At 66.7% G+C, this 113439-nt stretch carries 117 protein-coding genes (2 of these 117 only partly in view); 77 read left to right on the forward strand and 40 right to left on the reverse strand.

Features of this window, described 5'->3' with window-relative positions; all coding sequences use genetic code 11:
• The 3 genes in view from panC to AC4JJG_RS10615 are tightly spaced (at most 3 nt apart) and all read left to right on the forward strand, a layout consistent with a single transcriptional unit that may run on beyond the window.
• On the forward strand, positions 1 to 742 hold the 3' portion of the coding sequence (gene panC, locus AC4JJG_RS10605) for a pantoate--beta-alanine ligase (protein ID WP_495401137.1). 221 nt of this gene lie to the left of the window's left edge; the window shows 742 of its 963 coding nt (coding positions 222-963); its start codon lies off the left edge, out of view; the stop codon is at positions 740 to 742.
• 3 nt (positions 743 to 745) lie between these two features.
• Positions 746 to 1162 carry an aspartate 1-decarboxylase gene (gene panD, locus AC4JJG_RS10610; protein ID WP_495401138.1) on the forward strand — a complete coding sequence of 139 codons (417 nt, stop codon included), beginning with the start codon at positions 746 to 748 and terminating at the stop codon, positions 1160 to 1162.
• A 2-nt stretch (positions 1163 to 1164) separates the two neighbouring features.
• Positions 1165 to 1965: a type III pantothenate kinase gene (locus AC4JJG_RS10615; protein WP_495401139.1), complete on the forward strand. Its 801-nt coding sequence runs from the start codon at positions 1165 to 1167 to the stop codon at positions 1963 to 1965.
• Between the two features lie 105 nt (positions 1966 to 2070).
• Here AC4JJG_RS10615 and AC4JJG_RS10620 read toward each other — a convergent pair whose 3' ends face one another.
• On the reverse strand, positions 2071 to 2619 hold the full coding sequence (locus AC4JJG_RS10620) for a LysM peptidoglycan-binding domain-containing protein (RefSeq protein WP_495401140.1): 549 nt from the start codon (positions 2617 to 2619) through the stop codon (positions 2071 to 2073).
• A 264-nt stretch (positions 2620 to 2883) separates the two neighbouring features.
• On the opposite strand from AC4JJG_RS10620, the gene AC4JJG_RS10625 reads away from it, so the two are divergent.
• Together AC4JJG_RS10625 and lysS are read left to right on the forward strand one after the other, a co-directional pair.
• Positions 2884 to 3306 (forward strand): rhodanese-like domain-containing protein, encoded by a 423-nt coding sequence (locus tag AC4JJG_RS10625; protein ID WP_495401141.1) that lies wholly within the window; start codon positions 2884 to 2886, stop codon positions 3304 to 3306.
• 54 nt (positions 3307 to 3360) lie between these two features.
• Entirely contained in the window at positions 3361 to 4893 is a 1533-nt protein-coding gene (lysS, locus tag AC4JJG_RS10630; protein ID WP_495401142.1) for a lysine--tRNA ligase, read from the forward strand.
• A 22-nt stretch (positions 4894 to 4915) separates the two neighbouring features.
• Here the strand turns inward: lysS and AC4JJG_RS10635 are convergent, their stop codons facing one another.
• Positions 4916 to 5788, reverse strand: a complete 873-nt coding sequence (locus AC4JJG_RS10635; RefSeq protein WP_495401143.1) for a PDDEXK-like endonuclease domain-containing protein — start codon at positions 5786 to 5788, stop codon at positions 4916 to 4918.
• 65 nt (positions 5789 to 5853) lie between these two features.
• Complete coding sequence (locus AC4JJG_RS10640; RefSeq protein ID WP_495401144.1) at positions 5854 to 7395, reverse strand: FadD3 family acyl-CoA ligase; 1542 nt, start codon at positions 7393 to 7395, stop codon at positions 5854 to 5856.
• Between the two features lie 43 nt (positions 7396 to 7438).
• Here AC4JJG_RS10640 and AC4JJG_RS10645 point away from each other — a divergent pair, with 43 nt between their 5' ends.
• The 7 genes from AC4JJG_RS10645 (at position 7439) to AC4JJG_RS10675 (ending at position 15916) form a co-directional block, all read left to right on the forward strand.
• A complete protein-coding gene (locus tag AC4JJG_RS10645; RefSeq protein WP_495401145.1) occupies positions 7439 to 8707 on the forward strand; it encodes an acyl-CoA dehydrogenase family protein in 1269 nt (422 codons plus the stop codon).
• Complete coding sequence (locus AC4JJG_RS10650; protein ID WP_495401146.1) at positions 8704 to 9516, forward strand: SDR family oxidoreductase; 813 nt, start codon at positions 8704 to 8706, stop codon at positions 9514 to 9516. Before AC4JJG_RS10645 ends, AC4JJG_RS10650 begins: the two co-directional genes overlap by 4 nt.
• A 25-nt stretch (positions 9517 to 9541) precedes the next feature.
• Positions 9542 to 10699 (forward strand): acetyl-CoA C-acetyltransferase, encoded by a 1158-nt coding sequence (locus AC4JJG_RS10655; protein WP_495401147.1) that lies wholly within the window; start codon positions 9542 to 9544, stop codon positions 10697 to 10699.
• A 275-nt stretch (positions 10700 to 10974) separates the two neighbouring features.
• On the forward strand, positions 10975 to 12480 hold the full coding sequence (locus tag AC4JJG_RS10660) for an aldehyde dehydrogenase family protein (RefSeq protein ID WP_495401148.1): 1506 nt from the start codon (positions 10975 to 10977) through the stop codon (positions 12478 to 12480).
• Positions 12481 to 12562: 82 nt separating this feature from the next.
• Entirely contained in the window at positions 12563 to 13165 is a 603-nt protein-coding gene (locus tag AC4JJG_RS10665) for a TetR/AcrR family transcriptional regulator (protein ID WP_495401149.1), read from the forward strand.
• Between the two features lie 327 nt (positions 13166 to 13492).
• A complete protein-coding gene (locus tag AC4JJG_RS10670; protein WP_495405766.1) occupies positions 13493 to 14719 on the forward strand; it encodes a hypothetical protein in 1227 nt (408 codons plus the stop codon).
• Positions 14720 to 15430: 711 nt separating this feature from the next.
• Positions 15431 to 15916: a hypothetical protein gene (locus AC4JJG_RS10675; protein WP_495401151.1), complete on the forward strand. Its 486-nt coding sequence runs from the start codon at positions 15431 to 15433 to the stop codon at positions 15914 to 15916.
• Between the two features lie 62 nt (positions 15917 to 15978).
• On the opposite strand, the gene AC4JJG_RS10680 is transcribed toward AC4JJG_RS10675, so the two are convergent.
• On the reverse strand, positions 15979 to 16638 hold the full coding sequence (locus AC4JJG_RS10680; protein ID WP_495401152.1) for a SnoaL-like polyketide cyclase: 660 nt from the start codon (positions 16636 to 16638) through the stop codon (positions 15979 to 15981).
• 327 nt (positions 16639 to 16965) lie between these two features.
• Here AC4JJG_RS10680 and AC4JJG_RS10685 point away from each other — a divergent pair, with 327 nt between their 5' ends.
• Positions 16966 to 18864 carry an ABC transporter ATP-binding protein gene (locus AC4JJG_RS10685; protein ID WP_495401153.1) on the forward strand — a complete coding sequence of 633 codons (1899 nt, stop codon included), beginning with the start codon at positions 16966 to 16968 and terminating at the stop codon, positions 18862 to 18864.
• The gene (locus AC4JJG_RS10690; RefSeq protein ID WP_495401154.1) at positions 18861 to 20600 is read left to right on the forward strand and encodes an ABC transporter ATP-binding protein; all 1740 of its coding nucleotides are present in this window, start codon (positions 18861 to 18863) and stop codon (positions 20598 to 20600) included. Before AC4JJG_RS10685 ends, AC4JJG_RS10690 begins: the two co-directional genes overlap by 4 nt.
• Before the next feature lie 86 nt (positions 20601 to 20686).
• Here AC4JJG_RS10690 and AC4JJG_RS10695 read toward each other — a convergent pair whose 3' ends face one another.
• Positions 20687 to 21628, reverse strand: coding sequence for a hypothetical protein (locus AC4JJG_RS10695; RefSeq protein WP_495401155.1), 942 nt, complete (start codon positions 21626 to 21628; stop codon positions 20687 to 20689).
• Positions 21629 to 21820: 192 nt separating this feature from the next.
• Between AC4JJG_RS10695 and AC4JJG_RS10700 the strand changes: the two genes are divergently transcribed.
• Positions 21821 to 23416 carry an acyl-CoA synthetase gene (locus AC4JJG_RS10700; RefSeq protein ID WP_495401156.1) on the forward strand — a complete coding sequence of 532 codons (1596 nt, stop codon included), beginning with the start codon at positions 21821 to 21823 and terminating at the stop codon, positions 23414 to 23416.
• Between the two features lie 76 nt (positions 23417 to 23492).
• Here AC4JJG_RS10700 and AC4JJG_RS10705 read toward each other — a convergent pair whose 3' ends face one another.
• From AC4JJG_RS10705 to AC4JJG_RS10720, 4 genes are read right to left on the reverse strand one after another with little or no spacing between them, the layout of a single operon-like run.
• Positions 23493 to 24581 carry an NAD(P)H-dependent flavin oxidoreductase gene (locus AC4JJG_RS10705; RefSeq protein WP_495401157.1) on the reverse strand — a complete coding sequence of 363 codons (1089 nt, stop codon included), beginning with the start codon at positions 24579 to 24581 and terminating at the stop codon, positions 23493 to 23495.
• Complete coding sequence (locus AC4JJG_RS10710; RefSeq protein ID WP_495401158.1) at positions 24578 to 25330, reverse strand: CoA-transferase subunit beta; 753 nt, start codon at positions 25328 to 25330, stop codon at positions 24578 to 24580. The genes AC4JJG_RS10705 and AC4JJG_RS10710 overlap by 4 nt, the downstream gene beginning before the upstream one ends.
• Positions 25327 to 26220 (reverse strand): CoA transferase subunit A, encoded by an 894-nt coding sequence (locus AC4JJG_RS10715; protein WP_495401159.1) that lies wholly within the window; start codon positions 26218 to 26220, stop codon positions 25327 to 25329. The genes AC4JJG_RS10710 and AC4JJG_RS10715 overlap by 4 nt, the downstream gene beginning before the upstream one ends.
• On the reverse strand, positions 26217 to 27017 hold the full coding sequence (locus AC4JJG_RS10720) for an enoyl-CoA hydratase family protein (protein WP_495401160.1): 801 nt from the start codon (positions 27015 to 27017) through the stop codon (positions 26217 to 26219). The genes AC4JJG_RS10715 and AC4JJG_RS10720 overlap by 4 nt, the downstream gene beginning before the upstream one ends.
• A gap of 77 nt (positions 27018 to 27094) precedes the next feature.
• Between AC4JJG_RS10720 and AC4JJG_RS10725 the strand changes: the two genes are divergently transcribed.
• From AC4JJG_RS10725 to AC4JJG_RS10735, 3 genes are read left to right on the forward strand one after another with little or no spacing between them, the layout of a single operon-like run.
• Positions 27095 to 27886, forward strand: coding sequence for an SDR family oxidoreductase (locus tag AC4JJG_RS10725; RefSeq protein ID WP_495401161.1), 792 nt, complete (start codon positions 27095 to 27097; stop codon positions 27884 to 27886).
• Positions 27887 to 27926: 40 nt separating this feature from the next.
• Positions 27927 to 28823, forward strand: a complete 897-nt coding sequence (locus AC4JJG_RS10730) for an SDR family oxidoreductase (protein WP_495401162.1) — start codon at positions 27927 to 27929, stop codon at positions 28821 to 28823.
• A gap of 10 nt (positions 28824 to 28833) precedes the next feature.
• Positions 28834 to 29208 (forward strand): DUF8021 domain-containing protein, encoded by a 375-nt coding sequence (locus AC4JJG_RS10735; protein WP_495401163.1) that lies wholly within the window; start codon positions 28834 to 28836, stop codon positions 29206 to 29208.
• Between the two features lie 206 nt (positions 29209 to 29414).
• Here the strand turns inward: AC4JJG_RS10735 and AC4JJG_RS10740 are convergent, their stop codons facing one another.
• Positions 29415 to 30074 carry a GNAT family N-acetyltransferase gene (locus tag AC4JJG_RS10740; RefSeq protein WP_495401164.1) on the reverse strand — a complete coding sequence of 220 codons (660 nt, stop codon included), beginning with the start codon at positions 30072 to 30074 and terminating at the stop codon, positions 29415 to 29417.
• 183 nt (positions 30075 to 30257) lie between these two features.
• On the opposite strand from AC4JJG_RS10740, the gene fadD8 reads away from it, so the two are divergent.
• Entirely contained in the window at positions 30258 to 31892 is a 1635-nt protein-coding gene (fadD8, locus tag AC4JJG_RS10745; RefSeq protein ID WP_495401165.1) for a fatty-acid--CoA ligase FadD8, read from the forward strand.
• A gap of 9 nt (positions 31893 to 31901) precedes the next feature.
• Here fadD8 and AC4JJG_RS10750 read toward each other — a convergent pair whose 3' ends face one another.
• Positions 31902 to 33140, reverse strand: a complete 1239-nt coding sequence (locus AC4JJG_RS10750; RefSeq protein ID WP_495401166.1) for a cytochrome P450 — start codon at positions 33138 to 33140, stop codon at positions 31902 to 31904.
• A gap of 165 nt (positions 33141 to 33305) precedes the next feature.
• On the opposite strand from AC4JJG_RS10750, the gene AC4JJG_RS10755 reads away from it, so the two are divergent.
• Positions 33306 to 33938, forward strand: coding sequence for a TetR/AcrR family transcriptional regulator (locus AC4JJG_RS10755; RefSeq protein ID WP_495401167.1), 633 nt, complete (start codon positions 33306 to 33308; stop codon positions 33936 to 33938).
• A 168-nt stretch (positions 33939 to 34106) separates the two neighbouring features.
• On the opposite strand, the gene AC4JJG_RS10760 is transcribed toward AC4JJG_RS10755, so the two are convergent.
• Genes AC4JJG_RS10760 through AC4JJG_RS10775 form a run of 4 tightly spaced genes read right to left on the reverse strand, consistent with a single transcriptional unit; the run spans position 34107 to position 37089 of the window.
• Positions 34107 to 34619, reverse strand: a complete 513-nt coding sequence (locus AC4JJG_RS10760; RefSeq protein ID WP_495401168.1) for a putative immunity protein — start codon at positions 34617 to 34619, stop codon at positions 34107 to 34109.
• 9 nt (positions 34620 to 34628) lie between these two features.
• A complete protein-coding gene (locus tag AC4JJG_RS10765) occupies positions 34629 to 35396 on the reverse strand; it encodes a crotonase/enoyl-CoA hydratase family protein (RefSeq protein WP_495401169.1) in 768 nt (255 codons plus the stop codon).
• Positions 35397 to 35444: 48 nt separating this feature from the next.
• A complete protein-coding gene (locus AC4JJG_RS10770; RefSeq protein WP_495401170.1) occupies positions 35445 to 35924 on the reverse strand; it encodes a nitroreductase family deazaflavin-dependent oxidoreductase in 480 nt (159 codons plus the stop codon).
• A 1-nt stretch (position 35925) separates the two neighbouring features.
• Positions 35926 to 37089 carry a steroid 3-ketoacyl-CoA thiolase gene (locus tag AC4JJG_RS10775; protein WP_495401171.1) on the reverse strand — a complete coding sequence of 388 codons (1164 nt, stop codon included), beginning with the start codon at positions 37087 to 37089 and terminating at the stop codon, positions 35926 to 35928.
• Positions 37090 to 37383: 294 nt separating this feature from the next.
• Between AC4JJG_RS10775 and AC4JJG_RS10780 the strand changes: the two genes are divergently transcribed.
• From AC4JJG_RS10780 to AC4JJG_RS10810, 7 genes are all read left to right on the forward strand, one after another.
• Positions 37384 to 38673, forward strand: coding sequence for a cytochrome P450 (locus tag AC4JJG_RS10780; RefSeq protein ID WP_495401172.1), 1290 nt, complete (start codon positions 37384 to 37386; stop codon positions 38671 to 38673).
• Entirely contained in the window at positions 38670 to 39116 is a 447-nt protein-coding gene (locus AC4JJG_RS10785; protein ID WP_495401173.1) for a nuclear transport factor 2 family protein, read from the forward strand. Before AC4JJG_RS10780 ends, AC4JJG_RS10785 begins: the two co-directional genes overlap by 4 nt.
• 184 nt (positions 39117 to 39300) lie before the next feature.
• Complete coding sequence (locus AC4JJG_RS10790) at positions 39301 to 39780, forward strand: RNA polymerase sigma factor (protein WP_495401382.1); 480 nt, start codon at positions 39301 to 39303, stop codon at positions 39778 to 39780.
• The gene (locus tag AC4JJG_RS10795) at positions 39777 to 40355 is read left to right on the forward strand and encodes a hypothetical protein (protein WP_495401174.1); all 579 of its coding nucleotides are present in this window, start codon (positions 39777 to 39779) and stop codon (positions 40353 to 40355) included. Before AC4JJG_RS10790 ends, AC4JJG_RS10795 begins: the two co-directional genes overlap by 4 nt.
• Positions 40356 to 40369: 14 nt before the next feature.
• Positions 40370 to 40882 carry a hypothetical protein gene (locus tag AC4JJG_RS10800; RefSeq protein WP_495401175.1) on the forward strand — a complete coding sequence of 171 codons (513 nt, stop codon included), beginning with the start codon at positions 40370 to 40372 and terminating at the stop codon, positions 40880 to 40882.
• Positions 40879 to 41421 (forward strand): carboxymuconolactone decarboxylase family protein, encoded by a 543-nt coding sequence (locus tag AC4JJG_RS10805; protein WP_495401176.1) that lies wholly within the window; start codon positions 40879 to 40881, stop codon positions 41419 to 41421. Before AC4JJG_RS10800 ends, AC4JJG_RS10805 begins: the two co-directional genes overlap by 4 nt.
• A gap of 103 nt (positions 41422 to 41524) precedes the next feature.
• Positions 41525 to 42082: a maleylpyruvate isomerase N-terminal domain-containing protein gene (locus AC4JJG_RS10810; protein ID WP_495401177.1), complete on the forward strand. Its 558-nt coding sequence runs from the start codon at positions 41525 to 41527 to the stop codon at positions 42080 to 42082.
• Between the two features lie 16 nt (positions 42083 to 42098).
• Here AC4JJG_RS10810 and AC4JJG_RS10815 read toward each other — a convergent pair whose 3' ends face one another.
• The 3 genes from AC4JJG_RS10815 to AC4JJG_RS10825 all read right to left on the reverse strand — a co-directional run bounded on the left by AC4JJG_RS10815 (position 42099) and on the right by AC4JJG_RS10825 (position 45416).
• Positions 42099 to 43277, reverse strand: coding sequence for a thiolase family protein (locus tag AC4JJG_RS10815; protein ID WP_495401178.1), 1179 nt, complete (start codon positions 43275 to 43277; stop codon positions 42099 to 42101).
• A complete protein-coding gene (locus AC4JJG_RS10820; RefSeq protein WP_495401179.1) occupies positions 43277 to 44311 on the reverse strand; it encodes a thiolase family protein in 1035 nt (344 codons plus the stop codon). Before AC4JJG_RS10820 ends, AC4JJG_RS10815 begins: the two co-directional genes overlap by 1 nt.
• Positions 44312 to 44381: 70 nt before the next feature.
• Complete coding sequence (locus tag AC4JJG_RS10825) at positions 44382 to 45416, reverse strand: Zn-ribbon domain-containing OB-fold protein (RefSeq protein ID WP_495401180.1); 1035 nt, start codon at positions 45414 to 45416, stop codon at positions 44382 to 44384.
• A gap of 93 nt (positions 45417 to 45509) precedes the next feature.
• On the opposite strand from AC4JJG_RS10825, the gene AC4JJG_RS10830 reads away from it, so the two are divergent.
• Positions 45510 to 46547, forward strand: a complete 1038-nt coding sequence (locus AC4JJG_RS10830; RefSeq protein WP_495401181.1) for an LLM class F420-dependent oxidoreductase — start codon at positions 45510 to 45512, stop codon at positions 46545 to 46547.
• Here the strand turns inward: AC4JJG_RS10830 and AC4JJG_RS10835 are convergent.
• Positions 46526 to 47149 carry a TetR/AcrR family transcriptional regulator gene (locus AC4JJG_RS10835; RefSeq protein ID WP_495401182.1) on the reverse strand — a complete coding sequence of 208 codons (624 nt, stop codon included), beginning with the start codon at positions 47147 to 47149 and terminating at the stop codon, positions 46526 to 46528. The two genes, AC4JJG_RS10830 and AC4JJG_RS10835, sit on opposite strands and share 22 nt — an antisense overlap.
• Entirely contained in the window at positions 47118 to 47558 is a 441-nt protein-coding gene (locus AC4JJG_RS10840; RefSeq protein WP_495401183.1) for a PaaI family thioesterase, read from the reverse strand. The genes AC4JJG_RS10835 and AC4JJG_RS10840 overlap by 32 nt, the downstream gene beginning before the upstream one ends.
• Positions 47559 to 47670: 112 nt before the next feature.
• Here AC4JJG_RS10840 and AC4JJG_RS10845 point away from each other — a divergent pair, with 112 nt between their 5' ends.
• The gene (locus AC4JJG_RS10845) at positions 47671 to 48063 is read left to right on the forward strand and encodes a hypothetical protein (RefSeq protein WP_495401184.1); all 393 of its coding nucleotides are present in this window, start codon (positions 47671 to 47673) and stop codon (positions 48061 to 48063) included.
• Positions 48064 to 48290: 227 nt separating this feature from the next.
• Positions 48291 to 48890, forward strand: a complete 600-nt coding sequence (locus AC4JJG_RS10850) for a hypothetical protein (protein WP_495405767.1) — start codon at positions 48291 to 48293, stop codon at positions 48888 to 48890.
• A gap of 84 nt (positions 48891 to 48974) precedes the next feature.
• On the opposite strand, the gene AC4JJG_RS10855 is transcribed toward AC4JJG_RS10850, so the two are convergent.
• A complete protein-coding gene (locus tag AC4JJG_RS10855) occupies positions 48975 to 49796 on the reverse strand; it encodes a crotonase/enoyl-CoA hydratase family protein (protein WP_495401186.1) in 822 nt (273 codons plus the stop codon).
• Between the two features lie 71 nt (positions 49797 to 49867).
• Here AC4JJG_RS10855 and AC4JJG_RS10860 point away from each other — a divergent pair, with 71 nt between their 5' ends.
• The 3 genes from AC4JJG_RS10860 to AC4JJG_RS10870 all read left to right on the forward strand — a co-directional run bounded on the left by AC4JJG_RS10860 (position 49868) and on the right by AC4JJG_RS10870 (position 53081).
• Complete coding sequence (locus AC4JJG_RS10860) at positions 49868 to 51529, forward strand: acyl-CoA synthetase (protein ID WP_495401187.1); 1662 nt, start codon at positions 49868 to 49870, stop codon at positions 51527 to 51529.
• Position 51530: 1 nt separating this feature from the next.
• Entirely contained in the window at positions 51531 to 52667 is a 1137-nt protein-coding gene (locus AC4JJG_RS10865) for an NAD(P)H-dependent flavin oxidoreductase (RefSeq protein ID WP_495401188.1), read from the forward strand.
• A 66-nt stretch (positions 52668 to 52733) separates the two neighbouring features.
• On the forward strand, positions 52734 to 53081 hold the full coding sequence (locus AC4JJG_RS10870; protein WP_495401189.1) for a DivIVA domain-containing protein: 348 nt from the start codon (positions 52734 to 52736) through the stop codon (positions 53079 to 53081).
• Between the two features lie 24 nt (positions 53082 to 53105).
• On the opposite strand, the gene AC4JJG_RS10875 is transcribed toward AC4JJG_RS10870, so the two are convergent.
• The 3 genes from AC4JJG_RS10875 to AC4JJG_RS10885 are packed head-to-tail and all read right to left on the reverse strand — an operon-like array spanning position 53106 to position 57023.
• Positions 53106 to 54638, reverse strand: a complete 1533-nt coding sequence (locus tag AC4JJG_RS10875) for a long-chain-fatty-acid--CoA ligase (protein WP_495401190.1) — start codon at positions 54636 to 54638, stop codon at positions 53106 to 53108.
• Complete coding sequence (locus AC4JJG_RS10880) at positions 54635 to 55771, reverse strand: acyl-CoA dehydrogenase family protein (RefSeq protein WP_495401191.1); 1137 nt, start codon at positions 55769 to 55771, stop codon at positions 54635 to 54637. The genes AC4JJG_RS10875 and AC4JJG_RS10880 overlap by 4 nt, the downstream gene beginning before the upstream one ends.
• 34 nt (positions 55772 to 55805) lie before the next feature.
• Complete coding sequence (locus AC4JJG_RS10885) at positions 55806 to 57023, reverse strand: acyl-CoA dehydrogenase family protein (RefSeq protein WP_495401192.1); 1218 nt, start codon at positions 57021 to 57023, stop codon at positions 55806 to 55808.
• A gap of 127 nt (positions 57024 to 57150) precedes the next feature.
• Here AC4JJG_RS10885 and AC4JJG_RS10890 point away from each other — a divergent pair, with 127 nt between their 5' ends.
• From AC4JJG_RS10890 to AC4JJG_RS10945, 12 genes are all read left to right on the forward strand, one after another.
• Positions 57151 to 57339: a ferredoxin gene (locus AC4JJG_RS10890; protein WP_495401193.1), complete on the forward strand. Its 189-nt coding sequence runs from the start codon at positions 57151 to 57153 to the stop codon at positions 57337 to 57339.
• Between the two features lie 104 nt (positions 57340 to 57443).
• Positions 57444 to 58334, forward strand: coding sequence for a 3-oxoacyl-ACP reductase (locus AC4JJG_RS10895; protein WP_495401194.1), 891 nt, complete (start codon positions 57444 to 57446; stop codon positions 58332 to 58334).
• Positions 58335 to 58402: 68 nt separating this feature from the next.
• Complete coding sequence (locus tag AC4JJG_RS10900) at positions 58403 to 59167, forward strand: MlaE family ABC transporter permease (RefSeq protein ID WP_495401195.1); 765 nt, start codon at positions 58403 to 58405, stop codon at positions 59165 to 59167.
• Between the two features lie 3 nt (positions 59168 to 59170).
• Positions 59171 to 60022 (forward strand): MlaE family ABC transporter permease, encoded by an 852-nt coding sequence (locus tag AC4JJG_RS10905; RefSeq protein WP_495401196.1) that lies wholly within the window; start codon positions 59171 to 59173, stop codon positions 60020 to 60022.
• 12 nt (positions 60023 to 60034) lie between these two features.
• Entirely contained in the window at positions 60035 to 61210 is a 1176-nt protein-coding gene (locus AC4JJG_RS10910; RefSeq protein WP_495401197.1) for an MCE family protein, read from the forward strand.
• Positions 61203 to 62267 carry an MCE family protein gene (locus AC4JJG_RS10915; RefSeq protein WP_495401198.1) on the forward strand — a complete coding sequence of 355 codons (1065 nt, stop codon included), beginning with the start codon at positions 61203 to 61205 and terminating at the stop codon, positions 62265 to 62267. The genes AC4JJG_RS10910 and AC4JJG_RS10915 overlap by 8 nt, the downstream gene beginning before the upstream one ends.
• Positions 62264 to 63520, forward strand: coding sequence for an MCE family protein (locus AC4JJG_RS10920; protein ID WP_495401199.1), 1257 nt, complete (start codon positions 62264 to 62266; stop codon positions 63518 to 63520). Before AC4JJG_RS10915 ends, AC4JJG_RS10920 begins: the two co-directional genes overlap by 4 nt.
• A gap of 1 nt (position 63521) precedes the next feature.
• Entirely contained in the window at positions 63522 to 64796 is a 1275-nt protein-coding gene (locus tag AC4JJG_RS10925) for an MCE family protein (RefSeq protein WP_495401200.1), read from the forward strand.
• Entirely contained in the window at positions 64793 to 66049 is a 1257-nt protein-coding gene (locus AC4JJG_RS10930; protein WP_495401201.1) for an MlaD family protein, read from the forward strand. The genes AC4JJG_RS10925 and AC4JJG_RS10930 overlap by 4 nt, the downstream gene beginning before the upstream one ends.
• Positions 66046 to 67500 (forward strand): MCE family protein, encoded by a 1455-nt coding sequence (locus tag AC4JJG_RS10935; RefSeq protein ID WP_495401202.1) that lies wholly within the window; start codon positions 66046 to 66048, stop codon positions 67498 to 67500. Before AC4JJG_RS10930 ends, AC4JJG_RS10935 begins: the two co-directional genes overlap by 4 nt.
• Entirely contained in the window at positions 67497 to 68375 is an 879-nt protein-coding gene (locus tag AC4JJG_RS10940) for an Rv1363c family protein (RefSeq protein WP_495401203.1), read from the forward strand. The genes AC4JJG_RS10935 and AC4JJG_RS10940 overlap by 4 nt, the downstream gene beginning before the upstream one ends.
• Positions 68375 to 68983: a hypothetical protein gene (locus tag AC4JJG_RS10945; protein WP_495401204.1), complete on the forward strand. Its 609-nt coding sequence runs from the start codon at positions 68375 to 68377 to the stop codon at positions 68981 to 68983. Before AC4JJG_RS10940 ends, AC4JJG_RS10945 begins: the two co-directional genes overlap by 1 nt.
• A 208-nt stretch (positions 68984 to 69191) precedes the next feature.
• On the opposite strand, the gene AC4JJG_RS10950 is transcribed toward AC4JJG_RS10945, so the two are convergent.
• From AC4JJG_RS10950 to mhuD, 3 genes are all read right to left on the reverse strand, one after another.
• Positions 69192 to 70694 (reverse strand): aldehyde dehydrogenase, encoded by a 1503-nt coding sequence (locus AC4JJG_RS10950; RefSeq protein ID WP_495401205.1) that lies wholly within the window; start codon positions 70692 to 70694, stop codon positions 69192 to 69194.
• A gap of 74 nt (positions 70695 to 70768) precedes the next feature.
• Positions 70769 to 71440, reverse strand: coding sequence for an LON peptidase substrate-binding domain-containing protein (locus AC4JJG_RS10955; protein ID WP_495401206.1), 672 nt, complete (start codon positions 71438 to 71440; stop codon positions 70769 to 70771).
• A gap of 13 nt (positions 71441 to 71453) precedes the next feature.
• The gene (gene mhuD, locus AC4JJG_RS10960) at positions 71454 to 71762 is read right to left on the reverse strand and encodes a mycobilin-forming heme oxygenase MhuD (protein WP_495401207.1); all 309 of its coding nucleotides are present in this window, start codon (positions 71760 to 71762) and stop codon (positions 71454 to 71456) included.
• A gap of 79 nt (positions 71763 to 71841) precedes the next feature.
• On the opposite strand from mhuD, the gene AC4JJG_RS10965 reads away from it, so the two are divergent.
• Positions 71842 to 72642: an alpha/beta fold hydrolase gene (locus AC4JJG_RS10965; RefSeq protein WP_495401383.1), complete on the forward strand. Its 801-nt coding sequence runs from the start codon at positions 71842 to 71844 to the stop codon at positions 72640 to 72642.
• A 10-nt stretch (positions 72643 to 72652) separates the two neighbouring features.
• On the opposite strand, the gene AC4JJG_RS10970 is transcribed toward AC4JJG_RS10965, so the two are convergent.
• Positions 72653 to 73549 (reverse strand): HhH-GPD family protein, encoded by an 897-nt coding sequence (locus AC4JJG_RS10970; RefSeq protein WP_495401208.1) that lies wholly within the window; start codon positions 73547 to 73549, stop codon positions 72653 to 72655.
• Between AC4JJG_RS10970 and AC4JJG_RS10975 the strand changes: the two genes are divergently transcribed.
• The gene (locus tag AC4JJG_RS10975) at positions 73548 to 74198 is read left to right on the forward strand and encodes a carbonic anhydrase (RefSeq protein ID WP_495401210.1); all 651 of its coding nucleotides are present in this window, start codon (positions 73548 to 73550) and stop codon (positions 74196 to 74198) included. The genes AC4JJG_RS10970 and AC4JJG_RS10975 overlap by 2 nt on opposite strands.
• A 96-nt stretch (positions 74199 to 74294) precedes the next feature.
• On the forward strand, positions 74295 to 75044 hold the full coding sequence (locus AC4JJG_RS10980; RefSeq protein WP_495401211.1) for a hypothetical protein: 750 nt from the start codon (positions 74295 to 74297) through the stop codon (positions 75042 to 75044).
• A gap of 73 nt (positions 75045 to 75117) precedes the next feature.
• Here AC4JJG_RS10980 and AC4JJG_RS10985 read toward each other — a convergent pair whose 3' ends face one another.
• Entirely contained in the window at positions 75118 to 75909 is a 792-nt protein-coding gene (locus tag AC4JJG_RS10985; protein ID WP_495401212.1) for an endonuclease domain-containing protein, read from the reverse strand.
• A 157-nt stretch (positions 75910 to 76066) separates the two neighbouring features.
• Complete coding sequence (gene disA / locus AC4JJG_RS10990) at positions 76067 to 77149, reverse strand: DNA integrity scanning diadenylate cyclase DisA (RefSeq protein ID WP_495401213.1); 1083 nt, start codon at positions 77147 to 77149, stop codon at positions 76067 to 76069.
• A gap of 124 nt (positions 77150 to 77273) precedes the next feature.
• Here disA and AC4JJG_RS10995 point away from each other — a divergent pair, with 124 nt between their 5' ends.
• A complete protein-coding gene (locus AC4JJG_RS10995; protein WP_495401384.1) occupies positions 77274 to 77828 on the forward strand; it encodes a PaaI family thioesterase in 555 nt (184 codons plus the stop codon).
• 4 nt (positions 77829 to 77832) lie between these two features.
• Here the strand turns inward: AC4JJG_RS10995 and radA are convergent, their stop codons facing one another.
• The 3 genes from radA to AC4JJG_RS11010 are packed head-to-tail and all read right to left on the reverse strand — an operon-like array spanning position 77833 to position 81096.
• Positions 77833 to 79209, reverse strand: coding sequence for a DNA repair protein RadA (gene radA, locus AC4JJG_RS11000; RefSeq protein ID WP_495401215.1), 1377 nt, complete (start codon positions 79207 to 79209; stop codon positions 77833 to 77835).
• Between the two features lie 32 nt (positions 79210 to 79241).
• Positions 79242 to 80462 (reverse strand): DUF5005 domain-containing protein, encoded by a 1221-nt coding sequence (locus tag AC4JJG_RS11005; RefSeq protein WP_495401216.1) that lies wholly within the window; start codon positions 80460 to 80462, stop codon positions 79242 to 79244.
• The gene (locus AC4JJG_RS11010) at positions 80449 to 81096 is read right to left on the reverse strand and encodes a copper chaperone PCu(A)C domain-containing protein (RefSeq protein ID WP_495401217.1); all 648 of its coding nucleotides are present in this window, start codon (positions 81094 to 81096) and stop codon (positions 80449 to 80451) included. Before AC4JJG_RS11010 ends, AC4JJG_RS11005 begins: the two co-directional genes overlap by 14 nt.
• 326 nt (positions 81097 to 81422) lie before the next feature.
• Between AC4JJG_RS11010 and AC4JJG_RS11015 the strand changes: the two genes are divergently transcribed.
• From AC4JJG_RS11015 to AC4JJG_RS11045, 7 genes are all read left to right on the forward strand, one after another.
• Positions 81423 to 81911, forward strand: a complete 489-nt coding sequence (locus AC4JJG_RS11015) for a CarD family transcriptional regulator (protein WP_240862766.1) — start codon at positions 81423 to 81425, stop codon at positions 81909 to 81911.
• Between the two features lie 3 nt (positions 81912 to 81914).
• The gene (gene ispD / locus AC4JJG_RS11020) at positions 81915 to 82598 is read left to right on the forward strand and encodes a 2-C-methyl-D-erythritol 4-phosphate cytidylyltransferase (RefSeq protein WP_495401218.1); all 684 of its coding nucleotides are present in this window, start codon (positions 81915 to 81917) and stop codon (positions 82596 to 82598) included.
• A 14-nt stretch (positions 82599 to 82612) separates the two neighbouring features.
• A complete protein-coding gene (gene ispF / locus AC4JJG_RS11025; RefSeq protein WP_495401219.1) occupies positions 82613 to 83077 on the forward strand; it encodes a 2-C-methyl-D-erythritol 2,4-cyclodiphosphate synthase in 465 nt (154 codons plus the stop codon).
• Between the two features lie 11 nt (positions 83078 to 83088).
• Entirely contained in the window at positions 83089 to 84483 is a 1395-nt protein-coding gene (cysS, locus tag AC4JJG_RS11030) for a cysteine--tRNA ligase (protein WP_495401221.1), read from the forward strand.
• Between the two features lies 1 nt (position 84484).
• On the forward strand, positions 84485 to 85447 hold the full coding sequence (gene rlmB, locus AC4JJG_RS11035) for a 23S rRNA (guanosine(2251)-2'-O)-methyltransferase RlmB (RefSeq protein ID WP_495401222.1): 963 nt from the start codon (positions 84485 to 84487) through the stop codon (positions 85445 to 85447).
• A gap of 10 nt (positions 85448 to 85457) precedes the next feature.
• A complete protein-coding gene (locus tag AC4JJG_RS11040; RefSeq protein WP_495401223.1) occupies positions 85458 to 86201 on the forward strand; it encodes a LamB/YcsF family protein in 744 nt (247 codons plus the stop codon).
• A 66-nt stretch (positions 86202 to 86267) separates the two neighbouring features.
• A complete protein-coding gene (locus tag AC4JJG_RS11045) occupies positions 86268 to 87851 on the forward strand; it encodes a carboxylesterase/lipase family protein (protein WP_495401224.1) in 1584 nt (527 codons plus the stop codon).
• 10 nt (positions 87852 to 87861) lie between these two features.
• Here AC4JJG_RS11045 and AC4JJG_RS11050 read toward each other — a convergent pair whose 3' ends face one another.
• Positions 87862 to 88671 carry an alpha/beta fold hydrolase gene (locus AC4JJG_RS11050; protein WP_495401225.1) on the reverse strand — a complete coding sequence of 270 codons (810 nt, stop codon included), beginning with the start codon at positions 88669 to 88671 and terminating at the stop codon, positions 87862 to 87864.
• 78 nt (positions 88672 to 88749) lie between these two features.
• On the opposite strand from AC4JJG_RS11050, the gene AC4JJG_RS11055 reads away from it, so the two are divergent.
• The gene (locus AC4JJG_RS11055; protein ID WP_495401226.1) at positions 88750 to 89253 is read left to right on the forward strand and encodes a DUF2599 domain-containing protein; all 504 of its coding nucleotides are present in this window, start codon (positions 88750 to 88752) and stop codon (positions 89251 to 89253) included.
• 6 nt (positions 89254 to 89259) lie between these two features.
• Here the strand turns inward: AC4JJG_RS11055 and AC4JJG_RS11060 are convergent, their stop codons facing one another.
• Genes AC4JJG_RS11060 through AC4JJG_RS11070 form a run of 3 tightly spaced genes read right to left on the reverse strand, consistent with a single transcriptional unit; the run spans position 89260 to position 91981 of the window.
• Entirely contained in the window at positions 89260 to 90159 is a 900-nt protein-coding gene (locus AC4JJG_RS11060) for a metal ABC transporter permease (RefSeq protein ID WP_495401227.1), read from the reverse strand.
• Complete coding sequence (locus tag AC4JJG_RS11065; protein WP_495401228.1) at positions 90156 to 90983, reverse strand: metal ABC transporter ATP-binding protein; 828 nt, start codon at positions 90981 to 90983, stop codon at positions 90156 to 90158. The genes AC4JJG_RS11060 and AC4JJG_RS11065 overlap by 4 nt, the downstream gene beginning before the upstream one ends.
• The gene (locus AC4JJG_RS11070; RefSeq protein ID WP_495401229.1) at positions 90980 to 91981 is read right to left on the reverse strand and encodes a metal ABC transporter solute-binding protein, Zn/Mn family; all 1002 of its coding nucleotides are present in this window, start codon (positions 91979 to 91981) and stop codon (positions 90980 to 90982) included. Before AC4JJG_RS11070 ends, AC4JJG_RS11065 begins: the two co-directional genes overlap by 4 nt.
• 171 nt (positions 91982 to 92152) lie before the next feature.
• Between AC4JJG_RS11070 and AC4JJG_RS11075 the strand changes: the two genes are divergently transcribed.
• The gene (locus AC4JJG_RS11075; RefSeq protein WP_495401230.1) at positions 92153 to 93121 is read left to right on the forward strand and encodes an AurF N-oxygenase family protein; all 969 of its coding nucleotides are present in this window, start codon (positions 92153 to 92155) and stop codon (positions 93119 to 93121) included.
• A gap of 239 nt (positions 93122 to 93360) precedes the next feature.
• Here the strand turns inward: AC4JJG_RS11075 and AC4JJG_RS11080 are convergent, their stop codons facing one another.
• Together AC4JJG_RS11080 and AC4JJG_RS11085 are read right to left on the reverse strand one after the other, a co-directional pair.
• Positions 93361 to 93930 carry a TetR/AcrR family transcriptional regulator gene (locus AC4JJG_RS11080; protein WP_495401231.1) on the reverse strand — a complete coding sequence of 190 codons (570 nt, stop codon included), beginning with the start codon at positions 93928 to 93930 and terminating at the stop codon, positions 93361 to 93363.
• Complete coding sequence (locus AC4JJG_RS11085; RefSeq protein ID WP_495401232.1) at positions 93923 to 95146, reverse strand: cytochrome P450; 1224 nt, start codon at positions 95144 to 95146, stop codon at positions 93923 to 93925. The genes AC4JJG_RS11080 and AC4JJG_RS11085 overlap by 8 nt, the downstream gene beginning before the upstream one ends.
• Positions 95147 to 95235: 89 nt before the next feature.
• On the opposite strand from AC4JJG_RS11085, the gene mshA reads away from it, so the two are divergent.
• From mshA to AC4JJG_RS11135, 10 genes are all read left to right on the forward strand, one after another.
• Positions 95236 to 96582, forward strand: a complete 1347-nt coding sequence (mshA, locus tag AC4JJG_RS11090) for a D-inositol-3-phosphate glycosyltransferase (protein ID WP_495401233.1) — start codon at positions 95236 to 95238, stop codon at positions 96580 to 96582.
• 24 nt (positions 96583 to 96606) lie between these two features.
• Positions 96607 to 97218 carry a type III secretion system chaperone family protein gene (locus AC4JJG_RS11095; protein ID WP_495401234.1) on the forward strand — a complete coding sequence of 204 codons (612 nt, stop codon included), beginning with the start codon at positions 96607 to 96609 and terminating at the stop codon, positions 97216 to 97218.
• Positions 97219 to 97385: 167 nt separating this feature from the next.
• Positions 97386 to 98990, forward strand: a complete 1605-nt coding sequence (locus AC4JJG_RS11100) for a 4-coumarate--CoA ligase family protein (RefSeq protein ID WP_495401236.1) — start codon at positions 97386 to 97388, stop codon at positions 98988 to 98990.
• A gap of 71 nt (positions 98991 to 99061) precedes the next feature.
• Positions 99062 to 99538, forward strand: coding sequence for a MarR family winged helix-turn-helix transcriptional regulator (locus AC4JJG_RS11105; RefSeq protein ID WP_495401237.1), 477 nt, complete (start codon positions 99062 to 99064; stop codon positions 99536 to 99538).
• 87 nt (positions 99539 to 99625) lie between these two features.
• Positions 99626 to 100552 carry an NADP-dependent oxidoreductase gene (locus tag AC4JJG_RS11110; RefSeq protein WP_495405768.1) on the forward strand — a complete coding sequence of 309 codons (927 nt, stop codon included), beginning with the start codon at positions 99626 to 99628 and terminating at the stop codon, positions 100550 to 100552.
• A 38-nt stretch (positions 100553 to 100590) separates the two neighbouring features.
• Positions 100591 to 101229, forward strand: a complete 639-nt coding sequence (locus AC4JJG_RS11115; RefSeq protein ID WP_495401239.1) for a DUF1361 domain-containing protein — start codon at positions 100591 to 100593, stop codon at positions 101227 to 101229.
• A 54-nt stretch (positions 101230 to 101283) separates the two neighbouring features.
• Positions 101284 to 102030 (forward strand): phosphoglyceromutase, encoded by a 747-nt coding sequence (locus AC4JJG_RS11120; RefSeq protein WP_495401241.1) that lies wholly within the window; start codon positions 101284 to 101286, stop codon positions 102028 to 102030.
• Positions 102031 to 102126: 96 nt separating this feature from the next.
• The gene (locus AC4JJG_RS11125) at positions 102127 to 102453 is read left to right on the forward strand and encodes a GNAT family N-acetyltransferase (protein ID WP_495401242.1); all 327 of its coding nucleotides are present in this window, start codon (positions 102127 to 102129) and stop codon (positions 102451 to 102453) included.
• 133 nt (positions 102454 to 102586) lie between these two features.
• Positions 102587 to 104107 carry a sensor histidine kinase gene (locus AC4JJG_RS11130; protein WP_495401243.1) on the forward strand — a complete coding sequence of 507 codons (1521 nt, stop codon included), beginning with the start codon at positions 102587 to 102589 and terminating at the stop codon, positions 104105 to 104107.
• Positions 104104 to 104790 carry a response regulator gene (locus tag AC4JJG_RS11135; RefSeq protein WP_495401244.1) on the forward strand — a complete coding sequence of 229 codons (687 nt, stop codon included), beginning with the start codon at positions 104104 to 104106 and terminating at the stop codon, positions 104788 to 104790. The genes AC4JJG_RS11130 and AC4JJG_RS11135 overlap by 4 nt, the downstream gene beginning before the upstream one ends.
• A 137-nt stretch (positions 104791 to 104927) precedes the next feature.
• Here the strand turns inward: AC4JJG_RS11135 and AC4JJG_RS11140 are convergent, their stop codons facing one another.
• Complete coding sequence (locus AC4JJG_RS11140; protein ID WP_495401385.1) at positions 104928 to 105755, reverse strand: DUF3109 family protein; 828 nt, start codon at positions 105753 to 105755, stop codon at positions 104928 to 104930.
• 147 nt (positions 105756 to 105902) lie between these two features.
• Between AC4JJG_RS11140 and AC4JJG_RS11145 the strand changes: the two genes are divergently transcribed.
• The 9 genes from AC4JJG_RS11145 to AC4JJG_RS11185 all read left to right on the forward strand — a co-directional run.
• A complete protein-coding gene (locus AC4JJG_RS11145) occupies positions 105903 to 106868 on the forward strand; it encodes a Ppx/GppA family phosphatase (protein ID WP_495401245.1) in 966 nt (321 codons plus the stop codon).
• Between the two features lie 83 nt (positions 106869 to 106951).
• Positions 106952 to 108511: an Rv0497 family membrane protein gene (locus AC4JJG_RS11150; RefSeq protein ID WP_495401246.1), complete on the forward strand. Its 1560-nt coding sequence runs from the start codon at positions 106952 to 106954 to the stop codon at positions 108509 to 108511.
• Positions 108512 to 108531: 20 nt separating this feature from the next.
• Entirely contained in the window at positions 108532 to 109416 is an 885-nt protein-coding gene (locus tag AC4JJG_RS11155) for a sugar phosphate isomerase/epimerase family protein (RefSeq protein ID WP_495401247.1), read from the forward strand.
• Positions 109416 to 110276, forward strand: coding sequence for a thioesterase family protein (locus AC4JJG_RS11160; protein ID WP_495401248.1), 861 nt, complete (start codon positions 109416 to 109418; stop codon positions 110274 to 110276). The genes AC4JJG_RS11155 and AC4JJG_RS11160 overlap by 1 nt, the downstream gene beginning before the upstream one ends.
• Positions 110277 to 110284: 8 nt before the next feature.
• Positions 110285 to 111154: a pyrroline-5-carboxylate reductase gene (proC, locus tag AC4JJG_RS11165; protein ID WP_495401249.1), complete on the forward strand. Its 870-nt coding sequence runs from the start codon at positions 110285 to 110287 to the stop codon at positions 111152 to 111154.
• A gap of 188 nt (positions 111155 to 111342) precedes the next feature.
• Positions 111343 to 111582, forward strand: a complete 240-nt coding sequence (locus AC4JJG_RS11170; protein WP_495401250.1) for a helix-turn-helix domain-containing protein — start codon at positions 111343 to 111345, stop codon at positions 111580 to 111582.
• Positions 111583 to 111820: 238 nt separating this feature from the next.
• Positions 111821 to 111922, forward strand: coding sequence for a 30S ribosomal protein bS22 (locus AC4JJG_RS11175; protein ID WP_003402602.1), 102 nt, complete (start codon positions 111821 to 111823; stop codon positions 111920 to 111922).
• A 185-nt stretch (positions 111923 to 112107) separates the two neighbouring features.
• Entirely contained in the window at positions 112108 to 113160 is a 1053-nt protein-coding gene (locus AC4JJG_RS11180) for an NAD-dependent epimerase/dehydratase family protein (RefSeq protein WP_495401251.1), read from the forward strand.
• Between the two features lie 213 nt (positions 113161 to 113373).
• Positions 113374 to 113439, forward strand: the beginning of a protein-coding gene (locus AC4JJG_RS11185) for a lysophospholipid acyltransferase family protein (RefSeq protein WP_495401386.1). Its footprint extends 1104 nt past the window's final position; 66 of the gene's 1170 nt are visible here — the first part of the coding sequence; it begins with the start codon at positions 113374 to 113376; its stop codon lies off the right edge, out of view.

Below are 113439 nucleotides of genomic sequence, written 5' to 3' on the forward strand. Positions count from 1 at the left end.
GCTGCAGTTCGGTGCGGGCGAAGACCTCGACGCCTACCCGCGGACCTTCGACGACGACCTCGCCCTGCTCCGGCCGCTCGGCGTGGAATTGGTCTTCGCCCCGACGCCCGCGGATATGTATCCCGACGGTCCGCGCACCACCGTGCAGCCCGGTCCCACCGGCGCCATCCTCGAAGGTCTCTCGCGGCCAACGCATTTCGCCGGGATGCTGACCGTGGTGTGCAAGCTGCTGAACATCACGATGCCGAACACCGCGTACTTCGGTGAGAAGGACTACCAGCAGTTGGTGCTCATCCAGCAGATGGTCACCGACCTGAACATGGATGTCGAGATCGTCGGTGTGCCGACCGTGCGCGAAGCCGACGGTCTGGCGCTGTCGTCCCGCAATCGGTACCTCACCGACGACCAGCGGCACCTCGCGACCGCTCTCTCGGCCGCTCTCACCGCGGGGGCGCATGCCGCCGCCGGGGGACCGGCCGCCATCCTCGATGTCGCGCGTTCGGTCCTCGACGCCGAGCCCGGCATCGACGTCGACTACCTGGAGCTGCGCGGCCGTGACCTGGGTGAACCGCCCGAACTGGGGGACGGACGACTGCTGGTCGCCGCGCGCATCGGCAATACCCGCCTCATCGACAATGTCGGCGTCGCCATCGGCACCGGCTTCAGCGGCCGGGATCCCGAACGCCTCGCCGGCGCCCCTGACGCTTCCGACACCACGACCTCCGGCCGAACTGAGGAGTAGACCATGTTCCGCACCATGATGAAGTCCAAGATCCACCGCGCCCGCGTCACGCAGGCCGACCTCCACTACGTCGGGTCGGTGACCATCGATCAGGATCTGCTCGACGCCGCCGACCTGCTCGAGGGTGAGCAGGTGACGATCGTCGACATCGACAACGGCGCACGCCTCGAGACCTACGTCATCGCTGGTGAGCGCGGCTCGGGCGTCATCGGAATCAACGGTGCCGCAGCGCATCTCGTGCATCCGGGCGACCTCGTGATCATCATCGCCTACGGCATCCTGAGTGAACAGGAACTGCGCGAGTATTCGCCGTCGGTGGTCTTCGTCGACGAACTGAACCGCGTGGAGGAGACCGGACACGACCCGGCCCGTGCGCCGGAGGGTTCGGGGCTGCTCGACCCCCGTGAACTCGTGCACTGACGATGCTGCTCACCATCGACGTCGGCAACACCAACATTCATCTGGGGGTGTTCGCCGGTAGTGGCGATCACGCGCACCTGGTGCGGGACTGGCGGATTCACACCGATCCCAACATGACCGCGGACGAACTGGCGCTCACGATCCGCGGACTGCTCGGCGACGATCAGGACCAGATCACCGGGGTGACCGCGTTGTCCACGGTGCCCTCGCTGCTGCGTGAGTTGCGGGTGATGGTGCCGCGCTACTTCGAGCACGCCCACCATGTGCTTCTGGAACCCGGTGTGCGGACCGGCGTGCCACTGCTCGTCGACAATCCGAAGGAGGTCGGCACCGACCGGGTGGCGAATTGTGTTGCCGCGCAGGCCAACTATCCGGGCCCCTGCATCGTGGTGGCACTGGGCACCGCGACCGTCGTCGACGCGGTGTCGGCCAAGGGGGAATTCCTGGGCGGTGCGATCGCCCCCGGCGTGAACCTCGCGGTCCAGGCGCTGTCGGAACACACCGTGACGGTGCGCAGGGTCGAGTTGCAGCCGCCGCGCAGCGTGCTCGGCAAGAACACCTCCGAGGCGCTGCAATCGGGGATCCTCTACGGCTTCGCCGGGCAGATCGACGCTCTCGTCGACCGGATCCGCGACACCGTCGACGGATTCGACTCCGACGACGTCACGGTCGTCGCCACCGGGTTCCTCGCTCCGCTCATGTACGACGAATGCGAGACCCTCACCACGCACCATCCCTACCTCACGCTCGACGGTCTGCGCCGCGTCTACGAACGCGTCCGCGCGCAGCGCAACCGACGCTGAGCGAGGCGATTGTCGCCGATCTCCCCGAGAACGCCGGTGGCCGGGAACCTCGGAGGAGGTACCCGGCCACGGCATGTGCGCTGTCGCGCTGTGTGTTCCGTCAGATCACGGGATGGTCAGCACCTGTCCGACGTTGATCAGATCCGGGTTCGGGATGTTGTTGAGCTTCGCGATCTCGCCGTAGCGGTTGCCGTCGCCCAGGTACTGCTCGGCGATGGCCCACAGGGTGTCGCCGGAGACCACGGTGTGAGTGCGCTTCTTCGGAGCCGGCGGAGGCGGCGGAGCGGCCGGGGCCGGGGCGGGCTTGGCCTCGATCGGGTTGTCGGTGACGGTGTCCGACTGCCACAGCGGTGTGTCGCCCTCGTAGAGAACCGCATTGCGGTCGTCCTGCAGCACCAGGCGGACGTTGGCACCGGTGGTCTTGGTCGACCAGATGCCGTCGCCGTTGCCGTTGTAGACGACGAAGTTGCCGTCTTCCTGCACCGTCGCGCGGACGCCGCCCTTGCCGTTGGTCTTGGTCGACCAGATCGGGTTGCCCTGATCGGCGAGCACCAGGTTGCCGTCGTCCTGGAAGGACAGTGTGTAGGCGCCGTTGGCGGAGGTCAGCGAGTCGCCGGTGCCGAGGCGGTCGTTCACGGAGAGAGTGTCGGTCACAGTAATCCGATCTACGTGCGGATGAAGACATCGGTCGATGTCGACGTCAGACAGTAATGCGCCCATCGTGCGCGGTTCCGCATTTCGGATGAACGGAGAACAAAATACTCACGGTGAGTCAGTCCTCTGGCGCGTGACGGGACCGTGTGGCAAACTCTGTGCCGTGATCATGAGCTGTCAGGAGTGTTGTCAGGGCTGAGTCCGCGTCATGCGGCCGCCCTTCGTCGACGACCCCCGCTCATCTCGATCTCCTCAGGACCCATCATGACTGCCACTCTGGCCGCCCCTTTCTCCGTTTCCGTCGCTGACACCGCACCCCGCAAGCTGTCGGCCCAGCCGCTCGAATACGCCGCGCTCGTCGCGTCGGGTCTGACCCCCGTCGACGTGCGTGGCCAGCACAAACGTGACCGGGACGGCGTGCTGTCGGGCGCCGTCGCCATCGATGCCGCCGATGTGCTGCGACGCCTGATCCCGGGCACCGCCGACTCCCTGCGCACCGCGGCGACCGATGCTCGCTGGCTGCTCGTCTCCGACGACGGGCACGAAGCCGAATGGCTCGCCTGGCATCTGCAGGCGCAAGGCGTGGACGGCGCGATCTTCGTGGTCGGCGGCTACCACGCGTTGCGTCGGCAGCAGGTCGCCGGCCGGATCAGTGACCGGGAACTCGCGGCGATCGCCGCGCACTGACGACGCCCGAACGGGGGCACCCAGACCGATCGGCCGATCCGATATCTTTGTGGCGTGAGTGAATCCCCCGCCAGCACCGACATCGACGACGACAACACCCCGGAACAGCTCCGGATCCGTCGGGAGAAGCGGTCGGCGATCCTCGGCGACGGACGTGAAGCCTATCCCGTCAGTGTCGGGCGCACCCACTCCCTGGCCGAACTGCGCGAGCGCTTCGGCGACCTGGAGGCGGGCGCCGAGACCGGCGAGGTGGTCGGTGCCGCCGGACGCGTCATCTTCCTGCGCAACAAGGGCAAGCTCTGTTTCGCGACCCTGCAGGAGGGGGACGGGACCCAGTTGCAGGCGATGATCAGCTTCAACGGCGTCGGCGAGGAATCGTTGGCGCGCTGGAAGTCCGAGGTCGACCTCGGCGACATCGTGTTCGTGCACGGACAGGTCATCAGCTCGCGCACCGGCGAACTCTCGGTCATGGCGGATTCGTGGGAGATGGCCTCGAAGGCATTGCGGCCGTTGCCGGTTGCGCACAAGGACATGAATGAGGAGTCGCGGGTACGGCAGCGCTATCTCGACCTGATCGTGCGTCCGGAGGCACGTCAGATCGCCCGCACCCGCGTCAAGGTGATCGCGGCACTGCGTGAGGCGCTCGACCGCCGGGATTTCCTCGAGGTCGAGACCCCGATGCTGCAGACGCTGCACGGCGGAGCCGCGGCACGCCCGTTCGTCACGCACTCCAACGCCTTCGACATCGATCTGTACCTCCGTATCGCACCCGAGCTCTTCCTCAAGCGGTGCGTCGTGGGCGGCATCGACCGGGTCTTCGAGATCAACCGGAACTTCCGCAACGAGGGTGCGGACTCCACGCACTCACCCGAGTTCGCGATGCTGGAGACCTACCAGGCCTACGGCACCTATGACGATTCCGCGATCATGATTCGTGAACTGGTGCAAGAGATCTCACAGGCCGCGCTCGGCACCCTCACGCCGACGATGGCCGACGGCAGCACCTACGACCTGTCCGGCGAGTGGACATCGCTGGAGATGTATCCGTCGCTGTCGGAGGCGCTCGGCCAGGAGATCGTGCCCGATGCCGACGGCGCGGGCACCACCGTCGACGAACTGCTCGCGATCGCGGCACGCGTCGGCCTCGACATCCCCAAGGACAAGGGGTACGGACACGGCAAGCTCGTCGAGGAACTGTGGGAACACATGGTCGGCGAGAAGCTGTCGGAACCGGTGTTCGTGCGGGACTTCCCGGTGGAGACGTCGCCGCTGGTGCGCGCGCACCGCAGCGTGCCCGGGGTCGTCGAGAAGTGGGACCTCTACGTGCGTGGCTTCGAACTCGCCACCGGCTACTCCGAGCTGATCGACCCGGTCATCCAGCGTGAGCGTTTCGCCGATCAGGCGCGCCTCGCCGCCGCCGGCGACGACGAGGCCATGCGCCTCGACGAGGAGTTCCTCGCCGCGATGGAGTACGGCATGCCGCCCACGACCGGCACCGGCATGGGTATCGACCGTCTGCTGATGGCACTCACCGGCCTCGGCATCCGCGAGACCATCCTCTTCCCGCTCGTCAAGCCGATCTCCTAGCAGTCACGCGCGGAAACGCGTGTCACTTCGACGGATTCGGGTTGGTGATGTGACGGATCCGCGCCAGGACCCACGCGGGTCGCGTCGTGACGTCGTGCCAGGTGAAACGCAGAACCGTCCATCCATTCGCGATGAGCACGTTCTGCCGTTCGCGATCATGCTGGAAGGCCTCGGCATCGCTGTGGAAGGCGAAGCCGTCGATCTCGATGGCCAGTTTGTGGTCCGGGAAAGCGAGGTCGAGCAGGTATCCGCAGGCCGGCACATTGGTGGACCAGCCGGTTAGTTCCGACGATCGGAGCACTGTGACGGCCTGCCGCCCGGCGACGGATCGTGCGCCGGAGGACATGGCGGACAACATCATTCGTGATCGCGATGATCCGACGTGCCCTGCGTTGCGCCGTTGCGCGACGACCAGATCGGTGATCGCGACCCGACCCTGCAGAAGTGCTGAGTGCATCACGCGGACATCCACGTCGACCGACGCATCGAGCACGGTGAGCGGTATCGCCGTCACCCGGAGCCCGTCGACGATCATCAGGTCGGCCGCATCGGCGGTCCGGTGCCAGATCCAGGTGCCGGCGACCTCACTGCCGTGGCGCCCGTGCGGCGCGATCACCGTCGGTACGGCGGGTGCATGCGCGGTCAACCCATGCCACCAGGCGGCGGCCGCACCCGCGAGGGCCGCCCCCGGGCCTGCGGAGAGCACCGCGATCCGCATCCGCCGCCGGTCGTTGACGCGCCGGTCCGCGGTCCGGTACACCCCGCGTACCACCCGGATCCACTCGCCGTTCGCGACGCGATGCCGGGCGCCGTCGGAATCGACGCCGTGCGCGGCTGCCTGCGCCGCGGTGAAGACACCCTCCTGTGCGGCGATCATCGAGCGCAAACGGTCCATTCTCTTCCGACGCACACCGACCCCCGTCGGTTCCCCTCGACGAACCCCGGGGAGAGTGGCCGGACCTAGAGGGAGCGTTTGAGGATTTTGCCGGAGGGGTTGCGGGGGAAGGCGTCGACGAAGACCACCGACCGGGGCACCTTGAAGTTGGCGAGGTGTTCCTTGCAGAAGGCGATCACCGCGTCCTCGTCGAGTGCGGCATCGTCGCGCACGGTGAGGAAGGCGCGTCCGACCTCGCCGAGTCGTTCGTCCGGGACGCCGATGACGGCGGATTCGGTCACTCCGTCGAGGCGTGCGAGAGTCTGTTCGATCTCGGCGGGATACACGTTGAAGCCGCCACAGATGTACATGTCCTTGAGGCGGTCGGTGATCGTCAGGTTGCCGTGTTCGTCGAGGGTGCCGATGTCACCGGTGTGCAGCCAGCCGTCGGCATCGATCGTCGCGGCCGTTGCGTCGGGGTCGTCGAGGTAGCCACGCATCACCATGTCGCCGCGAGCCAGCACCTCACCCTGGTCGGACAGCCGGATCTCCATGCCGGGGAAGGCCCGCCCGCAGGTGTGCGCGACGGTGGCGTCGTCATCATCCGGCGTGCAGGTGGAGACGAATCCGCTGGCCTCGGTGAGTCCGTAGGCGGTCACCACGGTGTCCACGCCGAGGTCCGATTGCAGTCGCTCGACCAGGACGATGGGCACGATGGAGGCACCGGTGATGACGATGCGCAACGACGAGAGGTCGTGGTCGCCGCGAGCCGGGTCGTCGAGGATGGTCTGGAAGATCGTCGGTGCACCGGGGAACACCGTGGCCCGATGTTTGTCGACGAGTGACATCGCCGTTGCGGGTGTGTAGACCGCGAGCGGGATCATCGTGGTGCCGAACAGCGTGCACGGCAGGATGCCCGCCTTGTAGCCGAAGGTGTGGAAGTACGGGTTGGCCATCAGGTAGCGGTCGTCGGGGGAGAGCTGCGCGTTGGCGCCCCAACCGTGCGAGCCGGCCATGGTCTGCCGGTGTTCGGCGAGCACACCCTTCGACTTCCCGGTGGTTCCCGACGTGAACAGGATGTCCGAGAGATCTTCGGGCCCAACGGAATCCGCTCGACGATCGGCCTCGGCGCGGGTCTCGTCGGTCGCGCGGGCCAGGAAATCCGACCAGTCGACGGCGCCGTCCGGCGCCGCGGAACCGTCCAGCTGCACGCCGACGACCACGTCCGGGAGGCGTTCGGCATGGTCGCCGAGCAGGTCGGCGAGGTGATTGGCGCCGACGAACTCGCCGGACACCACGACGGCCCCGGCGTGGGATCGTTCGATGATCTCGATGGCCTCGCCCGGGGTGTACCGGGTGTTGAGGGGGACCAGTACCGCGCCCGCGTACTGCGTGCCGAGTGCGGCGACCGGCCAGTGATGACTGTTCGGGGACCAGATGGCCACTGTGTCGCCGGGTTCGACACCGGAGTCGATGAGCGCGGCGGCGAAGGTGCGGGCCTCGTCGAGGAGTTCCTGCCAGGTCAGTTCGACCGGGGCGCCCCATTGTCCGTCGATGATCGCCGTTCGGCCGGGCCATGTCTCGGCCGCCCGACGGAGAGCAGCAGGGGTCGTCAGGATGTCCTCCATGACGCCTAACCTAGCAAATGCTTGGTAGGTTATGCTAGCGAACATGACCTCGATCAATCTGGCCGATCGGTCGGTCGACCTCGGCGAATGGGCGGCCTCGACCCCCGATGCCGCCGAGTCGTTCGCGCGATCGGTGCGTGCGTGGCTCGACGAGAATCTGGCGGGCGAGTTCGCTCACCTGGCCGGTCGTGGTGGCCCGGGCAGCGAGCACGAGTTCTTCGAGGACCGGCTCGCCTGGGACCGTCATCTCGCGCAGGCCGGCTGGACCTGCCTCGGCTGGCCCACCCGCTACGGCGGTCGCGGCGCGACCCTGGAGCAGCGGATCATCTTCCATCAGGAGTACGCGCGCGCCAACGCGCCCGCCCGGGTGAACCATCTCGGCGAAGAACTCCTCGGCCCCACGCTCATCGAGTACGGCACCGAGGAGCAGAAGGAACGGTTCCTGCCGGGCATCGTCAACGTGACCGAGTTGTGGGCGCAGGGCTACTCGGAACCCGGCGCAGGCTCCGACCTCGCGGGCGTCGCCACCTCGGCGGTCCTCGACGAGGACCGCGGGCAGTGGATCATCAACGGCCAGAAGGTCTGGACGTCGCTCGCGCATGTCGCACAGTGGGTCTTCGTGATCGCGCGCACCGAGAAGGGCTCCAGTCGTCACCAGGGACTGAGCTTTCTGCTGGTCCCCATCGACCAGTCCGGCGTCACCGTGCGGCCGATCCAACAGCTCACCGGCACATCGGAATTCAACGAGGTGTTCTTCGACGACGCCACCACCGACGCCGACTTGATCGTCGGTGCGCCGGGCGAGGGCTGGCAGGTCGCGATGGGCCTGCTGCAATTCGAGCGCGGCGTGTCGACACTCGGTCAGCAGGTCGGCTTCGAGCGTGAGCTGGAGAACCTCATCGAGGTTGCGAAAGCCAATGGGGCCGTGCGTAACCCGGAGATCGCGTCGCGTCTCACCCGGGCATGGCTCGGTCTCAAGGTGATGCGCGCCAACGCCCAGCGCACCCTGGCGGGCGACATCGTCTCCCAGGCAGGGGCCGCCTCGGTGTCGAAATTGCTGTGGGCCAATTGGCATCGGGATCTGGGGGAGTTGGCGATGGCGGTCGTCGGTGCGCCTGCACTGCTCGGTCCGACCCACACCACCGAGGGTGCGGCCAACGACATCACCGATCCCGATCACGTCGAACTCGACGAATGGCAACGTCTGTACCTCTTCACCCGCGCCGACACCATCTACGGCGGCTCGAACGAGGTGCAGCGCAACATCATCGCCGAGCGCGTGCTCGGCCTACCCCGAGAGGCGCGCGCATGAGCGAGCAACGTCCCATCTCACCGCTGGCCACCCCGCCGGAGGAGATCGGCGGACACGATCTGCTGGCGGGCAAGAAGGTGGTCGTGACCGCAGCGGCGGGCACCGGTATCGGTTTCGCCACCGCCCGACGGGTCCTGCTCGAGGGTGGCGACGTCCTGGTCTCCGATTTCCACGAGCGGCGACTGGGTGAGACCGTCGACAAGCTGTCGGCGGACTTCCCGGAACGCCAGGTGACGTCCTTCGTGTGCGACGTCTCGAGCACCGATCAGGTGGATGCGCTCATCACGTCGGCCGTCGATCAGCTCGGCCGCATCGACGTCCTCGTCAACAACGCGGGCCTCGGTGGCGAGACGCCCGTCGCGGACATGACCGACGAACAGTGGGACCGCGTCCTCGACATCACCCTGAACAGCACCTTCCGGGCGACCCGCGCCGCGATGCGGTACTTCCGGGCGGCGGAGCACGGTGGGATCATCGTGAACAACGCGTCGGTCCTCGGTTGGCGCGCACAGCGCGGACAGGCCCACTACGCCGCCGCGAAGGCCGGTGTCATGGCGCTGACCCGATGCGCCGCCGTCGAGGCCGCCGACTTCGGTGTCCGTATCAACGCCGTCGCACCGTCCATCGCGCGACATCCCTTCCTGGCCAAGGTCACCAGCGACGAACTGCTCGACGAACTCGCCTCCCGCGAGGCGTACGGGCGCGCGGCCGAGGTGTGGGAGATCGCCGCGACGATCGCGATGCTCGCCAGCGACTACACCACCTACCTGACCGGTGAGATCGTCTCGATCTCCAGCCAGCGGGCCTGAACCCGAATATCCACCAGGAGAACAGATGTCCACACCACAGGCATACATCGTCGACGCCGTCCGCACGCCGGTCGGCAAGCGCAACGGTTCCCTCGCGAAGGTCCATCCGGCCGACCTGGGAGCGCATGTCATCTCCGCGATCGTCGAACGCACCGGGATCGATCCCGACGTCGTCGACGACGTGGTCTTCGGCTGCGTGGACGCGATCGGCCCGCAGGCGGGCAACATCGCGCGCACCGCGTGGCTGGCCGCGGGGATGCCGCTCGGCGTGCCCGGGACGACCGTCGACCGTCAGTGCGGATCGTCGCAGCAGGCCATCCATTTCGCCGCCCAGGGCGTACTGAGCGGTACCCAGGACGTGGTGCTCGCCGGTGGTGTGCAGAACATGAGCGCTATTCCCATCTCGCAGGCCATGATTGCCGGCCAGGAGTTCGGATTCACCACGCCCACAGCCGAATCCGTGGGCTGGCAGAAGCGTTTCGGCGACGCCGAGGTGTCGCAGTTCCTCGGTGCGAACGCCATGGCCGAGAAGTGGGACATCAGTCGTGAGGACATGGAACGCTGGTCGCTGGGCTCCCATGAGCGCGCTCGCGCCGCGATCGCCGCGGGCCGCTTCGACAACGAGTACGTCCCGCTCGGCGACTGCGTCGTCGACGAATGCCCGCGCGAGACATCGATGGAGAAGATGGCCGGGCTGCAGCCGCTCGCCGAGGGCTCCCGGCTCACCGCCGCCGTCGCCTCGCAGATCTGCGACGGCGCCTCGGCCACGCTGGTGGTCTCCGAGAAGGCGCTCAAGGAGTACGGACTGACCCCGCGGGCCCGCATCCACCATCTCTCGGTGCGCGGCGACGATCCGGTCATGATGCTCTCCGCGCCGATCCCCGCGACCGCCTACGCGCTGGAGAAGAGTGGCCTGGGCATCGACGACATCGACGTCGTCGAGATCAACGAGGCCTTCGCGTCCGTCGTGCTGGCCTGGCTCAAGGAAACCGGTGCCGATCCGGCGAAGGTCAATCCGAACGGCGGAGGAATCGCGCTCGGACATCCGCTCGGCGCGACCGGCGCGAAGTTGTTCGCGACGCTGCTCAACGAACTCGAGCGCACGGGCGGACGCTACGGCCTGCAGACGATGTGCGAGGGCGGCGGCACCGCCAACGTCACCATCATCGAACGCCTGGGCTGACCCCTTCCCGCTGGTGAGCCGTGTCTTACCGCTGGTTGAGCAGCGTCGAGCCGCCAGGCGAGACGCGTGTCGAAACCACGCGCCGCGGCTTGGTTTCGACACGCGTCGGGCTCGCTGCGCTCGCGCGGCGCTGCTCAACCGGCGGCGGGAGCTCGGCCGGCTCCCACAGAATCTGACAACATTCGTACCCATGGTGGTCACGGCCGTGTGACCTGACGCATACTGGTATGCGACAGAAATTTCTGTTTGTTCCAAGCCGTGATCCTGGAGGAAGTATGACCAAACCAGCCGACGTGACCGTTGGGCAGGCCGGACGGGTGTCGTCCGAGGCCCACAGCATGACCGAGCTGCTGGAAATCCAGCGCGCGGCCTTCCTGCGGGACGGCATCCCGGATGCCACCACGCGTATCGACCGCATCACCCGGCTGGCCGCTCTGCTGCTCGACCACGCCGAGGAGATCGCGGAGGCTCTGGAAGCGGACTTCGGTAGCCGTCCGCGTGAGCTGTCCATCGCCGCCGACATCGCGGGCTGCCAGATCGACCTGGCCCATCAGCGCCGTCACGTCGCGAAGTGGATGAAGGAGACGAACGTCGCCAAGGTCCAGGGCGCGCTCGGCTTCAAGCAGCGTCTGCGTCACGACCCGCTCGGCGTCGTCGGCATCATGGGCCCCTGGAACTTCCCGTTGCAGCTGACCTTCGTGCCCGCCGGCTCGGCGTTCGCCGCGGGCAACCGGGTGCTCATGCGTCCGTCGTCGATCACCGCCCGCACCACCGACGTGATCGCCAAGCATGCGCCGCAATACTTCTCGATCGAGGAGTTCGCGGTCATCACCAGCAAGCACGGTTCGGGCTCGGACTTCGCGAAGCTCACCGTCGACCACATGTTCTTCACCGGCTCGCCGGAGGTCGGCGCGTCCGTGGCCGTGGAGGCGGGCAAGAACCTCGTTCCGGTGACGCTGGAACTCGGCGGCAAGAACCCCGGAGTCGTCGACATCGATGCCGACATCGACAAGGCCGCCAAGCTGTTCGCGGACGCGCGTGTGGTCAACGGCGGTCAGGTCTGCCTGTGCCCGGATTACGTTTTCGTCCCCGAGGCCAAGGTCGGCGAGTTCACCGACAAGGTGCTGGCCCGGTGGCGTGACAAGTTCCCGACGATCCGTTCGAACCGCGAGTTCACCTCGACGATCAACGAGAAGAACTACAACCGGATCGTCGGCCTGATCGACGACGCGGTGAACCTGGGTGCGACCAAGCATCAGGTGATCCCGGCCGGCGAGAACCTGCCCGACGCCGAGACCCGCAAGATCCCCCCGACGCTCCTGACCGGTGTCAAGGCCGGCATGAAGGTCGAGGAGGACGAGGTCTTCGGTCCGGTGCTCACGGTGTACCCGTACCGCCAGCAGTCCGAGGCGATCAGTCACATCACCGCTCACCCGCACCCGCTGACGATGTACTGGGCCGGCGACGACAACGAGCGCTTCCAGAAGCTCGTCGACAGCACCCGCAGTGGCGCCGTCAATGTCAACGACTTCGCCAGCCACCTGTTCAGCGGCGGTCTCCCGTTCGGTGGTGTGGGCAAGAGTGGCATGGGTAACTACCACGGCCACTTCGGTTTCCAGACCTTCAGCCATGCCCGCGCGGTGACCGTGTCGACGATGCCGTTCACGGTCGCGGAGATGATGTCGCCGCCGTTCACCAATCGCGACAAGAAGATGACAAACGGTCAGCTGAGCCTGTGGAGCAAGCTCAACAAGCGCGCGATGAAGAAGAACAAGCGCTGACGGTGTGACGCACTGCCTTGGCCGGGACCGCGATGTGCGGTCCCGGCCAAGCGCTTGTTTGGTTCCTTGCTAGGCTGGGCGAATGGCACCTCGTGGCGGCACCGCAACCGGATCGTCGCGGCGCGACGAACTGCTCGCGACCGCGGGCAAGATGTTCGCCGAACAGGGACTGCGCTCGACCACCGTCCGGGACATCGCGGATGCGGCGGGCATCCTCTCCGGCAGTCTGTATCATCACTTCGACTCCAAGGAGTCGATGGTCGACGAGATCTTGCGCGACTTCCTCGACCAGCTCTTCGCCCGATACCGCGAGATCGCCGCGGCATCGCTGAGCGCGACGGAGACCCTGCGGCAACTGGTCGTCGCGTCCTTCGAATCGATCGACGCGCGCCGCAACGCGGTGGCGATCTATCAGGACGAGGCCAAACGTCTTGCCGCGCAAGATCGTTTCGATTACATCGGCGAGCGCAACGCCGAGTTCCGTGAACTCTGGCATGCCGTCCTCCGACGCGGTGTCGACGATGGCGAGTTCCGGGCCGACCTCGATGTCGAGCTGGCTTACCGATTTCTTCGCGACACCGTCTGGGTGGCCGTCCGCTGGTATCGCCCCGGCGGCCCGATGACGGTCGACGACATTGCCGGCCAGTACCTGTCGATCGTGTTGGACGGCATGTTGCCGCGCTGAGTCGGCACCTTCCGTCCACCGCGCCGAGCCTGTCGTCCGGGCAGTGGATGATCGCATGACAAAGGGTGACGCGGCACATATGCGTCATGCATTACTTGAATCGTGGTCGGACCTCCATATTTGGATAAACTGAAGTAACGCTTTCGAATCTCATGTGACCTTTCGTGGGTAATCAATTGTCGACCGGTAATCCATCGGGCGGTCATTCATTCGACCTACGTGGGTAAATGGGCTGGAATTCAGTCGTGGGTGTGGTGTAACAATCATGCGGAACATTGTTGGGCATATTTCTGCTCAATTGGCATTCGCGAGGGGGACACCGCACCGATGAGTCAGCCACCTGTCAAACGTCGGGCGCGCCATGCCCTGAGGTCCGGCGATCGTCGATCTCCGGTACTGACGACCGTTACGTCGGCCGTGCTGGCGGCCGCTCTCGCGAGCGGTGTCGGTGCGGGTGCGGCTTCCGCGGTCGAACAGGGCGGTACGACGCCGGAGCAGGGGGCTCCGGAACAAGGTGGCACCACGCCGGAACCGAACGCTCCCGAACAGGGTGGGACCACACCCGCTCCCCCGCCTCCGCCGCCCGCGAACGTTCCCGGTCGCGGTTCGATTCCGGCGCCACCGCAGGAGGCGCCCTACCAGCCGTACACACCCGAGGTGACGCCGCAGTACGACGATGCCTACAACCCCGTGCCGAACGGCCCCATCACCCCGCCGAAGCGAGCTGCCCCGGTGCGTCCGATCGCACCGCCGCCCAACAAGATTCGAGTCGGTAACTTCATCACGCCGATCCCGCGCGGGATGAGCGACCGCGACGTGAACTCGATCAACGCGTGGTCGGCCTATGGGGAGGCGAAGATCGCTCAGAATCTCATCGCCGTCGGCGTGCCGGAGGACAAGGCCACCAGGCAGGCCGCCGCGACGATCATCGGTGTGATGATCGGTGGAACCGCGGGCGCCGCCGCGCTCAGCCTTCCGGGTGCAGCGGGTGGCGCACTCGTCGGCATTCCTGTCGGCGCAGTGGTCGGAGGGCTCTCCGGACTGCCCTTGGGGCCTGCGGGCATTGTCGGAGGAGCAAGCATCGGTTTGCTCGCCGGTCCTGTCGTTGGCGGTGTAGGCGGTGCGGCTGCGGGAGCGACGGTCGGCGGAGTGATCGGCGGAACCTTAGGCGGTGCGGTGGCATACGCCCTGGGGGCTGGCGACCCAGGTGCACAGCCGAAGGAGCCGTGGAAGCGTGATCGTCCGCGGGCACCGCAGGCCGAGCCGCAACCGAATCCGGGTGCGAACCAGTTCGAATTGAGATTGCCGACGCAGAATGCGTCGCGGATGGGGCTGCCCTCCGTTGATTATGTGGTGAAAGTCAATGGAGATGTGCGCGGAACAGTCGGCGGTCATACGTTCGGCTGGAGCGCGGAGCAGGCTGCCGGACCGTATAGGGTGCTCGGGTCGGGTATCGAGAAGGCTTCACGTCAGCTCACGAGGCAGGGTGTTGCGCAACTCCAGGCGGTAGTGCCAGGAATGCGAGTCGACTGGCCGCAAGAGAATTCGAAATAGCACGAATCGCCGGCATAGAGCAGGTAAGGGGTGTCGTTAGTGAACACAGGTATTAAGAAGTCGATCTCGCGTCTGACCATCGTCGTGATGGGTGTCGCGTGCGCGATCATCGGCATTACTCCCGCCCAGGTCGCGGCCAAGCCCGGTCCCGCACAGCTGATCTGGTCGACTCCGGCCGGTGAGAACATATGGGCCGTTGGCGGTAACAGCGGCTGCCGTGGGCCGATACGGGTGACTCTGAAGACGGACCCGCGGCAGAAGGGCACGGTCCTGGCGACTTTCACGCCGGGCCCGTTTGTTGGTGACGGACCATCCTGGCGGCGCAACCCGGTGTGCACGATCGATGTGAGGGCCGCCTTCGGCTTTATTGAGTACTACAACCCTCGGTGGCGTCACATGGGGACAGTGACCGCAGGGCCCAGAGGAGGGAAGTCCCTGAGTCGAGCGCTGCGTCCGGGCTCCGGAGTGCAACTGCTCTCCTTCCAGGGCCCCGGGCCAATAGCGTTTCCCAACTGGGCATTCGTCGTAGTGCCGTAGCTCGGGCGCCCTATCGGCTGCTCGGGCCGGGCATCGAGAACGCGGCGAGGCAGTTGACCAAACGGGGCGGGCGAAGCAATTGCAGTCTGTTCTCCCCGGGGTGCGAGTCGACTGGCCACAGGAGAACGAGACCACTGTTACAGACAGATGAGTGCCACCAGAGGAGTCGTTGTCATGGTCGGAATCAAGGGATCGATCACCAGAGCAGTCGTGATGTTGGTTGCGGCTGCTTCGGTAGCGATCGGTGTCAATGGGGCTCCGGCAGCCGCCAAGCCCCGCCCGGCTCAGGTGTTGTGGACCGCATACACCGACCAACTGTGGGGGGTTGGTGCCAATGGGTGTACCGGATTCATCCATGTGGTTCTGAAGACGGATCCGCGCGAGAAGGGCGCGGTCTGGGCGACGCTGATTCCGGGCTCCTTCGTTGGTGCCGGACCCGGCTGGCAGCGTCGACCGGTATGCACAGTTGATGTGTTGGCGAGCATGAATCCCGGTGAGTACTGGACATTCCGGCGAACCCACGTCGGGACGGTCATTGCCGGCCCGAGGGGCGGAAAGCCGGTTACGAAGAAGCTGCGCCCTGGCTCCGGAATACCGGCCTTGTTCTTCTTGAGCGCCGGAATCACTTACCCCATCGGGGCGGTCGTGGTCGTCCCGTGACCTCGAAGTGCGTCGCGAAAATGACGTGCTTCGTCGCCGACAATGGCACCCGTTGGCTGCGACTACCGCGCCTCGGACGCGATCGGGCAGCCGTGTGCCAGAGGGCGCAATAGCTGATCACTGTTATAGAAGTGTTCGAGTTCGACGATCCGCAGGTCGTCGGTCAGGCGCACGACGGTGGTGCCGAACATCTCGATGAGCTCGCCGGTCGGCTCGTGGTCTCGATACTCGCCGTCGAAGTGACCCCAATGCCGCCAGGTGAAACTGACTGTCGGTGGGCCGGACAGCAGTTCGGTCAGCTCCCAGAAGAATCCGCCGGGCAGTGCGGTGTGGAATCGCGAATGGGAGGATTCGAAGCTCTCGGATTCGGTGTCGTAGAACATGCTTTCGCCGATGAGTACGTTGTAGCTGCCGATCCGCACGATGTCGTCTGCGGTCGCCCAGGGGCCGCCATTGACCCGCGTACGAAAATTGGGGACGTCCATGGATACCCAATCCGCGGCGTTGCCTTTATGCGACACCTCCATTTCGAAGACCTGGACGAGCGACTCGACGGTGGCCTCCAAGGACCCGGGTTCGTGCCGGGTAACACGCTCGGCATCCATGCGTGGCTCGAAGTCCGCGTAGTCCGGGTGGCCGCCGCGCCACTGTCCTGGATCTGCGGCGGCGATCACGGCCGTACGGCCCTGTAGCCATAGGGGTGCATCGGTTGTGGAGGTCATTGTCATGCCCCTTCGGTCGGTGTGTTCGGTCCCCGCCCGGCGCTCAGACTACCGATTCGGAGGCGTGGTCGCCGAGATCGAGCGCACACCGCGGGTTGCTCGAAAAGTGTTGATGGGCAACAGGTTCGATGCCTGAGCACGTAACTATGGAGCGCACGGCTGCCACCTCGGGCGTCGGCGTCGCAAGCGCGTGGACGCGGGGTCGACTCCGCCTTTCGTGGGCCGGTGTGAGCCGGCGGGTGCACGCGATGCCGATCCCTGCATAACCTCCGCAAGATAAGGTAGCCTTACCTTGCTTCTCGGGCGTCGAGATCATACGGTTCTTGCATGACGACCGTCGCGGACACACCGCAGACCACCACGGCCGGCGAAGATCCTTCGGAGGCGCCCGCAGCTCCGGACCGGCGAGCCGAGGCCAAGGCGAAGTCGGCTGCATTGGCCGATCTTCTCGCGCCCGTACGAACGCGCACGATCATCGCTCAGCTCATCCAGGTGATCGCGTCCGCGGCCTCGGTGGTGCCGTTCATCGGCATCGTCGAATTGGGCCGTGCCCTGCTCGCTCCCGGTCCCGTCGACACCGGGCGGGTCTGGGGTGTCGTGGGCCTGATCGTCGGCGGGCTGGCCGCCCGTGCTCTGCTGAGCTTTCTCGCGTTGGCGGTGACACACTTCGCCGACCTCGATCTCCAGGCGAGTCTGCGCGTCCGTATCGCCGACAAACTCGGGCGGCTACCGCTCGGCTGGTTCAGCCGGACGAGTTCCGGTGCGGTCCGCAAGTCGGTGCAGAGCGATGTCTCCGAGCTTCACTATCTGGTCGCGCACGCGAATGTGGAGACGACCTCGGCGGCGGTCACCCCGCTGTTCGGTCTCGCGTATTGCTTCTACCTCGATTGGCGGCTCGGTCTGCTCGCCATCGCGACGCTTCCGCTGTACGCCCTCGCTTACGCGTGGATGACCCGCGACATGAGCACCCACATGCAGAAGATGGACGAGGGTGTCGCGAAGATCAGCGCCACCATCGTCGAATTCATCGCCGGCGTATCCGTCGTCAAGACCTTCGGTCAGACGGGCAAGGCGCATAAGCGTTTCGTCGATGCGGCCGACGAGTTCAACGATGATTTCGCCGGCTACATCGGCCCGATGCTCCGGGTCGAGGCCGTCTCCTCGGTATTCCTGTCGGCCCCGTTGATCCTGCTGGTGAATCTGGGCGTCGGTTACTGGATGGTGGACAGCGGTTGGGTCGAGCCGATCGAACTCGTCGGATCGACCTTGATCGCGATGGTTCTCCCGACGGCTTTGCTCACTGTTGCGACCGCCGTCCACACGCGTCAGCAGGCGGCGTCGGCCGCCCACCGGATCAGCGACCTGCTCGCCGAGCCGGAACTGCCCATCGCGCAGAATCCTCAGCGGCCCAACGGAAATGATGTCGAGATCGACGACGTGACGTTCACCTACCCGAGCAGGCTCGGCGGAAGTCCCGGCGTCACCGCGCTCACCGACGTGTCGGTGCGGTTGCCCGCGGGCACCCTGACCGCGGTGGTCGGCCCCTCGGGCAGCGGAAAGTCGACACTGGCCACCTTGCTGCCGCGCTTCGGCGACCCGGACAGCGGAGCCGTGCGGATCGGCGGCGTGGACGTCCGCGACATCGCGCCCACCGAGTTGTACCGCCACGTCGGATTCGTCCTCCAGGATGTGCAGCTGTTGACGATGTCGGTGGCCGAAAACATCCGCCTCGGACGCCCGGATGCCACCGACGACGAGGTCCGGGACGCGGCGCGCGCCGCCCAGATCCACGACCGGATCCTGGAACTACCCGACGGCTACGACACCGTGGTCGGCACCGGCGCGCACTTCTCCGGCGGTGAGGCACAACGGGTGTCGATCGCTCGCGCGCTGCTGGCCGATACCCCCATACTGGTGCTCGACGAGGCGACGGCCTTCGCCGATCCGGAGTCGGAGGCCCAGATTCAGCAGGCCATCGCGACCCTGGTGGCCGGTCGGACGGTGCTCGTCATCGCGCACCGCTTGGGCTCGATCACGCACGCGGACAACATCATCGTGCTCGATCACGGCAGGCTCGTGGAGCAGGGCACGCACGACGCACTGAGGTCGGCGGGCGGCCTGTACGCCGCCATGTGGGCTACCTACCAGGCCGGTACGACCCGGCAGGACGAGCAGATCGCGCGCACCTTCGACGGTGCCGCCGAGGACGCGGGGGACATCCGATGATTCGCGGTTTCTACACCATCCTGGCCTCCGAGCGCACCCGCATGACGATCTTCCTGGCGTGGGTCGCCACCTACGGCATCGCCCAGGGGCTGGCCATGCTGACGCTGGTGCCGATCGTCCGGCACCTCCTCGACGGAAACTTCGATCAGGCTGCGACATGGTTGTGGCCCTTGGCAATTCTCGTCGCCATCTGTGCGGTGAGCGCCTACATCCAGGCGATGAAGGGGATGCAGATGGCAGTCTTCGCCATGCGCATGCTCCATCACCGCATGGGGGATCACATGGTGACCCTGCCGCTCGGCTGGTTCACCCGTGATCGTGTCGGCGACGTGTCGCAGATCGCCGTCAAGGGCACCATGTTCGTCGGCAGCACGGGCGCCCACTACCTGACGCCGGTGGTCGCGAACACCGTCAGTTCGGTGGTCGTGGTGATCGGTATGTGCTTCTTCGACTGGCGCCTCGGTCTGCTGATGATCGCGGGTGCCGTGCTGTTGGCCGTCGTCGGACGAGCGTCGAGCGCGGCCCTGGCCGGCGCGGAGAACCGCAAGCGCGCAGCCACCGTCGACGTCAACAACCGGGTCCTCGAGTTCGCCCGCTGCCAGGCGGTACTGCGGGCCTTCGGTGACTCGGGTGCGCATCACGAGCCGCTTGCCGAATCGCTGAAACATCAGGCCACGATGGGCCGCGCGATGCTGTGGCGATCCGTTCTGGGCATCCTGTCGAACGGTGTTGCCGTACAGGTGGTCTTCAGTGCGGTGCTCGCACTGGGAGCCTGGCTGGCAGTGAGCGGCCGCATCGAGCCGGCCCTTCTCATCGCCGTATTCGGTCTTGCCGCACGCTTTTTCGGGCCGATCGGCGAACTGGCCGAACTCGGCTCCACGCTGCGGATGTCACGCGACGAGATCAACCGGATCACCGGTGTGCTCGATACCGAGCAGATGCCGATGCGTGACGATCCGCAGTCCGTCGTCACGCCCGGCCAGGTCGAACTCGATGGAGTGGCCTTCGGCTACGACCCGCAGAACCCGGTCCTCCGGGACGTCTCCTTCACTGCTCGTCCCGGCAGCATGACCGCACTCGTCGGGCCGTCCGGCTCCGGCAAGTCGACGATCTTCCGGTTGATCGCCCGCTTCTACGATGCCGAATCCGGTGGTGTCCGTGTCGGCGGCGTCGACGTCCGCGACCAGGACACGGCCACACTGATGGGTCAACTGTCGCAGGTCTTCCAGGACGTCTACCTGTTCGACGACACACTGTGGGAGAACATCCGGATCGGCCGACCGGATGCGACCGACGACGAGATCCGCGCCGCGGCGGAGACGGCCGGTGTGCTGTCGATCGTCGACCGTCTGCCGCACGGCTGGGACACGCCGGTCGGCGAGGCCGGTTCGGCGCTGTCCGGCGGTGAGCGGCAACGTGTCTCGATCGCCCGCGCGCTGCTGAAGAACGCCCCGATCGTCCTCTTCGACGAGGCCACCAGTGCACTGGACCCGGAGAACGAGGCGCACGTCGCGGCGTCGATCCGGGCGCTGGCCGACCGGGCCACGGTGCTGGTCATCGCGCACAAGCTGTCGACCGTGATCGCTGCGGACCAGATCATCGTCCTGGACGACGAGGGTCGCGTCGATGACGCGGGCCGCCACGATGACCTGATCGCGCGCGGTGGGCGATACGCCGAGTTCTGGCAGCAGCGCACCGCAGCCGCGGGGTGGACCCTCGCGACCGGGCAGAGCTGACCCGATCCCGTTCCCGCGCATCGGTTTCCGTTCCGCTTATTGGATCCAATAAGCGGCTGGGAAGCCGGTAAGCGGGAGCACACACATCACGCCGCCAGGAGCCCGAGACGACGCAGCACTGACCGCAGCAGCGCTACCAACTCTCCGGCTTCGAGCGTGGCCCACGTCCAGCGCACCATCCTGGGGCCGCTGCCGACGATGTCGTCTTCGCGCAACTTCTCGCGGACCACCGCGTCCTCGACGCTCTCACCCGGCCGGCGCAGCCTTCCGTACTTGTGCAGACCGTCGAACTCTCCGACGGCGAGCCAATCCCAATCAAAGTCGGTGACATACGTTGCCGATCGCACGGTCACCCGATGTTGCAGTCGCGGAAGCGGGATGCCACCTTCGATCATCTGGGCGCGGCTCCACGACTCGCCAACGCTCTCGGACCGCGCATCGGCGAAGCTCAGTGCCTGGCGGACGATGTGCGCGCCTCGGCGGCGTCGACCCGCGACGATGTCACCCATCAGATCTCGGTCGGCGCCCATGCGGAGAGCCTGATCGAAGACGGTCAACGCTTGCGCGAATGTGCCGGTGGCCGCCACGTCCACAGCCGTCCGTTCGAGCCCGGTGACCGCGAGCCCGTCGATGGACACCACCTCCGCCTCCGACAGCGGAGCGGCGTGGAGATGACGATGTGCTCGCAACGACCCTCCCGACGACCTGCCGGTCGTCACGTGCACACGGCGAAGGTCAGGCTTCAACAGCGGCAGACCGTGCAGCGCGGCCGCCGAGACGTGACTGATCGGATGGGTTCGGCCACCGGTCAGCTCGGAGGTGACCACCGCGATGGCGCGCAAGCGGTGCAGATGCTGGGCGCCGTCGACGCCGTCGAACCGGTCACTGCGCTCGACGGCGATGCCCGGGCTCAATCGGAGGAGGTCGCCACGACGCACGGCGTCGGTGAGCTGGTTGTCGGTGAATCCGACCCGCAGGGCGGCCTGTCGGCGGATGAGTCCGAAGGAATCGACTGGATACGAGGTCATGATGGTTCGACGCCACCAGTGCGCCGGCGGTTCCGCTCCGCTGTTCCCGCTCCGGCGCTTCCGTTCCGCTTATTGGATCCAATAAGCGGCTGGGAAGCCGGTAAGCGGGAACGCGACGAGTTACCGGCGTTGCCGATTACTAGGAGTTCCCAGTACTTTGTGATGGGGACAACAGATCGGCGAGGAGTGGTTATGGCTTCGGAGTACAGCGACAGCACGCGGGCGGCGATCGTCGCCGCACGTGAACACTCGATCGGTGCGATGCTGCACCGCACGGCGTGCCGCTTCCCGGAGAAGACCGCGATCATCAACCGCGATCGCACGATGACCTTCGCCGAGTTGGACGACGCCGTGAACCGGTGCGCCAACGCGCTGATCGCGCACGGCGTGCAGCAGGGCGATCGGGTGGCCCTGATCAGTCATAACTGCTGGGAGTTCGTGGTTCTGAGCTTCGCCACCGCGCGGATCGGTGCGGTGCTGGTGCCGGTCAACTTCGGGCTGGGCGCCGAGGAGATCGCGTTCATCCTCGATCATTCGGGTGCGCGGATGGTGGTCGCGGAGGATGCGCTGGCGCCGACGGTGAGTCGAGCGCTGGAGATGTCCGGCGCGACCGACGTCGTCCGGGGGTGGATCGGTTTATCCGGTGCCACACCGGATTCCGGGTGGATCGGGGTGAGCGAATGGATGCTCGACGGTGACGCCACTCCACCCGCGGTGACCGTCGGCGACGACGACCCGATCCGGTTGATGTACACCTCCGGTACCGAGTCCCGGCCGAAAGGTGTTCTGCTGTCGTCGAAATCGCTGATCTCGCAGTATGTGTCGTGTGCGATCGACGGCGGCATGGCCGGCGACGACGTCGAGGTGCACGCTCTCCCGCTGTATCACTGCGCGCAGATGGATTGCTTCCTGTCGGTCGACGTTTATCTCGGTGCGACGAGCATCATCCTTCCGGGCCCGGATCCGGCACTCCTGCTCGAGACCATCGAGAGCCGGGGCGTCACGAAACTGTTCTGCCCGCCGACGGTCTGGATTGCGTTGCTGCGCCATCCGGACTTCGACCGCCGCGATCTGTCCTCGCTGCGGAAGGGGTACTACGGGGCGTCGCCCATGCCCGTGGAGGTGCTGCGTGAACTCGGTGAGCGTCTGCCCGGGGTGTCGCTGTGGAACTTCTACGGACAGACCGAGATGTCGCCGCTGGCGACGATCCTGTTGCCGCACGAGCAGATCGAACACGCCGGGTCGGCGGGACGCGCATCCCTGAACGTCGAGACGCGCGTCGTCGACGACGAGGGCAACCCGGTCCCGACGGGTGAGGTCGGCGAGATCGTGCACCGCAGCCCGCATCTGTGCCTCGGGTACTACAACGACGAGACCAAGACCGCGGAGGCGTTCCGGAACGGCTGGTTCCATTCCGGTGACCTCGGGGTCGTCGACGCCGACGGCTACCTGGCGGTGGTCGACCGGAAGAAGGACATGATCAAGACCGGCGGCGAGAATGTCGCCTCCCGGGAGGTCGAGGAGGCCATCTACCTCCTCGACGGCGTCGCCGAGGTGGCGGTTTTCGGTGTGCCGCACCCGAAGTGGATCGAGGCGGTGTCGGCCGTGATCGTCCCCAAGGAGGGTATGGCCATGACCCGCGAGCAGGTCGACGCACACCTCGAACCGATCCTCGCCGGCTACAAGCGACCCAAATACGTCGTTTTCGCCGACTCGTTGCCCAAGAACCCCAGCGGCAAGATCTTGAAGAAGAACCTGCGCACGACGCACGCCGACCTCGCGACGTGACACCCCCGCTCACCGGCTTCGAAGATGCTGCCCCCGTGGGGTGAGCATCAACGAAACCGGTGAGCAGGAAGCGTGATCAGGCCAGGTGGGACAGCGCGGACAAGCGCTGGTGGGCCTGCGTCATGATCGACTGGATCAGGTCATCGCAGCTCGGCAGGTCCTCGATCATGCCGACGACCTGGCCGGAGGCGAGCACACCCGCGTCGGTATTGCCCTCCACCAGACCGGCTTTCAGCAACATCGGGGTGTTGCCGGCCATGATGATCTGCTGCCAGGTGCGTTCGCCCGACTTCTTCATGGACCGTCCGTCACGCAGCATGGTGGTCCAGCGCATACCGGTCATTTGCTTGAACTCGTTGGCGTTGCGGGCCGCGGCGATCAATGCCTTTGCGCGACTGCCGCTTTCCAGTGCTTCCACCAACTCGGTACGAAGCACGCGATGGGGCATGCCGTCGACCTTCAGCGACACCACGGTGTCCTGGAGACCGCGTTTGAGGTACTCCTGCTTCACGCTGTCGGGGACCGCGCTGTCCGAGGTGAGTAGGAAACGGGTGCCCATCGCGACGCCGTCGGCGCCGTAGGCGAGTGCCGCCACCAGCCCGCGACCGTCGAAGAACCCGCCGGCCGCGACAACCGGAATGCTGGTGGTGCCGGAGGAATCCGAGAGTGCGTCGACGACCGACGGCAGCAGCAGGGTCGTCGCCACCGGACCGGTGTGCCCGCCGCCCTCTCCGCCCTGCACGATCACCGCGTCGGCACCCCAGCTCGCGACCTTCACCGCGTGCTTCGCGGCGCCGATCGACGGGATGACCACCACGCCGTTGTCCTTGAGCTTGGCGATCAGTTCCTTCTTCGGCGCGAGCGCGAAGGACGCGACCTTCACCTTCTCCCGGATCAGCAGGTCGATCCGTTCGGACGCATCCGTGGCGTCGGCGCGCAGATTGACGCCGAAGGGCTTGTCGGTCAACGACTTCGTCTTGGCGATCGCGGCTTCCAGCTCGGCGAAGGTCATCGTCGCCGACGCCAGAATGCCCAGACCGCCCGCGTTCGCGGTCGCCGCCGTCAGAGACGGACCGGATACCCAGCCCATGCCGGTCTGCACGATCGGGTAATCGATGCCGACCAGTTCGGTGAACCGGGTCGACAGGGTGGCGGCGCGGCTCATTTCACTTCCCGGTTCCGGACACCCTTGGGATCGATGACCTCCCGGATGATCCGCAGTTCCTCGTCGCTCGGGGTACGCGTCTCGGGTGCGTCGTCAAGTCCGGCCACCTCGAAGGAGGTGTTCTCCGCGACCTCGTCGGCACTCACCCCGGGATGCAGGGACAGCGCGCGCATGGTGTGGTCGGGCCCACCGAAGTCGAAGACGCCGAGATTGGTGACCACCCGGTGGATGTTCACGTCGTCGAAGGCCGGGTTGTCGGCGTCGACCTTGTCGAAACCGAGGCCGGCGACGATGTCCACATCCGCGAAGACCCGCGCCGAATGCCGTGCCACCCAGTAGCTCGTCGGATGGTTGATGGTGTTGCCGGGAGCGCCGCGCACACCGAACATCTGCCGCGTCGGCTGCTGCAGCGGACCGAAGGCCGACAGGTTCTGGTTACCGTGCCGGTCGATCTGGTTGGCGCCCATGACCACATGGCGACGACCCGAGGCGACGACGTCGAACACCTTGCGGAACGGCATCCAGCCCTCGATGGGGCCGGACTTCCCGATGGCTGGGGTGTCGGCGAGGATCAGCGCCTCACCGTCGGTGATGAGCAGGTCGGGTTCGCTGGTGAGGCGTGCCAGCCGGGCGCCGAGCAGTGGCGTCGGGGCCATCGGCGAGGCCATGATCTCGCCTGCGCCGGCGAAGATGTCGGCGCAGGAGATCACGCAGTATTCGGCGCGGGTGATGTCGGTGGGGGCGCTCACTTGCTCTCCTCCTGCTCGGTCGTCCACGCGGCGACCTCGGCTTGATAGGTGGGCTCGTCGACGTCGAGGAAACGGCTCCGGAAGGCCTGCCAGGTCTCCGGATCCTTTGCCGATTCGACGTAGAACTGCTGGAACTTCTCGTCGCGTCCGTAGGAGCCGCTGAAGGTGAAGTGGGCGCCGTTCGGCGTCTCGACAACCCGGTCGACGTTCATGCGACTGACCAGGAGCCGTTGCGTCGGAAGCTCGTCCACGAGTTCTTCGGTGGACACCAGCTTGTCGGTCTCCAGGTAGCGGCGCTTGGCGGCGGCCAGGTACAGATCGTCGAAGTACGGGTCGACGCCGGTGTAACCCGCGTTGCCGTGTTTGTCGGCGAGATCGAGATGCACGAACGCGGCGTCGAGTTCCAGTGCCGGCATGGCGATGAGAGTCTGCGTGCGGCCGTCGGCGTCCGGGTACGGGGAGGTGACCGTCTTGAGTTCACCCTCCCAGAACTTCAGCACGTCGGAACCGAGTCCGGCGCGGATCGGTAGGAAGGGGAGTCGGGCGGCAGCCGCTTCCAGGCCGCATTTCACCATGCCCTCATCCATTTCGCGGGCCTCGATCAGGCCGTTGGTCCGCGCATGTGCGAACCACGGATCGTAGAACGGGGCCGAGTCGAGGGAGACGAATCCGTAGTAGGCCCGCTTGACCTTGCCTGCCGCGCAGAGCAATCCGAGATCGGGCCCGCCGTAGGTGACCACGGTGAGGTCCTTGACCGCGGACCGTGCGATGGCGCGCACCAGGGCCATCGGCTTGCGCCGGGAACCCCAGCCGCCGATGCCGATGGTCATGCCGTCGGACAGTTCGCCGACGATCTCGTCGAGCGTGCTCGTCTTATCTGTGGGGGTCACTTGGCGCCCTTGGCCTTTCCGGTCTCGACTGATTTCGACTTGTCCCGCTCGCTGCCGCTCCCGGCGACAAAAGCGTCGCGGTGTTCGTCGGCGACGCCCGCGAGATTGAGTTCGTAGGTGTACCGCTGCTCGAGGAGGTAACTGGTCTTCACGTCGACGGGGTCGATGTTGTTGATGGCGGCCTTCGCGGCGCGGATCACGCGCGTGTCCTTGGCGGCGATGTCCTCGGCCACCTCCATGGCGGCGCCGAGTAGTTCGTCGCGAGGGACGACGCGATACACCGAGCCGTACTGCTCCAACTGCTGGGCGGTCGCGTTCTTCGCGGTGAAGTACAGCGTGCGCATCATGTGCTGCGGGACGAGGCGCGCGAGGTGCGTGGCCGCGCCGAGCGCTCCGCGGTCGACCTCGGGGAGTCCGAAGACCGCGTCGTCGGAGGCGACGATGACGTCGGCGTTGCCGACCAGGCCGATGCCGCCGCCGACGCAGAAGCCGTTGACCGCGACGATCACCGGCACCGCGCAGTCGTAGACGGCGGAGAAGGCGGCCGCGCAGCCCTGGTTGGCGCCGATCAGAGCGCCGAATCCATCGGTGGCCTGCATTTCCTTGATGTCGACGCCGGCGTTGAAGCCGCGTCCCTCGGCGCGCAGGATCACCGCGCTGGTGGACATGTCCTTGCCCGCCTCGGTGATCGTGTCGGCCAGCTCGAACCATGCTGCCGACGGCAATGCGTTGACCGGCGGGAAGTCGACGGTCACCGTCACGATCCCGTTGTCGGTGCGTGTCGTGGTGATCGGCACACCTGCTCCTCTCGAGGCTCCGCGGAACCAAGCAGTCCGACCAAGCAAATGCTTGGTTGTTTGGTAGAGTAGCACCCATGGATGGACAGACGCAGACGGCGCCGCCCTCGGCGGATCTCGGTCTCGAGGGCAAGGTCGTGCTGGTGACGGGTGGCACGCGCGGTGTGGGTGCGGGGATCACCCGTGCGCTGGCGGATCTGGGTGCCGTCCCGGTCGTGTGCGGGCGCAACCCCGGCGATGACGAGTCGATCGAGTTCGTTGCCTGCGATGTCCGCGATCCCGACGCGGTCGAGGCGATGGTCGCAGCGATCGTGGAGAAGCACGGGCGCCTCGACGGAGTGGTGAACAACGCGGGCGGATCGCCGTTCGCCCTCACCGCCGATGCGTCACCCCGGTTCACCGGCAAGATCGTCGACCTCAATCTTCTTGCGCCGCTGCAGGTTGCCCGTGCCGCGAATGCGGTGATGCAGCAACAGGATCAGGGCGGAGCCGTGGTCAACGTGTCGAGTGTGAGCGGGCATCGTCCGTCGCCGGGGACCGCCGCCTACGGTGCGGCCAAGGCCGGCCTCGACAGCGCGACCACCTCTCTTGCCATCGAATGGGCGCCGCGCGTGCGGATCAATTCGGTGGTCTGCGGTCCGGTGCTCACTGAGCAGTCACACCTGCACTACGGCGACGATGCGGGTGTCGAGGCTGTCGCGGCGACCATCCCGATGGGCCGTCTGGCCGTTCCGGCCGATGTCGGGCATGCGGTGGCGTTCCTGCTCAGCCCGCTCGCCGGATTCATCACCGGTTCCACGCTGACCGTGCACGGTGGCGGCGAACTCCCCGCCTTCCTGTCGGCGGCCACCGCGGACAACCGCGTCTAGCAAACGATTCGATCCATCAAGTAACGACTGAGGAGATGTGTTGGCTGACAAGCTGAATGAGGGCCGCGTCGCGATCGTGACCGGCGCCGGACAGGGTATCGGGCGCGCCCACGCGCTGGCCTTCGCCGCCGACGGCGCACGGGTCGTGGTCAACGACTTCGATTCCGACGCCGCGCACGCCGTCGCCCAGGAGATCGTCGACGGTGGTGGCGAGGCGATCGCCGCGGTCGGCGACGTCGCCGACTGGGATGCGGGAGCCGCGCTGGTCGAGAGTGCCGTGTCGTCCTTCGGTGGGCTCGACATTCTCGTCAACAATGCGGGATTCGTGCGCGACCGGATGCTTGTCGCGCTGTCCGAGGACGAGTGGGATGCGGTGATCCGGGTGCACCTCAAGGGGCACTTCGTCACCCTGCACCATGCCGCGGCCTACTGGCGTGCGCAGTCGAAGGCCGGTGCGCAGCGGGACGCGCGCATCATCAACACGTCGTCGGGCGCCGGATTGTTCGGCTCGGTCGGGCAGGGCAATTACGTTGCGGCCAAGGCCGGCATCTCCGCGCTGACCATCCAGGCCGCCGCCGAACTCGGTGGTTATGGCGTCACCGCCAATGCCATCGCCCCGGCCGCTCGCACGCAGATGACCATGGGCGCCGGCGACGCCATGGCCGCGCAGATGGCCGCACCGAGCGACGGTTCCTTCGACGCCATGGACCCGGCGAACATCTCGCCGCTCGTCGTCTGGCTCGGCTCGCCGGAGTCGGCATCGGTCACCGGACGGGTCTTCGAGGTGGAGGGCGGCAAGGTCACCGTCGTCGACGGCTGGCAGCGCGCCGCCGAACAGGACAAGGGATCCCGCTGGGAGCCCGCCGAACTCGGTGCTGTCGTCACCGATTTGCTGGCGAAGTCGCCGACCCCGGTTCCCGTGTACGGCGCCAGGTAGAGTCCAGATGATGAGCAACGACGATCGTGACTCACGGCGGATCGCGGCGGCCCACGCCTACGTCGATGCGCTCGTGAGTCACGACCCGTCGGGAGTCTCGCTACATCCCGAGTGCACCCGCGTCGAACTCGGTGTGAAGACCGGCCGTAATGGCGCACACATCGCGCGCAGTCTGGCGCGCGGTCCGCAGTTCCGGCTGATCCATCGGGTCAGTGATTTCACCGCCGAGGTCGATGGCCCGACGGTGTCCACGCGCTACTGGGTTCACGTGCAGCCCAAGGCATTCGGGCTGGCCGCTCCGGTATCGGAATCCTTCGTCGTCGACGACGAGAACCGCATTCGCGCCATCATCGCGAAATTCGGTGTGCCCCGGCGTAAACGCTGACTCCCCGCTGACTTCCGCATCCGCTGATCGAGTTGCGTGGGGCGCCGCAAGTGGGCGTTTTTCTGCTGATCGAGTAGCCCGCGAGCGCAGCGAGTGGGCGTATCGAGATCCCGGACAACGGATCTCCATACGCGTCCTCGCTGCGCTCGTTCGCTACTCGATCAGCGGAGGGCTGCCTCGGGCTACTCGATCAGCGGATCGGGAACCTAGCTACTCGGGGCGCGGACGACCATCGGGACGCCGGGGAAGTAGCCGGCCATCTGCGAGCGGGATTTGCGCAGTGCCGCGGTGCCGAAGCCCTTCTTGCGGTGGTCGGGGTGAATCCAGATGCGGACGTCGACCTCACCGCCGTCGGTCAGCTCACCGAAGACCAGGCCGACCTTCGCGGGACCTTCGACGGCGACCAGCCACACGGCGTCCTCGTTGGCGACACGGTCGGTGGCCTTGGCGATCTCGTCGGACACCTCGCCGGCGGGCGAACCTGAGCCGTCTCCCGCGACGCGCAGTTCCTCGGTGCGGACGGTGAAGAGATCGGCGTCGTCGGCAGCGGCGAACGGGCGCAGGTCGAGGCTGTCGCCGCTCGAGGCGGGACGCTCGGCGAGGGTGAAGGTGATCTCCTGGTTGAGATCGTCGAGTTCGGCCTGATTCTTGCGACGCTCGTCCTTGGTCAACTGGTCGAGGGACATCCCCAGGACGGCCTCGGCGCCGAGCGTGGACTTGCCGAGCAGGGTCGCGATGGCCGCTACGGCGTCCGCACGGTTGTCGGCGTCCACGATCGCATCCAGGACCTCGTGCCGGCGGTCGAGGGCGGTGAGCAGTGCGTCGGTGATGTCACGGCGGGCGGTTGCCTGGTCAAGATCAGTCATACTTGTCGATCCTAATGCCCCGGTGCCGATTCGGCTGGGGAGCCGAGGCATCGATGTCCGCACAATAGTGAAACATGTTCTAGCGCGATGACGGCCGGGGATCGCGCAGCCGCGCTGCATGTCACGGCACTTCTTGGTGCGCACTTCTTCCGGAAATCTGCAACACGTCCTAGTCTGAGACGCATGACTGACGTTCACGGCTCGACTGAGGGATTCGATCACCTGCGCGGCGGTACCCACCTGGGTGACCTTCTGGTCGCCGCACTGCGACGGCATGCCGATCGGAACGTCCTCACGCTCGGCGACACCGAACTGACCGGTGGCGAGATGGCCGCCGCGATCAGTCGCTATGCGCAGGCGTTCGATTCGCTCGGCGCGGGCACCGGCTCCACCGTCGGACTACTCGCGCTGAACCGGCCGGAGGTCCTGCTGGTGATCGGTGCCGGACAGACGCAGGGGTGGCGTCGCACCGCCCTGCATCCACTGGGCTCCCTCGACGATCACGCCTACGTCCTCTCCGACGCCGGCGTGACCACGCTGGTCATCGATCCGGTGCCGATGTTCGTCGAACGCGCGGCCGCACTGATGGAGCGCGTCGACAGCCTCAAGCAGATCCTCACGCTCGGACCGGTCCCCGGGGAACTCGCGGAGTGGGGCACCGACATCATCTCGGTCGCCGACACCTTCGAACCCGAGCAGCTGGTCGCCGCGGAGCTGGCGCCCGAACACATCGTGTCGATCACCTACACCGGCGGTACCACCGGAAAACCCAAGGGCGTCATCGGAACCGCCCGTGCCATGTCGGCCATGACGCAGATCCAGCTCTCGGAATGGGAGTGGCCGGAGAACCCGCGGTTCCTGATGTGCACGCCGCTCTCCCATGCCGGGGCCGCGTTCTTCTCGCCCGTCCTGATGAAGGGCGGTTCGATGGTGGTGCTCGCCAAATTCGATCCGGCCGAGGTGCTGCGCACCATTGAGGAACAGAAGATCACCGCCACCATGCTGGTGCCGTCGATGCTGTATGCCCTGATGGATCATCCCGATTCGCACACCCGTGATCTGTCGTCGCTGGAAACCGTGTACTACGGTGCGTCGCCGATGAATCCGGTGCGCCTGGCCGAGGCCATCAAACGGTTCGGACCGATCTTCGCGCAGTATTACGGACAGTCCGAGGCGCCGATGGTCATCAGCTATCTCGGCAGGAACGATCACCCCGTCGAGGGGCAGGATCAGCGCCGCCTCAGCAGCTGTGGCCGACCGTCCGCATTCCTGCGGACCGCGCTTCTCGGACCCGACGATCAGCCGGTCGCACAGGGTGAGCCGGGCGAGATCTGTGTCGCCGGACCGCTTCTCGCCGGCGGCTACTGGGGTCTTCCCGAGCAGACCGCCGACACCTTCCGCGACGGCTGGCTGCGTACCGGGGATGTGGCCCGCGAGGACGAGGATGGGTTCTGGTACATCGTCGACCGCACCAAGGACATGATCGTCACCGGCGGCTTCAACGTGTTCCCCAGAGAGGTGGAAGACGTTGTCGCCGAACATCCCTCGGTGGGTCAGGTCGGCGTCATCGGCGTCCCCGACGACAAATGGGGTGAGGCGGTCACCGCGGTGGTGGTGCTGCGTACGGATGCCGACGACGCGGAGCGCGAACGGATCACCGCCGAGATCCAGGAGGCCGTGAAGGCCCGCAAGGGAGCCGTGCAGTCACCCAAGCAGGTGATCTTCGCCGAGTCGTTGCCGCTCACCGCGCTGGGCAAGCCCGACAAGAAGGCTCTGCGCGCCCGGTTCTGGGAGGGTGCCGAGCGCGGGGTCGGATAGCGCCGGCGGTCAGCGGTAGCGGACGTCGAAGGACTGCACGCCGTTCAGCCACCCCGAGCGGAGGCGTTGTGGTTCACCGACTTTTTCGATGTCCGGGAGGACGTCGGCGATGGCGTTGAAGATCAGCCCCAGTTCGAGCCGGGCCAGGTTGGCGCCGATGCAGTAGTGGGCGCCGCTGCCACCGAAGGACAGGTGCGGGTTCGGATCACGCAGGATGTTGAAGGTGAATGGGTCGTCGAAGACGTCCTCGTCGAAATTCGCCGAGCTGTAGAACAGTCCGGCACGCTGTCCCTTGTCGATCTGCACACCGCCGATCTCGGTGTCGGACAGGGCGGTTCGCTGGAAGCAGTGGACCGGGGTGGCCCAGCGGATGATCTCGTCGACGGCCGAACCGGGACGATCCCGCTTGTAGATCTCCCACTGCTCCGGGTTGCTCAGGAAGGCGTTCATGCCGTGGGTGGTGGCGTTGCGGGTGGTCTCGTTCCCCGCGATCACCAGCAGGATGATGAAGAAACCGAACTCGGCCTCGTCGAGTGCCTCGCCGTCGATGTCGGCCTGCACCAGGGTGGTGAGGATGTCGTCGGCCGGGCACTTGCGGCGGTCCTCGGCCAGTCCGTACGCGTACCCGAGCAGTTCGGCGTTGGCCATCTCCGGTGACAGTTCCGGGCTCGGATCGTGGGTATTGATGATGGCGTTCGCCAGTTCGAAGATCCGGTCGCGGTTCTCCTGCGGGAACCCGACGAGATCCAGGATCGCCTGCAGCGGAAGGTGAATTGCGACATCGGTGACGAAGTCGCCGCTGCCCGACGCGGCCGCTTCCTCGACGATCCGGTGCGCCGACTCACGCAGACCGTCGGTGAGCGCGGCGACGGCCTTGGGGGTGAAGATCCGCGACACGATCTTGCGGAGACGCGTGTGCTCGGGTGGATCATGGTTGATGAGAAGGGCTTTGGTGAGTTCGAGTTGTTCGGCGGTGATCCCGTCGGGCAGGCGCATGACCGCGCCCTTGACGTTGGTGGACCAGAGCGCATTGTTCTTCGAGATGTCGCGGATATGGGCGTGCTTGGTTATCGCCCAGTAGCCGTCGTCGCCGAAGGTCGAGTCCTCCGCGGGCTGCTCGTTCCACCAGACCGGAGCGGTTCGGCGCAGTTCCGCGAACTCCTCGATCGGCATGCCTCGTTGCAGCACGTCGGGGTCGGTGAAGTCGAAGCCCGGCCCGAACGGACAGACTCCCGTGGTCGTCGTCATGGGAAACCTCGCAGCTAGAAGGACTGAGCGCAGCAATGAATGTGCGCTCCGTCACCACACCATACACTAACTCATTTGATGTATGGTCGCCGTTTCCGTCGCGGTCCTGCACGGCTGCGCAGGTAGGGTGATGGGCTACTGGTGACCGACGAGAGGTGTGGATCGATGCGCACGCATGGCTGGGGTGGACGTGTGCCGGCCAGTGACGAGGAGGCGGTCGCGCGCATCCTCGCGGCCACCCGTCGCTGCATCGACGAGCAGGGGTCGAGCGTGGGACTGGCCGATGTCGCCCGCAGTCTCGGAGTCACCCGCCAGACGGTGTACCGCTATTTCCACGGCACCGAAGAACTGCTGTCGGCCACGGCGCGTGATGCCGCCGACGAATTTCTCGGCCGCGTCGAGGAACGTCTCCGCGGTATCGGCGAACCCGACCGCGCGGTCGTCGACGGGATCTGTGTGGTCCTCGACGAACTGTCCCGCGATCGCTACGTGGGGCTGATGCTGGGTGCCGGTCATCTGAGCCTGCCCGTGATCGGCGACATCACCTCGGAGATGGCCCGCGGCCTGGCGCACTCCACCGTCGAGCGTTTCGATGTCGATTGGGCCGCACACGGATTCGGCGACGACGACCTGAACGACGTCGTCGACATCGTGCTCCGCACCCTGCAGTCGATGGTGATCGATCCCGGTTCGCCGCCCCTGGCCGGTGACGACCTGCGCCGCTTCCTCGATCGGTGGACCGGCGCCGCTGTGCGCGCCCTGCCCAGCCGCACCGACCTCGCCGCGATCGACCGCTGATCGAGTAGCTTCCGAGCCCCTTTCGCTGATCGAGTAGCGTCCGGTCCCTTTCGCTGATCGAGTAGCTTCCGAGCGCAGCGAGGCAGCGTATCGAGATCTGCCGTGCGAGATCTCGATACGCGCTCGGCCGGCGCCTCGCGCTACTCGATCGGCGGGCGTGCGCCCTGGTCAGTCGCCGAAGACGTTCCAGCAGATGCTGTTCCGTCGTCGTTGGTCGTCGAGGACGAGATCGCGGAGATGGTCGGGGATCTGATCGCGTTGCCAATCCCGCTCGTCGCGCCTGACCTGTTCAGCGGTGTCGCCCGCCGCGACCATGACCGCGCGGATCGCGTAGGCGGCCGCTCCGAGGTCGTGTTCGGCGACGTGTGCCACGCAGGCTGCCTGGCCCGCCGCGTACGCCGCGAATCGGGCCGCGCCGGTCAACGGACGCGCAGCACCCATCGCATGTCCGCCGAGTGCTCGCGTCGCCATCATCGGCGTTTCGCCGACGGTCCACGCACGAGCCGCGGCGATAGCCTCGCGCGGCCGGTTGTCGTCGGGTGCGACGGCGGTGAACAGCGGCAGGACATGTTCGGCGCAGAGAGCGGCCCACAGTGCCAGGTGCCGGTGGTCGGCATCGCTGAGGCTGCCGCCGCGCCGGATGGTGACGAGACGTGGATCGCGGACCTTCGGCAGGATCATCGGTGCGGGTCAGATATCGGTGAACGAACCGCCGCGTCCCTTGCCGGACGCGAAACGGCCCGCGCCGTCGATGCCGTCGTTCATCAGCGAGGTGAGTCCGATCCGCAGTTCGTCGCCGAGAGCGGTGGCCTCGTCGTGGCTCCACTGGGAGCGCGCCGAGCGGCGGTCGCCGCGCATGCAGGTGGCGGGCATGCGTGCGATGTCGTGGGCGAGTTCGATTGCGGCGCTGCGTACGTCGGCGGCCGGGACGACCCGGTTGACGAGCCCGAAGGACAGCGCCTCGGCGGCGTCCACCGGGCGTCCGGTGAGAATCAGGTCCATCGCGCGGCTGTGTCCGATCAGACGTGGCAGGCGGATGGTGCCACCGTCGATCAGCGGCACGCCCCAGCGGCGGCAGAACACGCCGAGCGTGGCGTCGTCGGCGGCGATGCGCAGGTCGCACCAGAGTGCGAGTTCGAGCCCACCGGCCACCGCGTGACCGTTGATCGCGGCGATCACCGGTTTGTCGAGGTCCATGCGCGTCGGTCCCATCGGGCCGTCGCCGTCCTCGGTCACCGAGTTGCTGCGTTCGGTGCCAACCGATTTCAGGTCGGCGCCCGCGCAGAACGACGGGCCGTCACCGGCCAGGACCGCGACCGCGGCATCCGACTCCTCGAAGTCCCGGAAAGCGGCGGCCAGTTCGGCGGCCATCGGGCCGTCGACGGCGTTATGTCGATCCGGTCGTGCCATCACGACGATCATCACGTCGCCGTCGCGTTCCACGCGCACATCGCTCATCGGTTCACCCTCCCATAGCGGGCGTGGTGTCGCCGATGCGGCATCGGATCACCTGGGTGAGCAGATCACCACCGGAATGGTCCGCTCGGTCCAGGCGGCGTAGGCGTCGAAATCCGCATACATCTCCACGAGGTCCGGCCACAGTTCGGTGCGTTCGGCCTCGGTGGCGGTGCGTGCGACCATGTCGACGGTGTCGCGGCCGATCTGCACGGTGACATTCGGATCGGCCTGCAGATTCAGGTACCAGGCCGGGTTCTTCGCCAGCCCGCCCTGCGAGGCGACCACGACGATGTCGTCACCGCGTCGCAGGTACAGCAGAGGTGCCGTACGGGGTTCGCCGGTCTTGCGGCCGATCGTCGTCAGCAGGCAGACGGGCGCGGGCTTGCGCAGGGCGGCGCCGACGCGCCACGTATTGCCCAGCCTGCCGCCGGTTGCCTTGTAGAGCTTGGTGTTCAGCCGCGAACCGGCCTTGATTACTTTGGCGACGATGGGCGAATCGAGTTGCTTCGGACGGTTCGCGGCATCCACGTCAGATCCGTTCGATGATGGTGCCGGTGGCCATCGCGCCGCCCGCACACATGGTGACCAGAGCCGTCTGCCCGCCGGTGCGCTCCAACTCGTGCAGGGCGGTGGTGATGAGGCGGGAACCGGTGCTGCCCACCGGATGTCCCAGTGCGATGGCGCCGCCGTTGACGTTCACCTTGTCCAGATCGGCGTTGTGTACCTGCGCCCAGCTCAGGACCACGGAGGCGAAGGCCTCGTTGATCTCGGTGATGTCGATGTCGGACATCGCCATGCCGGCCTTCGCAAGGACGCGCTCGGTGGCCTGCACCGGGCCGTCGAGGTGGAAATGCGGTTCCGCGCCCACGAGGGCCTGCGCCTTGATGCGGGCACGGGGCGTCAGGCCCAGTTCGCGGGCCTTGGCCTCGTCCATCAGCAGCACGGCAGCGGCACCGTCGGAGATCTGCGACGAGGTGCCAGCGGTGTGGATGCCGCCCTCGATGACCGGCTTCAGCGCCGCGAGCGATTCGCGGGTCGTGTCCCGAAGGCCCTGGTCGCGCGTCACGTCGATGATGTTGCCGGTGTACTCGCCCTCCTTGGTGCGTTCGGGCGCTTTGAGGCTCAGAACCTCACGGACGAAACGGCTTTCGTTCCAGGCTCGCTTGGCGTTCTCCTGGCTGCGCACACCGAGCGCATCGATGTCGTCGCGGGTGATGCCGCGCCGCTTGGCGATGCGCTCCGCGGCCTCGAACTGATTCGGCATGTCGACGTCCCACGATTCGGCGTGATACGGCCCCGCAGCGGTGCCCACGTTCGCGCCGAGGGGAACGGTCGACATCATCTCGATGCCGCAGGCGACGCCGACGTCGATGGCGCCGGTCGCGATCAGTCCGGCGATCAGATGGTTGGCCTGCTGTGCCGAGCCGCACTGGGCATCGATGGTGGTCGCGCCGGTGTGTTCGGGAAGTCCCGCCGACAGCCACGCCTTGCGGGTGATGTTGCCCGCCTGTGACCCGGCCTGGGTCACGCAGCCGCCGATGGCCTGCTCGACGAGCGCCGGATCGATACCGGCCTTCTCCAGCAGTCCGCGCTGCGTCAGGCCGAGGAGCTCCTCGGCGTGGAAACCCGACAGCCAGCCGGCGCGCTTGCCGATCGGCGTCCGGACTGCTTCGACGATTACCGGCACACCCATGTCCGATTCCTCTCGATATATGCGAACTGTGGATTCAAACTAGAACAAGTTCTCTCGCTGGTCCATGCCGGGTCCCGGTGCTCGGCGGGAACGAGTTCCCGATACGTCGCCGCAGGGTGACGCTGTACTTGTGTGCTGGCTGCGGCCAGGTGTTCGAGGTCGGGTCAGGCATGGTCGAACCGGGAGTTCGACCGGCAAAACTAGAACAAGTTCTCGTGAGGTCTTCGCCACACGCTCGGACTGTGCTTCAATGAGATTGAAACAAGTTCTAATCTCAACGCGAGGTGGTGTGACGTGACCCAGGCACAGGGTACGCAGGCCGGCGACGACATCACAGATGGCGCCGCCAAGTGTCCTTTCATGCATCAGGAGGGCTGGGATTTCACCAGCCCTGACCTGCTCGAACAGGGCATCCCTGTCAAGGAGTTCGCAGAGCTCCGCAAGACCGCCCCGGTGTGGTGGAACGCGCAGGAGGCAGGCAAGGGCGGTGGTTTCCACGACGGCGGCTACTGGGTGATCTCCAAGCACGCGCATATCCGGGAGATCTCCAAGAACAACGACGACTGGGCCACCAGCACCAACGGCGTCATCATGCGTTTCGAGGACGACATGCCCGCCGAGCAGATCGAGGTCACGAAGGCCCTGCTGATCAACCACGATCCGCCGGAGCACACCCGTCTGCGCAAGATCATCTCCAAGCTTTTCACCCCGAAAGCGGTGCACGAACTGGAGGAGAAGCTCGACGCCGCGGCACGCAAGATCGTCACCGAGGCGGCCGAGACGGGCTCGGGCGACTTCGTCCACCAGGTCGCCATCGACCTGCCGCTGCTGGCCATCGCCGATCTGCTCGGTGTGCCGCAGGAAGACCGGATGAAACTGTTCGACTGGTCGAACTCGATGATGAACGCCGACGATCCGGAGTTCACCACCGACCCGATGACCGCGAACGCCGAAATCCTCGGCTACGGCTACCAGATGGCCGAGGAGCGCCGGAAGTGTCCGGCCGACGACATCGTCACCAAGCTGGTCAACGCCGACATCGACGGACAGCATCTCGACGAGACCGAGTTCGGCTTCTTCTTCATCCTGCTGACCGTCGCGGGCAACGAGACCACCCGTAACGCGATCAGCCTGGGCATGAACGCGTTCCTGGAGAACCCCGAGCAGTGGGAGATCTTCAAGAAGGACCGCCCGGCCACCGCGGTCGACGAGATCGTCCGCTGGGCGACGCCCGTCAACGCCTTCCAGCGGACGGCCAAGCGCGACACCCAGGTGGGCGGTGTGGACATCAAGGAGGGTCAGCGCGTCGGAATGTTCTACGGCTCGGCCAACTTCGACGAGGATGTCTTCGACGACCCGTTCACCTTCAACATCCTCCGCGATCCCAATCCGCACGTCGGATTCGGCGGCAACGGTGCGCACTTCTGCATCGGCGCCAACCTCGCGCGGATGGAGATCAACCTGATGTTCAACGCGATCGCCGACCTGATGCCCGACATCAGTCGTCTGGAGAGCCCACGTCGTCTCCGTCACGGATGGATCAACGGCGTCAAGGAACTCCAGGTCGACTACGGCACCAAGTGACGACGCAGGACGCGCCCGCGTACCTGAACATCGATCGGGAGAATCACCCGGCGGTGGTCGCGGGCCGGCGGTCTCGGGAGTTCGTCGCGGCACGGGACAAGCAGGCGTGGGTCGAGAACTTCGCGGCCGACGGGTCCGTCGAGGATCCCGTCGGACCGTCGATGTTCGACCCGGAGGGCAAGGGCTTTCACGGGCACGACGAGATCGCCGAGTTCTGGGACAAGTCGATCGCCACCACCGAGAGCATCGAGTTCGTCTTCGACGACGAGATCATCTGCGGTAACGAGGTCGCCTACGTCGGGAAGATCGTCACGCACATCGCGGGCCACATCTCCGAGGCGCACGGGGTCTTCACCTACCGTGCCGACGCCGACGGGAAAATGGTTGCCCTGCGGGCATTCTGGGAAGTCGAGAAGACGATCAACTCGGTCCGCAAGGCCTGATGATTCGATAGATCCGTCCGCCCCGCCGACTCGGCGGGGCGGACGTGTCATGTCGGTACCCGGTCGAGGGGATACGCTTCTCGGAGATCCGGCGTTACGGCGGGCTGTGCTCCGCCGAAGAGTTGATGAGGGTGTCGGTGGTGGCATCCGCTCACTGAAGGGGCGGACAGCGGGATTCGACGAGGTGTACCGCGAACATGTGGCGACCGTATGGCGCTACGTGCGACTGCGTGTGCCCGACGACTCGGATGCCGACGACGTCACGGCAGATACCTTCGCGAAGGCGATGCGCTCCTGGGGCCGCTTCGATGCGGCGCGTGGCACCGTCGGTGCGTGGCTGACCGGGATCGCTCGGCACACGGTCGCCGACTGGTGGTCCACGCGCGGCCGCGAGTTCCCGGTCGCGGATGTGGATCCGGCGGCCGAGCGGTCCGATGATCGGCAACTCGACCCGGAGGGAGAGGTGCTGCGCCGGGATGCGGCCGACGACATCCGCAAACACCTGTGGATACTCACGCCCCGCGAGCGCGAGGCCATCGCCATGCGATTCGGTTCCGAGCTGTCATCCGAGGATATCGGTGCGGCACTCGGTATTTCCGCGACGGCCGCTCGCATGCTGGTGTACCGCGGCGTGGCGAAGCTGAGGGAGGTGATGCCGCGATGACGTCCTTCGACGACGGTCGCCCGGACGACCGAGAACTCGCGGCCGCCGACCGACTGGATGCCGACATCACCGCCCTCCTCACCGGGCGCACCGAGCCGGGGACCGTCGAACCCGATCTGGTGCGGTTGACCAACGGGTTCCGCGTCGATCCACCTGCATCCACCTATGCCGCAGTCGACCGTCGGGTGCGCGCCCCGCGTCGCCGTTGGATCTGGGCACAGGCCGCCGCGATCATGCTCGGTGTGGTCCTGATCGTCCACGGCCTGTCGACGATCGTGCTCGGAGAATGGATCTCGGAGTCACTGGGGGAGCCCTTCAGTCACCATGCGATGGTCGACGGCGGACTCGGCTACATCGCCATCGGCGCCGCATTCGCCGTTGCCGGAACCCGACGGCGCTGGCTGCCGGTCGCGGTGTTCGCGGGTGTTCCGTTCGGTCTGATCATGGGCGGTCGCGGACTGCATGAGGTCGGGACGTTCGCGTGGGGTGCCGTCGCGCACGGTGCCGTCGGAGTGGCGGCGATCGTGCTCCTCGTCACCTATCTGATGGTTCGTCGTTACGGGCGGGACGACTAACGGGAAGTAGAGGTATGACAGCCTCGACGATCCGTTCCGATCGCGAGGGATCGACCGGTCCGTTCGCCGGCCGATTCCTCACCGAAGCCGCACCGACGTGGAGCAGGGTCGTGCTGGTGGTGCTGTCCGTCCCTCAACTGGTGACCGGGATCTGGGCGGTGAGCGCACCGCAGCACTGGTACGACACCTTCCCCGGCTTCGGCCCGTTGCTCATCGCCGCGGAACCGCCGTTCAACCATCACCTCGTGAATGACGCGGGTGCCGGATTCCTGGCGACAGGAATCTTCCTGTTCGTCGCGGCGATGTGGGGGCTGCGTCCACTGGCGCTCGTATCGGCAGCCGCGCTGGCGGTATTCGCGGTGCCGCACTTCATCTATCACGCACTGAATCCCGCGGAACTGTTGAGCGACAGCACCAATCTTCGCAACAGCATCATCCTGTTCTTTGCCGCGGCAGCACCTGTCGCGGTCGTCATCTCCCTCGTGGTGTCCGCACTGCGGGGGCGCACGAGAGGAGAAACGTCATGAGAGCACTCCGCAGAATCGCCGGGTACGTCCGGGTCTTCGCGGCGTCCAAACGTCACCGGACCGACCTGTACGGCTGGTTGATCCGGCGGCCGCAGATACTCGTCGCGACGATGATCTACGAGGTGTCGCTGCTCGTCACCAACCGGCTCGACCCCCGGCTGAAGGAGCTCGCGGAACTCAAGACCGCCGGGCTGGTGAACTGTGAATACTGCCTCGACATCGGCTCGGCCCTCGCCGCCCACTCCGGCGTCACCGAACAGCAGATCCGTCAACTGCCCGTGTTCCGCGACAGCTCCGCCTACTCCGAGCAGGAGAAGCAGGTTCTCGAGTACGCGGAAGCGATGACCCTGACGCCCGCGGTCGGGTCGGACCTGGAGGATGTTCGCAAGAAGCTGTCGGAGTGGATGTCCAAGGCCCAGATCGCCGAACTGGCCGCCGTCATCGCGTGGGAGAACCAGCGCGCTCGCCTCAATCAGGCGCTCGGCGTCCGACCGACCGGTATGTCCGAGGGCGGTGCCTGCGCGCTTCCGGAGCGGTGAGCGCGTTCCGCGGAACGCGGGCGCTGAGCATCGACGCCGGTGCCGATCGCTGATCCCGGACTACCCTGAAGCGCAGGGCCGGGTGATCGGATCGGAGGTGGACGTGGCCGTTGCAACGCAGACCGCGCGAGCACTCGACGAAGCCGAGGCACTCTGGCTCGACGCACAGGGCCGCACCTCAGCGGAGATACTCGCGACGCCGAGTGCGTGTGACGGCTGGTCCGTGGCCGATCTCATCAACCACGTGATCGGCGGGGCCGTCCGGTATCGGCTGATGCTCGAACACGCGGATATGGAGGCGATCGCGGACACCCGCGGCCGCGACTATCTGGGCAACGACGCCGCCGCGTTCACCCTTGAGGAGGATCGCTTCCGCGCGGTCGCCGACGAGGTGAACCTCTCGGTGATCGTGCAGCATCGGGTCGGCCCCCGGACCGGGCGTGTGCTGCTCGACATGCGGGCGCTGGAGCTGACGTTGCATGCCCACGACCTCTGCCGGAGCATCGACGTCGATTGGCGGCCGGGCGACGCGCTGTTGAGTTATCTGCTCGATCACACCCAGACCATCGACGAGCTACGCGCATACGGTCTGTACGGGCCGCGCACCCGGCCGCGCACGGCGGCACCCGCAGACGTGCTGCTGGCGCTCGCCGGGCGCTGACCCGCGCTTCGGGGCGTTAGTGCTGCGGCTTGTCCGCACCCACCAGCCACATCGAGAAGTATTGCGATCCACCGCCATACGCGTGGCCGAGGGCCTTGCGCGCGTCGGCGACCTGATGGTCGCCGCCCTTGCCCATCACCTGGATGGCGGCCTCGGCGAAGCGGATCATGCCCGATGCGCCGATCGGATTCGACGACAGCACACCGCCGGACGCGTTGACGGGCAGCTTGCCGCCGATCTCCGTCTCCCCGTTCTCGGTGAGCTTCCAGCCCTCGTTCTCCGGCATGAAGCCCAGGTTCTCCAACCACATCGGCTCGAACCAGGAGAAGGGGACGTAGATCTCGGCGGCGTCGATCTCCTCGAGTGGGTTGTCGATGCCGCCGGCTTTCCACAGGGCGGCCGCCGCGTCCCGGCCCGCCTGCGGGTTCACCACGTTGCGGTGCGCGAAGGACAGCGGCTCGGTGCGCATGGCCGTGGCGTGTACCCAGGCCACCGGATTGCCCGCTGCGACAGCATCATCCGAGGCCTGCTCATCGCCGATGACGACCGCGCAGGCGCCGTCCGATGACGGACACGTCTCGTCGTAGCGGATCGGGTCCCACAGCATCTGCGACTCCATCACGCTTTCCTTCGTGATTTCCGGCTGATGCAGGTGGGCGAGAGGATTCTTGGCGCCGTTGCGACGGTCCTTCGCCGCGACGATGGCCCCGATGTACTCGGGCGCACCGGACTGACGGATGTAGGAGCGGACGTGCGGGGCGAAGAAGCCGCCCGCACCCGCACCCACCGGCTTGGTGAACGGCACCGGAATCGACAACGCCCACATAGCATTCGACTCCGACTGCTTCTCCCACGACACGGCCAGCACTCGCCGGTGCACCCCGGCGAAGACCAGGGAGGCGGCGACGTTGGCGGTGGAGCCGCCGACGGAACCGGCGGTGTGCACACGGATCATGCGTTTGCCGACGGCGCCGATCGCCTCGGCCATCGCGAGTTCCGGCATCATCGTGCCCTCGAAGAGATCGGGGGCCTTGCCGATGACGATCGCGTCGATGTCGTCGATGGAGACCTTGGCGTCGGCCAGCGCGGCGTCGATGGCCTCACGGCACATGCCCGCCATCGTCACGTCCTGACGCTTGGCGACGTACTTGGTCTGGCCGGTGCCCAGGACCGCGGCGCGGTTCTTGTGTGCCATCAGTTGTTCTCTCCCGCGAGTGTGACGACCATGTTCTGTTGCAGCAGTGGTCCGCTCGACGCGTGCGCGACGGCGGTGCCCGCGTTGCCGGTCAGGATCTCGTGGGCGGCATAGCCGACGCGCTGGAGGCCCGCGGAGAACATCGAATTGCCTGCCAGGGACCCGCCGGACGGGTTGATGCGCACCGAATCCGGGAGCTGCATCGCATTGCGGACGATCAGTTCCTGATGGGTGAAGGACGCGTTGATCTCGGCGACGTCGACGGCGCGGCTCCGGTCGCCGAAGGCGGTGTCGGCGGCGAGTGCGGTGGACGGTGAGACGGTGAGATCGCGTGCGCCGAAGTTCGGTGTGTCGATGCGATGATCCCAGCCCGTCACGAACGCCGGGTTCGCGACGAGTTCGCGTGCCTTGCGCTCACTGGCGATGATGACGGCGGCCGCGGCGTCGGTGTAGGGCGCGATGTCGTGGGCGCGCAGCGGATTCGCGACGTAATCGCTTGCGAGGAGTTCGTCGGCGGAGGCACCGGTGGTCCGCGCGGCGACCGCGGCCATGTCGGCTTCGGTCCACGTGCCCGCGTCGAGTCCCGCCCGGGCCTGCAGCGCACCGAGAGCTCGGGCGTCCGGCCATAGCGGCGCAACGGTGTAGGGGTCGGTCTGCAGGGTCAGTGTCTGATCCATGTTGCCCGCGGTGGCCTTGCCGAATCCGTAGGCCAGAGCGAGATCGACCTCGCCGGTGGCGATCTTGACCCACGCCTCGTACAACGCCCAGGCGCCGTCCATCTCGACGTGCGATTCGTTGATCGGGGGCATCGCGCCGATCGAGTCGATCGCGGAGATGAACGAGAAGGCGCGTCCGGCAAGGTAATCGGATGATCCGCTGCACCAGAACTCGATGTCGGTGCGCGACAGTCCGAGCTCTGCGTACAACTTGTCGAAGCACGGGATGAGCATCTCGACACCGTTGGTGGTGCCGTGTGTCCCGACGACGTTCGGGCTGTGTGCGAACCCGACGATCGCGATCCGGGGGAGGGTCACGAGAACTCCTTGCTGGAAGTGATGGGCGCCGGGAGCGAAGCGAGCGGGCCCCTTTGGTAAAGGTGAACGGTCACAGGTGATCCCGGTACGTGTCGTATTCGGCGTCGGGTTCTCCGGTCGGACGGAAATGGCTGATGCTGCCCATCGACAGTTCGCGTTCGGACTCGGGTTGCCAGACGGCCTTCACACGCATGCCCATCCGTACGTCCTCGGCGGCGCAGTCGAGGATCAGATGGAGGAAGGGGATGTCGGAGCCGTCGAGTAGTACGTAGGCGGCGACGTAGGGCGGCTTGATCTTCTGGCCCTGGAACGGCACGTTGACGATGCAGAAGGTCGTCACGATCCCGGTGTCGGGCAAGATGACTCGTTCGACCGCGGGGGAGCCGTCGGAGGGACTGACCGCGCGGGGCGGGAAGTAGACGCGACCTTCGTCGATGCCGCTGCCGATGCGGCTGCCGCGGAGTTCGCCGATGCGCATGCCCTCGAGATACCAGGACTCGGATTCTGTTGCCGAGTGGATGATCTCGGTGGTGATCGGTGTCGTGATCACCACGAGGTCGCCGTCGGCATTGTCGGCCTCGTTGGCCGGAGCGGTTTCGGCGGTGTCGCCGAGTGCGAAATAGGCGATGTCGTCGATGCGTCCGACCCGGGCCGGACTCCAGACCGCATGCACTCGCGCGCCGGTTGAGAGTTCGTCGGCGGATGCGGCCTTCACGACATGCAGCATGGCGGTGTCGGCACCGTCGAGCTTGATGAGGGCCCAGGCGAAGGGTTCATCGAGAGGCTGCGGGGCGGTCGGTTCCGCTTGCCAACTCCACGATGTGATGGTGCCGGTGGCAGCGACGTCGACGATCTCGGTCGTCGGTGCGCCACCGACCGGATCGAATTCGAGCGGCGGGACCGAGACGGTGCCGTCGGTGCTGCGGGAACCGACGATCCGGCCATCACGGAGTGCCAGTGCGAACTGACTGAGCACCGGACCCAGGGAGCGGGTGTAGGCGAAGGAGTTCGTCAGCGGCGCGGACAGGATCTCGGACTCCGGTTCCGGAACCTCCGCGACCGGACTGGCCGGCGTGGAGCGGGGCGCTGTTGTGCTTGTGGTCACTCATCGAGTAGAACACGTTCTAGTATTGGGGCACAAGATGCACGTCACGGACTCGCGACCCGCGCACGCGGGCCATCACCGAAGGGCACGACTGTGAAGCTCGGATTGCAGCTCGGCTACTGGGGCGCCGACCCGATCGTCAACGCGCCGGAACTCATCGCGGCAGCGGAGGAATCGGGATTCGACGCGGTGTTCACCGCGGAATCCTGGGGCTCGGATGCCTACACGCCCCTCGCATGGTGGGGCGCCGCGACCGAACGGATTCGATTGGGTACCGCGGTCGCGCAGCTGTCCGCGCGACCGCCGACGTCGCTGGCCATGCATGCCCTCACGCTCGATCACCTGTCCGGTGGCCGGCACATCGTCGGCCTCGGGGTGTCCGGTCCGCAGGTCGTCGAGGGCTGGTACGGAGAGCCGTTCGCCAAACCTCTGGCGCGCACGCGTGAGTATGTCCGGATCGTGCGGGAGGTGCTGGCGCGCGAAGCTCCGGTCACGTCCGGTGGTCCGCACTATCCGCTGCCGTATCCGGCGGACGGTCCCGGCGCGACCGGGCTGGGCAAGTCGCTCAAGCCGATCACCCACCCGCTCCGCGCCGATCTGCCGATCTGGCTGGGCGCCGAGGGCCCGAAGAACGTCGCGCAGACCGCCGAGATCGCCGACGGCTGGCTGGCCATCTTCTTCAGTCTTCGCCTGGCCGATCAATATCGGGAATGGCTCGACGAGGGCTTCGCGCGGCCGGGCGCGCGGCGCACGCGCGAAGATTTCGAGGTCGCGGCCACCGTGCAGGTGGTGATCACTGAGGATGTCGCGTCCGCGGTCGAGCGCTACCGGCCGTCGACGGCCCTGTACGTCGGCGGAATGGGCGCGAAGGAGAAGAACTTCCACGCCGAGCTGTACCGGCGAATGGGCTACGGAGACGTCGTCGACGAAATCGGCGCGCTGTTCCGCGAGGGCCGCAAGGCCGAGGCGATGGCCGCCGTACCCGACGAGATGGTGCGGGAGACGATGATCGCGGGGACCGCCGACGAGGTACGCGCCCAGATCAAGCAGTGGGAGGAGGCCGGGGTGACGATGCTGATGGTCACCGCGCGCGACACCGACACGATCCGTCAGTTGTCGACGCTGGTCTGATCGTTGGTGCGGTCTGCGGCCTCGCGCAGGATGTCGTCGGCGGATCGAATGGTGAAGTCGCGCAGCCATTTCGCGGGCTGACCTCGATCGGGCAGATGCCGGCGAACGGCGGCATAGGGGAGTTCGACCAATGCGAACAGCACGCGATCCATCGCATCGCGGTCGTCGCTGCCGACGCGACGCCGAGCGTAATCGCGGAGAACGTGCATCGCCGCGCCGTTGAGGTCGGCCAGTTCGGTCGCGAGGGTGTCCGGCCAGTCGGCGACGAGGTCGTCCTTGCCGTACTGCAGGAGTACCCGTGTCTCGCCGGGATGTGCTGCTGTCCAGTCGAAGCAGTGGGCGACTGCCGCGTGCGCCGCTGCCTCGACGTCGTCGTGCTGTAGCGCCTCGACGAGTCCCTGCTGATAACGGGCGATGGTGCGCAGCCACAAGCGAGCGAGCATCTCGTCACGGCCGGCGAAACGGTGATAGAGCGACCCCGACGGAGCGCCGATGGATCGGGCCACCGCTGCCGCCGTCGCGGCGGACGGGCCACCGGACGCGATCAGGTTCAGTGCCGCGTCCAGGATGTCATCGGTGCTGAACCGAGGTGTTCGACCCACGCGTACGGACCATACTCGTGCCCTGCGCCGTCGCGACCAGCCGCCGCTCGCCGTCGGCCGCGACGATACTGATGTCGCACCGGGCAACCGCTTTCGTTCGTCCCGCGCGCACGAGCGTGGCATCGGCGACCAACTCGGTGCCGTCGCGAGCCGGGGACAGGTATTCGATGGAGAAACCGCTGGTGATGATGTCCGGTCCGAGGCCGAGGGCGCCAGCATACGTCAGCGCGTTGTCGGCGAGGTAACTCAGCACCCCGCCGTGGATGTAGCCGAACTGCTGGCGGAGTTCGTCCCGAACCGGCAATGTCAATTGCGCGCTGTCCGAGTTCATTTCGGTGATCCTGGCCCCCAGTAGAACACTGAACGGCTGGGAGTCGAGCACGGCCTGTGCGTCGTCGAGTGCGAACATAATTAGAGAGTGTGCTCTAATTGAGGGGCTGTCAAGAGGAGATGGTGGCGAGGTCGTAGTGCGGCACGATGAGGAGCAGCGACTGTCGTGAACAAGGGGATGGAGTGACTTCGTGGACTTCCATGACGAACTGGTCCGATCCGCGCGCGAACTGGAGCACTATCTCTTCGATGCGACGACGGCGGCTCCCGCGACTTCTTCTCTCGGACCCGATTGCCCGACCGGCTGGTACACCGTGCCACCCGGCGCCAGGTCTCCCTGGAGTCACATGCACGACGTATCCGTCACCGTCATCGACTGTGGCGTGGTTGTGGCAACCGCTTGGGCCGACGACCCCGACACGTACGTGATCCCCCTCGGAGCTTCCGGCTTGATCGCCCAATTCCAGGTCGATCGCTGGATCACCATGCTCGATCTCTATCTCGACACGCCGTCCTGGCGTGAGAAGGCCACCCGCATCGGCGCCCATGTCCGGCTCGTTGCCATTCCTGATCGGAACGCCTAGGTCCGAGAGCTTCCTCGGCAAAGGCTTTGATTAGCAGGAGAATTCGCGGCCATCCCGGGGAGGATGAGTTGGCAGGATCAACTTTGTCGGTGGCGTGCGGTAATGTCAGCGCCAGCAGGATCGAGTAATGAAATCGACCGGATCCTATGTCCGGCCGAATCCGATGAAGAGTTACCAGAGATGAGGCGATGTCCTGCACGTCCATTCGTCATCTCTGGGAGGTAGTCGTGCTCGTCATCAAAGAGTTGGACCGTGTGGTGGATTCGTTCCGCGAGGCGCACTGCGGTGAGGATTCGGACCCGACCGGGTCGCTCAGGGCGGTACTGAGGCTCCGCAACCTGATCGACCACCGCGCCGCGATGCTGGTCGGCCGGATCGACCGGGATGTGGGCCGCCGCAGCCGAGAACTGTTGATCGGCATGGGATGTGCACCGGCGGTCGCGGCGCGTCTGCTACGAATCGCCCGGGCAGCGGTGCCCGTGATCGATGCACACGCGGCCGATGGCGGAATCTCCGCGGAACACGTGGACGCCGTCGTACGCGGAGTCACGCACATTGAGGGCCGTACTGCCGAGCGCATCGATGTCGATGTATGTCGTACCCACGCCATCGATCTGCTGGCGCAGCATTCATCTGGTGCAACGCCGGCAGAGATTCTCGACCGCGCGCGACGCATCGGCAACGAAGTCGCTGCCGAATCCGGCGGACTACCCGCGGCCGAGGATCGTTCGATCCACACACTCGACCACGGCCGCGACTCCGACGGACGCACACGTAGGCCGGCGTACAACAGGAGGACTCTGAACCTCGACCGTCTCGCCGCCTGATCGCCGGCCCTCAGTGATCCCGAATCACGGGACCACGCATGATCTTTGACAATTCCACAGTGTGTGGTCTCAACGCGCGGAGGATCACTCCCCGGTGAAGACAGGCTTCTCCTTGTTGGCGAAGGCGCGCGGGCCGACCTTGGCATCCTTGCTCCGGAACACCGAGATGCCGATCTTCGACTCGACCTGGAAGGCCTCCAACTCGTGCATGCCCTCGGTTTCACGCATGGTGCGCAGGATGCCCTGCACGGCGAGGGGACCGTTCGCGGCGATGGTCTCGGCGATCTCCATCGCCTTGTCCAGTGCCGTGCCATCCGGGACGACGTAACCGATCAGGCCGTACTCCTTGGCCTCGGCCGAGGTGATGTGACGCCCGGTCAGCAGGAGGTCGGCAGCGATCGTGTACGGGATCTGCCGGGGAAGACGGACCGCACTGCCGCCGAGTGGGAAGAGCCCCCAACGGGCCTCGGCGACACCGAACTTCGCACTCTCCGCGCCGACGCGGATGTCGGTGCCCTGCAGGATCTCGGTGCCGCCGGCGATGGCCGCGCCCTCGACGGCGGCGATCAGCGGCTTGGTCAGGCGGCGGCCCTTGAGCAGGGCGGGCAGGGAGGCCGGGTCCCAACTGCCCGACGACGCGGTGTCGCCGGGGGAGTTCTGGTTCATCGCCTTGAGATCCATGCCGGCACAGAACGCTCCGCCCGCGCCGGTGAGGATGGCGACCCGGATCTCCGGATCGTTGTCCACGCGGTCCCACGCCTCCACCATGATGCGCATCATCTCCGACGACAGGGCGTTGCGGGCCTCGGGACGATTGAGCGTCACCACGAGGATGTGGCCGCGCTGCTCGACAAGGCAGTGCGGGGAACGGTCGGTCGCGGCGTCGGAAGAGACGGTGGGAGTCATCGGCGGTCCTTAGCGAAACTAGGCATAATCCCTGCTTGATCCGAACGATAACACGTTCTAGTTTTGATGCCATGGCCTACACGATCGCCGATCTCGTCGAGCATGCTGTCGACCTCATGCCCGAGCGCACGGCGCTGGAATCCGGGGACCGCTCCCGCACGTATGCGGAGCTCGACCGGCGAGCCAACGCGCTCGCGCACAAGCTTCGCGAGGTCGGCGTGCAGCCGGGGCAGACAGTGGGCCTGTACAGCAGGAACACCATCGAATCCGTCGAGGCGATGCTCGCGATCTTCAAGGCTCGTGCCGTGATGGTGAACGTGAACTTCCGCTACGTCGAGGCCGAACTCGATCACGTCTTCGCCGACTCCGGCATGGTGGTACTCATCCACGAGAGGCAGTACACCGAGCGGGTGTGCAACACGTTGTCGAATGGCGGCAACCGGATGGCCGTCGCGCACCGGATCGTGATCGAGGACGGCAGTGACCTCGATCCGGATTGCGCGGTTGGTGGCAGCGCTGTGGCTGCCATCGACTTCGAGGATGCGATCGCCACCTCGTCCGCCGACCGGGACTTCGAGGCGCGGTCCGACGACGACCTGTACATGCTCTACACCGGCGGCACCACGGGAAAACCCAAGGGAGTGGTGTGGCGCCAAGAAGATGTCTGGCGGGTGCTCGGGGGCGGAATCGACTGGTACACAAGCGAACCCGTAGCGGACGAATGGCAGCTGGCCAAGACCGGTGCCGAGGGTGGTCAACTGGTCCGGTATCCGATTCCGCCGTTCATACACGGTGGCTCGCAGTGGGCGGTCTTCCAGTCGCTCTTCGCGGGTGGCAAAGCGGTGGTCTACCCGGAGTTCAGCGGCACGAGTGCGTGGGAGATAGTCGAGCGTCACGGCGTGAACGTCATCTTCATCACCGGAGATGCCATGGGGCGTCCGATGATCGAGGCACTCTCGGATGCCGACGGCCACGACCTGAGTTCGGTGGTGTCGATCGCGTCGTCGGCCGCGCTGTTCTCGCCGAGCATCAAGGATCAGTTTCTCGACCGCTTCCCGAACGTGGTCATCGTCGACGCCATCGGGTCGTCGGAAACCGGTTTCGGTGGGCTCGGCATCGCGAGCAAAGGCGCCGCGCATACGGGCGGGCCGCGGGTGAAGGCGGATTCGCAAACCCATGTCCTTCGCGAGGACGGCACGCAGGTGGAACCGGGGAGCGACGAGATCGGCATGATCGCTCGCACCGGACACATCCCGTTGCGCTATCACAACGATCCGGAGAAGTCGGCGCAGACATTCAAGGAGTACAACGGGATTCGCTACTCACTGCCCGGCGATTTCGCGCAAGTGGACGCCGAGGGCAACATCACGATGCTGGGCCGTGGCTCGGTGTCGATCAACACCGGTGGCGAGAAGGTCTTCCCGGAGGAGGTCGAGGGAGCGCTCAAAGCGCATCCGGACGTGTTCGACACGGTGGTCGTCGGTGTCACGGATGAACGCTGGGGGCAGCGCGTCGCCGCGGTCATCGCCGGCCGGGACGGTGCCCGTCCCAGCCTGGCCGATCTCAACGAGGTCGTCCGGAAGGAACTGGCGGGCTACAAATGTCCCCGAAGTGTGTGGTTCGTCGAGGAGATCAAACGTTCCCCGGCGGGCAAGCCCGACTACCGGTGGGGTGCCGGTATCACTCAGGAACGTCCCGCAGATGAGGCGTTGAGCACGCCGGAGAAGAGCTGACATGCGTACCGAATTGGCTGACCGTTTCGGCATCGAGTATCCGATCTTCGGATTCACCCCGAGTCAGGACGTGGCCGCCGCCATCAGTCGTGCGGGTGGTCTCGGCGTCCTCGGCTGCGTGCGATTCAATGAGGCCGACGAACTCGATGCGGTCCTGGAATGGATGCACGAGAACACCGACGGCAAGCCGTTCGGCGTGGATGTGGTGATGCCCGCGAAGATACCGACCGAGGGCAGCAAGATGGACCTCGACTCGATGATCCCGCCGGAACACCGGGCCTTCGTCGAGCGGACCCTCGACGATCTGGGGGTGCCGCCGCTGCCCAACGGGGAACGAGTCGACGCCGGCGTTCTCGGGTGGCTGCATTCGGTGGCGCGCTCCCACGTCGACGTGGCCATGGAGCATGCGCGAAAGTACGGGCAGATCAAGCTGATCGCCAACGCACTCGGATCGCCTCCGGCCGACGTCATCCAGATCTCGCACGACAACGGCGTGCAAGTGGCCGCTCTCGCGGGAGCGAAGGAACATGCGCTGAGCCATGTAGACGCGGGAGTGGACATCATCATCGCCCAGGGCTACGAAGGAGGCGGCCACACGGGTGAGGTCACCTCGATGATCCTGTGGCCGGAACTCGTGGACGCGATGGGCGACCGCGCCCCGGTGCTCGCGGCCGGTGGCGTGGGCAGCGGACGGCAGATCGCCGCAGCCATCGCACTCGGCGCCCAGGGCGTGTGGATGGGCACGTACTGGCTGACCGCGGCCGAGTATCAACTCGGCAAGGAAGAGGGCACGGCCGGACCGTCGACCGTGCAGCAGGCGTTGCTGAACGCGACGTCGAGGGACACCGTTCGTCGCCGTATCTACTCGGGTAAGCCCGCCCGTCTGCTGAAGACCAAGTGGACCGATGCCTGGGATGCGGCGAATGCCCCTGAGCCGCTGCCGATGCCGCTGCAGAACCTACTCGTGGCGGAGGCGCACTCGCGCATCTCGGCGGCCGATAATCCTGACGTCGTCGCGATGCCGGCGGGCCAGATCGTCGGACGCTGCAACGACATCGTGCCGGTGGCGGACATGATCGCCGACATGGTCAGTGAATACGACGAGGCCGTCGCGCGCCTGTCCACGACGTTGTCCTGACCGGCACCGGTGGTGGCCCTGTCCCCAAATCAGAGGACCGCCGCCGGTCCGTGGGACGATCGACCCATGACGCACAGCTCGAACGGCAGGCCCCTGCTCAGCGCGGAGATGGTGCACAACGTGGCATTCGGCAGGCCACCGATTGGCCATCGTGGCTACCACAAGGGCGAGGTGGACGCGTTCCTCGACGACGTCGAGGCCACTATCCGATGGTGGTCGAGTGGCCGCACGACAGAGCTCCCGGCAGATCCTGGAGCCGGTCCGCTGATCACCCCGGACATGGTGCAGGGCGTGGTCTTCAACAAGCCGCCGATGGGAAGGCGCGGGTATCACGAGGGCGAGGTGGATGCGTTTCTCGACGATGTGCAGGCAACCATCGCCCAACTCGTGGATCGCCCGGGACGGTACGAGTAACTGCCTCCCGGCGAGAACCGCGGACTAGCTCTGGATCGCAGGACGAAACCGGCGACCGTCGCGGATCCACGTGGGTGGCGTCGAGTCGTCGCGCAGATGACGTTTCACGGTTTTGAACGTGGCGGTCTCCGGCATGGCATCGACGACCCGGATGCGATGCGGCCACTGCTTGGGGCCCAGATCGTCCTGGGCGGACAGGAACTCGGCGAAATCGTCAGGATCGAGATCGTCGGTGACCAGCACCGCCTCGATCTCGTCACCGATCTCCACGGGTATCCCGTACACAGCCACCTGACGAATACCGGGATGCCGCATCAGGATTCGCTCAATGGGCCCGGTGCCGAGGTTCTCACCGTCGACGCGTAGCCAGTCGCCGAGCCGGCCCGCGAAGTGAAGGTAGCCGTCGTCGTCGACCCATCCGAGGTCTCCTGTGTGGTAGACGCCGCCACGCATTCGTTCGGCGGTTGACTCGTCGTCGCGGTAGTACCCGGAGAAGAGGCCCGCACCTGAGGCGTTGACGATCTCGCCGACGGTGCCGACCGGTACGGGTTCGCCGGTTACGGTGTCCACCACGGCATTCGGTGGCCGCAGAGGACCGAGGGCATCGTCGGGCGTGTCCGGGGTACGGGTGACGGCGACTCCGCCCTCAGTGGAGCCGAAGCCGTCGACGACCCGGCAGCCGAAGCGCTCGGCGAACCGGCTCCGGTCGCGGGCACTTGCCTCGTTGCCGTACATGATGCGCAGCGTGTTGTCGGCGTCATCCGGTGCTTCGTCGGTGGCCAAAATGTAGTGCAGTGGCTTGCCGACGTAGTTGGCGAAGGTGATGCCGTAGCGGCGCACGTCGGCGAGGAAGCCGCGGGCAGAAAACCGCCGTCGCAGTGCAACCGATGCGCCACCCGCCAGAGCCACCGACCAGCCGGCGATGACCGCGTTCGAATGGAACATCGGCATCGCCAGGTAGACGACGTCGGAGGGCGCGATCTCGAACCGCGCGGCGAGCATGGAACCGCTGTCGGCGAACTTGCGCTGTGTGCAACGCACGGCCTTCGGGTCGCCGGTGGTACCGGAGGTGAAGATCAGCATCATCAGATCATCGGGGCTCACCGTGCCGAAATCCGCTGCGCTGCCGTCGAAACCGCTCAGCAGAAGAGTCCAGGCGGGATCGGAGACGTCGAGCAGCGTGGCGTCCGCCGGGATGCTGTCGCCGAGCAGGTCGCGCGTGGTGCCATCGACGAGGACGTACTGACAGTCCGCGAGCGCTGCGTCGGCGGCGAGCGCATCCCCGCGACGGGTGGTGTTCAGCCCGACGAGCACAAAGGCGCCCAGTGCGGCGGCCCCCAGGAGGTAGCTGAACTCCGGAGTGTTCTCCATCAGTACGCCGACATGCGGCGGCCGCGTGGGATCCATCCGGGCCCGCAGGGCGTGGCCGCGTACCGCGGAGCGATCGAGATGGTCGCGCCACGAGGTGAATTCGTCACCGTGCCACAGGCCGGTCTTCCCGCACGCCGCGGAGTGCAGCAGCTGCGCGAGTGTCGCGGGCGACTCCGGGGCGGTCACACCGGGGTCGCGGCGATGTCGGCGCCGATTGCCGCGAGGACGACCGGCGCGGAACCGAGGGCGAACTCATTCTGCTTGGCGCGCAGGAAGTATCGGTGCAGAGGATGGCTGGTGTCGAGGCCGACACCGCCGTGCACGTGCACCGCGGTATGCGAGATACGGTGCCCTGCCTCGGCGGCCCAGAACTTCGCGGTGGCGATGGCGGTGTGGAGCTCCGACTCGGTGGCGGTCGCGCCCTCGCTGGCGTCGCCCGCGAGCATCCACACGGCCTGGGTGGTCGTCAGCGACAGCCCCTGCAGATCGATGTAGCCGTCGGCGAGACGCTGCGCGACGGCCTGGAACGAACCGATGGCGCGGCCGAACTGCTCACGCTCACGGGCGTACTCCGCCGTCAACTCCAGTGCGCGAGAGGCGACTCCGGTCTGCTCGGCGCACAGCGCGAGGGTGAGGCGAGCTGCAATGTCGGTGACGGCTTCCCGTCCGCCGTCGAGGACGTGGTCGTCGGCCACCGGCACGCCGGCGAAGTCGACCTGTGCGGTCGGGATGCGGCCGGTGGTGAGAGTCGGGGTGATGTGTACACCCGGATCGTCGGTGCGGACGACCACGGCGACCGGACCGTCCGGTCCGTCAGCATTGACGACCAGCGCGGTTGCCGCCTGTGCGTACGGGACATCGACCTTCGTGCCGGTCAGGAGCCCGTTGTCGAGGCGGGTTTCCGGGGTGGCGATGTCACGGCCCAGATCCTCCTCGAACGCGACGGTCAGTATCACCTCGCCTGCGGCTCCGGGGCTCACCGCCCATGTTCGCAGGGCCTCGCTGCCGCGTGCGGACACGACAGGCAGGGCGGCAAATGCATGGGGGCCGAAGGGAATCCGGGCCAAGGTGCGCCCGAGTTCCTCGGCGACGACGGCGTTCTCGACGGCGGTGAGGTCGCCGCCGCGATCACCCGCGAGCGAGGACGGCACCTCGAGACCGAGCAGTCCCGCGGTGCCGATTTCGCGCCACAGATCCGTGTCGAGGGGGGCGTCGGCGGCCTCGAGTTCGGCGACCCGCTCGTCGGTGCTGATCGTGCCCGCGATGTCGCGGGTCAGTCCGCGAACATCCTCGGCGGATTCGGGAAGCGTGAAGTCCATGAGCTGGCTGCTTTCGGTGAGAGTCGGCGGGGGATCAGCGGCGCTGGTGGGGAAGTCCGAGTGCGAGCATCGCGATGATGTCGCGCTGGATCTCGTTTGTTCCGCCACCGAAGGTGAGGATCAGTGACGACCGTTGGAAGCGTTCGAGGCGGCCGTGCAGGTGTGCCCCCGGGGTGCCCTGACGCAGCGTGGCCGCGGGTCCGACGACCTCCATGAGCAGCCGGTAGGCCTCGGTGGCGAACTCGGTGCCGAAGACCTTGGTCGCCGATGCGTCGGCGGGACTCGGCGATGCACCCGAGGCCGCGATGGACGCGATCTTCCAGTTGATGAGCTTCAGGAACTCGACCTTCGCGTGCACGCGTGCGAGATTGGCCTGCACCCATGGGGTGTCGATGACACGGTGGCCGTCACCGGCTTTCGTCTGCTGCGCCCAGCGGATGGTCTCACGCAGTGCGGTCTGGATCGGGGCGGCGCTGCACAGGGCGACCCGCTCGTGGTTGAGCTGATTGGTGACCAGCGACCATCCGCCGCCCTCCTCACCGACGACCGACGAGGTGGGCACGCGGACATCCTGGTAGTAAGTGGCGCTGGTGTCGACGCCCGCCATGGTGTGCACCGGTGTGTAGCTGAACCCGTCGGCGGTGGTCGGGACGATCAGCATGGAGATGCCCGAATGCTTCTTCAGCCCGCGCGCCTTGCCCTCGTCGGTGAGCGCCGACGGATCGGTGCGGCAGGCCAGCCAGATGTAGTCGGCATAGGGCACCAGGCTGGTCCACATCTTCTGACCGTTGATGACGTACTCGTCGCCGTCGCGGATCGCGGTGGTGCGCAGCGCGGCGAGATCGGTGCCGGCACCCGGCTCCGAATAGCCGATGGAGAAGTGGAGTTTGCCTGCGGCGATCTTGGGAAGGAAAAACTCCTTCTGCTCGTCGGTGCCGTAATGCATGATCGTCGGCGCGACGGAGTTGATGGTCAGGAACGGAACGGGCGCGCCGGCGATGGCGGCCTCGTCGGTGAAGATCAGCTGATCCATCATCGATCGATTCTGGCCGCCGTATTCGGTGGGCCACCCGAGTGCGAGCCACCCGTCGGCCCCCATCTGTGCGACCACATCGCGGTAGGCGTCGCCCTCACCCAGCTCGCCTTCGCCGCCGGTCAGCGCGGCTCGCCGTTCGTCGGTCATCAGGTTCGCGAAATATGCCCGCAATTCGCTGCGCAATGCGGCTTGCTGCTCGGTGTACGCGATGCGCATGGGGGACTCCCAGAGGTCGAGAAAACATGATCGAATGACAACCGGGCTACTCGCCAAGTTCTGAAACACGTTCTAACCTGTTGTACACAGCCCGTCAACCAGTCCGACGTCAGTAGGGAGTCCGATCATGCGAATCAAGGCAGATTTCGACCTGTGCGAGTCCAACGCGATCTGCGTGGGCATGGCACCGGATGTGTTCGACCTCGACGACAACGATTACCTGGTCATTCTCCAGGAAGATGTGCCGGCCGGGCGCGAGGAGGAACTGCGGCAGGTCGTCGCGAGCTGCCCCAAGTCGGCGCTCTCGCTGGAGTAGGCCCGCCGCGCCTCCCTGGGAATTCGGCAAAGCGGTTTCCCCGGCGCCCTCGTTCATGCTAGAACAAGTTCTAGTTTTTGCACTCTGTACGAAAGGATGCCGACGTGGGGCAGTCATTGGACGGGCGCGTAGCCGTGGTCACCGGAGCGGGTGCGGGTCTCGGCCGGGCCGAGTCGATCGGTCTGGCGGCCCAGGGCGCCACGGTGATCGTCAATGACCTGGCCGCAGCCCTCGACGGCAGCGACACCATCGACGTCATCACCGCGGCCGGCGGCAAGGCCGTTCCGGTCGCGGGCGACATCGCGGACTCGGCCACCGCCACCGAGATCATGCGTACCGCCACCGAGGATCTCGGCTCCCTGGACATCGTGATGTCCAACGCGGGCATCACCCGTGACCGGATGCTCTTCAACATGTCCGATGGCGAGTGGGATCTCGTCGTGCGCGTTCACTTGCGCGGACACTTCCTCCTCAACCGCAATGCGGCGAGCCACTGGCGCAACGCGTCCAAGGCCGCGGGCGAGCCGGTGTACGGCCGGCTCATCAACACCTCCTCCGAAGCCGGCTTGCTGGGCCCGGAAGGTCAGGCCAACTACGGCGCCGCGAAGGCGGGCATCACCGCCCTCACCCTGTCCGCGGCCCGGGGTCTGCGGCGCTACGGAGTGCGTGCCAATGCGATCTGCCCGCGTGCCCGCACCGCGATGACCGAGAACGTGTTCGGCGCCGCACCGGACGACGGTGTCGACCCGCTGTCGCCGGAGCACGTGGTACGGCTCGTCACCTTCCTCGCCGGACCGGAATCCGATCATGTGTCCGGCCAGGTCTTCGTGGTCTACGGCCCGCAGGTGATGCTGATGGCTGCCCCCTCGGTGGAGGAAACCTTCACTGCCGCAGGCGATGCCTGGGATGACGATGCGCTGAGCAAGACGTTGACCAGCTACTTCGATGGTCGAGACGAGAACCGTACATTCTCGGCACGTGGTCTGGTCAACTGACCAAGGAGGCCGCCGGTTGCGTGATAGGTTTCGCGTGAGTTCCTTCGGGGGAGGGTTAAGGAGTGCTGGTGTTAGAGAAGCTGGCAACACCCATGGGCGGTGTTGGCGACTTCGTGGCCCTCGGTGTCGAGTCGGCCCGCGAACTCTTCCGGCGTCCATTCCAGTGGCGCGAGACCGTCGAGCAGTCCTGGGCCATCGCTCGCGTCTCGATGATGCCAACACTGCTCGTCGCGATCCCCTTCACCGTTCTGGTCAGCTTCACGCTGAACATCCTGCTGCGTGAGATCGGCGCACAGGATCTGTCGGGTGCAGGGGCCGCGCTCGGCACGATCACCCAGATCGGACCCATCGTCACGGTGCTGATCGTCGCGGGCGCGGGCGCCACCGCGATCTGCGCCGACCTCGGTGCCCGCACCATCCGCGAAGAGATCGACGCCATGAAGGTGTTGGGCATCAACCCGATTCACCGTCTCGTGGTGCCGCGCATCATCGCGTCGACCGGGGTCGCGGTGCTCCTCAACAGCCTGGTGTGCACCATCGGTATCGGTGGTGGCTTCATGTTCTCCGTCTTCCTTCAGGACGTGAATCCCGGTGCGTTCCTGGCGAATCTGACATTGCTGACCGGACTCGGCGAGCTGATGATCTCGATGGTCAAGGCCGCGCTCTTCGGTCTCTTCGCCGGCATGGTCGGTTGCTATCAGGGTCTCAACGTGAAGGGCGGCGCGAAGGGTGTCGGTGATGCCGTGAACGAGACGGTCGTGTACTCGTTCATGGCCCTGTTCGTGGTGAACGTCGTGGTGACCGCCGTCGGTCTGAAAGCGACGGCGGGCTGACCCATGGTTCTTCCGTTCACCACGCGACTACAGACCGCGCGCGTCGCCATCAAGCGCGCCGGTGAGGACTGGGATCAGATCGGCGACCAGGCGCTGTTCTATTGGGACAGCATCCTCGCCATCCCCCGTGCGATCCGCCTGTACAAGAAGGAGACGCTGCGCCTCATCGCCGAGATCTCCATGGGCACCGGTGCTCTCGCGATGATCGGCGGCACGGTGGTGGTTGTCGGCTTCCTGACATTGTTCACCGGCGGCACCATCGCGGTGCAGGGCTACAGCTCCCTGGCCAACATCGGCGTCGAGGCGCTCACCGGCTTCTTCTCCGCATTCATCAACGTGCGTATCGCGGTGCCGGTGATCTCCGGTATCGCCCTGGCCGCGACGATCGGCGCGGGTGCGACGGCACAGTTGGGTGCGATGCGTGTCAGCGAGGAGATCGACGCGCTGGAAACGATGGCGATCTCCTCCATCCCGTACCTGGTGAGTACCCGCATCATCGCCGGGCTCGTCGCCATCATCCCGCTGTACGCGCTGGCCTCACTGGCGTCGTTCCTCGCGAGCCGCTTCGCCACGGTGGTGCTCTACGGCCAGTCCTCGGGTGTGTACGACCACTACTTCAACACCTTTCTCATACCGTCGGACATTCTCTGGTCGTTCGTGCAGGCCATCTGTATGGCGGTGGCGGTCATGCTGATTCACACCTACTACGGCTACAACGCCTCCGGCGGTCCGGTCGGTGTCGGCGTCGCCGTCGGCAACGCCGTGCGTGCCTCCCTGGTCGTCGTCGTGGTCATCACCTTGCTCACCTCGCTCGCCATCTATGGCGCCGACGGCAAGTTCAATCTGGCGGGATAGGTCGGGGACGAGATGACGAGACGACAGGAACGCGGGCGGGTGACCCGCAGGTTGGCCGCGGCCATCATGGTCGCCGCGCTGATCGCGATCATCGCCGGCGCGTCTGGTGCCTTTCTCGGATGGTTCAAGTCCACCGAGCGGGTGACGCTGGAGACCTCGCGTGCCGGTCTGGTGATGAATCCGGATGCGAAGGTGAAGCTGCGCGGTGTCGAGGTCGGGCGGGTCGGTTCCATCACGCAGCGCGACGGCCACGCGGTTCTCGAACTCGACATCGCCTCCGACCAGATCGGCAACATCCCGGGGAATGTCGTCGCGGACATCAAGTCCAACACCATCTTCGGCGCCAAGGCAGTCAACTTCGATGTACCCGCATCGGGGCCGTCCGGGCAGCTGCGACCCGGCAAGGTGCTGTCCGGCGATCAGGTCGTCGTGGAACTGAACACCGTGTATCAGCGGCTGGTCGGTGTGCTGGCGCAACTGCAGCCGGAGAAGCTCAACGCCACCATCGGTGCGGTGAACACCGCGCTGTCGGGCCGGGGCGATCAGATCGGCGACGCACTCGCGAAGCTGGAACGGCTCCTGGGGAAGACCAATCCGCATCTGCCCGAGCTGAATACGATGCTGCGCGAGACGGCGACCACCGCGAATGTCTATGCGGACTCGATGCCGAATCTGTTGCGCACCGTGGACAACTTCACCTTCATCGGTAACACCCTGGTCGACAACACCGCGAACCTCGACGCGTTGCTCATCAATGCCACCGGCATGGCGAACACCATCGACGGAGTCATCGCACCGTCGAAGACCAAACTGATTGCCGCGCTGTCGAACCTGAGCCCGGTGGCGAGCATGCTCGGCTACCAGTCGCCGGGCCTCGGATGTTTCATCCGGACCGTCGCCATCGGCAGTGACAAGGCGCGGCCGATCTTCGGCGCCCCGTACGGCCTGATGCTGTATGCGGGACTGCTGCCGGGCGCGCAGCCGTACCGCTATCCCGAAGACCTGCCGAAGAACGCGGTGGACGGACCGCCGACATGTGAAGGCGCGCTGAGCGATCCCAACTATTCCACGCCCACCAACTTTTATGTCGGCGACAACGCGCCGAAGCCCTATCAGCCCCGCACCACCCCCAAGGTGAATCGGGAGACCTTGTTCAACCTGCTGTTCGGAGCTCCGCCCCGTGGATAATCGAGCCCGCGCGTTCCGCGCGACCCTGATCAAACTCGGCGCCTTCGTCATCTCGATGGTGCTCGTGTTCGTGCTGCTGGTCGTCGTGTTCAGTCGCTATCGGAGCGGGTCGTCCGATGAATACAGCGCCGTCTTCACCAGTGCCTCGGCGATGAAGTCGGGCAGCAAGGTGAAGATCGCCGGCGTCGAAGTCGGCTCCGTGAACGACATCTCGTTGCAGCAGGACCACAACGTGTCGGTCGGTTTCAACGTGGACAGCAAGTTCCCGCTGCCGAAGACGGTCCGCGCGCTCATCCGATACGAGAACCTCACCGGAGACCGATTCCTGGAGCTGCAGCAGGGGACCGGCGATCAATCCGGCATGCTGTCGCCCGGTGACCGGATCCCGTTGTCCCAGACCGAACCCGCGCTGGACCTCGACAAACTGCTCGGCGGATTCAAACCCCTGTTCCGCACGCTGAATCCGGCCGAGATCAACGAACTGTCGAGCTCGTTGATCGAGGTGTTCCAGGGCTACGACCAACGGACCGCGCTCACTCAACTGCTCGCGAATACCTCGAAGTTCACCAACTCGCTGGCCGACCGCGATCAGCTGATCGGCTCGGTCATCGACAACCTCAACAAGACCATGGCCACGATCGAGGGCGACCGCACCGGCTTCGACACCAGCGTGGATCGGTTGCAGCAGTTGGTATCCGGGCTGTCCGAGCAGCGCGGCACCATCGGCAACGCACTCACCGAGACCTCGCGGCTGACCAACAGCCTCTCGGACCTGCTGGTCACCACCCGCCCGGACATCAAGTCGACCGCGGCCAATCTCGGCAAGACCTCGGGTGAGGTCCTCAAGGCGGAGCCGTACATCCGGGGCGTCATCCGGCGCCTCCCGGAGGACTACAAGATCCTGTCGAACGTCGGCAGTTACGGTGCCTGGCTTCAGCTGTGGCTGTGCCGGATCCGGCTCGTGTTCAACGGTCCCGGCGACCAATTGATCTGGTGGAACTCGGTCGATGTCAGCTCCCAGTCCACACGGCCCGGAGGGCGGTGCTACCCGCGATGAGCATTCCGTTCAGCGGCATCTTCCGCAGTCGGCGCACCACCTCCGAGGAGGCGGACATCGCCCGCGAGGCGAAGCACGGCGGACGAAGCCGCGCGCAGATCGGCATCATCGGTGTCGTGGTGACGGCTCTCGTGGTCATCGTCGCGCTGCAGATGGACAAGATCCCGATGCTCTCGCCCATCAGTACGTACCAGGCCTACTTCGACGACGCCGGCGGCCTCGTGAAAGGCGATATCGTCACCGTATCGGGTGTGAATGTCGGTACGGTGCAGCAGATCTCGCTGGCCGAGACCGACAAGGGCACCAAGGCCAAGGTCGGGTTCCGGATGCGTGACAACGTCATCCTCGGCATAGATTCGCAGGCCGCGATCAAGACCGAGACGGTGCTCGGCCGGCGGAACCTGACGCTGATTCCGCACGGCCCCGGACGGATCAAGCCGGGCGGCGAGATCTCCAACGAGAACACCATCTCGCCGTACTCGCTCGCCGATGCTCTCGAAGGCGCCACCGACACACTGGCCAAGACCGACACCGATCAGCTCAACGACGCACTGTCGACGCTGAACAAGACCTTCGAGAACACCCCGTCGGAGGTGAAGGGCGCCGTCGACGGTGTCGCCCGCCTCTCCAAGGTGATCGCCGACCGCGACAACGCATTACGTGAGTTGCTCGGCCGCGCCAACGAGGTGACGAAGATCGTCGGTGATCGCAGCGAACAGATCAACCGGCTGCTGATGGACGCCAACGCGCTCGTCGGCGAATTGCAGAACCGCCAGGCCGCGCTCGGTGCCCTCATCAGTGGCACGCGGGACGTTGCGGCGCAGATCAGTGGCTTCGTCGCGGACAACAACGAGCAGCTGACGCCGGTGCTGACGCGGCTCAACGGCGTCCTGAAGATCCTGACCGATGAGCAGGGATCGCTGAAGAAGGCCATCGACGGTCTCGGGCCGTACGCCAACCTGCTGGGCGAGGCCGTGTCGTCGGGACCGTACTTCTCCTCGCTCGTCGGTGTGCCGACCTTCGGCGACTTCACGCTCACCTTCATGAAGGTGTTGCAGCAGAAGTACCCGCAGGTGTGGGGAGCGCTCAAACGCATGCTGCCGCTGCCCGAGTCGTTCGAGCTGAAGCCGCAGGCGCCGCTCCCGCCCCCGTACAAGCCGAACCTCACCTATCCGACACCACCGCCGCCGCGTACACCGCAGCCGCCGGCGACGCTGCCGACACACCCGAATCAGCCGAGAGGGGGCCGCTGACATGGCGATCGGCAAACGCGCATGGCAGGCGATCATCGCCGTGCTGCTGGTGATCCTGCTGGCGGTCGGCGGCTACCTCGGCTACGTCAAGGCGACCAAGAAGACGGTCACCGCGTACTTCCCGTCGGTCACCGGGCTCTACACCGGCGATCCGGTCCGAGTGCTCGGCGTGAACGTCGGCAAGGTGACATCGGTGTCGCCGCGTCCCGGCGACGTGAAGGTCACGATGAACGTCGATCGCTCGACGTCGATCCCGGCCGATGCGAAGGCCGTGGTGGTCGCACAGAGCCTGGTGTCGGGGCGCTTCATTCAGCTGACCCCCGTCTACGCGGGCGGACCGAAGCTCAACTCGGGCGCGACCATTCCGATGGAGCGCACCGCCGTGCCGATGGAGTGGGATGACATCAAGGCCCAGCTGAGCAAGCTGACCAAGGCCGTCGGCCCCACCGACGAGGGTGACGGCAAGAAGGGGCTCGGCACCGCGGCGAGGACCATCGACACGTTCGAGAAGAACATGAACGGCAACGGCCCGTCGATCAACGCGTCGATCAAGGAACTCTCGGACGTGCTCGGCACCCTGTCGGCCGGCCGCGGCGACCTGTTCGCCACCATCCGCAGCCTGCAGAAGCTGACCGACGCACTGTCGACCAGCCATGAGTCGCTGGTGCAGTTCAACGGCCGGATCGCCTCGGTCAGTTCGGTTCTCGGGGATTCGACGACCGCACTGGACGGTGCCATGCACAATCTCAACGCCGCCCTGTCCGATGTTCGGTCCTTCATCGACAAGAACGGTTCGACCCTGACCCAGTCGGTCAAGCAATTGTCCTCGGCGACACAGATTCTCAGCGACAAGAACGAGCAACTGCAGGGACTGCTGCACTCCGGTCCGACACAGCTGCAGAACTTCTACAACATCTACAACCCGCTGTCGGGATCGCTCGTCGGTATCTTCGGCCTCGGCATGGGCACCAACCTGATCAGCCTGCTGTGCGGCACCATGGCGGCCAACGACCGGCCCAATCTCGATCCCGGCGAGGTGGAGAAGTGCGTCGAGGTGCTTGCGCCGCTGCTCTCCAACATCACCATGAATTACCCGCCGTTCATGGCCAACCCGGTCAACGGCATCCAGGCGCGGCCCAATCAGATCGAGTACCAGAACCAAAGCGTCAAGCAGAGGGCGCAGTCGTCGATCCGGGAGCGCGACGCCCAGAGCCGCAAGGCGTGGGGCGGCGGCGGGCTCGGCAATCTGCTGGTGCCGTTCGGTGGTGAGGGATGATGAGTCGCGTATCCCCCAAAGTCCTTGCCGTGGCCGCTGTCTCGGCGAGTGTGCTGGTGGCTTCGGGCTGTTCGTTCGACGGCATCAACAGCATGCCCATCCCCGGCGCGCAGGGCACCGACAGCGGATCGTACGAGATCACCGCGATGATCCCGAATGCATCCGGGCTGGTCACCAACGGCCCGGTGATGATCGACGACGCCACGGTCGGCAGTATCGGTTCGCTCCGGGTGAAGGACTGGAACGCGCAGGTCACCCTGCGGCTCAACAAGGGCACGCAGATCCCGCGCGGCTCGCATGTGATGGTCGGGATGACCAGCGTGCTGGGGTCGTCGCACCTGCAGATCCTGCAGCCGGAGAAGCCTCAGGGCGGCTATCTGCGGAGCGGAGACGAGATCCCGCTGGTGAAATGTCCGGAGCAGGACAACATCGCGGCGCCGGAGGGCGAACCCGCGGTGCCCGACATCAATGCCGCGCAACAGGTTCAGGCCTGTACCTATCCGAGTACCGAGCAGGTGCTGAGTTCGTTGTCGGTGGTGCTCAACGGCGGGGGACTGTCGCAGCTCGGTGACGCCGTCCACGAGATCAACTCGGTCTTCGGCGGCCGGCAGGACGCCATCCGGAAACTGGTGCCCGCCCTGAACAAGCTCGTCGCCGACCTGTCCGCGCAGAAGGACAACATCATCTCCGCCATCGACGGACTGAATCGCCTGTCGGACACCATCAATCAGCAGACCCCGACCGTGGAGAAGGCGCTGGCCGACGGTCCGAAGATTCTGCAGCTGCTCGTCGATCAGCGTGAACAGTTCACCGGCACACTCGATTCGCTCGGACGGCTCTCCAAGACCACCAACGACATCCTGACCGCCAACTCCGACGACATCAGGACCATCGTGAAGAATCTCGATCCGGTCCTCGATCAGCTGCAGTCCACCGGACCCGCGCTCACCAAGGCGCTCGGACTGATGCTGACCTTCCCGTTCATCGAGGACACCATTCCGGATGTCGCACGCGGCGACTACGTCAACGGCGACCTCGTCGTCGACCTGACGTTCCAGCGGATGAAGGAGACCTTGCTCGCCTCGTCCGGGCTGGTCGGTCCGGAGGGGGTTGTGGGCGCGCCCGCCGGTGCGGCCAAGCGCGGACTGAATCCGTTCACCGCGCCGCTGGAGGCGGGCGGCGGGACCCCACGGAGTCAGCTCAAGCCGACCCCGTCGGTGAAGAAACCGGCCCGGAACGGGGGACCCCGATGAAGATCACCCGTTTCGTCCGGATACAGCTGATGATCTTCGCGGTCGTCACGGTGATCGCGATGGTGGCGATGGGCCTGTTCTACATCCGGCTGCCCGCGATGTTCGGCCTGGGACAGAACGACGTCACGCTCAAGCTGCCCACCACCGGTGGGCTCTATCAGAACGCGAACGTCAGTTTCCGCGGCGTCAACGTCGGCAAGGTGCGGTCGGTGCAACTCACCCCGAACGGGGTCGAGGCGCACCTGAGCATCGACGGCGGTGCCGACATCCCGGTGTCGTCGAAGGCGTCGGTGCGCAGCGTGTCGGCTATCGGTGAGCAGTTCGTCGAATTCCGGCCGGTGGACGGTGGTCCGTCGGGGAATCTGCGCGACGGGTCGACAGTCGAGTCGACCGACGTCCCGGTCGAGATCTCCACGATGCTCGATCAGGCCGACGCATTGCTGGAGCAGGTCGGCGACACCAAGCTGCGCGCGGTGATGGACGAGGCCTTCCTGGCGTTCAACGGCACGGGCGAAGCCCTGCAGCGCCTGCTGGATTCGATGGCCCTGTTCGTCGACGAGGCCGACAAGAACACCGACACCACCATCGCATTGGTGAAGCAGGCGGGTCCGCTGCTCGCGACACAGTCGCGCACGGCCGACGACATCCGGTCCTGGACAGCAGACGTCACGAAGTTCACCGATCAGCTCCGCGCGAATCGTCCCGAGGTGACCGACATCCTGGAGAAGGGACCGGGTGTCGCGTCGCAGAGCCAGAAACTGTTCGCGTCGATGAATCAGACACTGCCACTGACGATCGCGAACCTGGGGGTCTCGGCCCGGACGATGGCGATCTATCTGCCGAACCTGCGGCAGATCGTGGTGGTGTACCCGCGTCTCATGCAGGCCCTGTTCACGGCACTGAACACCGGTGACCCGCGCTACGGAGCGAACGTGAACTTCTCGTTGGGCTTCCAGGATCCGGGTACCTGTACGGTCGGATTCATGCCCCGTCAAGAATGGCGCTTCGGTTCGGCGCAGGAGGCTCGCGACGTACCGCCCGGCATGCTGTGCCGTGTGCCGCAGGATTCGAACCTCGCGGTCCGAGGTGCGCGTAATTTCCCGTGCGCAGAGTTCCCGGGTCGTCGCGCGCCGACCCCCGCGGAGTGCCGCACCGGCTATAAGCCCGTGAGCGACAACAACACTCCGTTCCCCGAAGGACTGCCGTTCCCGAGTCCGTGGAACAAGCCGGAGAACAAGCCCGCAGCCAACAAGCAGCCGTCCGGACAGGTCACCCCCGGAACCCCGGCGAGTCACAGCGCCGAACCCGCGGTCTACGCAACGGGATACGACCCGAAGACGGGAGACTTCATCGGACCGGACGGCAAGACGTACAACGCCGGGCAGGGACAGAACGCGCAAGGGCAGAGCAGGACATGGCAGACGATGATCACATCGACGGTCCAACCGTGAGTGAACCGGACGACAAGGACGAGACCGGCACCACGAACACCGGCGACGACAGTCCGGCCGAGACCACTCCGGCCGTGACGACCACTCCGGGCGACCGCAAGGACGACGGCGCCGGGAGCGGTGCGCCACGGGTTCCGAAGCGCTCGGCTCCGCTGGGGCGGCGTTCGGGTGGCAAGTCCTCGGGCCGGCGTGACCGGGCGTCGGCGAGGTCCACGGACACGCCCGAACCGGACGCCGCGGTCGGCGAGAGCACGAAATCCGCGGAGTCGCAGCAGGACCCGAGCGATGTGGAACGGTCGCTGACCTATCGCGAGCGTCGTCAGGAACGGGTGGCCGCGGGAGCGGGAACACCGGCGGGCACGGTGCGTTACGCGGGGCGCGACCGTACCGGCGCCGCCTGGTGGACCGTGGGTGCGCTCGCCGTCGTGCTGACCGTCGCGCTGGTCGCCGCATCGATCGCGTTCGGAATCGGACTGAATAGGATGCAGGACCGCAACGATCAGCGGGCGGAGTATTCGTCGTTCGCGCGGCAGATGATCGTCGACCTGACGACGCTGAACCCGAAGAACGTCGACACGGCGATGACGACGCTGCAGACGAAGACCAGCGGCAAAGCGCTTCAGCAGATGCAGGATTCGATGAAGCAGGCCGTCGGCCTGATCCGCGAACAGAAACTCGACACCCGTTCGACCATCATCTCCGACGCGGTCACCGTTGCGAAACCCGATGAGGGCACCGTGATCCTGGTGTCGGGATGGGAGATGAAGTCACCGGATCCGAAGCAGGAGACCGTCGTTCAGACATTCCGGTGGCGACTGCAGCTGACCCGGATCAACGGTGAACTGAAGATGACGAATTTCGAGTGGGTGACGTAATGCGGCTGACAACGGGCAAGATCGTCACGATCGGTGTGTCGATGCTGGCGCTCGCCGCTCTGGTGACCACGGCCTTCCTCGGTTTCCGCTACTGGGACGAGCGTGCGGCGGAGAAGGCCCGCGAGTCCGCACTGGAGTCCGCACGGTCCTACGCGACGACGATGTTCGGCTACACACCGAACAACGTCGAGGATCACATCGCGAAGTCGAAGAGCGTCCTGACCGGCAGCGCGCTGCCGACCTACAACGACCTGGTGACGAAGAGCAACCTTGCCGCGGAGGTCCGCAAACAGGGAGTCGTCTCCGAGGTGACGCTCCAGGACGCGGGCGTCGTGCGGAGTACGCGTGACACCGCGACCGTGCTCATCTTCATGAATCAATCGGTGACACGCGGCGACCGCGAGCTGGTACGCGTCGACCCGAGCCGACTCACGTTCAGCATGGAGCACAAGGATTCTCGCTGGATGATCAATGCCATCGACGTGATCACCGACGATTCGTTCCGCAGCCTCCTGGAGAAGTCGGACAAGCCGCCGTCAGGCGGAGTACCCCTCAATCCGAAGTCGGGTGCGCCCGCGCCGATCCCGGTGCCCACCCCGAGCGGCTGACGTTCCCTTCCGCTGATCGAGTAGCGGCCCCTCCCGCTGATCGAGTAGCGGCCCCTCCCGCTGATCGAGTAGCGGCCCCTCCCGCTGATCGAGTAGACCGAGGCGCTAGCCGAGGTCGTATCGAGATCTGTTGTATGTCGTCGGATCTCGATACGCGGCGTGCTCGCTACGCTCGCGCGTCGCTACTCGATCAGCGGAGGGTGCCGAATCAGCTGGGGCTCTGATAGCCCATCGGCATCAGGATCGACTTGTGCTCCACATAGGATTCGAGCCCTTCGCGGCCGTTCTCGCGGCCGATGCCGGAGTTCTTGTAGCCGCCGAACGGGGAGGAGGGATCGATGGCGTACCAGTTGATTCCGAGGGTTCCGGTGCGGATCTGCTTCGCCACCTCGATGCCGCGCTCGACGTCGGCCGTCCAGATCGAGCCGGCCAGACCGTAATCGGAGTCGTTCGCGATGGCGATCGCCTCGTCGAGGGTGTCATAGGCGATGACGCTGATGACCGGTCCGAAGATCTCCTCGCGGGCGATCGTCATGTCATTGGTGACATTGGTGAAGATCGTCGGCGTGACGTAGAAGCCGTCGTCGAGTCCTTCGGGCCGTCCGCCCTCGAGCGCCGCGACGGCGCCTTCCTCCTTGCCCTTGGCGATGTAGCCCTCGACCTTGTCGCGCTGCTTCTCGGTGATCAGCGGGCCGAGTTTGGTCTCCGGATCGGTCGGGATGCCGGCCTTGAAGCCCTGCGCGGTGGTGACCATCGCCTCGACGATCTCGTCCTGGCGTGATCGGGGTACGAGCACGCGGGTCTGTGCGACGCAGGCCTGACCGGCGTTGATCATTCCGGCGGAGAAGACCAGCATGTCGATGCTGGCCGCGAGGTCCACGTCGTCGAGCACGATGGCCGCGGACTTGCCGCCGAGTTCCAGCGAGCAACGCTTCAGGGTTTCTCCGCAGCGTGCGGCGATGGCCCGGCCCGCAGCAGTCGAACCGGTGAAGGTGATCTTGTCGACGTCGGGGTGATCGACGAGCGCCTGACCGGCCGCCACACCGCCCGGCACGATGGAGATGACGCCTTCCGGGACGCCGGCCTCCGCGAAGATCTCGGCGACCAGGTTGGCGTTGAGCGGGGTCTCGGGCGCGGGCTTCAGGACGATCGAGCAGCCCGACGCGAGAGCCGGCCCGAGCTTGTTGCAGAGCAGGAACAGCGGGACGTTCCAGGCGATGATCGCGCCGACGACACCGACCGGTTCGCGGGTGACCAGCGTTTCGCCGAACAGGCCCTGCCGCTTCTCCTCCCACGGGAATTCGGTTGTCGCCGTGGCATATGCGCGCAGCACGCCGGTGGCCGCGATGCCCTGCATGGTCATCACGTCGGTGGGCGTGGCACCCATCTCGGCGGATACCAGAGCGGCGATGTCGGCGATCCGGGCGTCGATCAGGTCGGCGGCCTTGTTGATGACGGCGGCGCGATCGGCGGGTGAGGTCTGGCTCCAGACACCCGACTCGAAAGAGGCGCGTGCCGCGCGGACGGCCGTGTCGACGTCGGTCTCGTCGGCGAGCGGCGTGGACCCCACGCGTTCGCCGGTGGCAGGGGAGAAGACCTCGAGGGTCTCGGTGGAATGCGGTTCGACCCATGCGCCGCCGATGTACAGCTTCGGCTGATCACCGGCGCCGACGATGTCGGCCGCCGGACTGGATGCGACGGTCTCGGTCATATGACGTGCTCCTGATGGTGTGTGAACTAGTCCACACGCAATAATAGAACACGTTCTAACTTTGCGGCCAGGGTCTAGAGCCGACCAAATCGGATGACATCGGCCATGCCCTCGATCACCTCGTGCAGGACAGCGACCTGTTCGGCGACCGAATCGCATTCGATGAGGCGCTGCCGGTCGGCCGCACCCATCGGCAATTGCGCCGCCCAGCCGAAGAGTCCGTGCGACGCGAGTTCGGCGCCGAGTGTGCCCCGCATGTCGTCGATGGCCTGGAGTCCGCGCTGTGCGGCGACGTCCTCGACCAATCCGCGTATCGCGCCCGACAGTCCGTCGATGGATGCCCGGTCGGCGTCGGTGATCGCGGGTTCCGGCAGCACCTCGACCGTCGCGCGCGGATACGGATCGTCGGGCAGCCACTCGATCACCCGGAAGCGGTGCGTGCCGACGCAGGTCAGCGCCGACCGGCCGTCGGGGAGCCGCTGCAACTGTTCGATGCGGGCGAAGGTACCCACGTCATTCCGGGTTTCGCCGCCCCCGACCTCCTGGCCGCGGGCAATCAGGACCACGCCGAATCCGCCCGGATCGTCGGTGGTGCCGGCGTGCTCGTCGATCATCTGCCGATAGCGCGGTTCGAAGATCCGCAGCGGCAGGACCTCGCCGGGCAGCAGCGTGGTGCCCAGCGGGAACATGGGCACCGTCGACGCCCCGGTGCCGGGCGATCCGTCCGGGGCGTCGGCTTCGCTCATCGTGATTCGATGATCAGGCCGAGGGTTTGGCGTCGAGGACGACCTCGAACTCCATGAGGTCGGCACCCGAGGCGACCGGCTTGGCGCGCTCACCGGCGTGCGCCTCGCGGGCCGGGCCGTTCGCCCACGCCTGGAAGTCCTCCTCGGACTCCCACTCGGTGACCACGAAGTACCGGTCCTCGCCCTTCACCGGACGCAGCAGCTGGAATCCGAGGAAGCCCTTGGAGCCGTCGACCGAGTGGGCCCGGTTGGCGAAACGCTTCTCGAGTTCGGGTCCCGCGCCCTCGGGCACGCTGATCGCATTGATCTTCACAACAGTCATATCCGTCACCCTACTGTCACTGACCCGGGCGGGCACCGCAGAACACTAGGCTGGTGCCGTGACGGAGTCGGTCGGGGTTATGGGAGGCGACATCGAGACGGGTTTGCGTGATCACGGCGGTCCCGTCGACGACGACGGCCAGCCCATCCGCGGCGTGGGACCCATCGTGCTGCTACACGGATTGATGGGGCGTGGCCGGACCTGGCGGCGGCACATCCCGTGGCTCCGCCGATACGGCCGGGTGTTCACCTTCGACGCGGCCTTCCATACCGGTCCCGTGGCCGAGATGCCCACCGCGGCCGAGTTGTCGACCGAACGGTTCGTCGCCGACGTCGCCGAGATCCTGTGCTGGATCGACCAGGGGCCCGCACTCCTGATCGGTCATTCGATGGGCGGTCTGCACGCCTGGTGCACCGCTGCCGACTATCCGGAGTTGGTGTCCGCCTTGGTGATCGAGGACATGGCGCCGGACTTCCGTGGACGCACCACCCGCAACTGGACGCCGTGGTTCGACAGCTGGCCCGACCGGTTCACCTCACTCGAACACGCACAGCAGATGTTCGGTCCCGTTGCGGGACAATACTTCTACGACGCCTTCGACGACGGACGGCTGCACGGTGACCTCACGGTCTGGGCGGCGATCGCCGAGGAATGGGGTGGCCGGGATTTCTGGGAGCAGTGGCGATCGGTGACCGTGCCGTCCCTGATCATCGAGGCCGAGCACAGTGTGACACCGCCCGGACAGATGCGGGCCATGTGTGACGACCGCGACGATGCCGTCTACTTCCGCGTGGAGGGGGCGAATCATCTCGTGCACGACGACGCGCCGGATGTCTACCGCGGCGCGGTCGAGGCGTTCCTGTCCGCGCGTGGGATGTGAGTCCCGACGGTCAGTGTGCCTCTCCGGCAAGGCAATACCTGCCGTCGGTGGTCTGCTCCATCAACCCGTCGACCAGCAGTGAGTCGAGTGCGCGGTCGCGCTGGGCGGTGTCGGTGGTCCATACGGCGTCGAGCAGGTCACGCGACACCGGGCCGTCGGTGCCGCGCACCACATCGAGCAGCAGACCCCGCACCTGACGGTCCGTGCCGGCGAATTTCTGTACCTTCCGGGGCGGTCCGGAATGGGCCGGTTTGCCGAGGCGCACCCAGGTGCACTCGGTCAGGGGACACGCCGCGCAGTCGGGCGTGCGGGCGGTGCAGACGAGTGCGCCGAGTTCCATCAGGGCCGCGGAGAATCGTGGAGCCCGAGCCGAAGGAGTGCCGTCGGTGTTGCGCGGCAACAGATCTTCGGCGTCGGCAAGGTCGCGTCGCGACGGATTTCCGGGCTGTTCGCGCCCGTGTACGGCGCGCACGATGACGCGCCGGACATTGGTGTCCACCACGGGAACCGCCTGACCGTAGGCGAAGCACGCGACGGCTCGCGCGGTGTAGTCGCCGATGCCCGGGAGCGTCAGCATGGTCTCCACATCCTCGGGCACCCGGTCGTCGAACTCGGTGGCCAGCACGGTCGCGCATTCGTGTAATCGCAAGGCGCGCCGCGGATATCCCAGCTTTCCCCACGCTCGAAGGACTTCGCCGGGGGAGGCCGCCGCCATCGCCGACGGCACCGGCCACCGGGTCACCCAGTCGCGCCAGGGTTCGATCACCCGCGCCACCGGCGTCTGCTGCAACATGATCTCGCTGATCAGGATCTGCCACCCGGACAGTCCGTCCGCGCGCCAGGGCAGATCTCGTTCGTGGAGGTCGAACCAACTGAGCAGGGTGACCGGTGGCACACTGTGATTCATGAGCGACAAGTCACCGTCCACGGCATGGCAGACCCTCCGGGAGGGCAACGAACGTTTCGTCAACGGTGAGGCGCAGCATCCCAGTCAGGGTATCGAGGATCGCGCGCGCCTCGTGAGCGGGCAGCACCCGGACGTGGCGCTCTTCGGTTGCGGCGACTCGCGACTGGCCGCCGAGATCATCTTCGACCAGGGGCTCGGCGACATGTTCGTCGTCCGCACCGCGGGCCACGTGATCGATTCGTCGGTGCTCGGCTCGCTGGAGTACGCGGCGGTGGTGCTCGAGGTGCCGCTCATCATCATCCTCGGCCACGACAGTTGTGGCGCGGTGCAGGCAACCCTCGACGCGCTCGACGAACTGAAGATCCCGGGCGGCTACATCCGCGATCTCGTGGAGCGCGTGGCACCGAGCATTCTGGCCGGACGGTCGGAGGGGCTGACCCGCGTCGACGAGTTCGAGGCGCGTCACGTCGTGGAGACCGGACGGGTGATCATGCAGCGCAGCAGGCTGATCGCGGACCGGGTCGAAGAGGGCAAGCTGGCGATCGTCGGCCTGACGTATCACCTCGACGACGGCCGCGTGCATCTCCGTGGCGTGCAGGGCGACGTCGGCGACGACGCCATCGAGCCGATTGGACCCCACGTCTCTTAACCTCAGCTTTAGACTTTTCGCCGGTCAGGGCCCGTTTCCGCGACACGCCGATTCGGGTCGGACGGCCCATTATCGCGGGCCGTTAGCGTGGATGCCGTGATCGAACCGAACGGCCCGCTGCCTCCCGAGATCTATTGGCGACGTCGCATCGTCGCGATCGGTGGTGCCGTCGCGGTGATCGCGCTCGTCATCGGACTGATCGTGTGGTCGACGAGCGGTAACGACTCGGAGCCGACGAACACGGCGTCGACCGCGTCGCCGACGACCACCACCGAGACGACGCCGGAGAGTCCCGAGAGCAGTGAACCCGTGTCGGGTGGCGGCACCGGCGGCGGCGCCGGTTCGGAGTCCAGCGCGGAGGCCCCGGGCTCGGCCGCTCCGGGCGAATCGACCCCTGCCGGGGCATCGGGCGTGCCCGCACCCGTCCCGGCCTCCGGGTTGTGCCCCGACGCCAACATCTCGGTGGTGCTCTACACCGACAAGCCCACCTATCAGGTGGGGGACCAGCCGGTGTTCACCATCGTCACCACCAACGCCGGGCTCACCGAGTGCGCGCGGGATGTCGGCAAGGCCGCACAGAACGTCGTCGTCCGCACCCTCGACGGCACCCGCACGCTGTGGACCGCCCGCGACTGCTCCCCGTTGCAGACCGTCAACAACGTGACGCTCAAGCCGAGCCAGCAGGTCCGCGACACCATCACATGGTCGGGGACCACCAGTAGCCCCGGCTGCGACAAGCCGCGCGTCCCGGTGGGTGCCGGTTCGTATCAGGCCGTCGGCAAGATCGGCGAGAAGGAATCCGCTCCGATCACCTTCAACGTCGTGGCGCCTGCTCAGCAGCCGTAGAAGTTGGCGTAACCGTCACCGATGCGGTGAGACACGCCGCCGCAAGGGCGGTTTCGGCCCGGAGCGGTGACGGTTACGCCACATGCAGCCGCCTCACAATGGATAACACGTCGGCTTCGACCGCTGCCCAATCGTGGACGACCTGCCGATAGGTCAGGCGGATGGTGGTGTAGCCGAGTTCACTGGCACGCCTGTCTCGTTCCCGACCGGCCTCGAAACGCTCGACCCCGGTGTGGAACGACTTGCCGTCCACCTCGATGATCAGGGTGCCGATCAGCAGGTCGACCCGGCCGACACCGGCGATCCGAACCTGCGTCCGGACAGGTAGTCGGTGGCGGCGCAAGCGCAGGCGGACCAGCGTCTCGGTACCGGACTCCGCGCAGGGATCACACAGATCCAGCAGGGCGCGAACTCGTTTCGGGGCAGACGCCAGTGCGGATTCGATGTCGACACGGGACATCAGGCCCTGATTCAGAATCGAATCGCACACCACGACGAGTCCCTCGTCGTCCAGGCAGCGCGCCGCATGGCGGAGGGCCATCGGCACATCATCGACCGCGGCTTCTTCGGGTTGCGGACGTGCATACATACGGCACAGGGTGTTCGGTCGTCGGTGCGCCTGCGAGTTCCCGCGGGCGTGCAGGTGTTTCGCATGTTCGGGGACCCACACCCCGTGCAGGCGCAGAGCCGAGATACAGCTCAGGACACCGCCCGCGCGGACGGCCTCGCACACCGAATCGTCGGCGTACTCCGTCGCGTACCAGCCACGCCGCAGCCGGCGTAGACGTCCGCTGTTCACGAGCCGACGGAACTCGGCTCTGTTGACCGGCAATTCGTGGAGCGGCAGGACGCCGTAGGGAGTCATGCGAGAGAGTCTGCGGCGCACCACCACTCACGTACATCCGGATGTCCACAGACAGGAAGGGTGTGGATGGTGGGTTTGCACAACCGTCACCGATGCGGTGAGATATGGCGCCGCAGGGGTGGTTTCGGCCCGGAGCGGTGACGGTTACGCCACCGACTCACTCGAAGCGTTCGATGCTGCTCTCCGCGAGCCGGGACAGACCTTCGCGGATGTGGCGAGCCCAGATGCTGCCGATGCCCTCGACGGCCTGCAGATCGGCGGCACTGGTCGCGAGGAGGGACTGCAGGGTGCCGAAGCTCCGCACGAGCCGGTCGACGTGCGCGAACTGCAGGCGTGAGATGCGGGCGAGGAGACGGTAGCCCCGCGGACTCATCGCGGTGTCCTGGGCCTCGATGGTGGTGGGATAGCCGAAGGTGCCGGCCAGCAGGGTGAGGTCGAGGAGTTCGGTGTCGCTGAGTCCCTCGATCATCTCGAGGGCCTGCCGCACCTCCTCGGTGCCGGCCGGTTCCGGGCTGGCGTAATAGTCGCGGACGAGGAGTTCGCGCATGGTATCCATGTCGCTGATGAGTTCCTCCAGCTGCAGGCTGACCTGACGGCCGTTCACACCGAGTTCGAGGACGTACTCCTCGATCTCGACGGACACGCGGCGGACCATCTCCATGCGCTGTGCGGCCGACATGGCATCGCGGAGCAGGACGTAGTCCTCGATCTCGGCACGCGACAGCTGCGCGGTCACCTCGTCGAGCCTGCTCTTGTAGCGCTCCAGGGTGGCCAGTGCGACGTTGGCGCGGGAGAGGATCGGATCGGAGCTCTCGACGACCCGCCGCTGCCCGTCGACGTAGATGCTGACGATCGACATCGACGCACTCACCGAGATCACCGGATGCCTGGTCTGGATGGCGGTTCGCTCGGCAGCACGGTGCCGGGTGCCGGACTCCTCGGTGGGGATGGACGGATCGGGGACGAGCTGGACGTTCGCGCGGACGATCCGTTTGCCGTCGGTGGACAGCACCACCGCGCCGTCCATCTTGGCCAACTCGCGAAGTCGGGTGGGGGCGAACTCGACGTCGAGGTGGAAGCCGCCGTCGCAGATCCGCTCGACGTCGGAGTCGTGCCCGAAGACGATGAGGGCGCCGGTACCGCCGCGCAGAATGCGTTCGAGGCCATCACGCAAACCCGTGCCGGGAGCGACCCGGGCCAGGGTTTCCCTGGTCAGTTCGGACATGCCGGTCTCGGGCATCGGGTTTTCCATTCTGCTGGGGCGGGCGATCCGGGATGGCGCCGGGTGAACGCCCGCGGCCGGGCGCCGACGGCCTCGACGGCCGCTGCGACTAGGGTAACGCCACGTGAAGACCCAATTCGTCGTGCCCGAGGACCTCGACCCGATCGAGCGGCACCCCAAGGCCCCCAAGCCGGGTGAGCCGATGCCCCCGCACAATGCGGTCTGTTACGGCTGCGGACCCGAATCGCCCCAGGGACTACGCCTGAAGATGGTCGCCGGTGAGGACTTCGAGATGAGCGCCGAGATGCTCGTCGAGTCCCGATTCGAGGGTGGCCCGGGCGTCATCCACGGCGGCATCATCACCACGGCCTTCGACGATGTGCTCGGCATGCTGCCGCGACTGGTGGGGCCGTCGGCGGTGACCGGGCATCTCGAGGTCGACTTCCTCGCACCGATCCCGGTGGGCGCGACCCTCAAGTTCCGGGCGAAGCTGCTCGGGCGGCAACGCCGCAAGTTGTACGCCGAGGGCTTCGCCTACATCGACGACCCGGAACATCCGGTGGCGCGGGCACATGCCATCTTCATCACTATCAATGCCCGCGCGCATTTCGCGGATCACCTCGCGGCGAGCACGCTTCCGGACGACCAGAAGCAGCGTCTGGCCCCCAAGGACCCGTTCGCCGAGCAGAAGGGCTAGCGGGTCAGAACGGTGCGTCGGCCACCTTCATGAGTGCGGCGCGCACCGCCTGATGCAGGTCGGACACCCGGGTCACCTTGATGCCCTCGGGGAGTTTCTCGTCGGAGCCTGCGGGGATGATCGCGTGCCGGAATCCGAGGCGTTTGGCCTCGGCGACGCGTCGGGCGACCGCCGACACCCGCCGCACCTCGCCGGCGAGTCCGACCTCGCCGATCGCCACCGTGGTGTGCGGCACCGCCACATCCCGCATGACCGAGGCGACCGACAGCGCGATGGCGAGATCGGCGGCTGGTTCGGTGACCCGCATGCCACCGACCGTCGACGCATAGACCTCGTGCTCATGCACCTTGGTGCCGAGGCGGCTCTGCAGCACCGCGAGCACCATCGCGACCCGGGCCGAATCCAGGCCGGACACCGCGCGCCGCGGCGTCGCCATCTGCGTCGGATTGGCGAGGGCCTGGATCTCGCCCACCAGCGCGCGTTTGCCGTCGAGGGTGACCATCGTGGTGGAGCCGGTGACGTCCGCCTCGCGCTGATGCAGAAAGATTCCGGACGGGTCGGTGACCTGGTGGATACCGTCGTCGCGCTGTTCGAAGCACCCCACCTCGTCGGCCGCACCGAAGCGGTTCTTGATGCCGCGCACCATGCGGAGACTGGAATGCCGGTCGCCCTCGAAGGACAGCACCACGTCGACAAGGTGCTCTAGCGACCGCGGTCCGGCGACCGCGCCGTCCTTCGTGACGTGGCCGACGAGCACCACGGCGATGCCGCGGTTCTTCGCGAGGGAGACCAGAGCGGTGGTGACCGCGCGGATCTGGGTGACACCCCCGGTCACCCCGTCGACCCCGGTGGCGACCACGGTCTGCACCGAATCCATCACCACGAGTGAGGGATTCACCGTGTCGATGTGACCGAGGATGGTCGCCAGGTCGGATTCGGCGGCGAGGAAGATGTTCTCGTGCACCGCGTCGGTGCGCTCGGCGCGGAGTCGCACCTGACCGGCGGACTCCTCACCGGTCAGGTAGAGCGCGGTACGGCCGCCGTGCGCCCACTGCTTCACGGCCTCGAGGAGCAGCGTCGACTTGCCGACGCCGGGTTCACCCGCGAGCAGGATCACCGAGCCGGGCACGATGCCGCGTCCGAGGACCCGGTCGAGTTCACCGATGCCGGTCGCGATCGCGTGCGAGGCGTTGGCGTCCACCTCGGTGATGCGGCGCGCGGGACTGGTGGGGGTGACGCCGCTGACCTTCGAGGCCTGTGCGGGCAGTGCGGCGATCTCGTCGACGGTGCCCCATTCGCCGCACTCCGGGCAGCGGCCGACCCACTTGGCGACCGAATGCCCGCATGCACTGCAGCGGAAGGAGGATTTGGGTTTGGCCACGCTGTCACCCTATGTCGCCGCACCGACACGGTTCAGCGGCACACCGGACGGGCGGCGTCCCGGGGTGCCGGTGTCTCACCGTCCGGCCACTGCAGGTCGACCCCGATGAACCGCGGGCGATAGATGGTGACCTCCCGGTACACGTCGCCGCCGGGTGCGGTGTCCAGGCTGTTCACGTTGTAGGAGATGACCAGCCTTGTGGGCGTGGAGAATTCGGGATGAACATGCGCGTTGTAGGTGTACACGTCCGGATCGCCGTAGGTGCCGAGCGGGCCGCCCTCGGGTGTCTCGAACAGGGTCGTCGGCGGACCGAAGGGCCCGGTGGGTGCGTCGGCGAAGCGGCCGACGAGCCGGTTGCCAAGTCCCGCACCACCTTCCATCGTCGTCAGCATGTACCTGCGCGGGGAGATCCGGTGCACCGACAGTTCGGCGGAGATCCCACCGGTCACCCGCGCCGACGAACTCTCCGCCGACGACCAGCCGCGCCCGGTCCAGAACGCGAATCGCCCGCGCAGATCGTCGCCGGTCACCCGTGCGATGTGCAGATACTTCCGGTCGCCGTGGGCCTCGACGCCGTACACGTAGGTGTGGTCGCCATCGGGCAGAACCCATTGACCCCACTGGATTCCGCGGGTGCGGGGCAACGGGGTCACCGACTCCGCCCGTTCCGGCCGCGCGGGATCGAAACGGGCCAGCGACGATCCGACGAAGCCGAAGTCCAGGGGGCCCGGGCCGGTGGCGCCCCACTCGCCGAGCGGTACCTGGATGGCGCCACCGAGATAGGTTGCGGCACCGAACCAATACCAGTGCTCCGGGGTCGTCGGTGCGACGAGGGATGCGGGATTGCCCGGCGTCCCGCCGACGACCGTCCGTAACCGGCCGTCGGCCTCCCGGATGACGAAGGAGTTGTTGACGAAATCCGCGTCCTTCGGACGCGTCGGCGGACGGACCGGCGCGAGGAACGTGTCGGAGAATGCGAAGAGCTCACGGCCGCCGGGCAGCGGGGTGGACCAGGTGGAGTCGCCGCCCGTCCAGCCCGCGCCGGAGTCCGCATAGGCCGTCAGGGCGTCGTCGAGACAATCGATCGAACCGACGGCACCGACCGTCGGCGGGTCAGGTGTGTCCGTGTGCTCCGGCCAGGGCCGGAAGAGTCCGAGCGCGAGCGCGGCGATCGCCACGAGGACGATCAGACGCGGTGCGCTCCCGGCGCCGATCCGCAGACGATGTCCGCGGGGTGGATCAGTGGTGGCCACCCTCGCCGGCCGGTGCCTCGGCCTGGCGGACCTTGTCCTGACGCGTCAGGTAGGTGCCGGTGTCCACCGGGGTGTGGACGGTGATCGCGCCCGCGCGCTCGAAGTTGAACACGAGCGGGACGGTGAGGCCCGTGGCGACGGACTTGCCGGTGCCGTTGAGCTTCACGGAGATGCGCTTGGTCTCCGGGTTGGACTGGCCGCTCTCCGGTTCCAGGATGCCGACGGGCTTGCCCGCCCGAAGGGCGCCGTTGGCGGGGATGACCCGCTCGTCGGAATCGGCCTCGATGGTGACCGTGCCGCCCATGGGGGCGTCGATGGACTTCAGGGTGTCGTTCTCGACCGGATCCTGGTTGCTGATCACGAAGGAGATCTGGAAGGGGCCACCGTTGCCGAAGACCTCGTCGGCCTTGTCGGACGGGTAAACGATCTGCACATCACGCAGCGCGAGCGAGCCGTCGTTGACGCCTGCGCCGTTGACGGCGGGCAGCTGGTTGGCGGTCTGCGAGATCTGACCGGCGCCACAACCCGCGGTGCCGAGCGCGACGGCGATCCCGACCGCGGCGACCGCCACGCTCTTGGCTGCGGTGGTCGTCGGCCGTGCCGAACGCCGAGCGGTATTGCGAAGCACTGACACCCGATTCCTCCCAGGTCCTCGAAGCCGGTCGCATCGTCGCGAACCCTGCACTACGCAGCGTAGTGGGCGCGGGAGCGAAAAGTGCGCTCGGGTGCCGGATTGGTTGTGGAGCGGTCGGCCGGTCACCCCGCGACGGTGCCGCCTCGCGCGGCTCCGAGCGGCCGGGCGGTGCGGCGTCCGGGGGTCACCGGCAGATGGTTTGTGCTGGTCATCTCCGGTCGGCCAGGGGTGGTACGACGACCCCTAGGTGCCCGTGACCTGCACCGTTGTGTGGGGCCTCACAGGCGTCCGTGTTAGACTGGAGTTACTCGAAAGGGGCTCGAACATTGAATTTCAAAGTTGGCGACACCGTTGTCTACCCCCATCACGGTGCTGCCCGAGTCGAAGACATCGTGACTCGGACCATCAAGGGTGAACAGATCGAATACCTCGTTCTGAAAGTTGCCGATGGCGACATGACCGTTCAGATCCCGTCGACCAAGCTTGAGTACGTCGGCGTCCGCGACGTGGTCGGGGCCGAGGGGCTCGACGAGGTCTTCCAGGTCCTCCGCGCCCCGCACACCGAGGAGCCCACCAACTGGGCACGCCGGTTCAAGGCGAACCAGGAGAAGCTCATCTCGGGCGACATCATCAAGGTGGCCGAGATCGTCCGCGACCTCTGGCGTCGCGAGCAGGATCGCGGTCTGTCCGCAGGTGAGAAGCGTATGTTGACCCGCGCGCGCCGCGTACTCGTCGACGAACTGTCGCTGGCGCAGAACACCGACGACGAGAAGGCGACCAGCATTCTCGACGAGGTGCTCGCCGCAGCGTCCTGACGCTTGCCGAACGAATCCGCGTCGTCGATCTGTGTCGTGATCCCCGCTGCGGGATCGGGCACCCGGCTCGGCGAGGCCCTGCCGAAGGCATTCGTCGATCTCGACGGCGCCACCATCATCGAGCGCTGCGTCCGGAACGTGCCGCACGCGCTCGATGCGACGATCGTCGTGGTCGTACCCGCGGACCTGGTCGACCGAGCCCGGTCCCTGCTGCCCGATGACGTGACCGTCGTCGTGGGCGGTGCACACCGATCCGACTCGGTCCGTGCGGGTATCGCCGCGGCCGGAGCGGCCGACATCATCCTGGTGCACGATGCCGCGCGTCCGCTGACGCCGGCATCGGTGTTCACGCGTGTCGTCGATGCCGTCCGCGACGGACATCCGGCCGTGGTACCCGGTCTGCCCGTGGCGGACACCCTCAAGGAGGTCGTCCCCGGTGACGGCACAACGACCGAGCAGGTCGTCCGCACTGTGGATCGCGAGCCGCTCCGGGCCATTCAGACACCGCAGGGCTTCATTCGGGACGCCCTGCTGGCCGCCCACGCCGACGACAGCGGACTGGCCACCGACGACGCCGGTCTCGCCGAGCGTGCCGGGATCGACGTGCATGTGGTCCCGGGCGATCCGCTGGCCATGAAGATCACGACGCCGTGGGATCTGCGCATCGTGCGCGACATCCTCCGGTGAGGGAGGTGACAGACATGAGAGTCGGCATCGGTACCGATGTGCATCGCATCGACGAAGCGGTGGATTGCTGGATGGTCGGGCTGTTCTTTCCGGACGAGCCCGGCTGCGCAGGGCATTCCGACGGCGACGTGGGTGCGCACGCCCTGTGCGACGCGGTGTTGTCCGCGGCCGGTCTCGGTGACCTCGGCACCGTGTTCGGGACCGGGCGGCCGGAATGGGACGGCGTCTCCGGGGTGGCGATGCTCGAACATGTCCGTGGTCTGGTGGCCGAGGCGGGCTTCGTCATCGCGAACGCCGCGGTCCAGGTGATCGGCAACCGTCCGAAGATCGGCCCGCGCCGCGACGAGGCGCAGCGGGTGCTCGGCGACGCGCTCGGCGCCCCGGTGTCGGTGTCGGCGACCACCACCGACGGCCTCGGACTGACCGGTCGGGGTGAGGGTGTGGCGGCCATGGCCACCGCGCTGGTCCTGACCAGGTAAGATTGCTCGTCGTGACCTTGCGCCTGTATGACACCGCCGCACGTGAGGTGCGCGACTTCGAGCCGCTGTATCCGGGCCGGGCATCGGTGTACCTGTGTGGCGCAACGGTTCAGGGCGTCCCGCATATCGGACATGTGCGCAGTGGCATCGCCTTCGACATCCTCCGGCGCTGGCTCGAACACCAGGGCCTCGATGTCCTCTTCGTCCGCAATGTCACCGACATCGACGACAAGATTCTCCGCAAGGCCGCCGAGGCGGGACGTCCGTGGTGGGAGTGGGCGGCCACGCACGAGCGTGAGTTCACCTCCGCGTACGACGCACTCGGTGTGCTCCCGCCGTCGGCCGAGCCGCGGGCGACCGGATTCGTGACCCAGATGGTCGAATACATGGAGCGGCTCATCGAACGCGGTCACGCATACGCGTCGGACGGCAATGTGTACTTCGACGTGGCGAGTCAGCCCGATTACGGCATGCTGTCCGGCCACAAACTCGACGACGTGCATCAGGGGGAGAGTGCGGGGACCGGGAAGCGTGACCCGCGTGACTTTACTCTGTGGAAGGCGGCGAAGCCGGGGGAGCCGTCCTGGCCCACGCCGTGGGGTCCGGGTCGACCGGGCTGGCATCTGGAGTGCTCGGCAATGGCCACCTCGTTGCTGGGTGCCGAATTCGATATCCATTGCGGTGGAATGGATCTCATCTTCCCGCACCATGAGAACGAGATCGCCCAGTCGCATGGCGCGGGCGACCCGTTCGCTCGGTACTGGCTGCACAACGGCTGGGTGACCATGGGCGGCGAGAAGATGAGCAAGTCGCTGGGCAATGTGGTGGCGATACCGGCGATGCTGACCCGGGTGCGCGCCGTCGAACTGCGCTACTACCTCGGCAGTGCCCACTATCGGTCCATGCTGGAGTACTCCGAGGGCGCGCTCACCGAGGCCGCCGCCGGATACCGGCGCATCGAATCCTTCGTGGCACGCGTATCCGCACGCGCGGGTGAGGTCGCCGTCGGCGACGTGCCCACGGAATTCGCGGACGCACTCGACGACGACCTGGGGGTGCCGGCCGCACTCGCAGTGGTGCACAACGTCGTCCGCCAGGGCAACACCGCGCTCGAATCCGGCGACAGCGCAGGCGCGTTGGCCGCGGCCGGGCAGGTCCGCGCGATGATGGGCATACTGGGAACCGATCCACTCGACCCGCGGTGGGCCGCCGATTCCGCGGATGATTCGGCCGCGACATCGGCACTCGATGTGCTGGTGCGCGCGGAGCTCGATCGTCGGGCGCAGGCACGTGCCGACAAGGACTGGCCCGCTGCCGACGCGGTTCGTGATCGTCTCGCCGAGGCGGGTGTCGAGGTCACGGACACGCCGGACGGGGCGCAGTGGTCGCTGAAGGGAGAGTCCTGACATGGCCGGCAATTCCAAACGCAAGGGTGCGATCCGCAAGGACGGCACCAAAAAGGGGCAGACCACGGGTTCCGGGGGCCAGCGCCGCCGCGGTCTCGAAGGTCGTGGGGCCACACCGAAGGCCGTGGACCGGCCGTACCATCCGGCGCACAAGCGGGCCAAGGCCGCCGCGAAGTCGGCAGCCGGACGTGCGGGCGCTCCCCGCAATCGGGGCCGGAAGGACGACGGCCCCGAATATGTGTTGGGCCGCAACCCTGTTCTGGAGTGTCTGCGCGCCGGGGTGCCCGCGACCGCGCTGTATCTGGCCACGAACTCCGAACCCGACGATCGGGTCGCCGAAGCCGTTCAGATCGCAGGCGACCAGGGCATCTCGATCCTGGAGGTGGGCAAGCCCGAGCTGGACCGGTTGTCCGCCAACGGTTTACACCAGGGCATCGCACTGCAGGTGCCCGAGTACCGGTACGCGCACCCCGACGACCTGATGCGGGACGCGCAGAACAGCGGTACACCACCGCTGCTGGTGGCCCTCGACAACATCACCGACCCGCGCAATCTGGGCGCCGTGATCCGATCGGTGGCGGCGTTCGGTGGTCACGGTGTGCTGATCCCGCAGCGCCGAAGCGCCAGCGTCACCGCGGTGGCGTGGCGTACCAGCGCGGGCGCGGCGGCCCGGCTGCCTGTTGCGCAGGCGCCGAATCTCACCCGCACACTGAAGGATTGGGCCGCGGCCGGAGCGCAGATCGTCGGCCTCGACACCGAGGGCGATGTCAGCCTCGACGACTACGACGCGACCGGCCCGACCGTGATTGTCGTCGGCTCGGAGGGCAAGGGGCTCTCCCGGCTCGTCCGCGAGACCTGTGATTCCATCCTGTCCATCCCGATGGCCGGTGACGTGGAAAGTCTCAACGCCTCCGTGGCCGCGGGCGTCGTGCTGTCCGATTTCGCCCGTCAGCGCCGGTCCTAGCCCGGCGGCGATGATCGATCTCAACGCCGATCTCGGCGAGGGAGTCGGCGACGACGAGGCCATGCTCACCGTGGTGAGCAGTGCCAATATCGCCTGTGGCTTCCATGCCGGCACGCCAGTCGGTCTGATCGACACGTGCCGGGCCGCGGTCGAGTGGGGGGTGCGCATCGGCGCTCAGGTCTCGTATCCGGACCGCGACGGATTCGGCCGGGTGTTCATGGACGTCGACCCGCAACGGCTCATCGCCGACATCCTGTATCAGATCGGAGCGCTCGACGCGCTCGCGCGCTCCGTCGGTGGGCGCGTGTCCTACGTGAAACCGCATGGCGCGCTGTACAACTCGATCGTCACCCATGAGCGTCAGGCCGACGCGGTGGTCGCGGCCGTGCGTTCCTACGGCGAGGGGCTGCCGTTGATGGGACTGCCCGGTTCGCTGTCCGTGCGCCGTGCCGAGGCGGACGGGGTGCCCGTCATCACCGAGGCCTTCGCCGATCGTGGCTACCGGAACGACGGGAGCCTCGTGCCCCGTTCCGAACCGGGAGCGGTGCTGACCGAGAGCGCCGAGATCGCCGCACGCGTGGTGCGGATGGTGCGCACCGGAACGGTCGTCGCCGACGACGGTTCGGTCATCGACGTGGCCGCCGAATCGATCTGCTTGCACGGGGATACGCCGGGCGCGGTGGAACACGCCCACGCGGTGCGCGACGCACTCCGCGCCGAGGGAATCCCCATCGGGTCATCCGGGCCGTCCTGACGGAGGGATGCGGGCGTGTGACCGAGACCGGCTCCACCGTCCGGATCGTCGTCTATGTTGGGGTGCATGGCGAGCAGTGACAGCAGTGGCATCCGGGTGACCACCGCCGACGGCGTGGTCGAAGGCGTTCGTGGCAAGCGCAGCCGCCGCGGGACCATCAGCTGGAAGGGCATTCCCTTCGCGGCACCCGCGGTGGCAGGCAACCGGTTCCGTGCACCACAACCGGTCGATCCGTGGCCCGGGGTCCGGCAGTGCCGCGGCTACGGCAAGGCCGCGATCCAGGACAAGCGATTCACGGCCATCGGCCCGGGCAAGTACCAGCCGATGGGTGAGGACTGCCTCACCCTCAACGTGTTCGCGCCCGAGCGGACCTCGAGGCGTCCCCGACCGGTCATGGTGTTCATCCACGGCGGTGCGAACATCCTGGGCACCACGGCCACCCCGCTGTACGACGGTTCGCTGCTGGCCCGCAGCCAGGACGTCATCGTCGTCACCGTGCAGTACCGCGTCGGTCCGTTCGGCTACCTCGATCTCAGCTCGTACAGCACCGACAACCGGCAGTACGACTCCAATCTGGGCCTCAAGGATCAGGTCGCGGGCCTGAGCTGGGTGCAGCGCAACATCGAGGCCTTCGGTGGCGACCCGGACAACGTCACGGTCTTCGGCGAGAGCGCCGGCGGCGCGGCGGTGCTCACCCTGCTGAGCACGCCCGCGGCCGAGGGACTGTTCACCCGTGCCATCGCACAGAGCCCGGCACCCGAGCTGGTCGTCGGTGCCGAGGGCGCGAAGAACTACGCCGACGAGTTCCTCCGCATCCTGCGCGATCCACAGCATCGCCCGAAGGCGATCGACCCGGACGCCGAACCGCTGTCCGCGGAGGAGGCGCAGGCACTGCTCGCCCGGTCGTCGTCGTACGAGATCCATGCCGCGGGCAATCGCCTGATGAAGTTCGCCAACGTCGCGGGTACCGCGGATGCGGTGCCCTACGGTCCGGTCATCGACGGCGACTATCTGCCGATGTCCCCCTTGGAGACGGCCGCCCGTGGGCGCACGCATCCGGTGCCGCTCATCATCGGGACGAACCACGACGAGGGACAGTTGTTCAGCAAACTCTGGAAGATCCTGCCGGAACCGGACCGCATGCTGGCCCGGTTCGAGGTCGAGCAGAGCCGCGAGACGATCGCGGACCTCTATCGAAGTGGCCGCGGCGATCTCGTCGAGCTGGCCGGGGACTCGATCTTCTGGGGTCCGATGGTCGCATTCGCGTCGGGGCACAGCGCGGTCGCGCCGACCTTCGTCTACCGCTACGACTTCGCCACGCGCGTTCTACGGGCCACCGGCTTCAAGGCCACCCACGCCACCGAACTGTTCGCGGTCTTCGGGGCGTACCGCACGGCGATCGGTGCCGGACTCGCCGTCGGAGACTGGGCCTCGACCGGGCGCGTCATCGACGACGTCCAGGACCGCTGGGGAGCCTTCGCGACAGCGGGTGTGCCGGGGGCGGGCTGGCCGACCTACAACACCGAATCCCGACAGGTGCTGATCATCGACGACCCAGACCGGGTTGTCGCGGACCCGGAATCCGCGCGTCGCCGTGCGTGGATCGCCGCCTACTCCCTCACACCGGATCAGATCGGGGAGACCGGCTGATCGTCGCTGTTCAGGGCACCCAGTGGTCCGGCGGGTCCGCCGCGAGGAAGGACACCGCCAGGGGATTGAACAGTTCGGGCGCCTCCAGCGGCAGGATGTGCGTGCCCGGAAGGATGGCCAGGCGTCCGCGGGGGAGTGTCCGGGAGAGGGCGAGGGCATGTTCCGGGGCCACGACACCCGAGTCGCCGGTGACGACGAGCGTGGGTGCGGTGATCGATGCGAAGTGGCTCAGTTCGAAGTTCGGTTCGCGTTCCAGGAGATCGACGATCTTCGCGTAGACGGTGTCGAAGTGCCCGATGCCCTCGGGCGCGGCGAGCCCGTACGCCTCGCGCAACCGATGGACGGATTGGGACCGCGGATCACGGATCTGCTCCAGTGCCTCCGGTGCCGTGTGGCCCGCCGGCTCGATGTAGGTGGACACCGTGATCATGCGATGCACGAGATCGGGACGTTGCCGGGCGATGAGGAGTGCGATCACGCCGCCGTCGGTCCATCCGATCAGATTGGCGGGCACGCGTACTTCCTGCTCCAGATACCGGATGGTCTCGATGACCATGTCGGCGTAGGAGAACGGACCGGGACGATCGGGGGAGTGACCGTGGCCGCTGCGTTCGGGCACGTAGAGGTCGTATCCCGCCGCGGCCAGGTCAGTGAACTGGGCGCCCCAGGTGGAGGCGCCGCCGAACGCGCCGTGGATCAGAACCGTCGACGGCCCGGACGGATCCCCGCCCCGGAAATGCCAGATCGGACGACCGGCCACATCGACATATGTGCCGCCGTCGACCTCCTGACCCGGGACAACCTCAACCACGTCCGCCATCGTTTCAGACCGGCTGCCGCCGTGGGGCTACGGTTGTGACTCGGTTCCACAACGAGGTCCGCAACCCCGACGGGAGACATGACGATGCTCCGACGCCGTTCGTCCGTGCTGCGAGCAGGCCCGGCAGTGTTGTTGACGGCACTGATGCTCGCGCTCGGAGCGTGCGGCAACGACGAGCCCGAGGGAACCCCGGTCGTCTCGCCGCCGACGACCACGGCGACCGCCATGTCGGCACCGTCGTTGCCTCCGCTGCCACCGACGACGCCGGTGTGGCAGCCGCCATTCGTCGACCACGTCGAATGGGTGACCCTCGATCAGGGACGCAGTCTGCAGATCTACCCGACGACGGCGGGTCGGCGCACCGACGGCGTGCGCGACGCCGATGTCGCCTGGCGTGAAGTGCTGGCCGCCGCGCCGGACGCGGATACCCCCGGTATGCGTGCACAATTCGACTGCCACTGGCAGTTCGCCCGCCTCGTCGATCCGGAGAAGCCGAGCTGGAACATCGAACCGTGGCGGCCGGTGGTCACCGAGGAGGACATGATCGCCACCCGATGCAATCCGGGCGGCCCGGAGGAGTAGCCGCGATCAGGACGCGAGCACGCGTTTGGTGACGAAGATGCGGCGACGTCCGGCCCAGCGGCATGCCACGTAGATGACGAAGGAAATCGTCGTCACCACCACCGACGCGGGTAGTCGGGGCGCCAGGGACAGGATGAATCCGCCGACCGCGGCGAGTTCCGCGAACAGCACCGAGAAGACGACCACCCGAACCGGATTCGCGGTGATACGACTGGCCGCGGCGCCCGGCGTGATCATCAGTGACATGACCAGCAGCGCGCCGATCACCTGCACGCTCTGCGCGCACGCCAGCCCCATCAGGACCGCGAACACCACCGAGACGGTCCGCATCGGCACGCCCTGGGCCTCCGCGGCGCGTGGGTCGACCGTGGCGAACCAGACCGGCCGGTAGATGATCGCCAGTCCGACGAGCACCACGACGGCGGTGATGGCGATGGCCGTCAGTCCGTCGATGCCGACGCTGACCACCTGGCCGGTCAGCAATGCGAAGCCGGTGCCCGCACGGCCGTGCAGCGCGAGGAACAGCACACCGAGTCCGAGGCCGAAGGCCATCACCACGCCGATCACCGAATCTCGTTCGCGGGCGCGGTTTCCCAGGAAACCGAAGACCGCGGCCGCGATGACCGCGCCGATGACACCGCCGAGGTTGACGCTCACTCCGGCCAGCAGCGCGGCGGCCGCGCCGGTGACGGAGAGTTCGCTGACGCCGTGCACGGCGAAGGACATCTGACGCGCCACGATCAGTGGGCTGAGCACGCCGGTGAGCAGACCGAGCAGGGCCATCGCGATCAGTGACTGGATGACGAAGTCGCGCTGCAGGAGGTCCGCGGTCACCGAGAGGTTCCAGAAGTCGGCGAATTCGACCTTGGACGCGGCGAGCGGAGCGAGGGTGGTGGGGCCGGTCACGTGGGGAGGTGCTCCTCGATGGGCTGATCGACGCAGTGATGGGTGTCGTCGCCGCCTATGACGACGAGGCGGTCGCGGACACGGACCACGTCGATGTCGCTGCCGTACAACTCGGTCAGCGTCGTCGTGGTCATGACCTCGTCCGGAGTGCCGATCCGGAACCGTCCGTTCACCAGGTACAGCACCCGATCCACATGGGGCAGAACCGGATTGATCTCATGCGTGACGAACACGACCGCGGTGTTCGCGCGATGGCGTCGCTCGTCGATGAGGTCGACGACCAGTTCCTGGTTGGCCGGATCGAGGCTGGCCAGGGGCTCGTCACACAGCAGGAGGGTGGGGTCGGTGGTGAGGGCCTGCGCGACGCGCAGTCGTTGCTGTTCGCCGCCGGACAGCACACCGAGCGGCGCGTCCGCGTAGTCGGAGGCGCCGACCTCGGCGAGCGCGGTGTCCACCAGACGTCTGCGGCGGCGGCGACCGATCAGGCCGAGACCCCACTGGCTTCCGTCGACACCGAAGCCGACGAGGTCGCGGCCACGAATCGACATCGGGTCCGCGTCGTCGGCATGCTGCTGCGGGATGTAACCGATCCGACCGTCGACCCGCATCGTGCCGGACGTCAGCGGATACTGCCCCAGCAGCACCTTCAGGAAGGACGTCTTGCCGGATCCGTTGGGCCCGAGTACGGCGATGAACTCGCCCGCCGTGATACTCAGGTCCAGGTCGTTCCACAGCACCCGGTCGCCGAAGGTCAGGCCGGCGTGATCGAACTCCGCGACCGTCGTGCCGGGGGCCTCGGCGGACGGGACGTCGGCGACCGTCATCGTGCCGGAGGCGTCTTCAGGGCCGCCGCCAGCGCCTCGATCTGGGCGCGCTGCCAGGCCAGGTAGTCGGTGACGCCGTCGGGCAGGGTTTCGGTGAAACGCACGACGGGTACATTCGCAGATTTCGCGACGTCGAGCAACGCTTCGGTGACCGCGTCGACGGCCTGGGTGTTGTAGATGAGGGCCTTGGCGGTGTGCTTTCGCAGCAGGTCCTCCATCGTGGCGCGGTCCGCGGCCGACGGCGACTGCCCCTCCTCGACGGCGGCGGTGAAGCTCTCCGGTGCCACGTCCTCGAGACCGGCCTCGGTGAGCAGGTAGCCGGCCAGCGGCTCGGTCTGTGCGACCTTGGTGCCCGCGTGCGCGCTGCGGATGTCGGCCAACGACGCCCGCAATCCATCGATGCCCTTGCCGAATTTCTCTGCGTTGCTGCGGAATTCGTCGGCATGCTCCGGCGCCTTCTCGGCGAGTGCGTCGGCGATCCTGGTGGCGACCTGGGCGGCGACGGTCAGGTTGTAGAAGACGTGCTCATTGGCGCCGCCGTGCTCGTGTCCGGAGTGATCGTGCCCCGACTCGCCGCCATGGTCATGCTCCGCTTCGGTGCCGTGGTCGTGTCCGGCGTGCTCGTCGCCGCCTTCTTCGGCGCCGTGATCGCCCTCGAAGATGTCGAAGGCGTTCACCGTGATCGCGTTACCGTTCTTCGCGGCGTCCTCCATGTACGCGTCGTAGTGACCGCCATTGAGCACGATGACGTCGGCGTCGGCGGCGGTCGCGCTGTCGGCTGCGGTGGGTTCGAATTCATGCGGGTCGTCGGTGCCGGTGTAGAGGGAGGTCACCTCGGCGTCGGAGCCGGCGACGGCCTGCGCCACCGATCCCCAGACATTGGTGGACGTGACGACGGACGGTCTGCCGTCGGAACCCTCGTCGGTGCCGGAACAACCCGCCAGGACCAGCATGGCCGCCCCGATCGTGCCGACGGTGGTCAACAGCTTCCGACCCATCTTCACCCCTACCTTCACGCAAATGACAATCGTTACCGACAAAAGTGTAGACCTATGATTTTCCGCTGGTCGACACGGGTGTATCCCGGAACGCGACGAACAGCGCTGTGTCATCGGCGAAGGTGTCATTGAGCATTGACATCGTTAGCTTCGCGGTACATCCTGATGGGCATGACGGAATTGCGAGTCGCGAACTACGACGATGTTCTCGACGACCTCTCCACGGCGTCGGTGCATCGCAGCTTCGATCCCTACATCGATATCGACTGGGACGCGCCGGACATGGCGATCACCCCCAACGATCCGCGCTGGGTGCTGCCCGCCGAGGATCCGGTCGGCGGCCATGAGTGGTACCGCAACCTGCCCCTCGAAAAACAGATCGAGGTCGGACAGTGGCGGATGGCCAACATGGTGAAGACCGGCCTGCAGTTCGAGTCCATCCTCATCCGCGGACTGATGCAGTACAGCTTCATGCTGCGCAACGGGGACAAGGAGTTCCGGTACAGCACCCATGAGGCCAAGGAGGAGTGCAACCACACGTTGATGTTCCAGGAGTTCATCAACCGCCTGGGTGTCGACGTTCCGGGCGCGCGCCGGGGCTTCCGGAAACTCTCGCCGTACATCCCGCTCGCCGCGACCTCGATGCCGACCATCTTCTTCATCGGCGTGCTCGCGGGCGAGGAGCCCATCGACCACATGCAGAAGGACGTCCTGCGAGGCGGTGCCCGGATGCATCCGTCGACCTCGGCGATCTTCCAGCTGCACGTCGCCGAGGAGGCGCGCCACATCTCCTTCGCGCACGAGTACATCAAGAAGGCGGTGCCGCAGAAGGGCCGCTTCGCGCGTCTGATGTTGTCGCTGGCGCTCCCCGCGATCATGCGCATTCTGGCCGGCGTCATCATGGTTCCGCCGCGCCGCTTCCGGAAGTTCTTCGACGTCCCGGACGACGTGTTCCGCGAGATGTTCTGGAAGTCGCCGCATTCCTCGGCCGTGCTCTCCGGATTCTTCGGAGACGTGCGGATGCTCGCCGAGCAGAGCGGATTGATGAACCCCGCATCGCGCGCGGTCTGGCGCATGCTGGGCATCGACGGCCGGGCCTCGCGCTACCGCAGCGAACCGCACTATCACCCGGCGGCCTGAACGTTCCCGCTGATCGAGTGGTCTTCCCGCTGATCGAGTAGCAGCCGAGCCGCGAGGCGAGGCAGCGTATCGAGATCCGGTGTGGGTGATCTCGATACGGCCTCGGCTGGCGCCTCGGCCTACTCGATCAGCGAAGGGCCTACTCGATCAGCGGAAGGGGAGCTTCCGTTGATCGAGTAGCGCGTGAGCGCAGCGAGCGCGCGTATCGAGATCTGCTGTGCGGCCTCGATCGCGTCGATTCAGCCACCCAGTACGACGGGAACGACGAACCGGGTCAGCATGGCGCGTTCGTGTTCGGGTGACTCACCCGGCGTCGTCAGGAGTGACACGATCACGCGCACCATCCAGCGGGCGCGCTCGCGGAGGTCGTCGGCGCCGACATCCGGGAGGGTCGCGGACAGGATCGCCTCGGCGTCGGCCTCGATGATCGGCGACAGCAATGCCAGATCGGCCGAGCCGCCCGCGCTGTCGGGGGTGAACCACGCGATCAGCGCCGGATTCGCACGCACCCCGGCCACCGAGGCGACCATCGCGGCGACGATCCGTTCGCCCGGATCGGTGATGTGCCGGGTGGCCGTCGCCACCTCGGCCGCCAGGGCTGCCGCGGCGCGATCCACGTAGGCGGCCAGCACCTCGGTCTTCCCGGGGAAATACCGGTAGAGCGTCGCGCGGGAACATCCGGCCGCATCGGCCAGGGCGCGCATGGTGACCGCCGGAATCCCTTGTGCGACAAACAGTTCTTCGGCGACGTCGAGTATGCGCTGTGCGGCGAGGTCGGCCCGCTCGGGCGCGAGCCACGCCTCAGGCACGGCCGGACCGCGGGTGGAAGGGCACGTAGGTCGGGCGCCGCACGTAGTTGCCCGACGCCCATACGATGCCGTCGGGGTCGACGGCGAAATCCGGGAAGCGCGCGAGCAGTTCGGTGAGCGTGACACGGGCCTGCATCCGGGCGGCGGCCGCGCCGAGGCAGTGGTGGTTGCCGTGGCTGAACGTCAGGATGGTGCGCGGTTTGCGGGTGACATCGAGATCGTCGGCGTCCGGGCCATACACCCGCGGATCGCGGTTGGCTGACGCGTAGCAGAGCAGCACCTTGCGACCGGACGGGATGGTGGCGGTGGGGTAGTCGACATCCCGGGTGGTGATGCGGGCCAGCCCCTGCACCGGAGAAGTCAGACGCAGCAGTTCGTCGACCGCGTCCGGAATCCGATCGGGCTCCTCCACGAGGAGACGTCGCTGATCCGGAAAGCGGTGCAGCAGTTCGACACTGCCGCCGAGCAGGCCCGTCGTCGTGTCGTTGCCGCCCGCGACCATGGTGAAGGTGAACGCCAGGATCGACAACAGCCCGGCAGGATCCTCGGGGTCGTCGGCGAGCCCGGCGGCCACCAGGTGCGACACCGTGTCGTCGGCGGGGTGCTTCTTGCGGAAGGCGATGAGGTCGGTGAAGTACCCGAGCATCTCCATCGTCGCGTCACCCGCCGACATCGCGACGGCGGCCATGCCGCCCTCCCCGGAGGCGGCGCCGACGATCGCTTCGGTCCAGCCGTCGAATCGATCCCAATCCTCCTCCGGCACACCGAGATAATGGGCGACGACCATGCTGGGGAGTGGTTTGAACAACTCGGCCACGATGTCGGCCGGGCCGTCGCCGGACAGTCGGTCGAGCCGGTCGACGACGAAGCCGCGCACGGTCGGTTCGATCTCGCTGACCTGACGCGGGGTGAAACCGCGGGCGACGAGCTTGCGGAACCGTGTGTGGTCGGGCGGGTCGAGCATGACGAGGGGTGGGCTGTCGGTCATGCTGATCGCCTCGAGTTCGCCATAGGTGACCGTGAGTCCCTGGGCCGAGGAGAACGTGGCGGTGTCGGTCGCCGCGGCCAGCACGTCGGCGTGGCGGCTCAGCACCCAGAAACTCTTCGCGTCATGCACCGGGTCCTGTTCGCGCAACGCCTCGTACATCGGGTGCGGATCGGCCCAGGTCGGCCCGGAGCGCAACTGATACGTCGCTCGGGACACATCGATGGTCATGCCGGAAGAATGAGACACATTGCGAAAAGTGTCAAGGGATCGGGTCCGCGTCGCGAACCCGACCGGCCGGACTTCTCTAAGCTGAGGGGATGACGAGTGGTCCCCTGCCGAGGCGCGTGGCTCTCATCTCGGTGCACACCTCACCGCTGGCCCAGCCCGGCACCGGTGACGCCGGCGGGATGAACGTCTACGTGTGGCAGACCGCGACGCGGATGGCGCAGCGCGGGGTGGAGGTGGAGATCTTCACGCGGGCGACGTCGTCGTCCGATGCGCCGATCGTCACCGCGGCGCCCGGGGTCACCGTGCGGCATGTGGAGGCCGGGCCTTTCGAAGGTCTCGACAAGCGTGATCTGCCCGCTCAGTTGTGTGCCTTCACCGCGGGCGTGTTGCGTGCCGAAGCCATGCACCGCCCCGGTTACTACGACCTGATTCATTCGCACTACTGGCTGTCCGGGCAAGTCGGCTGGCTCGCCCGCGACCGGTGGGGGGTGCCGCTCGTACACACCGCGCACACCCTGGCGGCCGTGAAGAACGCGTCACTGGCCGAGGGTGACACGGCCGAGCCGCAACTCCGGGTGATCGGTGAGCAGCAGGTCGTCGCCGAAGCCGACCGGCTCATCGTCAATACGGAAACCGAAGCGGCCGAACTGATCTCGATGTACTCTGCCGACCCGCAACGGATCGATGTGGTGACGCCCGGTGCCGATCTTGATGTGTACCGGCCGGGGCCCGTCGACGCCGCGCGCGCCGAACTCGGTATCGACCCCGGAGAGACGGTGCTGACCTTCGTCGGTCGCATCCAGCCGCTCAAGGCTCCCGATGTGCTGCTGTCCGCCGCCGCCCCGCTGATTCGCGCCGGTCGTGCGGACGGACGCCGCGTGCGGGTCCTGATCGTCGGCGGTCCGTCGGGCACCGGTCTGGAGCGGCCCACCATCCTCATGGATCTGGCGCGTGAACTGGGCATCGACGATGCCGTGACCTTCCTGCCGCCGCAGGCTCCGCAGCGACTTGCGCAGGTCTATCGCGCATCGGATCTCGTTGTGGTGCCGAGTTATTCGGAGAGTTTCGGGCTGGTGGCCATCGAGGCGCAGGCCAGCGGCACGCCGGTGGTGGCCGCGGATGTCGGCGGTCTCGGCGTCGCCGTGGCCGACGGTCGCAGCGGCCTCCTGGTGCCCGGACATCGCATCGATGACTGGACCGCGGCGCTGACGGGGCTGATCGACGACCCGGTGCGGTTGGAGGCGATGCGTGCCGACGCCCGGGCCCACGCGGAGAAGTTCTCCTGGGGGCACACGGCCGATCAACTGCTCAGCAGCTACTCGTCCGCGATGCAGAGCTTCGCCGCACACAATCCGTCGTCCATCGGTGCGGCGTCGATCCGGCGCGGGGCGCGACGCTGGCGCCGGCGGCGGACACGCATCGGTATCGGACAATGATCGTCGGGAAACCGGAAGGACAGTGTGAACCATAACGAGATCCTCGAACTGATCGAGACGACCCTCACCGAACGCGATATCCCGTTCAGCCGCAAGGATTCCGCGGGTGCGAAGGTCGACTACGTGGTCCTGGAATTACCGGGCGAACGCAAACTCAAGACCACCGTGCTGCTGACCGTCGGCACCTACGGGGTTCGTCTGGAGGCGTTCGTCTGCCGCCGGCCCGACGAGGAGTTCGAGGCGGTCTACCGCTATCTGCTCAAGCGCAATCGCCGGCTGTACGGCATCGCATACACCCTCGACAACCTGGGGGACATCTACCTGGTGGGTCAGATCTCCACCGATGCCTTCAGTGCCGACGAACTCGACCGTGTCCTCGGGCAGGTTGTCGAGGCCGCCGACGGCGACTTCAACACGATCCTGGAGATCGGTTTCATCACGTCGATCCGGCGGGAGTGGGCATGGCGTGTGTCGCGGGGGGAGTCGCTGCGCAATCTGCTGGCCTTCGAGCACCTCATCGACAAGGAGTCACTGCCCGAACCCGGCGAACCGCTGCCGGGCCGCTACGTGCCCGGCGAGACGGGTGTCGCGGGCCTGGGTGAACGCGACGGCGAAGGGCCCGCCGACCTGGACTGATCGGACCTTGGGGTGGCCCGCGTCACATTTTGATCGTTCGGCGTCGTAATCTGTCTGCACGGCTGTCGGGGCAACGGCGGATTCGGGCAAATCGGGTGGGATACGCATCTCGATGAGACAATGTTCGTTGCTACGATTGCGGCTGGAATCCACCAACCGGAGGTGCAATGAGCTTCACGAGTCCTTATCCCGACGTCGAGATCCCGAACGTCAGCGTCTACGAGTTCCTGTTCGGCTCCGTCGACGATGCCGATCTCGACCGGATCGCGCTCGTCGATCCGAAGTCCGGAGCCGAAACCTCCTACCGTCAGTTGATCGGGCAGATCAACGCGGCGGCCGGCGCGCTGGCCGACCGCGGCATCGGAGTCGGCGACGTGGTGGGCATGCTGTCGCCGAACATCCCGGCCTTCGCCACCGTGTTCCACGGCATCCTGCGCGCCGGCGCCACCGCGACCACGATCAACGCCCTGTTCACCGCCTCGGAGATCGCCAAGCAGCTCAAGGACTCCCAGGCGAAGATGCTCGTCACCATCTCGCCGATGTACGAGCAGGCCGCGGCCGCGGCCAAGGAGGTCGGCCTCGCCGACGACGCCCTGATCGTCCTCGACGGTGAGGGACTGGAGAAGTCCGGTCATCCGAATGCCGTCGATCTGCTCGGGCCGAATCTGCCCGCGCCCGACGTGACCTTCGACCCCACGACCCATGTGGCCGTCCTGCCCTACAGCTCCGGCACCACGGGCAACCCGAAGGGCGTTGCGCTGAGCCATCGCAATCTCGTGGCGAACGTCGCGCAGATCAAGCCGCTCCAGGGGATGAAGGCCGACGACGTGATCGTCGCGGTGCTGCCGTTCTTCCACATCTACGGAATGACCGTGCTGCTCAACGCCGCACTGCGGGCCCGCGCGAGCCTGGTGGTGATGCCACGCTTCGACCTCGTCGAGTTCCTGGAGAACATCCAGAACCACAAGGTCACCTACGCGTTCATCGCGCCGCCCGTCGCGGTGGCGCTGGCCAAGCATCCCATCGTCGACAATTACGACCTGTCGTCGCTGACCACCATGATGTCCGGCGCCGCACCGCTCGACGACGAGCTGGGACAGGCCGTGGCGAAGCGGCTCGACCTCAACATGCTCCAGGGGTACGGCATGAGCGAGTTGAGTCCGGTCAGCCACCTCATCCCGGTGGACATGGCGATTCTCGATCTGCCGAAGCCGCCGCTGTCGTCGACCGGCTGGGCGATTCCGAACTCGGAGAACAAGATCGTCGATCCGGCCACCGGCGATGAGATCCCGCTGCCGTCGGAGGGCCTGTCGGAACCGGGTGAGCTGTGGGTCAAGGGCCCGAACGTGATGCTGGGTTACCTGAACAACGATCAGGCCACCGCCGAGACCATCGACGCCGATGGCTTCCTGCACACCGGCGACATGGCGCAGGTCGATCCGACCGGATGCGTCTACATCGTCGACCGGCTCAAGGAACTCATCAAGTACAAGGGCTATCAGGTGCCGCCTGCCGAACTGGAGGCGCTGCTGCTCACCCATCCGAAGATCGCGGACACCGCGGTCATCGGTGTGATCGAGCAGGAGACGGGTGAGGAGATCCCGAAGGCCTTCGTGGTGAAGCAGCCCGAGGCCGATCTGACCGAGGACGAAGTGATGGAGTTCGTCGCGGCAAAGGTGGCCCCGCACAAGAAGGTTCGCGCCGTCGAGTTCATCGACGCCATCCCGAAGTCGGCCTCCGGAAAGATCCTTCGCAAGGATCTGCGGAAGTAATCGTCGGATTGTCGGTGCCGCATCCGTGCGCGGATGCGGCACCGATATCTTTCCGTCGTACTGTCGAAGACATGACCGCACAGGATGCGCCGGTGCCGGAGGATCGGCTCGCGATCTGGCGTGGTCTGCTGTTCGGTCAGCGTTCGCTGACCGTGCGTCTGGGAGTGACGATGCGGCGCGAATTCGGGCTCACCATCGCCCAGTTCGAGGCATTGACCACCCTGGAGGAGGCTCCCGGCGGGGCGTTGCCGATGTCGGCCCTCGCGCAGCGTCTGCTCTACAGCTCGGGGTCGGCAAGCCATCTCGTCGACCGGCTGCAGGAGCGAGGGCTGCTGGCGCGGTCCTTCGATCCGACCGACGGCCGCGTCATCATGGTGGCGCTGACGGAGGACGGAGCGGCTCTCGTGGCGGGTGCTCGCGCCGCACACCGGCAAGCGATCTTGGAGGAGTTCGCGCCGCTCATCGCCGATCATGAGGTCGGACCGCTGCTGGACTTCGCGAATCGGTTGGCCGCCCAGGAGGGTGTCGTCCCGCCGGCGAAGAACTGAGACCGCGGAATACGGCCCGATTATCTGTAGTTACAGGTGATGAGTCCGACGGATTCGGCCGTCGGCGCCGATCGTGAGGAGACAGTCGTGCCGACCACCTATCGCAGTGCCCGTGCCCATCGGTTCGGACCGCCGGAGACCATCACGATCGATGAGCTGCCGGTACCGTCCACGACTCCGGGTACGGTGCGGGTCGCGGTCCGGACGGGTGGTCTGAACCCGATCGACGCGCGCAGGCGTTCCGGGGCTTTCGGCGGCGACCTGCCGATGCTGCTCGGCACCGAATTCGCCGGTGTCGTCATCGATCCGGGTGCGGACACGGAGTTCCGCGAAGGCGACGCGGTCATCGGATTCGGCACTCCCGGCGCGGACGCGGACCTCGTCGACGCCCACGCATCGCATCTCGCGCGGAAGCCGGACGATCTGGATTGGTCACTGGCCGGCGGTCTGTCCGGCGTCGGGCAGACCGCGGTGACCATCCTCGACGATCTCGGTCTGCGGCCGGGGCAGACGTTGCTGGTGCACGGCGCGTCCGGGGGAGTGGGAACCGTGCTGGTGCAGCTCGCGGTGGCGGCCGGCCTGCGGGTCATCGGCACCGCCGGGGAGGGCAATCAGGAGTATGTGCGGTCCCTGGGCGCCGAACCGGTGCGCTACGGGCCCGGTCTGCTCGATGAACTGGGGGATCTGGCCGACATCGACGGTGCGGCCGACCTCGCCGGTTCGGCGGAGGCGGGGGAGATCGCCCGGCGCCTTCTGGGGCGTGGTGCGAAAGCGATCACCATCGTGCCCGAGACCATCCCGGCACACGGCGGGCAGATGACCCGGGTGCGTGCGTCCCGTGCCGGGTTGGAGCGACTCGTCGACGCGGTGCTGGCGGGGGATCTGCGGGTGCCGGTGGAATCGATTCCGTTCACCGACATCGCGGAGGCGCACCGCAGGCTGGACGCGAAACACGCCACCGGAAAGCTGGTGCTCGACCTCTCGGACAATCCCTGGCTCCCCGAAGGACACTGACGCCGGGGCATCCGGACGCCGTTCGGCAGAATGGTGCGATGCCCCAGCCTCTCCCACGCCTCGTCCTGGCCGGATCGCTCGTCGCGACGACGCTCCTGACGGTCACGCTGGGGATCACCGATCCGGCCGTACCGCAGTCCTATCCGACGAAGTTCCTGATGTGGAATCTGTGCCTGGCCTGGATTCCGATGGTGTTCGCGGTCGGTATCGCGACCGTCCGCGGCCGCGGATGGCTCCTACCGCTCGGACTGGGCTGGCTGGCCTTCCTGCCGAATTCGCCGTATCTGGTCACCGATCTCGTCCACCTGGGGCAAGGCTCCGGGCTGTGGCGGCACGTTCTCCAGTACGGCTTCGCGGCGTGGACCGGGATCATCCTCGGGGTGGTGTCACTCCTGCTGGTGCATCGGCGTGCCGAGCGTGAAGCCGGTCCGATGGTCGGCTGGGCGGTGGTCGCGGTGTCCGTCGGCCTGTGTGCCGTCGGGGTCGTCATCGGACGTTTCCAGCGCTGGAATTCGTGGGATCTCGTCACCCGGCCCGACGCCGTGGTGGCCGGAACCCTCGGCTGGGTGCGGTCACCGTTCTCCGACGTGCAGTCGACCGGTGTCGCACTGGCCGTCGCGGCGTTCTTCGGGCTCGCGTATCTCACGATCTGGTCGGTGAACCGCTTGCGCGGGTAGGTCATGCCCGGTTGTGTGTCGGGGGCCCAAGCCGATTGTGCGAGACTTTCTCCCATGAGCAACGGCACTCTGATCCTGATGCGGCACGGCGAGAGCGAATGGAACGCCTCCAACCAGTTCACCGGGTGGGTCGACGTCCGGCTCACCCCGAAGGGTGAGGCCGAGGCGGTCCGCGCGGGCGAACTCCTGGTCGAACACGATCTGCTGCCGGACGTGCTCTACACCTCGCTGTTGCGCCGGGCGATCTCGACCGCGCAGATCGCTCTCGACACCGCCGACCGCCATTGGATCCCGGTGGTACGCGACTGGCGTCTGAACGAGCGTCACTACGGTGCACTGCAGGGCCTCAACAAGGCCGACACCCTGGAGAAGTACGGCAACGAGCAGTTCATGCTGTGGCGTCGCAGCTACGACACTCCGCCGCCGCCGATCGACCCCGATGCCGAGTACAGCCAGTCCGGCGATGTCCGCTACGCCGACCTGCCGGAGGTACCGCTGACGGAGTGCCTCAAGGACGTCGTCGAGCGCCTGATCCCGTACTTCGCGGAGGTGATCGCGGCGGATCTGCGCGCGGGGAAGACCGTATTGGTTGCGGCGCACGGTAATTCGCTGCGCGCCCTGGTGAAGCACCTGGACGGCATCTCCGACGAGGACATCGCGGGGCTGAACATCCCGACCGGCAACCCGCTGCGCTACGACCTCGACGACGACCTGAAGCCGCTCAACCCGGGCGGCACCTATCTCGATCCGGAGGCGGCCGCAGCAGGGGCGGCCGCGGTGGCTGCGCAGGGCCAGAAGTAGCCGTACGTAGCAACTCTCGCTCCCGATGATCACGGCCGGGATGCGGATCGTGCTCAGGCATGGCACGGGTGGTGTGATGCACGCTACATTGGTGCCATGGACGTCGGGACTCTGAAGGTAATCCACTCACCCGCGCTGGAGCGGTACGAGGCGGTCCTCGAAGCGGACCCCTCGGACCCGTCGGCCGCCGATCAGGTCGTCGGGTATGTCGACTACGTGTCGGAGCCCGAGCAAGTGGTGCTCACGCACACCGTGGTGCCCCAGCAGTTCAGCGGCAAGGGCTACGCCGGCCAACTCGTCCGGGCGGTGCTCGACGACATCCGTTCGACCGGCAAGCGGGTCGTCCCGGTGTGCTCCTACGTGCAGCGATACGTCGAGCAGCATCCCGAATACGCCGACATGGTGGTGGCCGTACCGAAGTGAGGGCCGGAGAGCGCGCGTTGCTCCGGAGCCGCCGGAATGAACACGGGTGCGTCTGGTGGAACAATTTGTGAACAGGCGCATAACAATCGCGACGAATGTGCAAGGTGCGTTTGTCGGGCCGTAAGCTGCCATTGTGACCGTTGCTCTGGTTGTCGCGGCGATCGCTCTCGCATTGATCTGCGGGCTTCTGCTCGGACGGATCTGGTTCGGCCGCGAGGCCGCCGGTGAACGTGCGGCGGCGCGGCACGTCGATCCTGTCGACTCCGCGTCGACGATGACCGACACCCTCGTCACGCCGCGCGCCATTCCGGCGAACGCCCCGCGTGAGGTTGCCGAAGGCGCCGAACTACGCGAATCCGACGTCGCCGCCGTCACCAGGGACGGCCGGATGTCCAAAGCCGGCCTGCTCAGTCTGATCGTCCGCCGGAGCGATCGGGCCATCGCCGTCGTCGATCAGTTCCGCGACGTGGTGCTGTACAACCATCGCGCGGTGGAACTCGGCGTGGTCCGGGAACGGCTCCTCGCCGATGCCGTGTGGGATGCGGCCAAGGAGGTCCTCGACACCGGCGTCGAGAAACGGTTCGAATTCAATCCGCCGCAGTCGCCGCTCGGATTCATCGGCTCCGGCCGTGCCAAACCACGCACGGTGGAATCGGTGCGTGGCCTCGTCCGGCTCGTCGCGCAGGGCGATGAACGCTATGCCGTGGTGTACGGCGAGGACGACACCGAACACAGCCGGGTGGAGGCCACCCGCCGCGACTTCGTCGCCAACGTCTCGCACGAATTGAAGACGCCCGTCGGCGCCATCGGCCTGCTCACCGAGGCCATGATGGAATCCGCCGACGATCCCGATTCAGTGGAGCACTTCGGCAAGCGGGTCGTCTCCGAGACCAACCGCATGGGCAAGATGGTCAGTGAGCTCATCGCGCTGTCCCGCCTGCAGGGTGGCGAGACCCAGGAGTTCACCGTCGTCGACATCGACTGCCTCATCTCCGACGCGATCGACGCCGCGACCGTGAGTGCCGAGGCCGCGGGCATCGAGTTGCAGGCCGATGCCGCGACCGGCCTGAAGGTCCGGGGCGACCGGATGCTGCTGCTGACCGCGCTCAACAACCTGATCGTCAACGCCATCGCGTATTCGCCCGCGCACACCACGGTGTCGGTGAGCAGACGCATCACCACGATGGACGGCCGCCCGATGGTGGCCATCGGCGTCACCGACCGCGGCATCGGCATCGCCGCCGACGATCAGGAACGGGTCTTCGAACGGTTCTTCCGTGTGGACAAGGCGCGCTCACGGCTCACCGGCGGCACCGGACTCGGCCTGGCGATCGTCAAACATGTCGCGGCCAATCACGGCGGCCTGATCGCACTGTGGAGCAAACTCGGCACCGGGTCGACCTTCACGCTGCAGATCCCGCAGGACCTGACCGACGATTTCCTGGATTCCGACACCGAGCGGGTGCGTTTCGACGGCGAGGACGACGACCAGGGCGCACCCGGCCCGGACGCGGCATCGCTCACCCGGCCGGCGGCCGACCGGCCCGGCCGCGGACTCGGTATCCGACCGAAAACCTCACCGGGACAACCGGATTCCATCAATCCGGATCCCAATCAGGTACAGATCAATGACACAAGGGGAATGCATCGGTGACGCACGTACTGATCGTCGAGGACGAAGAATCGCTGGCGGATCCGCTGGCCTTCCTGCTCCGCAAGGAGGGGTTCGAGGCAAGCGTGGTCAACGACGGGGCGCAGGCACTGTCCACGTTCGATCGGGTCAGCCCGGACATCGTCCTTCTCGACCTGATGCTGCCGGGTATGTCCGGCACCGAGATCTGCAAGGCGCTGCGCGCCCGGTCGGGTGTCCCGGTGATCATGGTGACCGCGCGCGACAGTGAGATCGACAAGGTCGTCGGACTCGAGCTCGGGGCCGACGACTATGTGACCAAGCCGTATTCGGCGCGCGAGTTGATCGCCCGCATTCGCGCCGTGCTGCGGCGCGGTGGCGACGTCGGCGACGAGGAGCTGGCCGTCGGTGTCCTCGAGGAAGGCCCCGTCCGGATGGACGTGGAGCGCCACACGGTGGCGGTCAACGGCGAGTCGATCACGTTGCCGCTCAAGGAATTCGACCTCCTCGAATACCTGCTCCGGAACGCCGGTCGGGTGCTCACCCGCGGACAGCTCATCGACCGGGTGTGGGGCGCCGACTACGTCGGCGACACCAAGACCCTCGACGTGCATGTGAAGCGCCTGCGCTCGAAGGTGGAACCCGATCCGGGCAATCCCAAGCACCTCGTCACGGTGCGCGGGTTGGGCTACAAGTTCGAGCCCTGATCAGGCGCGTGGTCTCGATACGCGCCGGGCTCGCTGCGCTCGCGCGTCGCTACTCGACCAGCGAAGAGGGAGCTGCGCTCGCGCGTCGCTACTCGACCGGCGACACGGTGATCGAGTAGTCCGAGCGCATATCGAGATCAGTCGTCGAGGATCTCGTATTTGATGTCGGTGTCGCGCCGGGTGGTGGCGGCCGTGGTCGCCGGATGAACGGCGATGAGGCCCAAGCCATTCCGGCGACGGCACGCGGCGGCCAGCACCTTGTAGGCGCGTTCACCGATCAACTCGATCAGCTCCGGACCGTACGACTCCCACACCTGCGTGGCGCCGACGTGCGCGTCCGGTGATCCGGAGCAGTACCACTTCAGATCGTGGCCGCCCTCGCCCCAGCCGCGACGATCGAATTCGGTGAGCGTCGTCTGCAGCACCTCGGTGCCGTCGGGACGGGTCACCCATTCCTCCTCGCGGCGCATCGGCAGTTGCCAGCACACCTCGGGTTTCACGGTGAGGGGTTCGAGTCCGCGCCGAAGGGCCATCCCGTGCAGTGCGCATCCCTCGCCGCCGGCGAATCCCGGACGGTTCAGGAAAATGCAGGCGCCCTTGTGGGTACGCGTCTTGAGAGCCGGCTCGTCATCGAGGTCGGCCTCCTCCAGGTAGCCACGCGGACCGAGCGGATCCTTGCCGGAGCCCTTCTTGTGGAACTGCCAGTCGTCGGCGGTGAGCATCGACATCGCCCGGGCGAGTTTGCGCCGATCGTCCTTGTCCGAGAGATACGCACCGTGGGTGCAGCAGCCGTCGTCCTCGCGGCCGGCGACGATGCCCTGGCAGGCAGGCGTCCCGAAGACGCAGGTCCAGTGGGAGAGCAGCCAGGTGAGGTCGGCCCGGATGATGTGTTCCGGGTTGTCCGGATCGGCGAACTCGTACCATTCGCGCGGGAAATCCAGATCGACCTCGGGGGTCGGCGTCATGCGTGTCGAGGTGTCGGAACGTGCCACACCACAACGGTAGACGGCACCCGGCCGATCGCGTCGGGCGCGGGAGTGATCGTCGTCGACGACGGCTTTTCCGTACCGCGGCATCCCGCCGGGCACGTCGAGGCACTAGGGTTGGACGACGTGCGTCTAGGAATCCTCGACGTGGGCAGCAACACCGTGCATCTGCTCGTGGTCGATGCGCATCGCGGTGGCCATCCCACACCGATGAGTTCGACCAAATCCGTGCTGCGATTGGCCGAGCAGGTCGACGAGAACGGCTGCCTGACCGATAGGGCTGCGGAGAAACTCATCGACTCGATCGAGGAGTTCACGCATATCGCCCAGACCTCGGGCTGTGAACAGTTGATGGCCTTCGCGACCTCCGCGGTGCGCGACGCGCGCAACAGCGACGAGGTGCTCGCCGAGGTCGCACGCCGTACGGGTATCGGGGTGACCGTGCTGTCGGGTCGCGACGAGGCGCGTCTCACGTCGCTGGCCGTGCGCCGCTGGTACGGGTGGGGTGCGGGCCGCATCCTGGCCCTCGACATCGGCGGCGGCTCGCTGGAGATGTCGAACGGTGTCGACGAGGAGCCGGACGTCGCGTTGTCGCTGCCGCTCGGTGCGGGACGGCTCACCCGCGACTGGCTGCCCGGTGATCCGCCCGATCGCCGTCGCATCGGCGTCCTGCGCGACTGGCTCGACGCCGAACTGCGTCCGGCGGCCAAGGAACTCTCGGCGCCGGGCAAGCCGCATCTCGCGGTCGGCACGTCGAAGACCTTTCGCAGTCTCGCCCGTCTCACCGGGGCGGCGCCGTCGAGTGCCGGTCCGCGTGTCCGGCGGGAGCTGACATCGAGCGGGTTACGCCAGCTCATCGCCTTCATTTCGCGGATGACCCGGGACGACCGGGCCGAACTCGAGGGCGTCAGCGCGGACCGGGCCGGACAGTTGGTGGCCGGTGCGCTCGTCGCGGAGGCGGCCATGCGGGCTCTGTCGGTCGATACACTGGAGATCTGTCCATGGGCTCTCCGTGAAGGGGTCATCCTGCGCAGGCTCGATGAAGAACCGCAGCAGTCCCCCGAAGCGGTGGGAACCGAAGGGCTGGAATGAAACGTTGACTGATCGGTATTTACCATTGCCGATGATGAATCGACGTCATCCGTACTGAGCAACATTCTTGGAGAGCGCACTCAATGGCTAACGAATCGGGACGTCCCCCGGGCACGACGAGCGGGCCGGATGAGCCCGAATCCCGACCCATCTCGGTGTCGGAACTGCTGGCCCGGAGTCGTGCCGCGGCGGCCGCCGAGGGCGGATCGTCGGACGGCGGCGCCGAGAACAGCCGGAGCCGCGAGAATCGCGGCCGGAGGCGGATCGGGCGCGAGGGCGCGGTGTCGGTATCGGAACTGACCGGCGAGATCCCCCGGGTCGACACCGGCCGCTTCCGGGCGCCGGACACGTCGGGTGGTGCTCCGGCGAGCACCCCGTCTCCGTCCACCTCGCGCCCGTCCACTCCGCCCCCGTCCCGGACCGGGTCGTTCCCCGCATCTCCGAGTCCATCGGGCACCACACCGTCCGACGGTGACCGGACCGATTCGGCACCGTCCGCGCCGCCTGCCGAGACGACCGGTCCGGTGTTCCCGAGGTCCGCGAATCCCGTGGCCCGCCGCTACTCCGATGATCGTCCGACCCCGGTGCGCCCTGCCGAGCGTGCGCCCGGACGGCCGCCGGTCGATCCGGGACGGACCGCGAGCGGCATGCCCGGCCACCCGGCCACCCGCGACTTCTCCGGCAGTTCGGTGGCCGCACGCCTCGATGCGGCCCGCCGCGGCCCCGACGACACGCCCGGCCGCGCCGACCCGACGGCCAACGAGGTCACCAACATCATTCCGGTGGTGGAGGACGACGATCTGGTCGTCGTCGAATCCGACGACGTGGTGGTCGCCGATCTCGAGTCGCCCGATACCGATGGCACCGCCCAGCGGGGACGCGGTTCCTTCGACGAGGTCATCGACGACGACTTCGAGTCCTATCGGAACTTCTCCGACGTGGAGGAGGACGAGGAGCCGAAGACCGGACGGCGGCGGCTGTTCGGGCGGCGCAAGCCGAAGGACATCGCCCCCGAATCGTCGGTCGACCGGACCGTCGACCTGCCGGACACCGATTCGGCTGCCGAACCCATCGCGTATGCCGCACTGTCCCAGACACGCGCGCGTGAGGACCGGGTCGAGCCACTGGACTCGGGGCCGCTGAACCTCGGCGACACCGACACGACCGACGTGGTGCGCGACGAGGTCGAGGTCGAGGTCGACGAGGTCGAGGGTGACGAGCGGACCGCCGTCGTGCCCAAGACCGGTGCCCGGGCCGCCACGAGCCGGCCGACGACCGGCGACAAACCGTTCGCCAAGGACAACCCGACTGCCAAGGACAAGGGCGGACGACTCGGATCGCTGTGGGCGAGGCTCAACTCCACCGATCGCGCGCCCAGCAAGGAACGGTCACCGGTCGCCGCGTGGGCCATCATCGCGCTGCAGGTGATCATCGGCCTGGCCGTCGGCGTCGGACTGTTCCTCGGGTTCAAGGAACTCTGGTACTGGAACGCCTACTTCGCGCTGGTCCTCGCCGTGGTCGTGATCTTCGGCGTCGTGACCTTCGCGCATCTGGTCAGTCGCACCAAGGATCTGACCACCACGCTGCTCGCCCTCGCGGTGGGGCTGATCGTCACCATCGGCCCGCTGGTTCTGCTGGTCTAGTGACTCCGACAATCGAGGACGTGGACGACGCCCTCACCGCCGCCGTGCGCGAAATTCCCATCGGCCTGTCCACGGCCTCGGTGTATCCGCAGAACACCGAGGCCGCCTTCCAGTACGCGGCCGAACTCGGCTACGACGGCATCGAACTCATGGTCTGGGGCGAGGCCGTCAGCCAGGACATCCGGCACGTCGAATATCTCTCCGAGCGCTATCAGGTGCCGGTGCTGTCCATCCACGCCCCGTGCCTGCTGATCTCGCAGCGCGTGTGGGGTCGCGACCCGTTGGTGAAGCTCGCCCGATCGGTCCAGGCGGCCGAAGACCTGGGCGCGCCGACCGTCGTGGTCCATCCGCCGTTCCGTTGGCAACGCTCCTACGTCGAGGGTTTCGACGATCTGGTGCATCAGCTCGAGGAGGACAGCGGGATCGCCATCGCCGTGGAGAACATGTTCCCGATGCGTGCCGACCGGATCTTCGGTGCGGGGGAGCGGTCGGCGAAACGGCTCGCCGACCGTGGCGGTGGCCCCGGACTCGCGGCCTCGGCATTCGGCAAGTCGATCGACCCGACCGACGACGGCTACGACCACTACACACTCGATCTCTCGCACACCGCGACCGCAGGCGTGGACGCCCTGGCGATGTTCGACCGGATGGGCGACAACCTCACCCATCTGCATCTCGCCGACGGTGATGGCGCCGCGCACGACGAACACATGCTGCCCGGTGACGGCGGCCAGCCCTGCGCCGAGGTCTGCCGTCGGCTGGCGGCCAGTGACTTCGACGGCGCGGTGGTCCTCGAGGTCACCACGAGTTCGGCCCGGACCAAGCCCGAGCGCAGTGCGCTGCTGGCCCGTTCGCTAGATTTTGCCCGGCAACATCTGACGCGGGAACCCACGAAAGCGAAGTGATGGCGGACAAACTGGCCGAGGTGCTGGCACTGACCGAGACCGGCCGCTCCGGCGACGACCGTATCGTCTACCGCACGGTCATCGATCCGGTGTTCACGATCGGACCGAAGGTGCACGGCGGCAGCCTGCAGATGGTCGTCGCGCATGCGGCGCGGGAGGCGCTCGCGGCGCTGGCCGGCGACACCGAGAAGATCCCGGTCGCCATCTCCAGCGACTACCTGTACGCCCCGGACGCCGCGGCCGTCGACATCGAGGTGACGATCCGCAAGCGCGGCCGCACGGTCACCGTGATGACCGTGGACGCCGTGCAGAACGGGAAGACGATGGTCACGTCGTCGGTGACGATGGCCCGGCCCGACACCGGCGACGCACACCACTCGTCGATGCCGCTGTTCGACGGCATGCCGGTCGAACCGACCCCGGACGGTCTGGCTCTCGAGGACTCCCCGATCGCGGAGGTCAACCATCTGTCCCCGGTGATCGACATGGTCGTCGACCCGGCGAGCTTCCCGGTGCTGCGCGGCGAGACCGGTGACCCGGTGGTGCGCGGCTGGATCCGTCCCAAGGACCACGAACCCGATGCGGACTTCGCGGTCATGGTCGCCGACATCTCCCCGCCGGTCGTGATGAATCTGGGGCTCTTCGGATGGGCGCCCACCGTGCAGCTGACCACCTACGTCCGTCGTCACCCGCAGCCGGGCTGGCTACGGTTCGCGGCGTCCAGCGTCGAGGTCGGCCAGGGTATGTTCGAGGAAGACCACACCGTGGTGGATGCGGCCGGATTCGTTGTCGCACAGTCGCGTCAGCTGGCTCTCATCCCGCAGAAGCCGCCCACGGCGCCCCCGGCCCAAGGAAGGTAGTGACACCCGTGTCCGAACGTATCGCCATCATCGGTGGCGGCAAGATCGGTGAGGCCCTGCTGGCCGGTCTGATCCACGCAGGCACGCCGACGAAGAATCTGGTCGTCGCCGAGAAGATGCCGAAGCGGGCACAGGAGCTGGCCGATGAGTACGGCATCCTGGTGACCGACGTGAAATCGGCGGCCGAGGGTGCGCAATACGTGTTCCTCGCGATCAAGCCGGATGATGTCGACGCGGTGATGCGGGAGATCGCGGCGGCCGACGACACCGCCGAGACCGAGCGGGTCACGGTGTCGCTGGTCGCGGGCATTCCGCTGGCACGGTACGAGAACGCGCTGCAGGCCGGTTCTCCGGTGATCCGGGTGATGCCGAATACGCCGATGCTGGTGAACGAGGCGATGTCGGCGGTGTCGCCGGGACGGTACGTCGACGACGAACAGCTGGCCGCGGTGAAGCGGTTGCTGGAAACGGTGGGCAAGGTCATCGTCGTGCCGGAGAAGCAGATGGATGCGGTCACCGCGGTGTCCGGATCGGGTCCCGCGTACGTCTTCCTGCTGGCCGAATCGATGATCGATGCCGGTGTCGCGCTGGGGCTGACCCGCGCCCAGGCGAGCGAGCTCGCCGTGCAGACGATCCGCGGTGCGGGACTCCTGCTGAGCGAATCCGGGTTGTCGCCGGTGGACCTGCGTGCTGCGGTCACCTCGCCGGGCGGGACCACCGCCGCGGCGATCCGGGAGTTCGAGGCGAACGGTTTCCGCCACGGTGTGTACGAGGCGACCCGCGCCTGCGCGGCCGTCAGCGCGAAGGCCGGAGTTCGACCCGACGTTGAGGGTTTGAGTGCCGGAAATGCCGGACGTGGAGACGTGGACAACGCCTGAATTGTGGTCCACGGCCACGAAAACCCCAGTATGTTGGGGTTCGAGCGGATTTTCTGCGCAACTTTCCACAACTCACGTCGCTTTTTTCACATCAGTCACGCTAAGCTCCGTTAAGCACGTGCGTGTCTGATGTCCGCGGGAGGGGAAGCCCGCGGCCGCGACGCGTGCACCGGAGGTATGAGTGATTCATGGCTGCTGAAAAGCCTGGTGACAGAACTGGTGCGGTGAACAACGTGAGCAACGCGAATGCGGGCTCACAGTTCCTCACGGTTGCCGAAGTCGCATCCCTGATGCGGGTCTCGAAGATGACGGTGTACCGGCTGGTGCACAGCGGCGAACTGCCCGCGGTGCGCGTCGGCCGGTCGTTCCGGGTGCATGCCAAGGCCGTGCACGATTACCTGGAGACCTCGTACTTCGACGTGGGCTGACCGAAGACAACACACCGACTCCCCCGGGGCCGGCATCGAGAACGGTGTCCTGGCTCCGGGGGAGTTGTGCTATTCGTGACCTGATTTTCGTCCGGACGCCACCGCCCGGTAGTGTGGGAGTTCGCGTGCCGATGCCCGCGCCGATCACCGCCGTCTTCGACTGCTGTTTCGCGCGTCGCGCACCGGCCGGCAGCGAACCACCTGTGAAACAAGCGTCAACCGTGAGGAAAGTGCCCCGATGGGTTCAGTGATCAAGAAGCGCCGCAAGCGCATGTCGAAGAAGAAGCACCGCAAGCTCCTGCGCCGTACCCGCGTGCAGCGTCGCAAACTCGGTAAATAGTTCTTCGCGCCGCATCTCCGGTTGCGGCATCGACTCTCTCGGGGGCCACACAGGTCGCGCGACAGTCACACCGAACCCGCACACGAGCGATCGTGGGCGGGTTCTTTGTCGTACCCCGGTCCGTTGATTTCACCAGGGTTCCGATGCGAGTCGCGGGCACCGGTGGGCACCGCTAGCCTGTGTGCATGTTCGAGCCCACGCCGAGCCGGCCCAAGACCGTCCTGGTCACCGGCGCCTCCACCTTTCTCGGTGGCTACCTGGTGACGCGTCTCGCGGCCAACCCGGACATCGAGCGCGTGGTGGCGGTCGATTCCCGGGTGCCCCGCAAGGCGCTGATGCGCCGCATGGGACGAGCCGAGTTCCTGCGTCTGGACATCCGGCGGCCCGCCATCGCCAAGGCCATCGCCGGCTACGAGGTCGACACCGTCGTCCACGCGGCGACATCGATCATGGAGACCGCCCCGCATTCCTCGGCGATCAAGGAGTTCAACGTCGTCGGCGCGATGCAGGTGTGCGCGGCCTGTCAGCGGAGTCCGTCGGTGAAGCGTCTCGTGGTGCGGTCCACCGCGATGGTGTACGGCGCCAGCGGGCGTGATCCCTCACATTTCGACGAGGGCACCCCGGCCGTCCGGGAACCGAAGACCGGTTACGGGCGTGACCTGCTCGACATCGAGGGCTATGTGCGTGGCCTGGCCCGCCGTCGTCAGGACATCGACGTGACGACCGTGCGCCTGCAGGCCATCCTCGGCCCGCGCATCAACACCCGGATGAGTTCGTACCTGACCTTGCCGGTGGTGCCGACGGTCATCGGCTACGAACCGCGCCTGCAGTTCCTCCATGAGGAGGACGCACTGGCGGCGATGGAGCACGTGACACTGCGCGGAAAGCCGGGCACGTTCAACATCGCGGGCGACGGCGTCGTGACGCTGACACAGGCGATCCGTCGCCTCGGGCACCTGCAGTTGCCGGTACCCGGTGGACTGCTGGCGCCCATCACGGGCGTGCTGCAGGATCTCCGGTCGGCGAAGCTGCGGTCGAGCCAAACCGACTTCCTGACCTACGGGCGGGTCCTGGATACCACCCGGATGCGCTCCGAACTGGGCTTCGCGCCGCGATTCTCGACGATGGAAACGCTCGACGATTTCATCGATCGCGGCGGGTCGTCACCGGTCATCGATTCCGATGCGTGGCGGCGACTGGAACGTCGCATGGTGTCCGCGGCTCATCAGCTGCAGTGAAAGATGTTGGTGCGCAAAGAACTTGTTTGCTGACCGAAAGACCGCGGGTGTGTGAATGGTGACTTGTCACACAGTTGTGCGGAATGTGTGTGCTGGCCTTAAACTGGATCCACCGACCCAGTTGCCCCATCATGTGATGGCCGTTCCGTCTCATCTGTGCGAGGCCGCCGGGTCGATCGACAGGTCGGCAAGAATGGTGGGGCGGTGAATCACGTGGCAGGCAGCGGCGCACCCGATGCGCGCACCGCGAAGGTGATCCAGCTCTACGCATCGGCACCG

It is taken from the genome of Gordonia sp. B8661-1, assembly GCF_059427765.1.

Coding starts and splice junctions, on each gene's coding strand:
- AC4JJG_RS10970 (WP_495401208.1), bottom strand. CDS start 73,549: ATGAATCACAGTGTGCCACCGGTCACCCTGCTCAGTTGGTTCGACCTC.
- AC4JJG_RS10815 (WP_495401178.1), bottom strand. CDS start 43,277: ATGGCACACAAGAACCGCGCCGCGGTCCTGGGCACCGGCCAGACCAAG.
- AC4JJG_RS10735 (WP_495401163.1), top strand. CDS start 28,834: ATGAGCAACGACGATCGTGACTCACGGCGGATCGCGGCGGCCCACGCC.
- AC4JJG_RS10625 (WP_495401141.1), top strand. CDS start 2,884: ATGACTGCCACTCTGGCCGCCCCTTTCTCCGTTTCCGTCGCTGACACC.
- panD (WP_495401138.1), top strand. CDS start 746: ATGTTCCGCACCATGATGAAGTCCAAGATCCACCGCGCCCGCGTCACG.
- AC4JJG_RS10890 (WP_495401193.1), top strand. CDS start 57,151: ATGCGAATCAAGGCAGATTTCGACCTGTGCGAGTCCAACGCGATCTGC.
- AC4JJG_RS10935 (WP_495401202.1), top strand. CDS start 66,046: ATGAAGATCACCCGTTTCGTCCGGATACAGCTGATGATCTTCGCGGTC.
- AC4JJG_RS11100 (WP_495401236.1), top strand. CDS start 97,386: ATGAGCTTCACGAGTCCTTATCCCGACGTCGAGATCCCGAACGTCAGC.
- AC4JJG_RS10650 (WP_495401146.1), top strand. CDS start 8,704: ATGAGCGAGCAACGTCCCATCTCACCGCTGGCCACCCCGCCGGAGGAG.
- AC4JJG_RS10855 (WP_495401186.1), bottom strand. CDS start 49,796: ATGACTCCCACCGTCTCTTCCGACGCCGCGACCGACCGTTCCCCGCAC.
- AC4JJG_RS10725 (WP_495401161.1), top strand. CDS start 27,095: ATGGATGGACAGACGCAGACGGCGCCGCCCTCGGCGGATCTCGGTCTC.
- AC4JJG_RS10635 (WP_495401143.1), bottom strand. CDS start 5,788: ATGGACCGTTTGCGCTCGATGATCGCCGCACAGGAGGGTGTCTTCACC.
- AC4JJG_RS10670 (WP_495405766.1), top strand. CDS start 13,493: ATGAGTCAGCCACCTGTCAAACGTCGGGCGCGCCATGCCCTGAGGTCC.
- AC4JJG_RS10860 (WP_495401187.1), top strand. CDS start 49,868: ATGGCCTACACGATCGCCGATCTCGTCGAGCATGCTGTCGACCTCATG.
- AC4JJG_RS10955 (WP_495401206.1), bottom strand. CDS start 71,440: ATGAGCGAAGCCGACGCCCCGGACGGATCGCCCGGCACCGGGGCGTCG.
- AC4JJG_RS10765 (WP_495401169.1), bottom strand. CDS start 35,396: ATGAGCGATGTGCGCGTGGAACGCGACGGCGACGTGATGATCGTCGTG.
- AC4JJG_RS11170 (WP_495401250.1), top strand. CDS start 111,343: ATGGCTGCTGAAAAGCCTGGTGACAGAACTGGTGCGGTGAACAACGTG.
- AC4JJG_RS10795 (WP_495401174.1), top strand. CDS start 39,777: ATGACGTCCTTCGACGACGGTCGCCCGGACGACCGAGAACTCGCGGCC.
- AC4JJG_RS11115 (WP_495401239.1), top strand. CDS start 100,591: ATGCCCCAGCCTCTCCCACGCCTCGTCCTGGCCGGATCGCTCGTCGCG.
- AC4JJG_RS10640 (WP_495401144.1), bottom strand. CDS start 7,395: ATGGAGGACATCCTGACGACCCCTGCTGCTCTCCGTCGGGCGGCCGAG.
- AC4JJG_RS11150 (WP_495401246.1), top strand. CDS start 106,952: ATGGCTAACGAATCGGGACGTCCCCCGGGCACGACGAGCGGGCCGGAT.
- AC4JJG_RS10690 (WP_495401154.1), top strand. CDS start 18,861: ATGATTCGCGGTTTCTACACCATCCTGGCCTCCGAGCGCACCCGCATG.
- AC4JJG_RS11075 (WP_495401230.1), top strand. CDS start 92,153: ATGACGGAATTGCGAGTCGCGAACTACGACGATGTTCTCGACGACCTC.
- AC4JJG_RS11085 (WP_495401232.1), bottom strand. CDS start 95,146: ATGACCATCGATGTGTCCCGAGCGACGTATCAGTTGCGCTCCGGGCCG.
- AC4JJG_RS11125 (WP_495401242.1), top strand. CDS start 102,127: ATGGACGTCGGGACTCTGAAGGTAATCCACTCACCCGCGCTGGAGCGG.
- mhuD (WP_495401207.1), bottom strand. CDS start 71,762: ATGACTGTTGTGAAGATCAATGCGATCAGCGTGCCCGAGGGCGCGGGA.
- AC4JJG_RS11065 (WP_495401228.1), bottom strand. CDS start 90,983: ATGACGGTCGCCGACGTCCCGTCCGCCGAGGCCCCCGGCACGACGGTC.
- AC4JJG_RS11070 (WP_495401229.1), bottom strand. CDS start 91,981: ATGGGTCGGAAGCTGTTGACCACCGTCGGCACGATCGGGGCGGCCATG.
- AC4JJG_RS10945 (WP_495401204.1), top strand. CDS start 68,375: ATGCGGCTGACAACGGGCAAGATCGTCACGATCGGTGTGTCGATGCTG.
- AC4JJG_RS10695 (WP_495401155.1), bottom strand. CDS start 21,628: ATGACCTCGTATCCAGTCGATTCCTTCGGACTCATCCGCCGACAGGCC.
- AC4JJG_RS11050 (WP_495401225.1), bottom strand. CDS start 88,671: ATGGCGGACGTGGTTGAGGTTGTCCCGGGTCAGGAGGTCGACGGCGGC.
- AC4JJG_RS10680 (WP_495401152.1), bottom strand. CDS start 16,638: ATGACCTCCACAACCGATGCACCCCTATGGCTACAGGGCCGTACGGCC.
- AC4JJG_RS10965 (WP_495401383.1), top strand. CDS start 71,842: ATGGGAGGCGACATCGAGACGGGTTTGCGTGATCACGGCGGTCCCGTC.
- AC4JJG_RS10930 (WP_495401201.1), top strand. CDS start 64,793: ATGATGAGTCGCGTATCCCCCAAAGTCCTTGCCGTGGCCGCTGTCTCG.
- AC4JJG_RS11045 (WP_495401224.1), top strand. CDS start 86,268: ATGGCGAGCAGTGACAGCAGTGGCATCCGGGTGACCACCGCCGACGGC.
- rlmB (WP_495401222.1), top strand. CDS start 84,485: ATGGCCGGCAATTCCAAACGCAAGGGTGCGATCCGCAAGGACGGCACC.
- AC4JJG_RS11120 (WP_495401241.1), top strand. CDS start 101,284: ATGAGCAACGGCACTCTGATCCTGATGCGGCACGGCGAGAGCGAATGG.
- AC4JJG_RS11055 (WP_495401226.1), top strand. CDS start 88,750: ATGACGATGCTCCGACGCCGTTCGTCCGTGCTGCGAGCAGGCCCGGCA.
- AC4JJG_RS10840 (WP_495401183.1), bottom strand. CDS start 47,558: ATGTTCGCACTCGACGACGCACAGGCCGTGCTCGACTCCCAGCCGTTC.
- AC4JJG_RS10655 (WP_495401147.1), top strand. CDS start 9,542: ATGTCCACACCACAGGCATACATCGTCGACGCCGTCCGCACGCCGGTC.
- AC4JJG_RS11160 (WP_495401248.1), top strand. CDS start 109,416: ATGGCGGACAAACTGGCCGAGGTGCTGGCACTGACCGAGACCGGCCGC.
- AC4JJG_RS10675 (WP_495401151.1), top strand. CDS start 15,431: ATGGTCGGAATCAAGGGATCGATCACCAGAGCAGTCGTGATGTTGGTT.
- fadD8 (WP_495401165.1), top strand. CDS start 30,258: ATGACTGACGTTCACGGCTCGACTGAGGGATTCGATCACCTGCGCGGC.
- ispF (WP_495401219.1), top strand. CDS start 82,613: ATGAGAGTCGGCATCGGTACCGATGTGCATCGCATCGACGAAGCGGTG.
- AC4JJG_RS10885 (WP_495401192.1), bottom strand. CDS start 57,023: ATGCGCATCGCGTACACCGAGCAGCAAGCCGCATTGCGCAGCGAATTG.
- AC4JJG_RS10685 (WP_495401153.1), top strand. CDS start 16,966: ATGACGACCGTCGCGGACACACCGCAGACCACCACGGCCGGCGAAGAT.
- AC4JJG_RS10800 (WP_495401175.1), top strand. CDS start 40,370: ATGACAGCCTCGACGATCCGTTCCGATCGCGAGGGATCGACCGGTCCG.
- AC4JJG_RS11175 (WP_003402602.1), top strand. CDS start 111,821: ATGGGTTCAGTGATCAAGAAGCGCCGCAAGCGCATGTCGAAGAAGAAG.
- AC4JJG_RS10925 (WP_495401200.1), top strand. CDS start 63,522: ATGGCGATCGGCAAACGCGCATGGCAGGCGATCATCGCCGTGCTGCTG.
- AC4JJG_RS10880 (WP_495401191.1), bottom strand. CDS start 55,771: ATGGACTTCACGCTTCCCGAATCCGCCGAGGATGTTCGCGGACTGACC.
- AC4JJG_RS10775 (WP_495401171.1), bottom strand. CDS start 37,089: ATGGGTGTGCCGGTAATCGTCGAAGCAGTCCGGACGCCGATCGGCAAG.
- AC4JJG_RS10905 (WP_495401196.1), top strand. CDS start 59,171: ATGGTTCTTCCGTTCACCACGCGACTACAGACCGCGCGCGTCGCCATC.
- mshA (WP_495401233.1), top strand. CDS start 95,236: ATGACGAGTGGTCCCCTGCCGAGGCGCGTGGCTCTCATCTCGGTGCAC.
- disA (WP_495401213.1), bottom strand. CDS start 77,149: ATGCCCGAGACCGGCATGTCCGAACTGACCAGGGAAACCCTGGCCCGG.
- AC4JJG_RS10805 (WP_495401176.1), top strand. CDS start 40,879: ATGAGAGCACTCCGCAGAATCGCCGGGTACGTCCGGGTCTTCGCGGCG.
- AC4JJG_RS10920 (WP_495401199.1), top strand. CDS start 62,264: ATGAGCATTCCGTTCAGCGGCATCTTCCGCAGTCGGCGCACCACCTCC.
- AC4JJG_RS10740 (WP_495401164.1), bottom strand. CDS start 30,074: ATGACTGATCTTGACCAGGCAACCGCCCGCCGTGACATCACCGACGCA.
- AC4JJG_RS10760 (WP_495401168.1), bottom strand. CDS start 34,619: ATGATCCTGCCGAAGGTCCGCGATCCACGTCTCGTCACCATCCGGCGC.
- AC4JJG_RS10705 (WP_495401157.1), bottom strand. CDS start 24,581: ATGAGCCGCGCCGCCACCCTGTCGACCCGGTTCACCGAACTGGTCGGC.
- AC4JJG_RS10870 (WP_495401189.1), top strand. CDS start 52,734: ATGACGCACAGCTCGAACGGCAGGCCCCTGCTCAGCGCGGAGATGGTG.
- AC4JJG_RS10645 (WP_495401145.1), top strand. CDS start 7,439: ATGACCTCGATCAATCTGGCCGATCGGTCGGTCGACCTCGGCGAATGG.
- AC4JJG_RS10700 (WP_495401156.1), top strand. CDS start 21,821: ATGGCTTCGGAGTACAGCGACAGCACGCGGGCGGCGATCGTCGCCGCA.
- AC4JJG_RS11105 (WP_495401237.1), top strand. CDS start 99,062: ATGACCGCACAGGATGCGCCGGTGCCGGAGGATCGGCTCGCGATCTGG.
- AC4JJG_RS10660 (WP_495401148.1), top strand. CDS start 10,975: ATGACCAAACCAGCCGACGTGACCGTTGGGCAGGCCGGACGGGTGTCG.
- AC4JJG_RS11180 (WP_495401251.1), top strand. CDS start 112,108: ATGTTCGAGCCCACGCCGAGCCGGCCCAAGACCGTCCTGGTCACCGGC.
- AC4JJG_RS10750 (WP_495401166.1), bottom strand. CDS start 33,140: ATGACGACGACCACGGGAGTCTGTCCGTTCGGGCCGGGCTTCGACTTC.
- AC4JJG_RS10985 (WP_495401212.1), bottom strand. CDS start 75,909: ATGACTCCCTACGGCGTCCTGCCGCTCCACGAATTGCCGGTCAACAGA.
- AC4JJG_RS11140 (WP_495401385.1), bottom strand. CDS start 105,755: ATGACGCCGACCCCCGAGGTCGATCTGGATTTCCCGCGCGAATGGTAC.
- AC4JJG_RS11040 (WP_495401223.1), top strand. CDS start 85,458: ATGATCGATCTCAACGCCGATCTCGGCGAGGGAGTCGGCGACGACGAG.
- AC4JJG_RS10865 (WP_495401188.1), top strand. CDS start 51,531: ATGCGTACCGAATTGGCTGACCGTTTCGGCATCGAGTATCCGATCTTC.
- AC4JJG_RS10755 (WP_495401167.1), top strand. CDS start 33,306: ATGCGCACGCATGGCTGGGGTGGACGTGTGCCGGCCAGTGACGAGGAG.
- AC4JJG_RS10975 (WP_495401210.1), top strand. CDS start 73,548: ATGAGCGACAAGTCACCGTCCACGGCATGGCAGACCCTCCGGGAGGGC.
- AC4JJG_RS10910 (WP_495401197.1), top strand. CDS start 60,035: ATGACGAGACGACAGGAACGCGGGCGGGTGACCCGCAGGTTGGCCGCG.
- AC4JJG_RS10615 (WP_495401139.1), top strand. CDS start 1,165: ATGCTGCTCACCATCGACGTCGGCAACACCAACATTCATCTGGGGGTG.
- AC4JJG_RS10665 (WP_495401149.1), top strand. CDS start 12,563: ATGGCACCTCGTGGCGGCACCGCAACCGGATCGTCGCGGCGCGACGAA.
- AC4JJG_RS10950 (WP_495401205.1), bottom strand. CDS start 70,694: ATGACCGAGACCGTCGCATCCAGTCCGGCGGCCGACATCGTCGGCGCC.